Origin of the sequence: Pseudomonas sp. ICMP 8385, from assembly GCF_002699915.1 — a bacterium.
In the GTDB taxonomy this organism is placed as follows: Bacteria; Pseudomonadota; Gammaproteobacteria; order Pseudomonadales; family Pseudomonadaceae; genus Aquipseudomonas; species Aquipseudomonas gessardii.
Window position 1 is genome coordinate 168,968 of sequence record NZ_LKBY01000113.1, and the last position, 115,343, is coordinate 284,310.

94 protein-coding genes and 2 riboswitches (2 of these 96 running past the window's edge) are annotated in these 115,343 nt (G+C 61.2%); of the genes, 48 read left to right on the forward strand and 46 right to left on the reverse strand.

Translation table 11 applies throughout. The annotated features are described in order from the left end of the window. Positions 1 to 450: the 5' portion of a LysR substrate-binding domain-containing protein gene (locus tag AO268_RS21240; protein WP_076961100.1), read on the reverse strand. It extends 441 nt beyond the left edge of the window; the window shows 450 of its 891 coding nt (coding positions 1-450); it begins with the start codon at positions 448 to 450; its stop codon lies off the left edge, out of view. A 92-nt stretch (positions 451 to 542) separates the two neighbouring features. Continuing rightward, positions 543 to 767, reverse strand: coding sequence for a hypothetical protein (locus AO268_RS21245; RefSeq protein WP_076961099.1), 225 nt, complete (start codon positions 765 to 767; stop codon positions 543 to 545). A gap of 227 nt (positions 768 to 994) precedes the next feature. On the opposite strand from AO268_RS21245, the gene AO268_RS21250 reads away from it, so the two are divergent. Next, on the forward strand, positions 995 to 1,552 hold the full coding sequence (locus AO268_RS21250; RefSeq protein ID WP_076961098.1) for an NADPH-dependent FMN reductase: 558 nt from the start codon (positions 995 to 997) through the stop codon (positions 1,550 to 1,552). Positions 1,553 to 1,623: 71 nt separating this feature from the next. Here the strand turns inward: AO268_RS21250 and AO268_RS21255 are convergent, their stop codons facing one another. Continuing rightward, complete coding sequence (locus AO268_RS21255; RefSeq protein WP_099169740.1) at positions 1,624 to 2,847, reverse strand: NADH:flavin oxidoreductase/NADH oxidase family protein; 1,224 nt, start codon at positions 2,845 to 2,847, stop codon at positions 1,624 to 1,626. Between the two features lie 72 nt (positions 2,848 to 2,919). Here AO268_RS21255 and AO268_RS21260 point away from each other — a divergent pair, with 72 nt between their 5' ends. From AO268_RS21260 to AO268_RS21300, 9 genes are all read left to right on the forward strand, one after another. Beyond that, the gene (locus AO268_RS21260) at positions 2,920 to 3,321 is read left to right on the forward strand and encodes a MerR family transcriptional regulator (protein ID WP_099169741.1); all 402 of its coding nucleotides are present in this window, start codon (positions 2,920 to 2,922) and stop codon (positions 3,319 to 3,321) included. A gap of 225 nt (positions 3,322 to 3,546) precedes the next feature. Further along, positions 3,547 to 4,560, forward strand: a complete 1,014-nt coding sequence (locus tag AO268_RS21265) for an SDR family oxidoreductase (protein ID WP_099169742.1) — start codon at positions 3,547 to 3,549, stop codon at positions 4,558 to 4,560. 76 nt (positions 4,561 to 4,636) lie between these two features. Then, entirely contained in the window at positions 4,637 to 6,154 is a 1,518-nt protein-coding gene (locus AO268_RS21270; RefSeq protein WP_099169743.1) for a class I adenylate-forming enzyme family protein, read from the forward strand. Continuing rightward, on the forward strand, positions 6,144 to 6,755 hold the full coding sequence (locus AO268_RS21275; RefSeq protein WP_099169744.1) for an HAD-IB family hydrolase: 612 nt from the start codon (positions 6,144 to 6,146) through the stop codon (positions 6,753 to 6,755). The genes AO268_RS21270 and AO268_RS21275 overlap by 11 nt, the downstream gene beginning before the upstream one ends. A gap of 3 nt (positions 6,756 to 6,758) precedes the next feature. Then, entirely contained in the window at positions 6,759 to 8,513 is a 1,755-nt protein-coding gene (locus tag AO268_RS21280; RefSeq protein ID WP_099169745.1) for an FAD-dependent monooxygenase, read from the forward strand. Between the two features lie 112 nt (positions 8,514 to 8,625). Continuing rightward, positions 8,626 to 9,477, forward strand: a complete 852-nt coding sequence (locus AO268_RS21285; protein WP_099169746.1) for a hypothetical protein — start codon at positions 8,626 to 8,628, stop codon at positions 9,475 to 9,477. Between the two features lie 66 nt (positions 9,478 to 9,543). Next, a complete protein-coding gene (locus AO268_RS21290) occupies positions 9,544 to 12,957 on the forward strand; it encodes an AfsA-related hotdog domain-containing protein (protein ID WP_099169747.1) in 3,414 nt (1,137 codons plus the stop codon). A 29-nt stretch (positions 12,958 to 12,986) separates the two neighbouring features. Further along, positions 12,987 to 13,463: an SRPBCC family protein gene (locus AO268_RS21295; protein WP_099169748.1), complete on the forward strand. Its 477-nt coding sequence runs from the start codon at positions 12,987 to 12,989 to the stop codon at positions 13,461 to 13,463. Continuing rightward, complete coding sequence (locus AO268_RS21300; protein WP_099169749.1) at positions 13,460 to 14,152, forward strand: outer membrane protein; 693 nt, start codon at positions 13,460 to 13,462, stop codon at positions 14,150 to 14,152. Before AO268_RS21295 ends, AO268_RS21300 begins: the two co-directional genes overlap by 4 nt. A gap of 112 nt (positions 14,153 to 14,264) precedes the next feature. Here AO268_RS21300 and AO268_RS21305 read toward each other — a convergent pair whose 3' ends face one another. Together AO268_RS21305 and AO268_RS21310 are read right to left on the reverse strand one after the other, a co-directional pair. Then, a complete protein-coding gene (locus tag AO268_RS21305; protein ID WP_076961087.1) occupies positions 14,265 to 14,759 on the reverse strand; it encodes a DUF934 domain-containing protein in 495 nt (164 codons plus the stop codon). Next, positions 14,743 to 16,401 carry a nitrite/sulfite reductase gene (locus AO268_RS21310; RefSeq protein ID WP_076961086.1) on the reverse strand — a complete coding sequence of 553 codons (1,659 nt, stop codon included), beginning with the start codon at positions 16,399 to 16,401 and terminating at the stop codon, positions 14,743 to 14,745. The genes AO268_RS21305 and AO268_RS21310 overlap by 17 nt, the downstream gene beginning before the upstream one ends. A gap of 452 nt (positions 16,402 to 16,853) precedes the next feature. On the opposite strand from AO268_RS21310, the gene AO268_RS21315 reads away from it, so the two are divergent. Beyond that, positions 16,854 to 17,933 (forward strand): ABC transporter substrate-binding protein, encoded by a 1,080-nt coding sequence (locus AO268_RS21315; RefSeq protein WP_099169750.1) that lies wholly within the window; start codon positions 16,854 to 16,856, stop codon positions 17,931 to 17,933. Between the two features lie 6 nt (positions 17,934 to 17,939). Here AO268_RS21315 and AO268_RS21320 read toward each other — a convergent pair whose 3' ends face one another. Next, positions 17,940 to 18,155 (reverse strand): DUF2970 domain-containing protein, encoded by a 216-nt coding sequence (locus tag AO268_RS21320; protein WP_099169751.1) that lies wholly within the window; start codon positions 18,153 to 18,155, stop codon positions 17,940 to 17,942. Positions 18,156 to 18,268: 113 nt separating this feature from the next. Between AO268_RS21320 and AO268_RS21325 the strand changes: the two genes are divergently transcribed. Next, on the forward strand, positions 18,269 to 25,336 hold the full coding sequence (locus AO268_RS21325; protein ID WP_099169752.1) for an NEL-type E3 ubiquitin ligase domain-containing protein: 7,068 nt from the start codon (positions 18,269 to 18,271) through the stop codon (positions 25,334 to 25,336). A gap of 36 nt (positions 25,337 to 25,372) precedes the next feature. Here the strand turns inward: AO268_RS21325 and metH are convergent, their stop codons facing one another. After that, positions 25,373 to 29,083 carry a methionine synthase gene (gene metH / locus AO268_RS21330; protein WP_099169753.1) on the reverse strand — a complete coding sequence of 1,237 codons (3,711 nt, stop codon included), beginning with the start codon at positions 29,081 to 29,083 and terminating at the stop codon, positions 25,373 to 25,375. A 165-nt stretch (positions 29,084 to 29,248) separates the two neighbouring features. Between metH and AO268_RS21335 the strand changes: the two genes are divergently transcribed. Together AO268_RS21335 and nfuA are read left to right on the forward strand one after the other, a co-directional pair. Then, complete coding sequence (locus AO268_RS21335) at positions 29,249 to 31,540, forward strand: fatty acid cis/trans isomerase (RefSeq protein ID WP_099169754.1); 2,292 nt, start codon at positions 29,249 to 29,251, stop codon at positions 31,538 to 31,540. 86 nt (positions 31,541 to 31,626) lie between these two features. Next, complete coding sequence (nfuA, locus tag AO268_RS21340) at positions 31,627 to 32,211, forward strand: Fe-S biogenesis protein NfuA (RefSeq protein WP_003190728.1); 585 nt, start codon at positions 31,627 to 31,629, stop codon at positions 32,209 to 32,211. A 204-nt stretch (positions 32,212 to 32,415) separates the two neighbouring features. On the opposite strand, the gene cobM is transcribed toward nfuA, so the two are convergent. The 4 genes from cobM to AO268_RS21360 all read right to left on the reverse strand — a co-directional run bounded on the left by cobM (position 32,416) and on the right by AO268_RS21360 (position 34,522). After that, positions 32,416 to 33,162, reverse strand: a complete 747-nt coding sequence (gene cobM / locus AO268_RS21345; protein WP_076961080.1) for a precorrin-4 C(11)-methyltransferase — start codon at positions 33,160 to 33,162, stop codon at positions 32,416 to 32,418. A 69-nt stretch (positions 33,163 to 33,231) separates the two neighbouring features. Next, a complete protein-coding gene (locus AO268_RS21350) occupies positions 33,232 to 33,624 on the reverse strand; it encodes a cobalamin biosynthesis protein (protein ID WP_099169755.1) in 393 nt (130 codons plus the stop codon). Next, complete coding sequence (locus tag AO268_RS21355) at positions 33,621 to 34,322, reverse strand: CbtA family protein (protein WP_099169756.1); 702 nt, start codon at positions 34,320 to 34,322, stop codon at positions 33,621 to 33,623. The genes AO268_RS21350 and AO268_RS21355 overlap by 4 nt, the downstream gene beginning before the upstream one ends. 11 nt (positions 34,323 to 34,333) lie before the next feature. Further along, complete coding sequence (locus AO268_RS21360; RefSeq protein WP_099169757.1) at positions 34,334 to 34,522, reverse strand: CbtB domain-containing protein; 189 nt, start codon at positions 34,520 to 34,522, stop codon at positions 34,334 to 34,336. 96 nt (positions 34,523 to 34,618) lie between these two features. Beyond that, positions 34,619 to 34,825, reverse strand: a riboswitch (cobalamin riboswitch). A 72-nt stretch (positions 34,826 to 34,897) separates the two neighbouring features. Continuing rightward, positions 34,898 to 35,097: riboswitch (cobalamin riboswitch) on the forward strand. A 93-nt stretch (positions 35,098 to 35,190) separates the two neighbouring features. Between AO268_RS21360 and cobW the strand changes: the two genes are divergently transcribed. From cobW to AO268_RS21380, 4 genes are all read left to right on the forward strand, one after another. Then, positions 35,191 to 36,252: a cobalamin biosynthesis protein CobW gene (cobW, locus tag AO268_RS21365; protein ID WP_099169758.1), complete on the forward strand. Its 1,062-nt coding sequence runs from the start codon at positions 35,191 to 35,193 to the stop codon at positions 36,250 to 36,252. A gap of 3 nt (positions 36,253 to 36,255) precedes the next feature. Beyond that, positions 36,256 to 40,017: a cobaltochelatase subunit CobN gene (gene cobN, locus AO268_RS21370; protein WP_099169759.1), complete on the forward strand. Its 3,762-nt coding sequence runs from the start codon at positions 36,256 to 36,258 to the stop codon at positions 40,015 to 40,017. A 127-nt stretch (positions 40,018 to 40,144) separates the two neighbouring features. Next, positions 40,145 to 41,143 carry an ATP-binding protein gene (locus AO268_RS21375; RefSeq protein WP_099169760.1) on the forward strand — a complete coding sequence of 333 codons (999 nt, stop codon included), beginning with the start codon at positions 40,145 to 40,147 and terminating at the stop codon, positions 41,141 to 41,143. A gap of 53 nt (positions 41,144 to 41,196) precedes the next feature. Continuing rightward, positions 41,197 to 41,799: a vWA domain-containing protein gene (locus AO268_RS21380; protein WP_099169761.1), complete on the forward strand. Its 603-nt coding sequence runs from the start codon at positions 41,197 to 41,199 to the stop codon at positions 41,797 to 41,799. 126 nt (positions 41,800 to 41,925) lie between these two features. Here AO268_RS21380 and AO268_RS21385 read toward each other — a convergent pair whose 3' ends face one another. After that, positions 41,926 to 42,873 carry a DUF1853 family protein gene (locus tag AO268_RS21385; RefSeq protein WP_099169762.1) on the reverse strand — a complete coding sequence of 316 codons (948 nt, stop codon included), beginning with the start codon at positions 42,871 to 42,873 and terminating at the stop codon, positions 41,926 to 41,928. A gap of 154 nt (positions 42,874 to 43,027) precedes the next feature. On the opposite strand from AO268_RS21385, the gene AO268_RS21390 reads away from it, so the two are divergent. The 8 genes from AO268_RS21390 to AO268_RS21425 all read left to right on the forward strand — a co-directional run bounded on the left by AO268_RS21390 (position 43,028) and on the right by AO268_RS21425 (position 51,289). Then, on the forward strand, positions 43,028 to 43,918 hold the full coding sequence (locus tag AO268_RS21390; protein ID WP_010210870.1) for an NAD(+) kinase: 891 nt from the start codon (positions 43,028 to 43,030) through the stop codon (positions 43,916 to 43,918). Then, entirely contained in the window at positions 43,915 to 44,889 is a 975-nt protein-coding gene (locus AO268_RS21395) for a metallophosphoesterase (RefSeq protein WP_169864230.1), read from the forward strand. The genes AO268_RS21390 and AO268_RS21395 overlap by 4 nt, the downstream gene beginning before the upstream one ends. Continuing rightward, the gene (locus AO268_RS21400) at positions 44,886 to 45,755 is read left to right on the forward strand and encodes a rhomboid family intramembrane serine protease (RefSeq protein WP_099169764.1); all 870 of its coding nucleotides are present in this window, start codon (positions 44,886 to 44,888) and stop codon (positions 45,753 to 45,755) included. Before AO268_RS21395 ends, AO268_RS21400 begins: the two co-directional genes overlap by 4 nt. A gap of 30 nt (positions 45,756 to 45,785) precedes the next feature. Beyond that, positions 45,786 to 46,046: a YeaC family protein gene (locus AO268_RS21405; protein WP_029291449.1), complete on the forward strand. Its 261-nt coding sequence runs from the start codon at positions 45,786 to 45,788 to the stop codon at positions 46,044 to 46,046. Then, a complete protein-coding gene (locus AO268_RS21410) occupies positions 46,043 to 46,873 on the forward strand; it encodes a DUF2797 domain-containing protein (RefSeq protein ID WP_076961069.1) in 831 nt (276 codons plus the stop codon). Before AO268_RS21405 ends, AO268_RS21410 begins: the two co-directional genes overlap by 4 nt. A gap of 13 nt (positions 46,874 to 46,886) precedes the next feature. Then, positions 46,887 to 49,544, forward strand: coding sequence for an aminopeptidase N (gene pepN, locus AO268_RS21415; protein ID WP_099169765.1), 2,658 nt, complete (start codon positions 46,887 to 46,889; stop codon positions 49,542 to 49,544). After that, positions 49,541 to 50,650, forward strand: coding sequence for a cell division protein ZapE (zapE, locus tag AO268_RS21420; RefSeq protein WP_099169766.1), 1,110 nt, complete (start codon positions 49,541 to 49,543; stop codon positions 50,648 to 50,650). The genes pepN and zapE overlap by 4 nt, the downstream gene beginning before the upstream one ends. A 147-nt stretch (positions 50,651 to 50,797) precedes the next feature. Continuing rightward, complete coding sequence (locus tag AO268_RS21425) at positions 50,798 to 51,289, forward strand: GNAT family N-acetyltransferase (RefSeq protein WP_076961066.1); 492 nt, start codon at positions 50,798 to 50,800, stop codon at positions 51,287 to 51,289. 134 nt (positions 51,290 to 51,423) lie between these two features. Here AO268_RS21425 and AO268_RS21430 read toward each other — a convergent pair whose 3' ends face one another. From AO268_RS21430 to AO268_RS21450, 5 genes are all read right to left on the reverse strand, one after another. Next, the gene (locus tag AO268_RS21430) at positions 51,424 to 51,645 is read right to left on the reverse strand and encodes a hypothetical protein (RefSeq protein WP_076961065.1); all 222 of its coding nucleotides are present in this window, start codon (positions 51,643 to 51,645) and stop codon (positions 51,424 to 51,426) included. Positions 51,646 to 51,816: 171 nt separating this feature from the next. Then, positions 51,817 to 53,712 (reverse strand): amidohydrolase, encoded by a 1,896-nt coding sequence (locus AO268_RS21435; RefSeq protein WP_099169767.1) that lies wholly within the window; start codon positions 53,710 to 53,712, stop codon positions 51,817 to 51,819. 44 nt (positions 53,713 to 53,756) lie between these two features. After that, positions 53,757 to 54,029, reverse strand: coding sequence for a XapX domain-containing protein (locus AO268_RS21440; protein ID WP_099169815.1), 273 nt, complete (start codon positions 54,027 to 54,029; stop codon positions 53,757 to 53,759). A 98-nt stretch (positions 54,030 to 54,127) separates the two neighbouring features. After that, complete coding sequence (locus tag AO268_RS21445; protein ID WP_099169768.1) at positions 54,128 to 54,811, reverse strand: hydrolase; 684 nt, start codon at positions 54,809 to 54,811, stop codon at positions 54,128 to 54,130. Positions 54,812 to 54,962: 151 nt separating this feature from the next. Continuing rightward, positions 54,963 to 56,387: an alginate export family protein gene (locus AO268_RS21450; RefSeq protein WP_176561402.1), complete on the reverse strand. Its 1,425-nt coding sequence runs from the start codon at positions 56,385 to 56,387 to the stop codon at positions 54,963 to 54,965. 259 nt (positions 56,388 to 56,646) lie between these two features. Here AO268_RS21450 and AO268_RS21455 point away from each other — a divergent pair, with 259 nt between their 5' ends. Beyond that, positions 56,647 to 57,567, forward strand: coding sequence for a LysR family transcriptional regulator (locus AO268_RS21455; RefSeq protein ID WP_099169770.1), 921 nt, complete (start codon positions 56,647 to 56,649; stop codon positions 57,565 to 57,567). 95 nt (positions 57,568 to 57,662) lie between these two features. Here the strand turns inward: AO268_RS21455 and AO268_RS21460 are convergent, their stop codons facing one another. Further along, positions 57,663 to 59,408 carry a phosphoethanolamine transferase CptA gene (locus AO268_RS21460; protein ID WP_076961064.1) on the reverse strand — a complete coding sequence of 582 codons (1,746 nt, stop codon included), beginning with the start codon at positions 59,406 to 59,408 and terminating at the stop codon, positions 57,663 to 57,665. A 114-nt stretch (positions 59,409 to 59,522) separates the two neighbouring features. After that, positions 59,523 to 59,672 (reverse strand): DUF6026 family protein, encoded by a 150-nt coding sequence (locus AO268_RS32785; protein WP_222936214.1) that lies wholly within the window; start codon positions 59,670 to 59,672, stop codon positions 59,523 to 59,525. Positions 59,673 to 59,951: 279 nt separating this feature from the next. On the opposite strand from AO268_RS32785, the gene gnd reads away from it, so the two are divergent. From gnd to AO268_RS21475, 3 genes are read left to right on the forward strand one after another with little or no spacing between them, the layout of a single operon-like run. Further along, on the forward strand, positions 59,952 to 60,932 hold the full coding sequence (gnd, locus tag AO268_RS21465) for a phosphogluconate dehydrogenase (NAD(+)-dependent, decarboxylating) (protein ID WP_076961063.1): 981 nt from the start codon (positions 59,952 to 59,954) through the stop codon (positions 60,930 to 60,932). Next, positions 60,929 to 62,452 carry a glucose-6-phosphate dehydrogenase gene (zwf, locus tag AO268_RS21470; RefSeq protein WP_076961062.1) on the forward strand — a complete coding sequence of 508 codons (1,524 nt, stop codon included), beginning with the start codon at positions 60,929 to 60,931 and terminating at the stop codon, positions 62,450 to 62,452. The genes gnd and zwf overlap by 4 nt, the downstream gene beginning before the upstream one ends. Beyond that, positions 62,449 to 63,273, forward strand: a complete 825-nt coding sequence (locus tag AO268_RS21475) for an HAD family hydrolase (RefSeq protein ID WP_099169771.1) — start codon at positions 62,449 to 62,451, stop codon at positions 63,271 to 63,273. The genes zwf and AO268_RS21475 overlap by 4 nt, the downstream gene beginning before the upstream one ends. Here AO268_RS21475 and nhaB read toward each other — a convergent pair. Both nhaB and AO268_RS21485 read right to left on the reverse strand, forming a co-directional pair. Further along, positions 63,261 to 64,763 (reverse strand): sodium/proton antiporter NhaB, encoded by a 1,503-nt coding sequence (gene nhaB / locus AO268_RS21480; RefSeq protein WP_076961060.1) that lies wholly within the window; start codon positions 64,761 to 64,763, stop codon positions 63,261 to 63,263. The genes AO268_RS21475 and nhaB overlap by 13 nt on opposite strands. Before the next feature lie 217 nt (positions 64,764 to 64,980). Continuing rightward, positions 64,981 to 65,247: a hypothetical protein gene (locus tag AO268_RS21485; RefSeq protein ID WP_029291472.1), complete on the reverse strand. Its 267-nt coding sequence runs from the start codon at positions 65,245 to 65,247 to the stop codon at positions 64,981 to 64,983. 342 nt (positions 65,248 to 65,589) lie between these two features. Between AO268_RS21485 and AO268_RS21490 the strand changes: the two genes are divergently transcribed. Then, complete coding sequence (locus tag AO268_RS21490) at positions 65,590 to 66,915, forward strand: sigma-54 dependent transcriptional regulator (RefSeq protein ID WP_099169772.1); 1,326 nt, start codon at positions 65,590 to 65,592, stop codon at positions 66,913 to 66,915. A gap of 60 nt (positions 66,916 to 66,975) precedes the next feature. Here the strand turns inward: AO268_RS21490 and AO268_RS21495 are convergent, their stop codons facing one another. The 7 genes from AO268_RS21495 to AO268_RS21525 form a co-directional block, all read right to left on the reverse strand. Further along, positions 66,976 to 68,244, reverse strand: a complete 1,269-nt coding sequence (locus tag AO268_RS21495) for a hypothetical protein (protein ID WP_099169773.1) — start codon at positions 68,242 to 68,244, stop codon at positions 66,976 to 66,978. A gap of 49 nt (positions 68,245 to 68,293) precedes the next feature. After that, entirely contained in the window at positions 68,294 to 69,040 is a 747-nt protein-coding gene (locus AO268_RS21500) for a hypothetical protein (protein WP_076961057.1), read from the reverse strand. Positions 69,041 to 69,077: 37 nt separating this feature from the next. Then, positions 69,078 to 69,758: a C39 family peptidase gene (locus tag AO268_RS21505; protein ID WP_076961056.1), complete on the reverse strand. Its 681-nt coding sequence runs from the start codon at positions 69,756 to 69,758 to the stop codon at positions 69,078 to 69,080. Between the two features lie 65 nt (positions 69,759 to 69,823). Then, complete coding sequence (locus AO268_RS21510; protein ID WP_099169774.1) at positions 69,824 to 70,582, reverse strand: hypothetical protein; 759 nt, start codon at positions 70,580 to 70,582, stop codon at positions 69,824 to 69,826. A gap of 68 nt (positions 70,583 to 70,650) precedes the next feature. Beyond that, entirely contained in the window at positions 70,651 to 71,205 is a 555-nt protein-coding gene (locus AO268_RS21515) for an adhesin (protein WP_099169775.1), read from the reverse strand. Further along, positions 71,202 to 71,663 carry a hypothetical protein gene (locus AO268_RS21520; RefSeq protein ID WP_099169776.1) on the reverse strand — a complete coding sequence of 154 codons (462 nt, stop codon included), beginning with the start codon at positions 71,661 to 71,663 and terminating at the stop codon, positions 71,202 to 71,204. The genes AO268_RS21515 and AO268_RS21520 overlap by 4 nt, the downstream gene beginning before the upstream one ends. Before the next feature lie 326 nt (positions 71,664 to 71,989). After that, complete coding sequence (locus tag AO268_RS21525) at positions 71,990 to 72,988, reverse strand: FecR family protein (protein WP_099169777.1); 999 nt, start codon at positions 72,986 to 72,988, stop codon at positions 71,990 to 71,992. Positions 72,989 to 73,139: 151 nt separating this feature from the next. Between AO268_RS21525 and AO268_RS21530 the strand changes: the two genes are divergently transcribed. Next, positions 73,140 to 73,409 (forward strand): PepSY domain-containing protein, encoded by a 270-nt coding sequence (locus AO268_RS21530; protein ID WP_076961051.1) that lies wholly within the window; start codon positions 73,140 to 73,142, stop codon positions 73,407 to 73,409. Between the two features lie 9 nt (positions 73,410 to 73,418). Here the strand turns inward: AO268_RS21530 and AO268_RS21535 are convergent, their stop codons facing one another. After that, positions 73,419 to 78,479, reverse strand: a complete 5,061-nt coding sequence (locus AO268_RS21535) for a dermonecrotic toxin domain-containing protein (protein WP_099169778.1) — start codon at positions 78,477 to 78,479, stop codon at positions 73,419 to 73,421. Positions 78,480 to 78,661: 182 nt separating this feature from the next. Between AO268_RS21535 and AO268_RS21540 the strand changes: the two genes are divergently transcribed. Then, entirely contained in the window at positions 78,662 to 79,672 is a 1,011-nt protein-coding gene (locus AO268_RS21540; protein ID WP_099169779.1) for an Ldh family oxidoreductase, read from the forward strand. A 39-nt stretch (positions 79,673 to 79,711) separates the two neighbouring features. Here the strand turns inward: AO268_RS21540 and AO268_RS21545 are convergent, their stop codons facing one another. Then, positions 79,712 to 80,032, reverse strand: coding sequence for a DUF883 family protein (locus AO268_RS21545; RefSeq protein ID WP_076961048.1), 321 nt, complete (start codon positions 80,030 to 80,032; stop codon positions 79,712 to 79,714). Positions 80,033 to 80,198: 166 nt separating this feature from the next. On the opposite strand from AO268_RS21545, the gene AO268_RS21550 reads away from it, so the two are divergent. After that, a complete protein-coding gene (locus AO268_RS21550) occupies positions 80,199 to 80,450 on the forward strand; it encodes a hypothetical protein (RefSeq protein WP_038441493.1) in 252 nt (83 codons plus the stop codon). Positions 80,451 to 80,475: 25 nt separating this feature from the next. Here AO268_RS21550 and AO268_RS21555 read toward each other — a convergent pair whose 3' ends face one another. Next, positions 80,476 to 80,943: an LEA type 2 family protein gene (locus AO268_RS21555; RefSeq protein ID WP_099169780.1), complete on the reverse strand. Its 468-nt coding sequence runs from the start codon at positions 80,941 to 80,943 to the stop codon at positions 80,476 to 80,478. An 8-nt stretch (positions 80,944 to 80,951) separates the two neighbouring features. Beyond that, positions 80,952 to 82,379, reverse strand: coding sequence for a nucleobase:cation symporter-2 family protein (locus AO268_RS21560; RefSeq protein ID WP_076961046.1), 1,428 nt, complete (start codon positions 82,377 to 82,379; stop codon positions 80,952 to 80,954). Between the two features lie 222 nt (positions 82,380 to 82,601). Here AO268_RS21560 and AO268_RS21565 point away from each other — a divergent pair, with 222 nt between their 5' ends. Then, the gene (locus AO268_RS21565) at positions 82,602 to 84,227 is read left to right on the forward strand and encodes a methyl-accepting chemotaxis protein (protein WP_099169781.1); all 1,626 of its coding nucleotides are present in this window, start codon (positions 82,602 to 82,604) and stop codon (positions 84,225 to 84,227) included. A 170-nt stretch (positions 84,228 to 84,397) separates the two neighbouring features. Here the strand turns inward: AO268_RS21565 and AO268_RS21570 are convergent, their stop codons facing one another. From AO268_RS21570 to AO268_RS21590, 5 genes are all read right to left on the reverse strand, one after another. Next, a complete protein-coding gene (locus AO268_RS21570) occupies positions 84,398 to 85,375 on the reverse strand; it encodes a 2-hydroxyacid dehydrogenase (protein ID WP_099169782.1) in 978 nt (325 codons plus the stop codon). A 5-nt stretch (positions 85,376 to 85,380) separates the two neighbouring features. Then, positions 85,381 to 86,664 carry an MFS transporter gene (locus AO268_RS21575; RefSeq protein WP_099169783.1) on the reverse strand — a complete coding sequence of 428 codons (1,284 nt, stop codon included), beginning with the start codon at positions 86,662 to 86,664 and terminating at the stop codon, positions 85,381 to 85,383. Positions 86,665 to 86,721: 57 nt separating this feature from the next. Beyond that, positions 86,722 to 87,666 carry a sugar kinase gene (locus AO268_RS21580; protein ID WP_099169784.1) on the reverse strand — a complete coding sequence of 315 codons (945 nt, stop codon included), beginning with the start codon at positions 87,664 to 87,666 and terminating at the stop codon, positions 86,722 to 86,724. Beyond that, entirely contained in the window at positions 87,659 to 88,441 is a 783-nt protein-coding gene (locus AO268_RS21585; protein WP_099169785.1) for a sugar phosphate isomerase/epimerase family protein, read from the reverse strand. The genes AO268_RS21580 and AO268_RS21585 overlap by 8 nt, the downstream gene beginning before the upstream one ends. 63 nt (positions 88,442 to 88,504) lie before the next feature. Next, on the reverse strand, positions 88,505 to 89,524 hold the full coding sequence (locus AO268_RS21590; RefSeq protein WP_099169786.1) for a LacI family DNA-binding transcriptional regulator: 1,020 nt from the start codon (positions 89,522 to 89,524) through the stop codon (positions 88,505 to 88,507). 262 nt (positions 89,525 to 89,786) lie between these two features. On the opposite strand from AO268_RS21590, the gene AO268_RS21595 reads away from it, so the two are divergent. From AO268_RS21595 to AO268_RS21605, 3 genes are all read left to right on the forward strand, one after another. Continuing rightward, positions 89,787 to 91,016: a hypothetical protein gene (locus tag AO268_RS21595; protein WP_099169787.1), complete on the forward strand. Its 1,230-nt coding sequence runs from the start codon at positions 89,787 to 89,789 to the stop codon at positions 91,014 to 91,016. Positions 91,017 to 91,171: 155 nt separating this feature from the next. Beyond that, positions 91,172 to 93,163 (forward strand): hypothetical protein, encoded by a 1,992-nt coding sequence (locus tag AO268_RS21600; protein ID WP_099169788.1) that lies wholly within the window; start codon positions 91,172 to 91,174, stop codon positions 93,161 to 93,163. Between the two features lie 290 nt (positions 93,164 to 93,453). Next, positions 93,454 to 95,718, forward strand: a complete 2,265-nt coding sequence (locus AO268_RS21605) for an autotransporter outer membrane beta-barrel domain-containing protein (RefSeq protein ID WP_099169789.1) — start codon at positions 93,454 to 93,456, stop codon at positions 95,716 to 95,718. 66 nt (positions 95,719 to 95,784) lie between these two features. On the opposite strand, the gene AO268_RS21610 is transcribed toward AO268_RS21605, so the two are convergent. The 4 genes from AO268_RS21610 to AO268_RS21625 all read right to left on the reverse strand — a co-directional run bounded on the left by AO268_RS21610 (position 95,785) and on the right by AO268_RS21625 (position 101,488). After that, on the reverse strand, positions 95,785 to 96,246 hold the full coding sequence (locus AO268_RS21610; protein WP_099169790.1) for a hypothetical protein: 462 nt from the start codon (positions 96,244 to 96,246) through the stop codon (positions 95,785 to 95,787). Between the two features lie 250 nt (positions 96,247 to 96,496). After that, positions 96,497 to 97,138, reverse strand: a complete 642-nt coding sequence (locus AO268_RS21615) for a DUF1345 domain-containing protein (protein WP_076961035.1) — start codon at positions 97,136 to 97,138, stop codon at positions 96,497 to 96,499. An 81-nt stretch (positions 97,139 to 97,219) separates the two neighbouring features. Next, positions 97,220 to 100,312 (reverse strand): efflux RND transporter permease subunit, encoded by a 3,093-nt coding sequence (locus AO268_RS21620; protein ID WP_099169791.1) that lies wholly within the window; start codon positions 100,310 to 100,312, stop codon positions 97,220 to 97,222. An 18-nt stretch (positions 100,313 to 100,330) separates the two neighbouring features. Then, complete coding sequence (locus AO268_RS21625) at positions 100,331 to 101,488, reverse strand: efflux RND transporter periplasmic adaptor subunit (RefSeq protein WP_076961033.1); 1,158 nt, start codon at positions 101,486 to 101,488, stop codon at positions 100,331 to 100,333. Positions 101,489 to 101,687: 199 nt separating this feature from the next. Here AO268_RS21625 and AO268_RS21630 point away from each other — a divergent pair, with 199 nt between their 5' ends. The 4 genes from AO268_RS21630 (at position 101,688) to nudC (ending at position 105,476) form a co-directional block, all read left to right on the forward strand. Then, positions 101,688 to 102,389: a response regulator transcription factor gene (locus AO268_RS21630; RefSeq protein ID WP_076961032.1), complete on the forward strand. Its 702-nt coding sequence runs from the start codon at positions 101,688 to 101,690 to the stop codon at positions 102,387 to 102,389. A gap of 4 nt (positions 102,390 to 102,393) precedes the next feature. Beyond that, a complete protein-coding gene (locus AO268_RS21635; RefSeq protein ID WP_076961031.1) occupies positions 102,394 to 103,689 on the forward strand; it encodes an ATP-binding protein in 1,296 nt (431 codons plus the stop codon). A gap of 134 nt (positions 103,690 to 103,823) precedes the next feature. Beyond that, positions 103,824 to 104,636, forward strand: coding sequence for a crotonase/enoyl-CoA hydratase family protein (locus AO268_RS21640; RefSeq protein WP_076961030.1), 813 nt, complete (start codon positions 103,824 to 103,826; stop codon positions 104,634 to 104,636). A 6-nt stretch (positions 104,637 to 104,642) separates the two neighbouring features. Further along, a complete protein-coding gene (gene nudC, locus AO268_RS21645; protein WP_099169792.1) occupies positions 104,643 to 105,476 on the forward strand; it encodes an NAD(+) diphosphatase in 834 nt (277 codons plus the stop codon). Here the strand turns inward: nudC and AO268_RS21650 are convergent. Next, complete coding sequence (locus AO268_RS21650) at positions 105,444 to 106,223, reverse strand: TSUP family transporter (protein WP_099169793.1); 780 nt, start codon at positions 106,221 to 106,223, stop codon at positions 105,444 to 105,446. The genes nudC and AO268_RS21650 overlap by 33 nt on opposite strands. A 275-nt stretch (positions 106,224 to 106,498) precedes the next feature. On the opposite strand from AO268_RS21650, the gene sfnG reads away from it, so the two are divergent. Beyond that, a complete protein-coding gene (sfnG, locus tag AO268_RS21655) occupies positions 106,499 to 107,611 on the forward strand; it encodes a dimethylsulfone monooxygenase SfnG (RefSeq protein WP_099169794.1) in 1,113 nt (370 codons plus the stop codon). Here the strand turns inward: sfnG and AO268_RS21660 are convergent. Next, a complete protein-coding gene (locus tag AO268_RS21660) occupies positions 107,600 to 108,691 on the reverse strand; it encodes a GNAT family N-acetyltransferase/peptidase C39 family protein (RefSeq protein ID WP_099169795.1) in 1,092 nt (363 codons plus the stop codon). The two genes, sfnG and AO268_RS21660, sit on opposite strands and share 12 nt — an antisense overlap. 92 nt (positions 108,692 to 108,783) lie before the next feature. Here AO268_RS21660 and AO268_RS21665 point away from each other — a divergent pair, with 92 nt between their 5' ends. Both AO268_RS21665 and AO268_RS21670 read left to right on the forward strand, forming a co-directional pair. Continuing rightward, complete coding sequence (locus tag AO268_RS21665; protein WP_076961025.1) at positions 108,784 to 110,370, forward strand: RimK family protein; 1,587 nt, start codon at positions 108,784 to 108,786, stop codon at positions 110,368 to 110,370. After that, positions 110,364 to 111,305 carry a magnesium transporter CorA family protein gene (locus AO268_RS21670; RefSeq protein ID WP_076961147.1) on the forward strand — a complete coding sequence of 314 codons (942 nt, stop codon included), beginning with the start codon at positions 110,364 to 110,366 and terminating at the stop codon, positions 111,303 to 111,305. The genes AO268_RS21665 and AO268_RS21670 overlap by 7 nt, the downstream gene beginning before the upstream one ends. Before the next feature lies 1 nt (position 111,306). Here AO268_RS21670 and map read toward each other — a convergent pair whose 3' ends face one another. Both map and AO268_RS21680 read right to left on the reverse strand, forming a co-directional pair. Beyond that, positions 111,307 to 112,062: a type I methionyl aminopeptidase gene (gene map / locus AO268_RS21675; RefSeq protein ID WP_099169796.1), complete on the reverse strand. Its 756-nt coding sequence runs from the start codon at positions 112,060 to 112,062 to the stop codon at positions 111,307 to 111,309. Beyond that, positions 112,059 to 112,262: a ParD-like family protein gene (locus AO268_RS21680; protein ID WP_076961023.1), complete on the reverse strand. Its 204-nt coding sequence runs from the start codon at positions 112,260 to 112,262 to the stop codon at positions 112,059 to 112,061. The genes map and AO268_RS21680 overlap by 4 nt, the downstream gene beginning before the upstream one ends. 254 nt (positions 112,263 to 112,516) lie before the next feature. Between AO268_RS21680 and ilvA the strand changes: the two genes are divergently transcribed. After that, a complete protein-coding gene (ilvA, locus tag AO268_RS21685; RefSeq protein WP_099169797.1) occupies positions 112,517 to 113,524 on the forward strand; it encodes a threonine ammonia-lyase, biosynthetic in 1,008 nt (335 codons plus the stop codon). Between the two features lie 9 nt (positions 113,525 to 113,533). Here ilvA and eco read toward each other — a convergent pair whose 3' ends face one another. Next, the gene (gene eco / locus AO268_RS21690) at positions 113,534 to 114,016 is read right to left on the reverse strand and encodes a serine protease inhibitor ecotin (protein ID WP_099169798.1); all 483 of its coding nucleotides are present in this window, start codon (positions 114,014 to 114,016) and stop codon (positions 113,534 to 113,536) included. 266 nt (positions 114,017 to 114,282) lie between these two features. Here eco and AO268_RS21695 point away from each other — a divergent pair, with 266 nt between their 5' ends. Continuing rightward, on the forward strand, positions 114,283 to 114,543 hold the full coding sequence (locus AO268_RS21695; RefSeq protein ID WP_076961020.1) for a DUF1652 domain-containing protein: 261 nt from the start codon (positions 114,283 to 114,285) through the stop codon (positions 114,541 to 114,543). A gap of 129 nt (positions 114,544 to 114,672) precedes the next feature. Further along, on the forward strand, positions 114,673 to 115,343 hold the 5' portion of the coding sequence (gene aqpZ, locus AO268_RS21700) for an aquaporin Z (protein WP_099169799.1). Its footprint extends 16 nt past the window's final position; the window shows 671 of its 687 coding nt (coding positions 1-671); the start codon lies at positions 114,673 to 114,675; its stop codon lies off the right edge, out of view.

Here is a 115,343-nt window from a genome sequence, read left to right on the forward strand (position 1 = left end):
GGGGTCATGCAGGCTCAGGCCCAGGTCGGCTTCATGCAGCAGCAGGCTCCTGACAATATCCCGGGTGGCTTGGCTGGACAGGTTGCAGGGTGTGTCCTGGAAGCGTCGGCGCAGCAGCGCAATGCTTTGCGGCAGCAACTGATTGGCCAGGGGCGGTGTGCACAGCGTGCGCAACGGCGGGGCGTGGTGGTGCTTGAGGCTACTGGCCAGGCGCTGCACCGGCTCCAGGGCTTCGTAAAGGTGGGCGATCTGCGTTTGCAGGGCCAGGGTTTCACGGGTTGCCTGCAACCGCCCGCGGACGCTGGCGAACAACATGAAACCCAGCTGCTGTTCAGCGTCCTTGAGAGTAGCGTCCACGTCGGACACAGCCAATTGCAACCATTCGGCGGCGGTGCCGAGGTGTCCGGTCTGCAAAATGGCTTGAATCACTTCGATATGACGTAAACGCATGCATGAAGTCCATGTTCAGCAGGTAAGGGATTCAACGGGTGAATCCTAACCCAAGTCCGTTCATATGACTTCTGCCGGAGGGCACAGCCTTATCAAACAGGCGTGTTTTCGGGTTCGCGAGTCAGGGAGACCTGCGACTGAACCAGGACAAAGGTATTGTCGTCGACCTTGTTGACCCGGTCGCCAATCGCCAGTTTGTAGGAAATTGCAGGCTCTGAACCGTCGGCGGACGGGGTGGACTCCTGGAACTCATGCACGGAATAAACGCGGCCTTCCGCGTCGCGGGCATGGAATTGTCCGACAAGTACTGCTGCCATCTGTTTAGAACCTCTGGAGAAAAACACCGATTTGCGGTTCTGTAGACCGTCATTGAGCTGGGTAGTTTACCTACATAGAAAAAATACTATTCGCTGATGTTCCGCTTATTTTTCCTACAAGCAAGTCTCGGCGCAAAACCACCGCCGAAGGGGCAAAACCTGCTGGTGATAGGCCGGTGAAGGCTCTATAACTGTAGGTTCCTTTAGTCAGATGTAGGGAAAACCCCATGAGCAAGGTCTACACGATTGCCGTACTGGTCGGCAGCTTGAGAAAAGAGTCGATCAATCGTAAGGTCGCCCTGGCATTGGCCCAGTTGGCACCGACCAATCTGGAGCTCAGGATTGTCGAGATCGGCGAATTGCCGCTGTACAACGAAGACCTTGAAAGCTCAACGCCACCTGCGGCCTACACCACCTTCCGCCAACAAGTGGCTGGCGCTGATGCCGTGCTGTTTGTGACCCCTGAATACAATCGCTCGGTCCCGGCGGCCCTGAAAAACGCTATTGATGTGGGGTCGCGGCCCTACGGCCAGAGCGTCTGGAGCGGCAAGCCGGGGGCGGTCATCAGTGTGTCGCCGGGGGCCATTGGTGGCTTCGGCGCCAACCACCATTTGCGTCAGTCCCTGGTGTTTCTGGATGTACTCTGCATGCAGCAGCCGGAAGCGTACCTGAGTGGCGCGGGCAGCGCCTTCGATGAGTCGGGCAAGCTCGCGGAAAAAACCCGGTCGTTCCTGCAGGCGTTTATCGATGCCTATGGCCAGTGGGTCGCGAAACAGAAGGGCTGAGCGCACGCCGTACCTGCAAGATCCGCCCAGGCCAGTCGGCTTGCCAGTTGCACGGCCTGCTGATTGGCTGCCTAACCGGCCATTGCCGCTCGATATTGCCGGGTGCGCCGGGCGCTGAACCACTGGTCTTGAATCAGTGCCAGCAGCGGTGCAATGCGCGGGTTCGGCTGGCGGCCCTGGCTCAAGCGGCGCAGTTGATAGCGCACCACCGCCATGGTCGCCAGGGAGGCCAATGCCTTGCGCTTCCAGCGAATCGGGCGCAATTGGGGATGACTGTCGCGACCTGCCCGCCACTGTTTGATCAGCTGTGGCTCCAGGCTCAGCGCGGTCGCAATACCGGCCATGGCGATGCCACTGTCCAGGACTTGTTGTACCACCGGCAAGCGGCGGATCCCGCCAGTGACCATCACCGGCATGTTGGCCTGTTTCGCCAGTTCGCTGGCCATCTCCAGGAAATACGCTTCCCGGGCCAGGGTGCGACCATCGCGGGCCTCGCCCTGCATCGCCGGCGCCTCGTAGCTGCCACCGGACAGCTCAAGCAAATCCACAGGCAGCGTATTGAGCATGGCCACAACCCCTTGCGCATCATCGGCATCAAACCCGCCGCGCTGGAAGTCTGCCGAGTTGAGCTTTACCGCCACGCAAAAACCAGGGCTGACCACCGCCCGGACGGCCTTGATCACCTCGACCAACAGCCGGGCGCGGTTTTCCAGCGAGCCACCCCAGCGATCATCGCGTCGATTGCTCAGGGGCGAGAGGAACTGGCTGAGCAGGTAGCCGTGGGCGGCATGGATTTGCACGCCGCTGAACCCGGCTTTTTCGGCCAGGCGCGCGCTGGTGGCAAAGCGTGTGATGACATCCTGGATATCCTCTGCGGTCATTGCCCTGGGATGGGCGAACATCTTCGAGAAGCTACCCAGGTCAAGGGGCACTGCCGACGGTGCCAGGGCGGGCTGGCCCAGGTTGGCCATGGTCTGGCGCCCGGGGTGGTTCAACTGCACCCAGAAATGCACGCCCCTGGCCCGGCCGATGGCCGCCCACTCGCGAAAGCTGTCCAGATGCTGCTCGTCTTCGAGGGCAACACCGCCGGGGCCGGTCATGGCATGCCGGTCAATCATCACATTACCGGTCAGCAACAAGCCCGGCTCACCGTCAGCCCAGGCTTTGTACAGCTGTTTGAGCGCGTGGGAGGGGGCTTGTTGGCTGTCGGCCATGTTTTCCTCCATCGCCGCCTTGGCGATGCGGTTGGCGATGATCTGGCCGTTGGGCAGTTGCAAGGGTTCAAAGGGTGACATGGGTTGACTCCTGAACGGGGGAGGCCCCAGGCTAAGCTTAAACTTAACTTTAATGTCAAGCAGGGCGGTGTGATGAATATTGGCGAACTGGCAAGACAGAGTGGCCTGGCGGCGTCGCGCATCCGCTTTTATGAAGCCCAAGGGTTGATCAGCCAGGTGGGACGCCAGGCCAACGGTTATCGGCGCTATGCACCCGAGGCGCTGCAAACGCTGCAACTGATCCAGAGCGCGCAACAGGCCGGGTTTACCTTGCAGGAACTCAAGGCGTTGATGCCCGCCGAAGGCGAGCACAAGCGTGATGAGTTGATCCAGGGGCTGGAACGCAAAGTGCTGCAGATCGAAGTGATGCAGGCGCAGTTGGCGCACAGCAAGGCGCAACTGCTGGGCGTGATCGAGGCGGTGCGGGCGCAACCGGAAGGCGTGCCGTGTTCGATGGGGCAGCAGGCGGTACTGTCGTCAATCAAGAGCCGTTGACTTGGAAACCTGCTCAAGAGCACCACTGTTTCACTGGTTAAAAAGAGGAGAGGCGGGGTTCCTCTGCCAGGAGCTTAAAAGTGTTACAAAGATAATTCGGCATTAGGCATCGAAGTGTCCTACATGTATTCAAGCTTCAGATGAGTAAGATCCCATCGCTCGCCTATCCCTGGCTGAACGCTTGTTTTTGAGCACTTTGAGATAACTCGCAGGAGTTGGAATCCAATGAATTATGCCTTTGTCACAGGTGCTACTGGCCTGCTGGGAAACAATGTGGTTCGTGCACTTGTAAACCGAAAGGTCAAAGTCAAGGCGCTGGTTCGCTCCGCAGAGAAAGCCAGGAGACAGTTTGGCGATTTGCCTGTCGAATTTGTTGTGGGCGATTTACTGGATGTCGAGGCTTTCAGTCATCACATGCAAGGGTGCGATGCCTTATTTCACACAGCGGCTTATTTTCGCGATAACTACAAAGGCGGAATGCACACAAAAGAATTACATCAAATAAATGTCGTTGGCACTGAGCGTCTATTGCAAGCCGCCTATGCCGCCGGTATTCGCCGGGCTGTTCATACTTCATCTATTGCCGTTTTGAAAGGCAATAGAGATCAATTGATTGACGAAACGATGTCGCGAAATGAACAGGACGCTGACAACTATTACTTGAGTAAAATTGTCTCGGAACAAAAAATCCAGGCCTTTCTGTTGCAGCACCCGGATATGTTTATCGCTATGGTATTGCCAGGCTGGATGTTTGGTCCCGGCGACCTTGGTCCGACCTCATCTGGACAGTTCCTGCTCGACTTTGTCGGGCAAAGAATGCCCGGCATACCGCCCGGAACCTTTTCAGTGGTAGATGCCAGAGATGTGGCGGAGCATCTATTGGCTGCAATGACACAGGGTCGATCAGGTGAGCGCTACCTGGCCGCTGGCAACCACATGGACATGAAAGGTATTTTCCAGGTGCTCTCTCAGGTCAGTGGCATGAAGGCGCCGGAGCGCGAAGTGCCCTTGTTCATGCTACGAATAATTGCCTGTGCGCATGAAGTTTATTATCGACTCACTAAAAAGCCGGTACTCATCAGTACGTCGGCCGTCAAACTCATAGCGCAGGAACAAGGATGTACCCGTTTTAGTCATGAAAAAAGCCTGCGGGATCTTGGCTGCCAGTTTCGCCCGGTGAGTGAAACAATGGCCGATACACTGGATTGGTTACGTGAAAATAATACAAAAAGAGCATAAGCGAGCGCATCGCTGTACCTGTGCCTAAGGTGCTTTGGTCTCATTCGCTGGTTTGAAAAATCAGGAGTATTTATAAATGCAATCCTTGCCCTGTAAGGAAGGCTTTCTGCACCGACTTTTCGGGATTTCAGAGTCTTTCCCTGAACACATTGCTATCAAGGATCTGGATGTCGATGCCGGTGTTTTTACATATCGCGAGCTGCAAGTAAAAGCCGAAAAATGCAACGGCGCACTCCAGGAGTTAAATGTTGTTCCTGGCGAAAAAGTTGCACTTGTACTGCCCAGTGGGGTTGAGTTTATCGCTTACTTTTTAGCGATCATTGGGCGCGGTGCAATTCCGGTTCTCCTCAACTACAAGTTGATGCCATTTGAAATGGCGAGTGTCGTGGGCAGCGCCAGGCCTGTGCTGGTGGTGACCACCGCAACGCTTTTTGAAAAACATCGCGAAACTTTCCAGCTCACCTACGGTGTGCGTCACTCCTTGTTAGTGGACACGGTCGGGGACTCATCGTCGCTGCCTGAAAATGCTACTTCAGAGGCCGGGCTTGCGCAGCGCAGCGAACCGCTGGTGTTGCCCGAAGGCAATCCAATCGTCTCGATCCAGTTCACTTATCGGGGCATGGGCAAACCGCTGGCAGTTCCTCATCGCTACCTCGACATGACACACGCAATCGATGGCATGCATGAGCAGATTCATCGACAAGGGGTCGGCTCCGTTCATCTGGTGACGCTACCTTTGCATGCGATCTTCGGGCTGACCGCGATGATGGTCTTTCCATTGAGCGTGGGCGCCACTTTGTTGATGACCAATACCCTGCTCAACAGGGACCTGGCAGAGGTCTTGTCCCAGCATGAGGTGTCTTTTACCTGCCTGGTGCCCGATGTCATTCGCTATTTCAATACGCGACTGGCCAAGCGCAAAGGCGCGCGGTTGCCGATGCACCCTAAGCTGATGATTTATTCGGGGGGTAGCCATTTACCCGCGGACGAAGCCGAAAAACTGGGACGGTTGCTGGGCTGCAAGCCGGTAGTGCAAGGCTACGGATTGACCGAGACCATGCCCGTGCTTCTCCAGAGCACGTTGGGTGTGACGCAGCGCGGGGCCATGGGACAGCCGATCAGGGGGGTGGAGCTGCGTGTCGTCGATGCTCAAGGACAAGACGTCGCACCCGGACGGATCGGTGAATTGCTGGTACGCGGCGCGATGGTGATTGATGGCTACGCCGATGCCGAAGAAGCCAACAAGCGGTTCTTCCGTGATGGCTGGCTGCACACGGGGGATCTGGTTTGGCGCGATGACGACGGGCACGTGTTTTTCTATCGCCAACGCTTACGCATCTCAAAGATCAAAGCGCAAATGGTCGACTTGATGGAGATCGAAGCCGTCGCTATGCAACACCCCGATGTGCTGCGTGCAAAAGCCTACATCGTGCCTGACCACAAAGAGATCAACGCATTGCACCTGTGTGTTGAAGGGCACGCCGCGCTGACGCAAAGCGTACTCGCCACGCTGCTCTCGCAGCACCTCTCGGGGTTCAAGCTGCCCAAGACCATTGAGGTCAGCGTTCTCAAGGAGCCCAGCCATGCAAGCTGATGGTGCGCAACCGGTGCTGGCGGTTTTTGATTTTGACGGCACGCTCACTGACCGGCATACGTTCTGGCGCTATATGCGTTACATCGCGGGAACAAACAGGTTCTGGCTCAAGCTGATCCCCCTGTTGCCCAAGGCGTTCAGCGTGATCCTGGGCGTGACGCCGTTGATGCAGGCTCGGCTGGCCTTCATTGCCTGTTACCTGGGCGGCGTGTCGGTTGAGCAAGAACGCGAGCATGCACGGCATTTCGTGACGCAGCACTTGCCGCGCATGCTCAGGCCCGAGGCACTGCGCCGGTTGCAATGGCATCAGTCCATGGGCCATGTCACTGCACTGGTCAGCAATTCGCCAGAGAACTACCTGGCGCCCTGGGGGGCTGCCGTGGGGTTTGACTATGTGTGCGGTACACGCCTGGAAACCGAGAATGACAGGCTGACGGGGGGCGTTTCAGGCACCAACTGTGTCGGGATGGAAAAAGTCATGCGGCTCAGAGGCTGCCTGGGCAACTTGGATGATTTCTACATTTACGCCTACGGCGACTCACCCGGCGACGATGCCCTGCTCGGCATTGCCAACGCTCCCTTCTACAAAAACTGGTACTGACTTATGGACGTATCGAACACTTCAACCCCCAGGCAATCCGGTGGGCCAGCGACGGTCATGATCGTCGGCGCCGGGCCTGTTGGCCTGCTACTGGCAAACCTGCTGCAGAAATGGGGCGTTTCTTTTCGCATTATTGAAAAAAATACCGGCCCTTCGACCGAGACCAAAGCGATGGCCGTGCATTCGAGAACCCTGGAGATTCTTCGGGAACTGGGGCTCTCTGAGCAAGCTATCAGCAACGGTTTTACGGTCAACCAGTTTTCGCTGCAATCGAATGCCCGGCGGGTGCTGAACTACAACTTCTCCTACCTGGATGCCGCCTACCCTTTGTTGCTGAGCTTGCCACAGCCGATGCTGGAAAAAATCCTGCTTGAGCGGCTTGAGGCATCAGGGGGAAGTGTCGAGTGGAATACCGAACTGGTCGACCTGCAGAACCAGCAGGGTTGCGTGCAGATGGGCCTTCGTCATGGCGATGGCAGCGACGAACGCTTGACCGTTCGCTGGGCAGTCGCCTGCGACGGTGCTCGAAGCACCGTGAGACAGTGCCTTGGGCTCTCCTTCGACGGGGCGTCCTACGAGCGGTTCTTCATGCTGGCCGATGCTGACATCGAGTGGTCCGGAAAACCGGACGAGGGGGCTTTTTTCCTGAGTGCGCGAGAGGGTTATGTGGCCGTCGCGCCGATCAACGCTCAATCGCGTTATCGACTGTTTATCGAGATGCCCTATGCACTGCCGGCGGAAGGTGAACGTCCTTCCTTGAGCCTGGAAAGCTTTCAGCAGCTGTGTGAAGGGCGTGGGCAAAAGATGACGCTGTCCAACATTACATCGACCACCCTTGCCGCATTCCAGCATCGTCGCGTGCAGTCACTGCATCACGGCGCGGTGTTCCTGGCAGGCGATTCGGCCCATATCGGCAGCCCTATCGGGGGCCAATGGATGAACCTGGGGATGAGTGAGGTGTATAACCTGGCGTGGAAAATCGCCTATGTCGATCAGGGCCTGGCAGCCCCCTCATTGCTGCAAAGCTATAACGAAGAGCGCTACCCGGTAGCCTTGCAAGCCGAGAGCATGGCACATCGACTGACCACACTGATTACCCTTGAGCACCGGGCGCTTGTTTGGCTGCGGGATAATGTCCTGCCGCTGTTGAGTCGTTGGCGTACGGTTCAGCGCAAGTTGCCCTCAATGGTTTCCGGTCATCATTACAGCTACGCTAAAAGTGATTATATTCAAGAGTCCCTGACAAAAAAGCAGCGCACGCATTGGCATAAAAAAGACAGGAAGTTACGGTTCAAGACTGCGGTGCCTCGTGCCGGCCAACTGGCTCCCGATGTTGAATTATGGCAAGCGCCGGGTACGCCACCCAGACACTTGATCGACCTGTTCCACGGCACGTTCACGTTACTGATTTTTAGTGCGGCCGATCAGTTTTCCTCTTTATTGCCGGGCTATTACGCGCTGGCTGATACCGTGCAGCAGGATTACCCGGGCATCAAGGCCTATTGTGTTATCGATGCTCTCAGCAGTGCCGAGGCGCCGCTTGAGCATTCGACGTTATTGGACCCGGATTGGCGACTGCACAAGCGTTATCACGCGCGAGCGGGCACATTGATGCTGATTCGGCCTGATGGCTATATCGCTTTTCAGGGGCCGGATGCAACCACGCTCATGACGTATCTGCACTTGAGGTCCGGGCTGCTCAAGGGCGCCAAAAGAACAGCAGCCTGCGCGACTGATTCAGCGGTATTACAACTTTAAAGTTATTCACACTTAGTTCCGGGCGGCTTATTGGTTTGCACAAGGCCAGCGTTGGCCATGAACTAATACTCTGTTTGAAATAACGTAAAGCAATTTTGCTTAGGAGAGTTCCATGCGCTTTGAACTTGGCAATGTTATTCAGGAATTTATCGTGGCCAATGGAAAAATGGCCCAGAGTTATTTCTCTCTTTCAGAACGAATCATTGATTCGCTGTGCGACTCGGATTCCGCGAAAGAATCAATATTGATGCGTTTGCTGGCCCAGGCCGAAACCGTCACGGTGGAGTATTTCAATGCCCATAAACAAGTCCTTGAGGGCGTGTTTGCCCGTCGGGTTGAGGCGCCGCTCAACCCTGCGCTTGTGCAGCTTGAGACTTCGCCTGTGGACGCGGTCCCGCTCGCAACGGTAACCATTGACGAGGCAAGCCGTGCGCAGGTGCCGGCCATGGATGTCGAGGCCTTGGTGCTGGAGCAACTGGCGACGATCACCGGTTTTACCGTAGACCAGATCGACCAGGCGCTGCCCTATGAAAGCCTGGGCCTGGACTCCCTGGTGCAGATGGACTTCCTGGAGTCGCTCGTCGACCTGTGGCCGCAACTCAGAGCCAGCGGCACTGAACTGCTCAACGCCCAGTGCCCGCAACACACGATTGCCCTGATCAACGCGGCCCTGGCCGCGCCCGAGTCGGCCCCGGCCACCGAAGCGCAAGCGTCTGAGGCCAAGAGCGCCGAGCCAGCCTTGCGCCAACGGCTGTTCGACACCTTGATACCGCTGATCCCGGGCCAGCCCAAATCATTCGATATCGATACGCCCTTTACCGAGCTGGGCCTCAATGGTTTTGCCCGCGAAGCATTTTGCCAGGCATTGGCACAGCAGTGCCCTGCCAGCCAGTTTGCCGGTGAAGCGTTGATGTCATGTCGTACGCCGCGGGACACCTTGTCGCTTTTGGAAAGACTGAGCTGAGACACGATCCGCTGCAAGAAAGGGGATCTGGATCTCTCGGTATTTTGGCAATCAGGAGGAAAGGACATGCAGAGCACGGTGACACCCGAGGGGGATTTTTGTTTCAGCGCCATGGCCGGTGAGTTTCCTGGCGCGCCATCAGTGGATGCGCTTTGGCACTTGTTGGCGCAAGGGCAGGTGGCCCCTCTGAATTCGATGCTGCCACGTTGGGAGCAAGATAAAGCCTCGGTCTATTCGGCCACGGTCGGGGAAAAGAATCGCACCTACCTGGACAGTGCTTATTGCCTGGCCGACAGCGCAACGACCCCTTCACGGTATGAAGGACGGCAGGTCGCCATCGGCCAGAAAGTGCTCCAGTCACTCCTGGCCCAGCTGGCAACCCAAGGTTCGGCGCCGATCAGGGAGCGCACCGCGTTGGTGGTGGCGACGTCCTGGAGCGACGAGAGTTTTTTCCTGCCGGCAATGTCGGCAGAGGCCCATGGGCCACACTATGGGCCAGCTGAACAAGTGGCGGAACTGGCGACGGCGCTGGGGGTGGGAGGGCCGGCATTGTCAGTCGACACCGCCTGCAGTTCGTTCCCCTACGCGCTCAACATGGCCCAGGCCCTGGTCAACAGCGGGCAGGCGGACAGCGCAATCGTCATGGCATTGAACACGGTACTGCCACTGCCACTGTTCCTTGGGTTTTCCCAGTTGACCGCCTTTTCGCCCAGGGCCCGGATGCAGGCGTTCGGGCGCGACGCGGACGGTATTGTGCCGGGGGAGTGCGCGGTGGCTTTCCTGGTCGAGCCAGTCTCCCAGGCCCTGTTGGCGCAGCGCCGCCCCCTGGGCATCCTGCGGGCCTTGGGGCTGTCGGCCGATGGCGCCGAGGGCTCGGTGTTTTCCCCTGGCAAACAAGCCCAATATGCGGCGTACCAACGGGCCTATATCGGCCTGGACCCCGGCACGGTGGACTACATCGAGACCCATGGCACGGGTACACCGCTGGGGGATGCGACCGAACTCGACTCGTTGAGCAGCTTCTTGCGTGCCTCTTGCACTGACGGTAAGAAAATACCCATAGGCTCGATCAAATCGGTGATCGGGCACCCTCTGGCGGCGGCAGGCGGTGCCTCGCTGGCCAAGACGTTGATGATACTGCGACAAAAAACCATTCCCCCCCAGCCCGACTACTCACCCAGCGCAAAGCTCGATGAATCCTGCCTGCAACTGGCGACCGGGCAGGGGCAGCCTTTGGCCGACCGTCAGTCGGCGATTCGGATCGGCATCTCCAGCTTTGGTTTTGGCGGTGCCAACGCGCACCTGGTGGTGGATCAATACCTGCCCGACAACCGGCCCATTGCCCCCCGAGTCAGCCCCGGCGTGTTGAGGCTGGACCTGGGTATTGTCGAGGCGGAAGCGGCGATTGGCAGCCACTTCTCGCTACATTCACTTAAGCAACAACTTGATCAGCCGGCAGCTCCCCTGGTTGGTTTTCCCCATGGCCGCTTCGTTGATGGCGCGGCCGCTTCGGCTCAGCCGTTGCCCGGGCGATTCCTGGCGCAGGATCATGTGATTGAGATCGATGGCTTCGGCATGGGGCCCAAACTACTGGCCAGTGTCGATCCGTTCAAACTGTTGATCACCGATCGCGTCAATCATTTACTGCGCCGCCTGCCCGGGGTGGCCGGTTCATCCGGCGCCGCGATGGTGATGTGCTGCAACCTGGGCGGAGAGCACTTCAGCAACGTCTACAGCCGTGTTCACAATGCCTTGGGCCCGGTACAAGGCATCCCTCCTGGGCAGGATACGCTGGACGTGGCAACCGGTTTGCCCAGTATGTTGTCTGGCTATCCGGCGAAAATTTTTGACTTCAAGGGGTTTCATCAGACGCTGGCCGGCACACCGGGGCTGTTCTGGCACGCCCTGCTGGCCGCGCAACAATGGTTCAAGGAAGGTATCACGACGCTCTTGCTCGGCGCGGGGCGCTTTGTCAGTGCGCCTGCCGAGCTCGCACGCATCCGGCAGTCATCGACGTCCCAGGGGGAAGGGGTGGGGGTGTTTGCCTTGCGGCCCTATCGACCGGACGCCAGTGACACACCGTTGTTGGTGATCCGCGCAGCGGTCCTGGGGCATGCCGCATCCTCGCTGGAAGAGGCGTGCGCACAGCTGGGCCAGGTGCGAAGCGATGTTCAGCATATTGAGGTGTGCGAGTTGCAGCCAGCGGCAGCGTGTACCGGCGGTTCATGGCAAGCGATAACCGGTTGCCTGGCTGAAGCCACGGGTGTCGAAACCCTGTTGGCCGTGATGATGAAGGCGGCGGTTCACTCGGTGATCGAGGTGCGCAAGGCCGGGGAGCCCGTGATGTGGTTATTCACTGAAAAACTGCGGGAGTGGGGCGCGACAGCCCCTGAATGCGCCCCAGCCATCAAGCGTCCCTTTGAATTGCGCTTCGCTCACCCGACGCCTCAGCCATTGCAGCCCTTCAGCGGGCCTGACTGTCCTGTCAGCCCTGTGGCTGATTTGCCAAGCGATGACAGCGGTATGCTGGAACTCAGCGACCGGCTGACAGAGACACTGCTCGCGGCGCTACGCGTCAGGGGCCGGGCGATCGAAGAGCTGTTTGCCCTGCACCATGACGCTCATGCCAGGCCTGCCGAACACTGGCAGCGCAGCCCGGAAAACATCGTGATCAGTCATGTCCGCCGCAGTACGCAGGCACTGCACGCTCAATTGGTGGTGAATGAAGCGCACCCCTACTTTTTTGATCACCCACTTGATCACGTCCCCGGCATTTTATTGATCGAGGGCGTGCTGCAATTGGCCGAGCTCGCCATGCCTCCACGCAGTGGCCGGGTTGCTTATGTCAACACCCTGGATATCAAGTTCCAGCGCTATGTCCAAAAAGAAGGGGCGATTGATCTGCAGCTGGAGCAAGACAAAGACCTGCCGGTATTCCGCGCCACGGTCCGCCAAGATGGCAAGCTCATGTGCACCTGCACCCTGGGCATGGCCTACCACTCGGTGCACGAGGCGTTGCCCGCCGCTCGGTTCACTGCGACCGCCTGCCGCGACAAGGCCTTGCTGCACAAGGCCAGGCAAGAAAACGTGCTGGTCAGTGACATGAGCGATATCGCCCAGGGCCTGAGCGTAGAAACCCTCAAGCCGGCTGACGAGCACTTTTTCCAGCAGGGCGGCCCCAAGCACTATTCGATGGTGTATTTCCTGGAAGTCGCCCGCCAGTGCTTCATGCAGATCGCCCACAGCCACCGGCGCATCCCTGTGGGCACCCCGATGAACCTGCTGGCCTTGAGTTTCACCCTGGATCGACCGATCCCGACGAATAGCCCGCTGTTACTGGCACCACGCATCAACGTTGATGCACCTGAGCAGTCCTTCAAAACCTACCGTATCTGTATCGACCTGTTCAACCAGGGAGCAAAGATCGGTCAATCCGAAATTACCGCGCAATTGCTGAGTCGCGCTCACTCTGGCGCATGACAGCGCCTCCGCTTAACCCAGGTGAAACCGTGAACGATGTCACTGTGAAAATCCGCGTCAAATCCCCCCCGTGTGAAATATGGAAGATCTGGAGCAATTTTTCCGAGGCGCCATTGTGGGATACCGACGTCAGCCATTGTGAGCTTGCTGGTCTTTTCCAGCCTGGAACCCGAGGTCAATGCATCCTCAAAAATGGCCTGCGCATGCCACTGACCATTGAGGCGGTAACGCTGCATGAGAGCTATCGGAACACGGCAAAGCTGCTGTGGATCAACCTTGAGTTTGACCACCGGATGCACCGGCTCTCCCCGCAGGAAACCGAGGTCATCCACAGCGCGAAGATCTGCGGGCCCTTGAGTTTTTTGTACCGGGGGCCGTTACGCAAAATGCTTACTGCCGTAATGGCCACCGCACTGGACAACCTGCGGGCGTTGGCTGAGCAGCGGACAAATGCCCAGGTTCATCCCGGGCATGAGCTATCGGCAACCTATTTGGAGCGAGTATGAACTTAAGAAAAAACACTCAGCGCCTGGTGATGGGCGTCATTGGTCTGGGACTCACCGTTCCAGCGTGCGCCGAAACGTTCGGTCCGTATGTCACGATAATGGGGGGGCTGAACTGGGTTGCTCCCCATGACCTCAACCAGAATAATGTCAATTTTGTCGAGGTGGAGCTGGATGAATCTTTGCACTCCGGCCTCGCGAGCGGGCTGGCGGTTGGCTGGCGATTTCCCGTCGGGCTCAGGCCCGAGCTGGAGTTGAGTTATCGCAAAAACGCCCTGGTCCGCTTCAATAACCGGGTCTACGATGGCGGCGGGAGCATCGACGCCAAAGGTGAAGAGCGCGCTAGCAGTCTGATGGCCAACCTTTGGTATGAAGGTTTTAACCTCCCGGCGTCCTTCAGTCGGTTCAGCCCTTATATTGGCGGTGGGGTGGGCTACATTGACCTGAGCGTCAGCGGCCTGAAAGCCGGAGGTGTCTCATTTGGTGGCACCCATCGTGACACCGTAATGGCCTACCAGTTGGGCGCAGGGTTCGGTTATGAGCTGTCACAGCAATGGGCCATGCTCCTGGAATACCGCTACCTCAAGACTCGCACTGCGCATTTTGGTGACATTCAAGGCCTACCCCCAGGCGATGTGAGCATGACCTATGGCGCGCAGTCCTTGATGCTGGGTCTGCGTTATGGCTTCTGAGTGATGGCTGACGGCTGATGCCGCGAAGGAGGGGCACCAGCAGGCGCCAGACCGGCGCGGCGTACCACCCCAAAAAAAGCCCTGACATGTCAGGGCTTTTTATCGGCTGGCTTCAGCGCCGGCGAAACAGCGGCAACGGCTCATCCGTCGCCGCCTGGTACGTCACCGAAAAGTCCTTGAGACTCTCCAGCGCTTCGTACGGGTCTTTGTCCGCGCGCAAGGCGTAGGCATCGAAGCCGCAGCGGTGCAGGTAGAACAGCTGGTCGCGCAGCACATCGCCAATCGCCCGCAGCTCGCCCTTGTAGCCATAGCGGTCACGCAGCAGGCGTGCGTTGGAGTAGTTGCGCCCGTCGGTGAAGGCCGGGAAGTTCAGGGCGATGACCTGGAAGTGGGCCACGTCATCCCCGATTTCTTCGGCTTCTTCATCGGCGTCCAGCCACACGCCCAGGCCGCCATCGCGGGCCTTGAGGGCGTGGCCATGCTCGCGCCACAGGGCCAGCGGCACGATCAGGTCGTCGCAGTTGGAGATGCCATCGAAGCTCGCATCCTTGGGCAGCAGGTGCCAGGTTTCGTCGACGACTTGGTTGTTCTTAATGATTCGCTGCATAGACGCGCTCCTTGAACAGGTCAATGCCAATGCGCTGGTAGGTGTCGATGAAGCGCTCATCTTCGGTACGCTGTTCGACGTAGACGTCGATCAGCTTGCCGATCACATCAGGCATGGCTTCCTGGGCGAAGGATGGGCCGAGGATCTTGCCCAGGCTCGCATCGCGGCTGGCGCTGCCGCCCAGGGACACTTGGTAGAATTCTTCGCCTTTCTTGTCCACCCCGAGGATGCCGATGTGGCCGACGTGGTGGTGACCACAGGCGTTCATGCAACCGGAGATGTTCAGGTCCAGCTCGCCAATGTCGAACAGGTAGTCCAGGTCGTCGAAACGACGCTGGATCGATTCGGCAATGGGAATGGACTTGGCGTTGGCCAGGGAGCAGAAGTCGCCACCCGGGCAGCAGATGATATCGGTCAGCAGGCCGATGTTCGGCGTGGCAAAACCGCCTTCACGCAGTTCGCCCCACAGGGTGAACAGCTGGCTTTGCTCAACGTCCGCGAGGATGATGTTCTGCTCGTGGGACGTGCGCAGTTGGCCGAAGCTGTAGCGCTCGGCCAGGTCGGCAACGGCGTCCAGTTGCTTGTCGGTGATATCGCCTGGCGCCACGCCGGTGGGCTTGAGCGACAGGGTCACCGCCACATAGCCCGGCTGCTTGTGCGCCAGGGTATTGCGGGTGCGCCAGCGGGCAAAGCCCGGATGTTGCTGGTCGAGTGCCGCCAGTTCGGCTTCCTGGTTGCCCAGGGCCTTGTAGTGCGGGTCGACAAAGTGCTTGGCCACACGATGCACTTCGGCTTCGGTCAGGGTGGTCTGGCCGCCGCGCAGGTGCTCCATCTCGGCATCGACTTTCTGGGCAAACACCTCGGGGGTGAGGGCCTTGACCAGGATCTTGATGCGCGCCTTGTACTTGTTGTCGCGACGGCCATAGCGGTTGTACACACGCAGGATGGCGTCGAGATAGCTCAACAGGTCTTGCCAGGGCAGGAATTCATTGATGAATGCGCCCACCACCGGGGTACGCCCCAGACCGCCGCCCACCAGGACCCGGAAACCCAGGTCGCCGGCGGCGTTGTACACCGGCTCCAGGCCGATGTCGTGGACTTCGATCGCGGCACGGTCGGACGCCGAGCCATTGATGGCGATCTTGAATTTACGCGGCAGGTAGGCAAATTCCGGGTGGAACGTCGTCCACTGGCGAACGATCTCGCACCAGGGGCGCGGGTCGATCACTTCATCGGCGGCCACGCCGGCAAACTGGTCGGTGGTCACGTTGCGCAGGCAGTTACCGCTGGTCTGAATGGCGTGCATCTGCACGGTGGCCAATTCAGCCAGGATGTCCGGCACGTCTTCCAGGGCCGGCCAGTTGAACTGTACGTTCTGGCGGGTACTGATATGGGCATAGCCCTTGTCGAAGTCGCGGGCAATCTTGGCCATCATACGCGTCTGGCGCGAAGTCAGTTGGCCGTAAGGCACGGCCACCCGCAGCATCGGCGCAAAGCGCTGAACATAAAGGCCATTTTGCAGGCGCAGAGGGCGGAACTCTTCTTCGCTCAGTTCGCCTGCCAGATAGCGTCGGGTCTGATCACGGAACTGCTTGACGCGGTCCTCGATGATGCGCTGATCGTATTCGTCGTATACGTACATATAGGTCCTGTTCTCGGCAAATCTGCGCGCACGGCCGCGCACTCGCAACGGAGCCGGCGCACGATACCAGCTTGCGTTTATGCGCAAAAGTGATGTTTTAGCATATGCAAATAACCAAATAGCCTAATGAGAACGGTTATCGCGATACCCACATTTGTCATGCGGGCAATCATCGACTTTACTGTGGTCGAGTCTTAATGCAATCAGCCATAAAACCGACAAGAGGCGATGCGATGAGCAATCCAACCAAAGCCCGTAAACCCGACAGTACCGTGGACGCCTGGGCGATTCTGTTTCTGATTATCCTGGTGGTTTGTACCGCCGTGTTCTGGGTCAGCCACCAATAGGGGGAACTGGCCGCGACGAAGCTGTTCGCGCTGCTGACAAATAGCCAAGATCAAAAGGCTTATTGCCACTATCATGATCTGTCAATTTTCAGGGTTCGGGCAGCAATGTTGAAGGTTCTCTGCGGGTGCTTGTGGTGGGTGGGGATGATGTTCGGGACGATGGCCCATGCCACGTCGGTGGTGTTTCTCAACCCCGGTCTGTCCACGGAAACCTTCTGGGTCAGTTATGCGCAATTCATGCAGGCCGCGGCCAGGGACCTCGGCCTGGATTTGCGTGTGCGCTATTCCGAGCGCGACCGGCAAAACACCCTGCAACAGGCCCGCGAAGCGCTGCAAGGCCCGCAGCCCCCGGATTACCTGGTGCTGGTCAATGAGCAATATATCGCCCCGCAGATTTTGCGGATGGCCCAGGGCAGCCAGGTCAAGCTGCTGATCGTCAATAACGCCCTGACCCCCGACCAGACGCAGTTGCTGGACGCGGGCAAATACCCCAATTGGCTGGGCAGCATCACGGCCAACGACGAGGAGGGCGGCTACCTGATGCTCAAGGAGTTGTTGCGCCAACGGGGGCCGGTCCCGGCGGGCGAGAGCCTGGACCTGCTGGCGTTTTCCGGGGCCAAGCACACCCCGACCGCCCAGGCCCGCGAGCAGGGCCTGCAACGGGCCTTGCGCGAGCATCCCGAAGTCCATCTGCGCCAGCTGGTCTACGGCGAATGGAGCCGCCAGCGCGCCTTTGAGCAGGCCACCCAGATGTTCAAGCGTTACCCGAAGACCGCGCTGGTCTGGTCGGCCAATGATGAAATGGCCCTGGGGGCCATGCAGGCCCTGGATGGCAGCGCACGCACACCCGGCAAGGAGGTGTTGTTCAGCGCCGTCAACAGCTCGCCCGACGTCCTGCAAGCGCGCCTGCAGGGACGGATCAGTGCGCTGGTGGCCGGGCATTTTACGGTGGGTGGCTGGGCCATGGTGCTGCTGCACGACGACGCTGCTGGCGTGGATATCCAGCGCCATGGCGGGCGCGAGCGCCAGGTGCGGTTATTTCAATTGATTGACGAGCCACAGGCCCGGCGCTTGTTGGGCCTGTGCAACCATGAGGGCGACGGCGTGGATTTTCATGCGCTGTCGGCCCTGGATAAACCGGCGGCCTACCAGTATCCCTTCAGCCTGCAGATGCTGTTGAAATAAACGGGCCTAGACCCCAGCCACATGCAGCACCAGCTTGACGATGGCAAACAGCGTCAGGGCAAACACGGCGGTAAACAGGATCCCCAGCACCACAAAATGGCTGGGCTTGCCATGGGTAAAGTCCCGCGCGCGGTTCTTGCCGCTCTGCACGCCAAAAGCGGCAGCCATCACGCTATGCAACATCTGCCAGAAGGTTGGCGGTTTGTTGTCCGGTGCGTCCATGAGTCCTCCTGCGAGGTCTGGGGGAGGTTACGACTCCCAACAGAATAGACGTAGTTACCGTTGTCGGCCCTGGACCTTGTGATGTGCTGGGTTCCTTTTCCTGGAGCCGCATCATGACCGACTTGCCCGCGTTGCCGGCAACGCCCAGTATCCATCGACCGCTATTGATCAGCGCCATGCCGCAATGGCTGGTCCAGAGCACTGCGTCCCGCCGCATGGCGCTCAAACACGCCGATACCCCATTGCCCCCGGCCTATTGGCAAGCGCCCCCCGAGCAACGCCAGGCACTGCACGACTGTTTTACCGCGAGTTTCATTGCCCAGACCGCCCTCGACAAGAGCCTGTCTGCCTTGCAGGGCATCGAGGCCTTTGCCCGGCCGCTGTTGCTCCAGGCGCTCAAGGATCAGTATGGCGTCACCCTTGCCCCTAACGTTGCCACCTGGTTGAACCTGCGAAAGGCCCTGCAAGTGAGTGATCTGAAGATCGGGGTACGAACCTACGATTTTTTGCAGTTGGAGCTGTTGCAGGCCGCGCTGCATAACTTCGAGGCGTCCGAATGCGCGGAAGGGGCCTTTCACCCGTCGTCCGGCTTCTGCTGGCAGGTGGCAGGCAGCACTGACTCCATGCTGCCCGTGCGCCTGGGCGGGCTCAAGGTCCATCAATTCCTGGGGTTGTGCCGCAGCCTGGACCTGGGCGGGCAGTACCAAACCTACCTCACGGGTTTCTTTGCCACCCACCAGGCCACCCTGCGCGCGCAATTTATTGCCAGCCAGAAGGCCGCGCTGCGGGCGGCGGCCGAGCTGGCCCTGTTGCGCCAGGATATTACCCAGGCCGACTACACCATGGTGTTGTCGGTGATCGACGGCGAACGCGCGCCGCAGATCGGCGGGCAACCGGTATGGCTCTGCGACCTCGGCCTGATGAAGCTGCGCATGACCGGCTGCGTACTGTTTTTGGCGTTCGATGACGAACATCTGGATTCCCCCATCCTGTACATCCCCCAGGACCCGCATCATCCCCTCAAACGCTATAGCGACCATGCCCAGCTGCTGGCGACCCTCAAGCAACGTTTCACCACGCCGGGCCCGGCCTCGGTCCGGGTGAGTCGGCCAACGGCGTACCAGGTGTTTTTCAGCCAGTTTGTCGAGTATGCCGATCGTCCTCATTACTTCAGCCAGTTCACCCAGGATGCGGCCGATGCCACCTTGCGCGAGAGAGTCGGCTCGAATTTCCCCGGCATAGGGCAGATGTATGAGCTGATCAGCCAACTGACCCCCTTCAGGCTGAAGAACTTCCCGCCCTTGCCCCTTGCCCCGCAGGTGCCGAACCCGGACCCGTATCTGGCGCCCTTGGCGCTGGCGTTCCAAGGCCAGGTGTTTGGTAGCACTCAGGTCGATCTGTGGAGCTACCTGTATGAGCGACATCAGCACAAGTGCATCGCCGATGCGGCCGGCCATGCCGTGCCCACGGCGGCTGTCGATGCCCGGGTGCGCCAGCAGAAACTGGCCCTGTTGCTCAACCTCGAAATGTTCGCCCTCAGTGCCGTGGCGGGGTTCGTGCCGGTACTGGGGGAACTCATGATGGCGGTGATGGCCGAGCAATTGTTGACGGCGGTGATTGAAGCGACCCGGGAGTGGAGCGCGGGGGATCGCAAGGCTGCCCGGGCGCATTTGATCGACCTGGCGCAAAACCTTGCCTTGCTCGGCCTGACGGCGGGCGGCGGGAAGGCCTTGCGCCAACTCAGGCCGGAGCCGGTGATCGAAGGCTTGTCGGCGGTGAAGCTGCCAAATGGCCAGGTGCGCTTGTGGAGGCCTGACCTTGAGGCGTACAAAAAGCCAATCTCCCTTGCGCCTGGAAGCCAGCCCAATGCTCTGGGGCAATACGAGGTCGATGGCCAGTTGCATATTGACCTTGATGGCGCGTTCTATGAAAAGCGCTTCGACCCGCACCTCAATCAATGGCGAATCAAGCACCCCCACGACCCCGGGGCGTATCAACCGATCCTTGAGCACAACCGGGCCGGTGCCTGGCGTCATCGGCATGAACGCCCCTTGGCGTGGGATCGCCTGACCCTATTGCGTCGCTTGGGGCCCATCACCGAAGGGTTCTCGGATGAGACCTTGCGTATGATCGGCGAGGTGAGTGGCATTGATGACGATCGGTTGCGCAAAGTCCATGTGGATGGCTTGCCGGTGCCTGCGGTGCTGGCCGATACGCTGGAGCAGTTCAGGGCCGACCAGGACGTCGATGACCTACTGGGGCGGCTGCGCCGTGGCGCCGGCCTGGAGCGCCGCCACGAGTACGCCTTGCCCCTCACGGTGGAAATGCCGGGTTGGCCGCCCGGGCGGGGCGTGGAAGTGTTTGAGACGCTTGTCTTTGTGGGGCCTGTGCGCAGCCCGGCGGGGCTGGTCGAGGACGAGGCCCGGCGCCTGCTGGGCCCCCTTGGGCGTGGTGACCAGCCGGGGACCCCGCTGACCGATGAGTGGGCCGCTGGCCACTGGGAACCGGCTGGGCACTCTATTCGCTATGGCAGCCCGGTGCCTGCGGACGTTAGCCGCCCACCCCTGAAAATCAGCCGCGCCGACCTGCAGCAAGGCAAATTCGCCCAGGCGGTGCTGGATGGCCTGACCGAACAAGAAATCTCCCGCTTGCTGGGAAGCCCATCCAGTTGGGGCGAGACGCCCAGGGAGCAGGTGTTCAACGAGCGTCTGGCCGACTATGCGCGCCAAAGACAAGCGGCACTGTTCGCCGCCCGGTTACAGGCCCATGGCAAGCAGGCCCTCGACAGTGGGCCGCTGCAACGGCGTTTTCCCTCGCTGTCCAAGCGCGCCCACGACGAACTGTTGCAGACCGCCAGCCCCCATGAGCTCAGGCATTTGCGCGACCACGGGCGCGTGAGCGGGCGTCTGGACCACCAGGCCCGGATCAGCGTGCAGCAAGGGCGCCTGAGCCGGGCGATCAGTGGCCTGCACCGCGACCGGCTGGCCAATACCGACAGCGACCGCTTAGCCTTGCACTGTTTGGAACACCTGCCCGGATGGCCTCAGGGCCTGCGCCTGGAGATCCGTATAGACAGCCTTCAAGGCCCTTTGGTCGATAGCGTGGGGGATGAGGGCGCGGCCATGCGCCGATACCTGGTCAAGCGCGGCGATAGTTTCCAGGCCCAGGATGACGCCGGCAACGCACTCAAGCGCATGCCGGGCCAGGGGCGCACCCTGTTCCAGGCAATTGGCGACGCCTTGCCCGAGCCGGCGCATCGAGCGCTGAGCGCACAAGGGGTGGGCTTGCAGCAAGCGGTGGCGGCCTATGCCAGGCGCCACCGCGACATGATCGCCCGTGACCTCTTGAAGCTGCGTGAACCTCGCTCCAGGCCGGCGTTTCGCCTGCCGGACGGGCGCCTGGGGTATGCGTTGTCAGGGCGAGGCGGACCGTTTGCAACGGACGGTCCCCTGGTCGCCCATGTGCGCAGCGTGTATCCGAATATCAACGATGCCCAGGCACAAGCGCTCGTATCCGCCCGCCGGCGCGACGGTGAAAGCACCCAGCAGATCTGGCGGCTGTTTGCCAACCGCCAACGTGAACGGCTGACATTACGGAGCACGCTTGAGCAATGGGCCGGCGCCGATGAACAACGCTTGCATGTGGTCGATGATCTTATCGACTGTTGGCGCCAGGGTTTTGACCGGGACCGGGCACCCCATGCGACCCTGGTTTTGCGTGGCGAGCAGGCGCTTCCCAAGTTGGAGGCCGACTTTTCCCATGTGCGCTCCTTGAATGTGTCAGGCGCCCGATGGCTGGGCCAGGATGCCACGGAGCTGCTTCAGCCGTTTGCCAACGTGCAGCACCTGGAACTCTATGTGCACCCTGGGCAGTTGGGCGAGGCCACTGCACGGTTGGCCAATGCCCCGGGCATCACCCAGCTTTCGCTCACCGGCCCCGGGCTGATCTATTCGCCTGAGGTGCTGCGGCCTCTGAACCGCCTGGCCGCACTTGAGCAGTTGTCCCTGGCGGGCAGCCTGGAAACCCTCGATGTCAGCGGGCTGACAGCGTTGCGTCGGTTAACGGTGTCCGGGACACTCGCCACCTGGCCGCAGGGGATCCTGGCACTTGAACATCTTGAGTTTATCGACCTGGCCCAGACCCAGTTGCGTGCCGTGCCCGCCGAGATGTTTGTGGGGCACCAGCGCTTGTGGCGCGGCCTGCAGATGAACTGGTCAGCGTATGAGCCGGAGGATTTCATGCCGGTCTATGCATACCTGCATGACCACCCGGCCCATCTGGTCGATGAGCTGCGGCTGGTACAGGCCTACTGCGAAGGCGCCTTGGGCCGCTTGCAAACCGGCGACCGGGCCTTTGTCGATAACGTCCTGGCCAGCTTCAAAACCCGAGGGTTGAGCTCCCGCCAGCGCCTGGAGAGTGTCAACGCCGTGCAGCAAGAGTTCCGCCGCTTGGTCGATGAACTGGAGCAATGGTCGGACCGCGATTCAAGCATTGGCCGGGTTGAGGTGGAGCGCCAGGTCGCCTCGGAAAAACTCCTGGATTGCTGGCGCCAGGGCCTTGCGCGGCGCTTTGTAGCGGAAGGCGGGGCGCTTCTTACAGGAGGATTGGATCTGTCAGGCGCCCACCTGATTGACTTGCCCCGCTTGCCGGCCAGCGGCTTTAGCCATGTGCGCCGCTTGAATCTGGATGATATCGGCGTGTCGCTTGACGGCATCAATGCTTGGCTTGGCCAGTTCCCCGAGGTCGAGACGCTGAGCCTGGCCCGTAATAACCTGACCGCGCTTCCGGCGGTCCTGGATGGGCATCCGTCCCTTCGTCACCTGGACCTGTCGCACAATTGGCTGAACATCACCCCCGTGATACAGGCGCAGTTGAGCCGCATGACTGGCCTTTTATCCCTGCGCTTGCAGTACAACCCGATCAGGCGCCTGGACGTCAGCGGGCTCCATGGCCTGCGCATCCTGGACCTGAGCCACAGTGCGATCAGTGAATGGCCGCAAGGGGTGCTTGAGTTGGCGGCCTTGCAACGCCTGGATCTGAGCCACAGCGCCGTGACCGCGATCCCCGAAGCGGCGCTGAGTGGGCATGATCGCTTGCTGTCCATCACCCACCTGCGCGGTTGTCGCCTGAGCGTGACGGCGCGTGCCGAGGCGCGGATTTTTGCCCGGCGCTACGCCCGTGAACACCCGGCGGTTGCCCTGGAAAGCCCCTTGGGCATACCCCGTGAACTGCTTGCCCAAGGCCTGACGGGCGGGGAGCCTGAGTATTTTGCCGAGGATGTGTTGCGCCGCCCTGATTTGCTGGTGGCGCTGCCCACGACAGTCGCCACCGACACCCCGGCGGCCCGCCTGCAACGCCTGGCCCCGGCCCTGGACGACTTGCAGGCGGCGGCGCGGATTGCCGAGTTGCACGCCAGTGGCCTCGACACGCGGCAGGTCCAGGCCCGGCTCGTTGAATGGGAAGGGCAATACGCGCAGTGGGTGCGCCCGCTCAATGACTGGATCGATGTGCACGGCTACCTGGACGGCGGCTGGATCAGTGCACTGGACCGGCGCCGTGCGGCGGACCGTTTGTTGGAAAGCTGGCGCCATACCCTGCGCGCCAGGCCCACCCCGGCTGGATTGGACGGCACCGGCCTGTTGGATCTTTCGGGGCTGGCGTTGGGGGATCTGCCGAGGCTGCCCCGGTATTTTGCGCACGTCACGGCGTTGAACCTGAGCGGCGTCAAGCTGACGGCCCAGGGCTCCAACGAGTTCCTGCGGGCCTTCACCCATGTGGACACGTTGACACTCAGCCATAACGGGCTAGGCGCTGTACCGCAGGCCATCGGTGAGTTTCATGGCTTGCGCCGGCTGGACCTTGGCGTCAATGAACTGCGCAACGCCGCCCAGTTGCAGGAATACCTGGGGCACATGCCGGAACTGGAATGGCTGGACCTCGGTGAGAACGTCCTCAGCGAGCTGGACCTCAGTGGCCTGGTCCGGCTTGAGACGCTGTCTCTGCACGGTAACCTGCTTGATGAATGGCCTACGGCAGTCTTTGAGCTGCCCCGCTTGCACACCCTGGATCTACATGACAACTGGATCGAGACCCTGCCTGCGGCAGCCTTCGAGCCCCAACATCGCCAATTGATGGCGGGCACCAACCTGGCGGGCAACCGGCTTGAGCAACAAAGCTGTGAGCGCTTGCAGGTCTACCTGGCCCAGACCGGCAATGGCCTGGGGTTTTCCGACGAGCAGTTGGAGACCCTGCTTCGCGGGTATCGAGAGGACGATGAGAGGGGGGCTTTTGATTCCCCTGACTATTCGCTGAATCATCCCGATGTCGAAACGCCCCAGGAACAGAAGGCCCGTTGGTTTTACGAGGTGCCACCCTATTCGTCAAAACACCGGATTTGGGACCGGCTGCATGCCCTGGAGGGGAGCGGCGATTTCTTCTTTACCCTGTCGCAACTGCGCAATACCGAGGACTTCCTTGAGGCGCCCGCCGAACTGACCCGGCGCGTGTGGACGGTGCTGGAGGCAATCGACGGCAACCCGGCCATGCGGCGGGACCTGTTTGCCAGAGCGACGGCGCTGATGCCTGAGGTCACCTGTGGGGATGGGCGGATCCTGATGTTCAACGAGTTTGAAATGCGTGTCCTGGAGTTCGATGCGCTCAGAATGGCCGAGCGGGGAGAGGGCGGCGCCGGCTTATTGAAGTTCGCCCGCGGCATGATCCGCCTCGAAGCGGTAGAAGGCATTGCCCAGGCGACCATCAAGCACCGTCCAGACATCGATCCGGCGGAAATTCGCCTGGCCTTGCGCATTGGCCTGGCACAGCGCCTGGAACTGCCCAGACAGCCCTCTGGCATGCTGTACAGCCAATTGTCGGAGGTGACCCAGGCTGACCTCGACCGTGCGTACACCACGATTGTGCAAAGTGAAAGCACGCTGGGCTTCGAGGAACAACTGGTGGGCCTTGAGTATTGGCTCAATTACCTGAAGATAAAATACGCCACGGACTTCGCGGCCCTGGCCCGCGAACTGGAGCACAAGACCGATGGCCTGGATGAACGCTATCCCGACAACGGTTCAGAGTACCTGCGCGACTATGCCGTGCTGGGGACCTGGAGCAAGGAGCAGCGCATGGCGCTGGCGATCCGCCTGACGCGCCAGGAACTGGCGGGCCTGGACAGTTAAGGGGCCTGTAGAAACCAGGCCCCCCGCAGGCAACCCTCAGTTGTCGTAACCCAGGTTCGGCGCCAGCCAGCGCTCGGTCACGGCCAGGTCCTGGTCCTTGCGTGCGGTGTAGCTCGTCACCTGGTCCTTGTCGATCTTGCCCACGGCAAAGTACTGCGCCTGCGGGTGGGCGAAGTACCAGCCGCTGACCGCCGCTGCCGGGAACATCGCGTAGTGCTCGGTGAGGAATACACCGCTGCGCCCGGCGTGCATTTCGCGGGCCTCGGGGTCCAGCAGTTGGAACAACTGGGCCTTCTCGGTGTGATCCGGGCACGCCGGGTAGCCGGGGGCAGGGCGGATACCGCTGTACTGCTCCTTGATCAGCGCCTCGTTGTCCAGCTGTTCGTCCCGGGCATAGCCCCAGTGTTCTTTACGCACTTGCTGGTGCAGCCATTCAGCGCAAGCCTCGGCCAGGCGGTCGGCCAGGGCCTTGACCATGATCGAGTTGTAGTCGTCGCCGGCATCCTGGTAAGCCTTGGCCACTTCTTCGGCGCCGATGCCGGCGGTGGTGATAAAACCACCGATGTAGTCGGTCACGCCGCTGTCCTTGGGCGCCACGAAGTCGGCCAGGGAGAAGTTCGGCTTGCCATCGGTCTTGATAATCTGCTGGCGCAGGTGATGCAGCCTGGCAATCGGCTGGCCGTCGTCGCCGTAGACTTCCAGGTCATCGTCCTGCACCTGGTTGGTCGGCCAGAAGCCAAACACCGCACGGGCGCTGATGAGTTGTTCGTCGATCAGCTTGTTGAGCATTTCCTGGGCATCGGCGTACAGCGCGGTGGCCGCTTCACCCACCACCTCATCGCTGAGGATGCGCGGGAACTTGCCGGCCAGGTCCCAAGAGATAAAAAACGGCGTCCAGTCGATGTATTCGGCCAGCACCTTGAGGTCGATATTGTCCAGCACCCTGGCCCCGGTAAACGTCGGCTTGACCGGGGTGTAGGTGCTCCAGTCGAACTGTGGCTTCTTGGCAATGGCCGCCGCGTAGCTCAGGCGCTCGGTGCGGGCGCTGCGGTTGGAGGTGCGCTCACGCACGTCGATGTATTCCAGGCGGGTCTTCTCGACAAAGCCGGCCTTCAGCTCCTTGGACAGCAACTGCGTGGCCACGCCCACCGCGCGCGAGGCGTCGGTGACGTAGATCACTGCGTCGTTGCTGTACTTGGGCTCGATTTTCACCGCCGTGTGCGCCTTGGAGGTGGTGGCGCCACCGATCATCAGCGGCAGGTGGAAGTCCTGGCGCTGCATTTCGCGGGCCACGTGCACCATTTCATCCAGGGACGGCGTAATCAGCCCGGACAGGCCGATGATGTCGCACTTCTGCTCCTTGGCCACCTGCAGGATCTTCTCCGCCGGCACCATCACCCCCAGGTCGACGATGTCGTAGCCGTTGCAACCCAGCACCACGCCGACAATGTTCTTGCCGATATCGTGTACGTCGCCCTTGACCGTCGCCATGAGGATCTTGCCCTTGGCTTCCGGCTTGTCGCCTTTTTCCAGTTCGATAAACGGGATCAAGTGCGCCACGGCCTGCTTCATCACCCGCGCCGATTTCACCACCTGGGGCAGGAACATTTTGCCGGCGCCAAACAGGTCGCCAACGATGTTCATGCCAGACATCAGCGGGCCCTCGATCACCTCGATCGGGCGGGCGAATGACTGCCGGGACTCTTCGGTGTCTTCGACGATATGGGTGGTGATGCCCTTGACCAGCGCGTGTTCCAGGCGCTTGTTTACCGGCCAGCCGCGCCATTCCTCGGTCTCGGCTTCCTTGACGCTGCCATCGCCCTTGTACTTGTCGGCGATGGCGAGGAGGGCGTCGGTGCCTTCCGGGGTGCGGTTGAGCACCACGTCTTCCACGGCATCGCGCAGCTCGGCCGGGATCTGGTCGTAGATCTCCAGTTGGCCGGCGTTGACGATCCCCATGGTCAGGCCGTTGCGGATCGCATACAGCAGGAACACCGAGTGGATCGCCTCGCGCACCGGGTTGTTGCCCCGGAACGAGAACGACACGTTGGACACGCCACCGGAGGTCAGCGCGTACGGCAGCTCATCGCGGATATAGGCGCAGGCGTTGATAAAGTCCACGGCGTAGTTGTTGTGCTCTTCGATACCGGTGGCCACGGCGAAGATATTCGGGTCGAAGATGATGTCTTGCGGCGGGAAGCCCACCTCATTGACCAGGATGTCGTAGGAGCGCTTGCAGATCTCTTTCTTGCGCGCCTCGGTGTCGGCCTGGCCGGCTTCGTCGAACGCCATCACCACCACGGCGGCGCCGTAGCGCTTGCACAGCTTGGCGTGATGGATGAACTGCTCGACCCCTTCCTTCATGCTGATGGAGTTGACGATGCCCTTGCCCTGGATGCACTTGAGGCCGGCTTCGATCACTTCCCACTTGGAGGAGTCGATCATGATCGGCACACGGGAGATATCCGGCTCGCCGGCAATCAGATTGAGGAAGGTCACCATGGCCTTCTTCGAGTCGAGCATGCCCTCGTCCATGTTGATATCGATCACCTGGGCGCCGGCTTCCACCTGCTGCAGGGCCACTTCCAGGGCTTCGGTGTAGTTGTCCTCGCGGATCAGCCGGGCGAACTTGGCGGAGCCGGTGATGTTGGTGCGTTCGCCGACGTTGACGAACAACGACTGGCGATCGATGGTGAACGGCTCCAGGCCCGACAGGCGGCAGGCCTTGGGGATGTCCGGGATCGGGCGCGGCGCGTAGCCGGCCACGGCCTTGGCGATGGCCTCGATATGCCCCGGCGTGGTGCCGCAGCAGCCGCCGACGATATTGAGGAAGCCGCTCTGGGCAAATTCTTCGATGACCTTGGCGGTTTGCGTCGGCAACTCGTCGTACTCGCCGAACTCGTTGGGCAGGCCGGCGTTGGGGTGTGCGGACACGTAGGTGTCGGCCTTGTTCGACAGCTCTTCGAGGTACGGCCGCAGTTCACGGGCGCCCAGGGCGCAGTTCAAACCCACGGAAATCGGCTTGGCGTGGCTGATGGAATTCCAGAACGCTTCGGTGGTCTGGCCCGATAGGGTCCGGCCGGAGGCGTCGGTGATGGTGCCGGAAATCATGATCGGCAACTCGACCCCCAGTGCTTCGTACACCCCTTGCACGGCAAAGATCGCGGCCTTGGCGTTGAGGGTGTCGAAGATGGTTTCGATGAGGATCATGTCCGCACCGCCTTCGATCAGGCCTTGGGTGGCCTCGGTGTAGTTCTCCACCAGTTCATCGAAGGTGACGTTGCGGTAGCCGGGGTTGTTCACGTCGGGCGACAGCGAGCAGGTGCGGCTGGTGGGGCCCAGCACGCCGGCGACAAAACGCGGCTTGTCCGGGGTCTCCAGGGTCTTGGCATCGGCGACCCGGCGGGCCAGGCGTGCGCCTTCCAGGTTCAGCTCGTAGGCCAGCGCCTCCATGCCGTAGTCGGCCTGGGACACCTGGGTGGCGTTGAAGGTGTTGGTTTCGAGGATATCGGCACCGGCATCCAGGTACGCTTTCTCGATCCCGCCGATCACGTCCGGGCGGCTCAGGATCAACAGGTCGTTGTTGCCCTTGACGTCGCTGGGCCAGTCGGCGAAGCGTTTGCCACGGTAGTCTTCTTCCTCCAGCTTGTAGCTCTGGATCATCGTGCCCATGCCGCCATCGAGGATCAGGATGCGTTCCTTGAGGGCTTGATGGAGGGCTTGCAGGCGAGTGCTACGATCGGACATGGGACTACTCTAATCAGGCATTACGGAGGGCCTGGATCATAGCAAACCTGTGCGCTTTTGGAGCATGTTCGGGTTTTGCATGAATATCGCTCATGTTGAAGGGGCGTTGACACCGGTAGAATCGGCGCAATTTTTCAGCGCACGCATTGAATCGGGACCGGATCCATGTCACTTCGCCTCATTACCAGCGCCGCCCTGGCCCTGGTCGCCTGTATTGCACAGGCCAACGGACCCGCCCCGGCGCTTTCCTATACCCGTGACATCCAGCCCATCTTCACCGAGAAATGCGTGGCCTGCCATGCCTGCTATGACTCGGCCTGCCAGCTCAACCTGGGCAGTGGCGAGGGGGCGGCACGCGGCGCGAGCAAGGTGGCGGTGTATGACGGCGAGCGCAGCCAGGCGGCGCAGCCGACCCGGCTGTTTTATGACGCCTTTGGCCAGGCCGCCTGGCAGCGCCAGGGGTTTGCCTCGGTCCTGGATGCCCAGGGCACCCAGGCCGGGCTGATGGCGCGCATGCTGGAACTGGGCCACACAACCCCCTTGGCGCCCAATGCCAAGCTGCCCGAGGAGATCGTGCTGGGCCTGAACCGCGAGAACATGTGCCCGCTGCCGGGGGAATTCGACGCCTACGCCGGCGCGCACCCCAAGGAAGGCATGCCCCTGGCCGTCACCGGCCTGACCGACCAGCAGTACCAGACCCTGCAACGCTGGCTGGCCTCCGGCGCGCCGATTGACCAGCAAGGCCTGGCGCCCAGCGCCCAGGAAGCCTTGCAGGTACAGCAATGGGAAAACCTGCTGAACCAGCCCGGCGCCCGGGAAAGCCTGGTGGCGCGCTGGTTGTTCGAGCATCTGTTCCTGGCCCATATCTATTTCGAGGGGGGTGAGCCGGGGCATTATTTCCAGTGGGTACGCTCGCGTACGCCCAGCGGCCAGCCCATCGACCTGATCAACACCCGGCGCCCCAATGATGACCCGGGCACCCAGGTCTACTACCGCCTGTGGCCGGTCCAAGGGGTGATCGTGCACAAAACCCATATCACGTACCCATTCAGCGCGGCGAAAATGGCGCGGATCAAGGCGCTGTTCTACAGCGGTGACTGGCAGGCCGTGGCGCTGCCGGGCTACGGCCCTGGCCACCGGGCCAACCCGTTTGAAACCTTCGAGGCGATCCCGGCCAAGGCGCGCTACCAGTTCATGCTGGATAACGCCGAATACTTCGTGCGCACCTTTATCCGCGGGCCGGTGTGCCGGGGGCAGATTGCTACGGATGTGATCCGCGACAACTTCTGGACCCTGTTCCAGGACCCGGAGCACGACCTGTACATCACCGATGCGCGCTATCGCGGCCAGGCTACGCCGCTGCTGGCGATGCCGGGGCAGAACGATGATGTGGGCAGTGTGCTCGGCCTGTGGCTCAAATACCGCGACAAACGCAATGAATACGAGGCTCTGCGCCGCGACAGCTACGCTGACCTGCCGCCGCCGGGCTGGTCGAGCCTGTGGGCCGGCAATGACAATGCCTTGCTGAGCATCTTCCGCCATTTTGACAGCGCCTCGGTGAGCAAGGGCCTGATTGGCGAGGTGCCACAAACCTTGTGGCTGTTCGATTACCCGTTGCTGGAGCGCACCTACTACCAACTGGCGGTCAACTTTGACGTGTTTGGCAATGTCTCGCACCAGGCCCAGACCCGCCTGTATTTCGACCTGATCCGCAATGGCGCCGAACAGAACTTCCTGCGCCTGATGCCGGCGGATTCGCGCGATGGATACCTCGATGACTGGTACCAGAACAGCGGCAAGGTCAAGCTGTGGCTGGACTATGAGGCCATCGACAATGACAAGCCCACTGGCCTGAAACTGGATGATAAGGACCCCAAACGCGATTTTGCCAACCAACTGCTGGCCCGTTATGGTGGCTTGAATGCCAGCCCGGACCCGATCAACCGATGCATCAGCGCCTATTGCTCGCGTCCCGGTCTCGACCCGCAACTGCGCGATGCCGAACAGACCCTCAGCCGCCTGACCTCCAGGCCGGCGGCCGGGCTCAAGGTCATCGAACAATTGCCGGAAGCCACTATGCTGCGCATCCAGACCCGCAGCGGCCAGCGCGAGGTCTACAGCCTGCTGCGCAACCGCGCCCACAGTAACGTGGCGTTTATGCTGGGCGAGGCTTATCGCTATCAACCGGGCCTGGATACCCTGACCATCTACCCGGGCGTGCTCAGCAGCTACCCCAACTTTATCTTCAATGTACCGGCCGAGGATGTGCCTGAGTTCGTCGAGGACATGGAGCTGGCCAGGGATGCCAAGCGTTTTGAGCGGATTGTCGAGCGCTGGGGCATTCGCCGCAGTCACCCGCAGTTCTGGGTGTATTTCCACGATTTGTCGCAGTACCTGCGCGAAACCACGCCGGTGGAAGAGGGTGTGCTGGATATGAACCGCTACGAGAACCTGTAGCAGTGGATTTGCCTGACAAAAATACTAGGACTTTGTACCGCCGAGGCGATTGGCGTAAACTGCCGACAAGCCTGTGAGGAGTTCCCATGACTGCCATAACCATTACCGACGCCGCCCACGATTACCTGGCTGATCTGCTGTCCAAGCAGAACACCCCGGGCATCGGCATCCGCGTCTTCATTACCCAGCCTGGCACCCAGTACGCCGAGACGTGCATTGCCTACTGCAAGCCGGGGGAAGAGAAGCCTGAAGACACCGCTCTGGGGCTCAAGAGCTTCACCGCGTACATCGATGCCTTCAGCGAGGCCTTCCTTGACGACGCCGTGGTCGACTACGCCACCGATCGCATGGGCGGCCAACTGACCATCAAGGCGCCCAACGCCAAGGTGCCGAACGTCAATGCCGACAGCCCGGTCAACGAGCGCATCAACTACTACCTGCAGACCGAGATCAACCCGGGCCTGGCCAGCCATGGCGGCCAGGTCAGCCTGATCGACGTGGTGGACGATGGCATCGCCGTGCTCAAGTTCGGTGGCGGCTGCCAGGGCTGCGGCCAGGCTGACGTGACCCTGCGCGAAGGGATCGAGCGCACGTTGCTGGAGCGGATTCCCGAGCTCAAGGGCGTACGTGACGTGACTGACCATACGCAGAAAGAAAACGCCTACTACTAAGGTGTTCGCTGCAAACAAAAAACGGCGCCCCGTGAGCGCCGTTTTTTATTGATTTAAATTAATGAGTTACACGAACTATCTAACAAAAAAAATTAACTGTGGGAGCTGGCTTGCCTGCGATAGCGGTGTGCCAGGCGACTTAGCTATCGACTGTTTCACCGCTATCGCAGGCAAGCCAGCTCCCACAGGTTGTCCTGCGTAGGGTCAGGGGCGGTAGAGGTGGGCATGCCCCGCCCGATACAGCGAAGACTCGCTGAAGCTGTCACTGGCCAGCACCCGGCCCACCAGAATCAACGCCGTGCGCCTGAACCCCTTGGCTGCCACTTTCCCGGCAATATCCGCCAAAGTCCCCAGGGCCCAATCCTGATCCGGCCACGTCGCCCGGTGCACCACGGCAATCGGGCAATCGGCACCATAATGCGGCAGCAGTTCGGCGACGATTTTCTCCAGGTGATTGACCCCCAGGTGCACGGCCATGGTGGTGCCATGGCTGGCCAGGCTGGCGAATGCCTCACCGGCGGGCATCGTGGTTTTGTCCGCATAACGGGTCAGGATCACGCTTTGGGCGATATCCGGCAGGGTCAATTCAGTTTCCAGCAACGCGGCACAAGCGGCCACCGCCGTGACCCCGGGAATGATCTGGAAGGGGATCCCCAGCGCGCGCAAATGGCGGATTTGCTCGCCAATCGCCCCATACAGGCTCGGATCGCCGGAATGTACCCGCGCCACGTCCTGGCCTTTTGCATGGGCGACCTTGATCAAGCCAATGATTTGCTCCAGGTTCAGTTCGGCGCTGTTGACCACCTGTTCGGCCCGATGTCCTTCGAGTACGGCAGCCGGCACCAGGGAGCCCGCGTAGAGGATCACCGGGCAATGGCGGATCAGCCGCTGGCCCTTGACGGTGATCAGTTCCGGGTCGCCGGGGCCGGCGCCGATGAAGAAGACGGTCATGGAAAAATCCTGTGCAAAAGCGGACGAGCATGAGCACGGCTCATGATCGAGAAGGGCAATTATCGGACTTTAGCCAGCGCAGGCCAACGCAAACGTGGCCCTGGCGGCTTTTTTGCGGGGGATCAGCAGTCGGGCAGGGGCATTGGCTAGCTGTTCTGCCAAGGCCAAAGCGGCACTTTCGGCAATGCCGTAGCACCCTGTATGGGCGAAGGCCACATTCGACCTGTGGCTCAAGCGCCCTTCGTAATCGAGCAGTTGTTGTGCATCAAAGCACTGCAATGGCAGATTCAGGGCCTTGGCCAGGGCGATCATGCCCGGTTCATCGCGCTTGTGGGCAATACTGGCCAAGGCGCTTACCTGGCCGGGGTCGATACCGGCCTCGGCCAGGGCGCTGCCGAACAGTTCCAGCAGAGCCTCAACCTGACAGCCACGCTGACAACCCAGGCCGACCGTCAGGATCATGCTGCGTATTGAACGTCGCGATTGCGGCGAAACAACCAAGCGCTGATCAGGCCCAACGCCAGCCAGAACGCAACGTTGGTCAGTTGCGAAGCGATCTTGAACTGCGCTTCCAGAGCTTGCGGGGCGAGCATCGAGTGCACTTCGGGCTGTGGCGCGCCAATCACATGGGGTACGGCCAGGATCGCGACGCCAAGGATCTTCAGCAACCAGTTGCGGCCAAACACAATCAGCGCAATGCCGGCAGCAGTGGAGGCTGCCGTGCCGATCCACCAGACCTGCCGTTGCGCCAGGTCCGCCGCCGCCGTGCCGGGCAGCTCAGGCGGCAACCCCAGGGTCGGCGCCAGCACAAACGTGGCGTAGCCGGCCAGGCCCCAGAGCAGGCCCTGGGCAGTACGGGTCGGCGCGCGCAGGGTGTAGAGGCCGGCGAGCATCAGGGCAAAACCTACGGCGACCACCAGGTTAGCGCCGGTGGTGGACAGCAGGCGCTGCCAGCCGTCTTCCGGCGCCCAGGCTTCGGCGTCGTGGCTGTGGGCCGCAGTGCCTGGAGCATGCTCATGCACCTCGGTCACTACCGGGGCGTTTTCAAAGGTTTCCGCCTGCAGAATCAACGGGGCCACCCAGAAACTTTGCAGCAGGGTCAGCAACAGGGCGGCCAGCAGGCCGGTGAACCCTGCGGTTTGCGCAATACGCTTGATCATGGCAGCAGGCCTCAATGGCACGGGAAGGCGGCGCTGTGGCGCGTATCGTGGGCGGCGTTGTGCACCGCCTCGATATGGGAGAACCCGGCGAAATACACCAGGCACGCACCGAGGATCGACGCGCCGATGGCGGCGGTCAGGCGTTGGCTCAAGGTGGCGTTGGTGCTGGCGGTGTGTGAGGTGCTGCTGATGATCGACATGGCACGTCCCTTTCGAGTGGCAGGGTGACACGAGCGCATGAAAACCCCGCGAGCCGGGCCCGCAGGGTTCTGAACAGCGCCCGCCCACCGCGGGTTTGTTATCTGATGGTTCGGGCCGGTCTCCGGGCTTGCGAGGGGGCTCTTTCGAGACCTGGAAAGCATCGCCTTCCCATGCCAAAAGCACAGTGGCTGTGACGCTTCGCTCGCTTACCGTTGCGGGGGCAGCACCGGACTGTCATGCAGGCATGAGTCACCGGTTTCCCGTTTCACCCTGTAAAGGGCACCCGAAACAAGATGTGTAGGAGAGCATGGGCGCGGGATGGCCGTCAATCCAAGCCGCGACCGCTTTTCAATTGACCCGTCCTCATGCACTGCGTAGCCTTGCACCTTCGAGGTTCTTCGACCCCGGTCGAAGCTAAGAAGGGAACGCGGTCCAAGCCGCGGCTGCCCCCGCAACTGTAAAGGGTTTATCTGACTGCCACGCCACTGCCAATACGGTGGGAAGGCGCAGCCAGCGCCAGCCGCAAGGCCGGCAAGCCCCAAGCCAGGAGACCTGCCTCGTCACCGATTTTCCATTTCAACCGGGCGGGGTGATCCGGTGACGAATCCTGCACCTGCGCGCCGCCGCAGGGCCAGTCGTCCCGTATGCCCGCCCCACAGGGCATCCGATGAAAACACTGGCCAAACTCCCCGTCACTATCGTCACCGGCTTCCTCGGCTCGGGCAAAACCACCTTGCTGCGCCATATGCTGGACAACGCCCAGGGCCGCCGCATTGCGGTGATCGTCAACGAGTTCGGTGAGCTGGGTATCGACGGCGAGATCCTCAAGCAGTGCTCCATCGGTTGCACCGAAGAAGAAGCCAGCGGCCGCGTGTATGAACTGGCCAACGGCTGCCTGTGCTGCACCGTGCAGGAAGAGTTCTTCCCGGTGATGCGTGAACTGGTGGCGCGCCGTGGCGACCTTGACCATATCCTCATTGAAACCTCTGGCCTGGCCCTGCCCAAGCCGCTGGTCCAGGCCTTCCAGTGGCCGGAAATCCGTAGCGCCTGCACGGTTGACGCGGTGATCACCGTGGTCGACAGCCCGGCCGTGGCCGCTGGCACCTTCGCCGCGTTCCCGGACCAGGTCGACGCCCAGCGCAAGCTGGACCCGAACCTGGACCACGAATCGCCGCTGCACGAGCTGTTTGCCGATCAACTGGCCAGCGCCGACCTGGTGATCCTCAATAAAACCGACCTGATCAGCGCCGAAGACCTGGCCCGTGTACGCCTGGAAGTCGCCGAAGAACTGCCGCCCGCGGTGAAAATCGTCGAAGCCAGCAGCGGCCGCCTGCCCCTGGATGTGTTGATTGGCCTGGGCGCCGGTTCCGAGGAGCATATCGACGGGCGCCACAGCCATCACGATCACCACCACAAAGGTGAGGACGATCACGATCACGATGCGTTTGATTCCATCTCCATCGACCTGCCACAGGCTGACGAAGCGCTGCTGCTCGACGCCTTGACCCAGTTGGTGGTGCAGCACGGCATCCTGCGGGTCAAAGGCTTCGCGGCGATCCCCAACAAGCCGATGCGCCTGCTGATCCAGGGCGTGGGCACGCGTTTTGACAAACACTTCGACCGTGCCTGGAGCGCTGACGAAGCACGCATCACGCGCCTGGTGCTGATCGGCCAGGACCTGGACGCAGCAGGCCTCGAAGCGCAATTGCGCGCTGCGCTCAGCGTTTAACCCGTGCACCTGCTCAGGACCCAGCCCGGAGGTTTCGTCTCCGATGACAATATCGCCGACCTTGGGCAAACCCCCGCCGAGCTGGTGATCCTGTGCAGCGGCGATTCGAGCCTGGCGTTGCTGGCCGAAGCGGCGCAGCAACTGCCCGACGACTACCCGAGCCTGCGCCTGGCCAACCCGATGCAGGTGCAGAACCATGCCTCGGTGGACCTGTATGTGGACGAGGTGCTGCGCCACGCCAAGGTCATCCTGATTTCCCTGCACGGCGGCATCGCTTATTGGCGTTATGGTATCCAGCGCCTGGTGGAGCTGGCCGGGCAGGGCGTGCAGTTGATCCTGGTGCCGGGGGACGATCGCCCCGATCCCGAACTCAGCAGCTTGAGCAGCGTCAGCGCCGAAGAGCGCGACCGCCTGTGGCACTTTCTGCGCCAGGGCGGGCTGGGGAATGCGCTGGATTTCTATCGCTGCCTGGCCAGTAGCTACCTGGGCCGCGATTACCCGTGGGCCGAGCCGCAAACCCTGCCGCGCACGGCGATCTATCACCCGCACAAGGCCAATGCGCGCCTCAATGACTGGCAGGCAGACTGGAACGCCGGGTGGCCGGTGGCGGCGGTGCTGTTCTATCGCTCGCACTTGCAGGCGGCCAATACCGGTTTTATCGATGTGTTCTGCCAGCGCTTGCAGGCGGCGGGCCTTAACCCGCTGCCGATAGCGCTGGCCAGTTTGAAAGAGCCCGGCTGCCTGACGGTGGTCGAGGACCTGCTGGATGAGGTGCAGGCGGCGGTGATTCTGAACACCACCGGCTTTGCCCAATCCAGCCCCGAAGCGCCCCATCTGCGGCCGTTTCGCCGCAATATCCCGGTGATCCAGGCCATCTGTGCCCAGGACAACCAGCCCGGCTGGGAAGCCAGCGAGCAGGGCCTGGGCCCGCGCGACCTGGCGATGCATATCGCCTTGCCGGAACTGGACGGGCGCATCATCAGCCGCCCGATCAGCTTCAAGGACCTGGCCTGGCGCAGCGAGCGCAGCCAGTCGGATGTGGTGTGCTACCGCGCAGCCCCCGAACGCATGGACTTCGTGGCCGAACTGGCGCGGCGCTGGGTCGAGCTGGCACGGGTGCCCAATGCTGACAAGCGCATCGCCCTGATCCTCGCCAACTACCCGACCCGCGATGGGCGCATCGGTAACGGCGTGGGCCTGGATACCCCGGCCGCCGCCTTGAATATCCTGCGCGCCCTGCAAGCCGAAGGTTATCCGCTGCCGCCAACACTGCCAGACAGCGGCACCGCCTTGATCCACGAACTGCTCGGCGGTGTGACCAACGACCTCGACAGTCTCGACCTGCGCCCCTGCCACCAAAGCCTGGGCCTGGACGATTACCAGGTAATGTTCAACCGTTTGCCCGAAGCCAACCGCCAGGCTGTATTGGAGCGCTGGGGCACGCCCCATAACGATCCGATGTGCCGCGACGGGCGCATGATGATCGCCGGCCTGCGTCTGGGCCTGACCTTTGTCGGCATTCAGCCGGCACGGGGTTACCAGGTGGATGCCAGTGCGGTGTACCACGACCCGGACCTGGTGCCGCCCCATGCCTACCTGGCGTTCTATTTCTGGCTGCGCCATACCTACGGCGCCCATGGCGTGATCCATGTGGGCAAGCACGGCAACCTGGAATGGCTGCCGGGCAAAGGCGTCGGGCTGTCCGAAAATTGCTGGCCGGATGCGCTGCTGGGACCGCTGCCCAATATCTACCCGTTTATCGTCAACGACCCGGGCGAGGGGGCCCAGGCCAAGCGCCGCACCCAGGCGGTGATCATCGACCACTTGATGCCGCCGCTGACCCGCGCCGAGACCTATGGCCCGCTGCGTAACCTTGAGGTGTTGGCCGATGAGTATTACGAGGCGCAGTTGCTCGACCCGCGCCGCGCCCTGGAGCTGCAAAAGGACATCCTCAAGCTGGTGCGCGAAACCCGTATCGATCAAGAGCTGGAACTGGATAGCGAGGCCGACGCTGCCGTGTGGCTGCCGCGCCTGGACACCTACCTGTGTGACCTGAAGGAATCGCAGATCCGTGACGGCCTGCATATCTTTGGCGAATCGCCCGAAGGCCGCCTGCGTATCGACACCTTGTTGGCCCTGCTGCGCATCCCGCGTGGCGACGGGCGCGGCCCGCAATCAAGCCTGCTGCGCGTGTTGGCCAAGGCCTTCGAGCTGGGCTTTGACCCGCTGGACTGCGCCCTGGCCGAACCCTGGACCGGGCGCCGCCCCGAGGTCTTGCAAAAACTCGACGGGCAGCTGTGGCGCACCGCCGGCGATACCCGCGAGCGCCTGGAGCTGTATGCAGCACGGTTGATCGAGCAGGCGCTGGAAGGGCCGCTCGAACAGCTTGAAGAGCCCGGCTGGGAGGAGGTGAAATCAGTGATCGAAAGCCTGCGCATCGTCGTCGCGCCACGCCTGGATGCCTGCGGCCCGGCGGAAATGCGCGGTTTGCTGGATGCTCTGGACGGTCGTTTCGTACCGGCCGGCCCCAGCGGTGCGCCGAGCCGTGGGCGCCTTGATGTGCTGCCGACCGGGCGTAATTTCTTCAGCGTCGATGTGCGCAACCTGCCCACCACCACCGCCTGGCGGATCGGCTTCCAGTCCGCCAACCTGATGCTTGAGCGGCACTTGCAGGACCATGGTGACCATCTGCGCCAGCTCGGGCTTTCGGTGTGGGGCACCGCGACCATGCGCACCGGCGGTGACGATATCGCCCAGGCCATGGCGCTGATGGGCGTGCGCCCGGTGTGGGCCACGGGCAGCCAGCGGGTCGATGACTTTGAAATCCTGCCCATCAGCCTGCTGGACCGCCCACGGGTTGACGTCACGCTGCGGGTGTCGGGGTTCTTCCGCGATGCTTTTGCCAACCTGATCCGCCTGTTCGATGCCGCCGTGCAAGCGGTAGCGGCGCTGGATGAGCCGGACGACCTGAACCCGCTGGCCGCCAAGGTGCGTAGCGAGCGCGAGGCGTTGCGCAAGGCTGGGCTGGATGAAGAGGCGGCGGCCAGGCAGGCCGGCTGGCGTATTTTCGGGGCCAAGCCCGGGGCCTATGGCGCGGGGGTGCAGGGCGCAATCGACGGTCGCCTGTGGCAAAGCCGCGCAGACCTGGCCGAGGTCTACCTCAATTGGGGCGGCTACGCCTATGGTGGCTCTGATGAAGGCACTGCGGCCCGTGAACAGTTCGCCCAGCGCCTGAGCCAGGTGCAGGCCGTGTTGCAGAACCAGGACAACCGCGAGCACGACCTGCTCGACTCCAATGACTACTATCAATTCCAGGGTGGCATGCTCGCGGCCGTGGAAACCCTCAGTGGCAGCAAGGCTGCCAGCTATCATGGCGATCACAGCCAGCCGGACCTGCCGAAGATCCGCACGCTGAAGGAAGAGCTGAACCGGGTGATCCGCTCCCGCGCGGCCAATCCCAAGTGGATCGAAGGGGTCAAGCGCCACGGCTACAAAGGCGCGTTCGAGATGGCGGCAACGGTGGACAATCTGTTTGCCTTTGACGCTACTACTGCGCTGATCGACGATCACCAATATGCACTGCTGGCCGATGCCTACCTGCTCGACCCCGACACCCGGGCGTTTGTGCAACAGCACAACCCCGCTGCCCTGCGTGACATGACCGAGCGCATGCTCGAAGCCCAGCAGCGCGGTATGTGGCAGGCGCCGGGGGCGTACCGCGAGGCCTTGGAGAACCTGTTGCTGGACATAGAAGAAGACAGTTGATGCTGATCGTTCCCACGCTCTGCGTGGTAACGCAGCCCGTGACGCTCGGCGTCACACGAGCGGACGCAGAGCGTCCAGTGAGGCGTTCCCACGCGGGAGCGTGGGAACGAGCCCTTTAGAGTTGACTATGACTGATACCCCCCATTTCCCACTGTCGGCCGTGGTCGGTGCCGACCACCTGAAACTCGCGCTGTGCCTGACCGCCATCGACCCGAGGATCGGTGGCGTGCTGATCGAAGGCCCGCGCGGCATGGCCAAGTCCACCCTGGCCCGTGGCCTGGCGGACCTGTTGGCCAGCGGGCAGTTCGTCACCTTGCCCCTGGGCGCCACCGAAGAACGCCTGGTGGGCACCCTGGACCTGGACGCCGCCCTGGCCGAAGGCCGTGCGCAGTTCTCCCCGGGGGTGCTGGCCAAGGCTGACGGCGGCGTGTTGTACGTGGATGAAGTCAACCTGCTGCCCGATCACCTGGTGGACTTGTTGCTCGACGTCGCCGCCAGTGGCACCAACCTGATCGAGCGCGATGGCATCTCCCACCGGCACTCGGCGCGTTTTGTGCTGATCGGCACGATGAACCCGGAAGAGGGCGAGTTGCGCCCGCAGTTGCTGGATCGGTTTGGTTTCAACGTGGCATTGAGCGGGCAGACTTTGCCGACCGAGCGCGGGCAGATCATCCGTCGGCGCCTGGATTTCGATAGCGACCCTGGGGCGTTCTGCGCGCAGTGGGCTGACCAGCAAGCGGCGCTGCGTGCGCGTTGCACCGAGGCCCGTGCACGCCTGGAAAGCATCGCCCTGGATGACCAGGCCCTGGCGCAGATTACCGAGCGCTGCTTTGCCGCCGGTGTCGACGGCCTGCGTGCCGATCTGGTGTGGTTGCGCGGCGCGCGGGCCCATGCGGCGTGGCGTGGGGTTGCGGCCATCGCTGAAGAAGATATAGAGGCCGTTGCCGAATTTGCCCTGCGCCATCGTCGCCAGGAGCAAGCAGCGCCTGCCAGCAGGCCCGATCAGGGCCAGGCGCCCCAGCCTTCAGATAGCGCGTCCGGCCAGGGCCAATGGGGCGACATGCCCGCACCCGCATTGCCCACGGGTGCTCGCCGAGAAGTGCCTAGCTGGCCAAAAAAGCCCTAGGCATCCGCCCCCGACCTGATACGGGGGCGGATGCCCGTCCCAAAGCAGGGCGACTGGACAGGGGCCGCCAGGGCAAGGCGCTCAGCGCGCAGCAGGGCTCGGTCAACTGGCCGGGCACCTTGCTGGGAGGGCGACCGCAAGCGCGTGAAGACTTGCGCTACCACCTGCGCAGCCGCTCGGCCCATGAGCTTTGGTTGGTAGTTGTCGATGCGTCAGCGTCCACTCGGCGGCACCAGGCCTTGAGCGATGCCAAGGGCTTGCTCGCGCAAGTGTTCGACGACGCCTATCGGCAGCGGGCGCGCATGGCGCTGCTGACGGCCAGCGGGCAGGTGCCGAACTGGCAGGTCCAAGGCTTGAAAGCGGCCAAGGGCCTGGGGCGCTGGCTGGATGGCCTGGGGGCGGGCGGTGGTACGCCACTGCTGGCGGCGTTGACCGAGGCTGGGCATTGGCTGGCGGCGCGGCGCAAGCGGTATCCGGCTGAGCAGCAGCGGTTGCTGGTGATTACCGATGGCCGGCTCAAAGATATCGGTCACTTGCCGGTGCTGGATTGCCTGGGGCTGTTGGTGGATATCGAACGTGGGCCGATCCGGCTGGGGCGGGCGCGGGAGCTGGCCGCCGGGTTGCAGGTGGATTATCGGCATATTGATAGCCTGTAGCGCTGCTTGCTACCGCTATCGCAGGCAAGCCAGCTCCCACAGTTGACCGAGTAGGTCCTTTGGAATGCGCTTGAATGTGGGAGCTGGCTTGCCTGCGATAAGGCCCTCAAACCCACCGCAAAACTATCAGCTAGCCCCCGGTACATTCGGCCAAAGATCCGCCACCAGAAACAGCCGCTCCGCTTCCTGCCAATCCCCACCGCTCTGCATCATGCGCACCAACAACTGCGCCGGCGCCATCGGATCAAGGTCGGCCAGCCAGCGCTGCATCTGCTCCTCACTCCAGATTTCCCCTGCCGGGTAATGCGCCGGCGCGAGCCAGGCATGGCGGGGCAGGGGTTGCCAGCGGCCCGGAGGGCTGGCATTGATAAAATCCAGCCAATCGCGCTGATGCAACCAGCTCCCACGCAAATGCTGTGGATGGGCGCCGAGGGGCGGTTCGGCCTCGCCGGGCCAGGGGTACAGCAGGTAGCCGCCGAGCCACAGATGGGCGGTGAAATCCCGGACATCCAGGGCCGCCAGCATCTCCCTGCTTTGCGCCCGCGCCGAGATGGGCAGTTGATGGTCCGCCAGATGGGCCAGCTTGCGGTCCAGGCGGTCGTGACAACCCGGGCCCAGCCATTGCGCGGTATCACGGCCGTCGCCCTCTTGCGGGCCCAGGTAGAGCTTGATCGCCAGTTCCAGGTGATGCACGCCATCCCGGTCGCGCAGCAGCATATCCAGCTCACCCAGGGTGTGCCCGGCCTGGCGGATCGGCAGGTTGGCTGCCAGCAACTCCACCCCCGGGGCATGCTGCACGGCAAACTGCCACAGACGTTCGTAATACAGGCCCAGGCGCCGGGTACGCGCCAGGCTCAGCCAATGCAGCAGGGGGCTGCTGTCCTGGTCCAGTTGCCGCAGCCATTGCTCCAGTGCCGCAGGTTGCTGCACCCAGTCGCTGCCGGCCAGGGGGTGGCGTTGCGGCCAAGGGGTTTGTTCCAGCATCGGCGGGGCGAGGATCACCCACGCCAGGTCCCGCACCTCGGGATGACGTAATTGACGGGGCAAATGGTGCAGGTCGGGAAACGGATTCATGGTCCGAGCATAGCTGTTTCCTACTCGCTGCGGGACCGTGGCGGGTGTTGAGAACCGTTGTTGTCTGGCCCTGCGGCGACAAAGGATTTTGTCTAATGCGGCCTTTCGCCCATAATCGTTCTTTTTTGCCAGACCCAAACCCTGCAGGAGCCCCATGGAGCAATTTCGCAATATCGGCATCATCGGTCGCCTGGGCAGTACCCAGGTTCTGGACACGGTCCGCCGGCTGAAAAAGTTTCTGCTTGAGCGCCACCTGCATGTGATCCTCGAAGACACCATCGCCGAGATTCTGCCGGGCCACGGCCTGCAAACCTCATCGCGCAAAATGCTCGGTGAAGTCTGCGACATGGTGATTGTGGTCGGCGGCGACGGCAGCCTGCTGGGCGCGGCCCGGGCCCTGGCGCGGCATAACGTGCCGGTGCTGGGGATCAACCGGGGCAGCCTGGGGTTCCTCACCGATATCCGCCCCGATGACCTGGAAGTCGAAGTGGCCAAGGTGCTGGACGGCCACTACCTGGTGGAAAACCGCTTCCTGCTGCAAGCCGAAGTGCGCCGCCATGGCGAAGCCATCGGCCAGGGCGATGCCCTCAACGATGTGGTGCTGCACCCCGGCAAGTCGACACGGATGATCGAGTTCGAGCTGTATATCGACGGCCAGTTCGTCTGCAGCCAGAAGGCCGACGGCCTGATCGTCGCCACCCCCACCGGTTCCACGGCCTATGCGCTGTCGGCGGGCGGGCCGATCATGCATCCCAAGCTCGATGCCATTGTGATCGTGCCGATGTACCCCCATATGTTGTCCAGCCGGCCGATTGTGGTCGATGGCAACAGTGAGCTGAAAATCGTGGTCTCCAAAGACATGCAGATCTACCCGCAAGTCTCCTGTGACGGGCAGAACCACTTTACCTGCGCCCCCGGTGACACCATCACCGTGAGCAAAAAGGCGCAGAAGCTGCGGTTGATCCACCCGCTGGATCACAACTACTACGAAGTGTGTCGCACCAAGCTGGGCTGGGGCAGCCGCTTGGGGGGTGGAGGCGACTGATGCTCGATCCCGCGCGTAGCTACGACCTGATTGGGGACGTGCACGGTTGCGCTCATACCCTTGAGCACCTGCTCGACCAGATGGGTTACCACAAGCAGGGCGGCACCTGGCGCCATCCTTCCCGCATGGCGGTGTTCCTCGGCGATATCATCGACCGGGGGCCACGGATCCGCGAGGCGCTGCATATCGTCCACGATATGGTCGAGGCCGGCCAGGCGCTGTGCATCATGGGCAACCATGAGTTCAACGCCCTGGGCTGGAGCACCCTGGCGCCGCCGGGCAGTGGCAAGCAGTACGTGCGCGAACATACGCCACGCCATGCGCGGTTGCTCCACGAGACCCTGACCCAGTTCGAGCACCATCCTGGCGACTGGCACGACTTCCTCGCCTGGTTCTACGACATGCCGTTGTTTGTCGATGCCGGGCGTTTCCGCGTGGTGCATGCCTGCTGGGATGGGGGGCTGATCGAGCCGTTGCGCGGGCAATTCCCCGACGGCTGCATCGACGAGCATTTTTTGCAGGCCGCCGCCGTGCCCGGCAGTTTTGCCTGCAACGCCTTCGACCGCCTGCTGCGCGGCACCGATATGCGCCTGCCGGATGGCCTGACGCTGACCGGTGGCGATGGCCTGACCCGTTCGTTCTTCCGCACCAAGTTCTGGGAAGACGACCCGAAAACCTACGGCGATATCGTGTTCCAACCCGATGCCTTGCCCGATCCGGTGGCCCGCACGCCGTTGTCTTCAACCGAGAAAAACGCCCTGTTGCGCTATGGCGTCGATGAACCCTTGCTGTTTGTCGGCCATTACTGGCGCAGCGGCAAACCGGCGCCGATCCGCTCTAACCTGGCCTGCCTGGACTACAGCGCAGTGCTCTATGGCAAGCTGGTGGCCTATCGCCTGGACCAGGAAACCCGCCTCGACCCGAACAAGTTCGTGTGGGTCGATGTCGAGCGCCCCGAGGTGATTTCATGAGTAGTGTGGCCGTTTTACGCCTGCCGCTGAATGTGGACCTGGCGGGCTTCGTCAAACTGTTGCAGCGCATGCAAGTGCCCCATCGTGTCAGCGAGGAAGCCGGCGAGCAGGTGCTGTGGGCGCCCGAAGCCATCAGCGAGGACGTGCGCAGCCTGTATCAGCGTTTCCCGGCCGGTGACCCGGACCAGCAGCTGGATATTCCCCAGGAACCGGTAGCCAAGCGCGCCGGCTTCCTCCTGCAATTGCGCCACAGCCCGCTGACCGCGGGTGTGTTGCTGCTGAGCCTGATCGTCGGTGCGGTCACGATGCTCGGCGACAACCTGCAAGCCATGAGCTGGCTGACGTTCCTCAATTTCCATGTGGCCGGTGAATACCTGTACTTCACGCCCCTGGCCGATAGTCTGGCGGCGGGGCAGTGGTGGCGGCTGGTGACGCCGATGCTGATCCACTTCGGCATCCTGCACCTGGCCATGAATGGCATGTGGTACTGGGAGCTGGGGCGGCGGATCGAGGCGCGCCAGGGCAGTATCAACCTGCTGGGCCTGACCCTGCTGTTCAGCCTGGCCTCCAATTACGCGCAATACACCTTTGGCGGGCCGGGCCTGTTCGGTGGTTTGTCCGGCGTGCTGTACGGCCTGTTGGGCCATTGCTGGATCTACCAGATGCTCGCGCCCAACCCGACGTATCGCCTGCCGCGCGGCGTCTTGGTGATGATGCTGGTGTGGCTGGTGCTGTGCCTGTCGGGCCTGGTCTCGATGATCGGCTTCGGCGAAATCGCCAATGCGGCCCATGTCGGCGGCCTGGTGGCAGGTTGTATCACCGGTTTGCTCGGCGGGTTGTACAGCCGCCATAAACGTCATGCTTGAATCTCTGCCCATTCTTTAAGGAAGAGTCTTATGTCCTCTTTTGCTGAAATGATCGAAAACATCACCCCGGATATCTACCAGAGCCTCAAGCTCGCCGTGGAAATTGGCAAATGGTCCGATGGCCGCAAGCTCACTGCCGAACAGCGCGAGCTGTCGTTGCAGGCGATGATCGCCTGGGAACTGCAGAACCTGCCGGAAGACCAGCGCACTGGTTATATGGGCCCGCAGGAATGCCAATCGAAGTCGACCCCGGTGGAAAACATCCTGTTCAAGTCGGATGCCATCCATTGATTGAGATTGGCCGTGGTGCAGTCAGCAAGATGTCGGCGCAACTGGGTTCGCCGACCGTCCAATACGCTTTTCGCCTGGGCGACAGCGAGGTGCCGGTCAACCCGTTGATTGGCACTCATATACGCCTGGAATACCTCGGTGCGATCCACTGCACCCATTGCGGACGCAAGACCAAGACCAGCTTCAGCCAGGGCTATTGCTACCCGTGCATGACCAAGCTGGCCCAGTGCGACCTGTGCATCATGAGCCCCGAGCGCTGCCATTTCGATGCCGGCACCTGCCGCGACCCGGCCTGGGGCGAAAAATTCTGCATGACCGACCATGTGGTGTACCTGGCGAACTCGTCGGGGATCAAGGTCGGCATCACCCGCGCCAGCCAGTTGCCCACGCGCTGGCTGGACCAGGGCGCGAGCCAGGCATTGCCGATCATGCGCGTGGCCACACGCCAGCAATCGGGCTTCGTCGAGGATGTACTGCGCAGCCAGGTCGCCGACAAGACCAACTGGCGCGCCTTGCTCAAGGGCGATGCCGTGGCGGTGGACCTTGCGCAGGTGCGCGACGAGTTGTTCATCTCCTGCGCCGACGGCCTGTTGCAATTGCAGGAACGCTTTGGCTTGCAGGCCATCCAACCGGTAACCGATATCGAGCCCCTCGAAATCCGCTACCCGGTGGAGCATTATCCGGCCAAGATCGTCAGTTTCAACCTGGACAAGAACCCGATTGCCGAAGGCACGCTGCTGGGGGTCAAGGGCCAATACCTGATCTTCGATACCGGCGTTATCAATATTCGTAAATACACGGCTTACCAGCTCGCCGTGCATCAGTAGAAGGATTTCACGCATGCGCACCGAACAACCGAAGATGATTTACCTGAAGGACTATCAGGCGCCCGAGTACCTGATCGACGAGACCCACCTGACCTTCGAGTTGTTCGAGGACCATAGCCTGGTCCACGCGCAGCTGGTGATGCGCCGCAATCCCGAGCGCGGCGCCGGCTTGCCGCCATTGGTACTGGACGGCCAGCAACTGGAGCTGTTGAGCGTGACCCTGGGCGACCGGGAGCTGAGCGTCGCCGACTACCAGTTGACTGACAGCCACCTGACCCTGCACCCGACCAGCGACACCTTTACGGTCGATACCAGCGTGCGCATCCACCCGCAAACCAACACCGCCCTGGAAGGCCTGTACAAGTCCGGCGGCATGTTCTGCACCCAATGCGAGGCCGAGGGCTTTCGCAAGATCACCTACTACCTGGACCGCCCGGACGTGATGAGCACGTTCACCACCACGGTGATCGCCGAGCAGCACAGCTATCCGGTACTGCTGTCCAACGGCAACCCGATTGCCAGCGGCCCCGGCGAAGATGGCCGGCACTGGGCGACCTGGGAAGACCCGTTCAAGAAGCCGGCCTACCTGTTTGCCCTGGTGGCCGGTGACCTGTGGTGCGTCGAAGACACCTTCACCACCATGAGCCAGCGCACCGTGGCGCTGCGCATCTATGTCGAGCCGGAAAACATCGACAAGTGCCAGCACGCCATGAACAGCCTGAAGAAGTCCATGCGTTGGGATGAAGAGGTCTACGGTCGCGAATACGACCTGGATATCTTCATGATCGTCGCGGTCAACGACTTCAATATGGGCGCCATGGAAAACAAGGGCCTGAATATCTTCAACTCCAGCGCCGTGCTGGCTCGCGCCGAGACCGCGACCGACGCTGCGCACCAGCGGGTCGAGGCCATCGTCGCCCACGAGTACTTCCACAACTGGTCGGGCAACCGCGTGACCTGCCGCGACTGGTTCCAGCTGTCGCTCAAGGAAGGCTTTACGGTATTCCGTGACTCGCACTTCTCCGCCGACATGAACTCGGCCACCGTCAAGCGGATCCAGGATGTGGCCTACCTGCGCACCCACCAATTCGCCGAAGATGCCGGGCCCATGGCCCACGCGGTGCGCCCGGACAGCTTTATCGAGATTTCCAACTTCTACACCCTGACCGTGTACGAAAAGGGTTCGGAAGTAGTTGGCATGATCCACACCTTGCTCGGCGCCGAAGGTTTCCGCAAAGGCAGCGACCTGTACTTTGAGCGCCACGACGGCCAGGCCGTGACCTGTGACGACTTTATCAAGGCCATGGAAGATGCCAACGGCGCCGACCTGACCCAGTTCAAGCGCTGGTACAGCCAGGCCGGTACGCCACGGTTGGCAGTCACCGAGTCCTACGATGCCGCGGCCAAGACCTACAGCCTGACTTTCCGTCAGAGCTGCCCGCAAACCCCGGACAACGTAGAAAAGCTGCCGTTCGTGATTCCCGTGGCCCTGGGCCTGCTGGATGCCAATGGTGCCGACCTGCCGTTGCGCCTGGCCGGTGAAGCGGCGGCGCAGGGCACCTCGCGGGTGTTGTCGGTGACGCAAGCCGAGCAGACGTTCACCTTCGTTGATATTGCCGAACAGCCATTGCCATCGCTGCTGCGGGGCTTCTCGGCGCCGGTGAAGCTGAGTTTCCCCTACAGCCGTGACCAGTTGATGTTCCTGATGCAGCACGACAGCGATGGTTTCAATCGCTGGGAGGCGGGCCAGCAACTGGCGGTGCAGGTGTTGCAGGACCTGATCGGCCAACACCAGCAGGGCCAGGCCCTGGTGCTGGATCAACGGCTGGTCAATGCATTGCGCAGCGTGTTGAGCGACGACAGCCTGGACCAGGCCATGGTCGCGGAAATGTTGTCGTTGCCGGGCGAAGCCTACCTCACCGAAATCAGCGAAGTGGCGGATGTCGATGCGATCCACGCCGCCCGCGAGTTTGCGCGCAAGCAGTTGGCCGACCTGTTGTTCGAGGCCCTGTGGCTGCGCTACCAGGCCAACCGCGACCTGTCGCGGCGCACACCTTACGTGGCCTCGGCCGAGCACTTCGCCCGCCGTGCCCTGCAGAACATCGCGCTGTCGTACTTGATGCTCAGCGGCAAGCCAGAAGTGCTGGCCGCCACCCTGGAACAGTTCGACGCGTGCGACAATATGACCGAGCGCCTGACGGCACTGGCGGTGCTGGTCAACTCGCCGTTCGACGCCGAGAAGGCCAAGGCCCTGCAAGTGTTTGCCGAGAACTTCAAGGACAACCCGCTGGTCATGGACCAATGGTTCAGCGTCCAGGCCGGGAGCGTGTTGCCGGGCGGGCTGGCGCGGGTCAAGGCGCTGATGCAGCACCCGGCGTTCAATATCAAGAACCCGAACAAGGTGCGTGCGTTGGTGGGGGCCTTCGCCGGGCAGAACCTGATCAACTTCCACGCCGCCGATGGCTCGGGTTATCGCTTCCTGGCGGACCTGGTCATCGAGCTGAATGCCTTCAACCCGCAGATTGCCTCGCGGCAGTTGGCGCCACTGACCCGCTGGCGCAAATACGACAGCGCCCGCCAGGCATTGATGAAGGCTGAGCTGGAACGCATCCGCGGTTCGGGCGAGCTGTCCAGCGATGTGTTTGAGGTGGTCAGCAAAAGCCTCGCATGACGACGGACTCACCACTGGTCGCCTACCAACAGGCCCTGGCCAATGGTTTTGTGGCCGACGCTGCGCAACGCCAGGCGGTAAACGCTTTGCAGGTGTGCCATGAGGCGTTGCATCGAGCTGCCAGCGCGCCGGTCACCGGGGTTTATCTCTGGGGGCCGGTGGGCCGTGGCAAGACCTGGCTGATGGACCAGTTCTACCAGAGCCTGCGGGTGCCTGCGCGACGCCAGCACTTTCATCACTTCATGGGCTGGGTCCACCAGCGCTCGTTCCAGCTGACCGGCACTCCTGACCCGTTGCGAGCCCTGGCCCGTGAATTGGCCAGGGAGGTGCGGGTGCTGTGTTTCGACGAACTGTTCGTCAATGATATTGGCGATGCGATCATCCTCGGGCGCCTGTTCCAGGTGATGTTCGACGAAGGGGTGGTGATGGTCTGCACGTCCAACCAGCCGCCGGGGCAGTTGTACGCCGATGGTTTCAACCGCGAGCGCTTTATGCCGGCCATCGCAGCGATCCAGGCGCATATGCAGGTGGTGGCGGTCGACGGCCGGGAGGATCACCGTTTGCACCCGGGCACCGCCGTGCAGCGCTATTGGGTGGACCAGCCCGAGGCGCTGGCCAGGGTCTTTGAGGCGTTGAGCCAGGGCCAGGCCCGCAGCAGTGAACCGGTGATCGTTGGCTCGCGGGCGATTGTCACGGTGCAGTCCAGCGAAACCATCCTGTGGTGCCGCTACGCCGACCTGTGCGAGCAACCGCTGGCGGCCATGGATTTCATGCAGCTATGTGATCGCTATCGCGCCATTTTACTCGGCGAAGTGCCCGGTTTGAGTGCTTCGACACGTCCCGGGCGGATTGCCCGCGGCACCGAGGATGGTGCCCGGCGCGTGGAGGCGGGCGACCGTGAGTTGCCGGCGTTGTCCGTGCACGATGACAGTGTGCGGCGCTTTATCGCTCTGGTCGATGAGTGTTACGACCGGAAGGTGCCATTATCCATCGAAGCCAAGGTGCCTCTGGCCGCGCTATACACCGAGGGTTACCTGGCGTTTGCGTTCCGCCGCACCCTCAGTCGTCTGCAGGAGATGCAGTTGCAACGTTTTGACCAACGATGACTGGCGGGTCATGGGCACAACCGGCGACCTGTTGACCTTTTCCCGCGCCAACTTGTAGCTAATCTCCTTCATCTAACGCCTACACCGCGCTTACAATCGAGCTTTTGCGGGGAGCTCATCCCTGCCGGGCCGTTATCGAGGAAGGAAATGGAAGCCGCAGAAATATTGGTGCTGCAAGCCAGCTACAGCAACCCTGTACATGCCGAGGCCATTGGCCTGTTGCTCAATCACTATGCACAAGACCCCATGGGCGGCGGCCACGGCTTGTCCGCCGACCTGCTGCAACAATTGCCGGCAGAGCTGGCCAAGCGCGCCCATGCCTTCAGTGTGCTGGCCTTTGTCGGCGGGGAGCCGGCCGGGCTGGTGAACTGTTTCGAGGGGTTTTCGACCTTCGCCTGCCGGCCGCTGGTCAATGTGCATGATGTGGTGGTCAAGGAGCCGTTCCGCGGCCTGGGCCTGAGCCAGAAAATGCTGCAGAAGGTCGAGGAAATCGCCCGCCAGCGGGGTTGCTGCAAGATCACCCTGGAAGTGCTGGAAGGTAATCCAGTGGCGCAGGCGTCGTATCGCAAGTTCGGGTTTGATGACTCGATCTTCGACCCGGCCCATGGCCGCATGTTGTTCTGGAGCAAAGCCCTCTAATTACGTCTGCCTGATCGTTCCCACGCTCCGTGTGGGAATGCTGCCCTGGACGCTCTGCGTTTGCCCTTGAGAGCGGGACGCGGAGCGTCCCAGGAGCCATTCCCACGCGGAGCGTGGGAACGATCAGTAGGGCATCAGCTCTTGGGTTGTTCAGTGTCCTGCGCCTGTTCGACAGAACCGGATTTGGCATCCTTGGTATCGACCGACGCCGTGTGTTCGGCATCGTCGTGGATTTGCTTCTGGCTGAAACTGAAGTCGTTGAAATACTCCTTCACGCGATCCGAGCCACCTTCGGCGAAGGCGGCCACGGAAGTCAGGCTCATCAGGCCGGCAAGCATCAAGGTTGAAAGTTTCATTGCATAGATTCCCATTAAAAGTGATCGGTATCTGCACCATCTCTGATCAGATTTAAGGGAAGAGTCTGTAGGAAACTTGTTAAGTGGGAATTAACACGAATAAACGGCAAGCTGGCCGCACAGGGTGGCCAGTTCGCGATCAGGCATAACGAACGTTGATCTAGAGCGCGCTTATACGGCCCAGCAGGAGCAACCCAGGGCACCGAAGAAACCCTTGAGGTCGGACACCGGCGTCTGCGAACCCCAGGCCCGCGCATGGTCATGCCCGTGTAGGCCACAGGCGCTGGCACAACCGCAGGAAGCAACCGCCTGCGCGTGCTGCGGTGCCAGGGAGTTCTTGCCGGCACCGTCCGGCTCGCCCCAGGCGCCATAGCCCTTGAAGGTGCGTGTCGGCGACCAGTCGGGCATCGCCGGTGGCAGCGGGTTGTCGTCATGCTCGGCAAACTCCCCCTCGCCATAGACCACACGGCCGCCGACCACGGTCAAATGCGAGGTCAGGAACGAAATTTCATCCTCGCAGATGCCAAAGAAGTCTTTGCTCGGCACGATGAAGTCGGCGAACTGGCCTACCGAAATGCGACCGCGTTTTCCTTCTTCGTTGGAGAACCAGGCAACGTTCTCGGTCCACATGCGCAACGCTGTCTCGCGGTCGAGCAGGTTGGCCCGTGGATAAAGACCGAGGCCGCCGACTGTCTTGCCGGTGATCATCCAGGACAGTGACACCCATGGGTTGTATGAGGCCACGCGGGTGGCGTCGGTGCCGGCCGAGACCTTGACACCCTTTTCCAGGATGCGTTTGATCGGTGGGGTTGCCTCGGCAGCGCGGGTGCCGTAACGCTCAACGAAATACTCGCCCTGGTAGGCCATGCGGTGCTGTACGGCGATGCCGCCGCCCAAGGCCGCAATGCGGTCGATGGACTGCTCGGAGATGGTCTCGGCGTGGTCGAAGAACCAGTTGAGACCTTGCAAGGGGATATCCTGATTCACCTTCTCAAACACGTCGAGCGCACGAGAGATGGTTTCGTCATAGGTGGCGTGCAGGCGCCAGGGCCACTTGTTCTGCGCCAGAATGCGTACGACCTCTTCCAACTCGACTTCCATTTGTGGTGGCATGTCCGGGCGCTCGACGCGGAAGTCCTCGAAGTCGGCAGCCGAGTACACCAGCATTTCGCCAGCGCCGTTGTGACGGAAGTAGTCGTCACCCTGCTTGTAGGTGACTGATTTAGTCCAGTTGAGGAAGTCCTCTTTTTCCTCCTTGGGTTTCTGGGTGAACAGGTTGTAGGCCAGGCGTACGGTGATCTGGCCGTCATCGGCCAACTTCTGGATAACTTCGTAGTCTTCAGGATAATTCTGGGAGCCGCCGCCGGCGTCGATCACGCCGGTCACTCCCAGGCGATTGAGTTCGCGCATGAAGTGACGGGTGGAGTTGATCTGGTATTCCAGCGGCAGCTTCGGCCCCTTGGCCAGCGTGGAATACAGGATCGTCGCATTCGGTTTGGCCAGTAGCAGGCCAGTGGGGTTGCCGTTGCTATCGCGGACGATTTCGCCACCTGTGGGCGCCGGGGTGTCTTTGGTATAGCCTGTGGCGCGTAGCGCGGCGCCATTAAGCAGGGCGCGGTCGTACAGATGCAGCAGGAAAACCGGGGTGTCCGGCGCAATCGCGTTGATCTCGGCGAGTGTCGGCAGGCGCTTCTCGACGAACTGTTGCTCGGTAAAGCCGCCCACCACGCGCACCCACTGCGGGACCGGGGTGATGGCAACCTGGCGCTTGAGCATCTCTAGCGCATCGGCCAGCGAGCGTACGCCGTCCCAGCGCAGCTCCAGATTGTAGTTCAGACCGCCGCGCACCATATGGGTATGGTTGTCGAGCAGGCCGGGCAGCACATGTTTGCGCTTGAGATCGATGCATTTAGTACGAGCACCGGCCAGTGCGAGGATTTCCTGGTCGTCGCCGACGGCGACAAAACAGCCGGCCTGGACAGCCACGGCACTGGCAACTGGTTTGCTGCGGTCCAGTGTAGTGATCTGGCCGTTGAAAAAAATAGCGTCAGGATAAGAATGGGACACGGTGGTTGCTCCTTGGATCGGGCGCTATGAAATGGCTGAGGCGATCACGCCTGTTTGTTTTCGGCCGCGTTGTCCTTCCCATGGTGACCGGGCAACTGACTTAAGGCTTGGTCAGTGGCTTGAGGCTTCTCACTGGCTGTACTGAAAGCGGTTCCGCTCAATAACTGCTTGCCGACCGGAATGGCCTGCTCGCCGATCAGGATGCCGAGCAGGCCGACTAGTGCCACCAACGGTGGCGCGGGAGAGCGGACGCTCAACAGGCTGTAAATGAGGCCAACGAGCAAACCGGCGCCAAGGGACAAGACATAGAGCTTCATTTTCACCTCGGACAAGAGAGTGGATGCACAGCAAGCGTAAGGCCGCATAAATATCCAGCACCGGGCAGCGGTCTACCCCCGGTACTTGGATGCTCGTCTTATTTGACCGGGTTGGGGCCGATACGCTCGCCATGCTGCACGCGCTCTGGAGCCTTGTGAACCATGGTATAGGCGTAATCCACGCCCATGCCGTAGGCGCCGGAGTGCTCTTTGACCAAGGCCATCACGTCGTCGTAGGTTTCCTTGCGAGCCCAGTCGCGCTGCCATTCCAGCACCACCTGCTGCCAGGTCACCGGCACTGCACCAGCCTGCACCATGCGATCGATAGCATACTTATGGGCATCTGAGGATGTGCCGCCGGAAGCGTCGGCCACCAGGTAGATTTCATAGTCGCCGTCACGCATGGCTTCGAGGGCGAAAGTGGTGTTGCACACCTCGGTCCACAAGCCCGAGACGATGATCTTCTTACGGCCGTTGGCGGCTAGCGCGTCGCGTACGTTCTGGTCGTCCCAGGAGTTCATCGAGGTGCGCTCCAGGATCTTGTTCTGCGGGAACACCGCCAGCAGTTCCGGGTAGGTATTGCCGGAGAAGCCCTCAGTCTCCACCGTGGTGATGGTGGTCGGGATCTTGAACGTCTTGGCGCCCTTGGCCAGTGCGACGACGTTGTTCTTCAAGACCTGACGGTCAATTGACTGCACGCCAAAGGCCATCTGCGGCTGCTGGTCGATGAAAATGACCTGGCTGTTCTGCGGGGTTAGCAATTCAAGATACTTGTTGGACATGGTTTTCTCCTTCAGGTGATGAGCCGAGTCTAGGTCTTATATTTTTCATCCAGAATCAGGCAGATCGAATTGCACACTTTCCATTTCTGACAGGGTTGTTTTAATCATCCTGTCATAAACAAGTAGGTGCTTATTCAAGGGTCATTGGTCATCAGAACTTTGCTTGCAGGGTGAATTCAACATAGTCGATATCGCTTGCCGGCCCGGTTTCACGAATGAAACGGCCAGGGAAGAAGCGCGAATAGATCGCAGTCAAGGACAGCCTGCGATTGATATCCCACCGGGTGTTGAACGACAGTTCGGTGCCGACAAAACGCGCGTCGCTCCCCTGAGCGCTACGCAACAGACCGCTACCGGGCGTATACACCCCATCCTGGGTCTGCAAGCGCCAGAAAAAATCGACGTCTGCTGTCATCGTGACAGAGCCGGTCGGCTGGAAGCTGAGGCTCGGATGCAGATTGACGAAGTTGCGCGGCCCCAGTAGCGCCAGTTCAGAGAAATAATTGCCGCGTGGAAACAGTGCATTGAACGATTGGAGGTCATTATCGTCCGGATCCTTGTCGCCACTGGCGGCATTGACCGACAGCCCGAACCGCGGTTGACCGCGAGCGGTCGACCAGGTGTAGCCAGTGTCGGCTGACAGGCTCCAGGCGGCGATGCGACCCTTGCCAAAGCGCCCGCCCTGGGCGATGAGTTCCCAATTCCAGTCCCAGCCAAGGCTTGCGCCCCATAGGCGTGCGCCGAGGGTGTGGCGCTGCTCATCAGCAATGCCCTGATCGAAACGTGCCGACTGGCGCCGATAACCGAGGTAATAAATGTCCAAGGCACTGCCCAATGGCAACTGCGTCGAGGCCGGATGGGAGGCATACAAGCCCCACAGTGCCTGATCGCGGTCGATGCGGTCGTCGAAGTTACCGATCTGTGCGCGTACCGGCCGCGTGGCGATGACATCCGCGCGCCAGGCTCCGGCCTGGATCAGCAAGCGTGCGCCTTCGAAGGTGCGGCGCACATTGGGACCTTCGCGAACGTCAATAAGTCGAGACGAGCCGTAGGCCATTTCCTGGCGACCGACCCGTAGCACCGGGGCGCAATCGCAGCCATCGTTCAACGTGATGTCGGCGAACGCTTGTTGCAGATCCAGGCGGTTCTCGTCAATCGGCGTCGTGGCACCGGCCCTGCCACTTTCCAGGGCGCTGTAGAGTTGCCCGAACAGGCGCAGGCGCTTGCCCAGACTCAGGTCACCATGCAGCAGGTAACGCTGGAGCAGGACACCTCGCGGGTCCTGCGGGTCGCCGCCCCACGCCGGGTTACCGGTGTAGTCATAGTGCCAGCGCACCTCACCGCCCAGCGACAGCCAATGGCTGCCATCGGTGTTCAGCGCAATGTATTTCAACCCGTCCAGAGCATCGGCTCGCTGTGCGGGATCGCGCAGGAACGACCAGTCTTCGCTGTAGCGGGTTTTGGCGAAGGCGGGGCGCGCATCCTGGGCCTGGGTGACGAACGAGGCCAGCAGCAGCGAAATCAGGCTGGAATGCCGTAAGGAGGTGCTATGCCATTTGCGCGTCTGGCCGTGCATTAGCATCCACCGTACTCGTGCTCGCCCAAAGGGGCGCTGGTGGGGGACGACGGTCTCGGAGGTGTATGGAGTAGCCCGCATGCGTCTTCCCAAGGCGAACAAAGTTTGGCTTTGAGCAGTCTAGAGAGGCTTTAGGGCCGTCGAAATAGAGCAAGTGGAATTCCACTCTTTCCATTCTTGATGCCTTATTGGACGCGTTTTGGGCGGCAAAAATAGTAAGGTTATTCACTAATCGAGATTAATTCTTTCGGAAACTGCGATGAAAAAATTACCTGATCTGGAAGCTTGGGCGATCTTCGCCAAAGTGGCGGAAGTGGGTTCGTTTGCCCGGGCCGCCGCAGAACTGTCTTTGTCGCAGGCGACAGTCTCCAAGGCTATCAAACGCCTGGAAACACGCATGAAGACCATGCTGTTTCATCGTACGTCTCGTAACATGACCCTGACGCAAAGTGGTTATGCCGCACAGGAACGTGCCTCTCGCATTCTTGAAGAAGGTGAAGCGGTCGAAGCTGAAGTCACGGAACAGTCCAACAGCCTACGGGGCTTGATCCGGGTTTCGGCGCCGATGTCGTTTGGGATCTCGCGCCTGGCGCCGATCTTGCCAGAATTCATGCAGGCAAACCCCGATGTGGAGCTGGACGTGCAATTCAACGACAAGCAGGTGGGCCTGGTGGCCGAGCGGTTCGATCTGGCGCTGCGAATCGCCAACCTCGTCGATTCGAGTCTGTTGGCACGCCGTCTGTGTCGCGTACGCATCCTGCTGGTCGGCTCGTCGGCCTATTTCGAGCAGCACGGACGACCGCAGCATCCGAGTGATCTCATCCGGCACAAGTCACTGCAATATGCGTATTCACGCAGCGGGACGACCTGGCACTTTCGGCATAAGCAACATGGCGAATTCGCGCAAGCCATGCTTGCCAATCTGCATGTGAACAATGCCGAGGCATTGACACCGGCGTTGTTGGCCGGACTGGGAGTGGCGCTACAGCCTGAGTTCCTGGTCTGGTCGGGTCTGCAGTCGGGAGCGCTGGAAACAGTCATGGATGATTGGGAAGTGGAGCCCATTGCGCTGCACATCGTGACGCCACCAGGGCGCAGTCGGCCAGCACGCGTGCAAGCCCTTATCGAATACCTGGCGAAGCGGTTCACTCAAGAACCATGGGCACGCAGCGCCGATTGAGGGCTGCAAGGGGCTGGCGGACAGGCCCCATGTCCATTAAGGCGAAAGGCCCGGACTGTAGCGCGTTGCACGCCTGAAATCCGAGCCTTCAAACACTACTGCACGACGACGTTGGCCGGCACAGTGCTGGCCTTGGGCTTGATCAGGCTGAAGTCGATCAGGGCCTTTTGCGGACGTTGGTAGGGATCGCCAATCAGCAGCGGCCGTGGCTTGAAGCTGTCGCTGACCAGGCTGCGGCTGCGGTCCAGCTCGTCGAAGCTCAAGCCGGCGAGGTCAGCCCAGGTGTGAATCAACTGCGAGCTGCTGTAAGGCCGTTGCACATCGCCCTGCATATTCCAGTCGTGGGTGGCGCGCCACTTCGGCGAGGCCCAAGTCATGAAGGGGATGGTGTACATCGGCGCCGTCGGCTTGCCCTCGTTACGACCCAGGGTGCCGTGGCCGGCCGAGTCGAACACATCCTCGCCGTGGTCGGAGAGGTACAGCAGGAAACCGTTGGGGTCGGTCTTGGCGTAGTCCTTGATCAGGCTCGACACCACGAAGTCGTTGTACAGCACCGCATTGTCATAGCTGTTGTAGGTGGGCAACTGGTCGTCGTTCACGCCGTCCGGGACACCCTGGCGGTCGGTAAAGGTGTCAAAGCTTGGCGGATAACGGTACTGATAGCTCATGTGGGTGCCCAGCAGGTGCACCACGATCAGTTTGCGCTCAGCCTTGTCGGCGAGGGCCTTGGTGAACGGCTCCAGCACGTCGCCATCGTACTGGCGGGCGTTCTGGTTGCGGTTGTTGTTGAGGTACACCTGCTCGTCGGCCTGTTCGGAGAACGTGGTGAGCATGGTGTTGCGCTTGGTCATGGTCTGTTGGTTGGTGATCCAGAAGGTCTTGTAGCCGGCTTGTTTCATCATGCTGACGATGGACGGGGTCTTGAGATACAGGTCCGGGTGCTCTTCGTCGGCAAAGGTCAGCACCTGTTGCAGCGCCTCGATGGTGTAGGGGCGCGGGGTGATGACGTTGTCGAACACGTCCAGTTGGTCACGCAGCTTGTCCAGCTCCGGGGTAGTCTTGCGCGGGTAGCCGTAGAGGCTCATGCGCTGGCGGTTGGTAGACTCGCCGATCACCAGCACCAGGGTCGACGGCTGGCCGGCCATGCTGTCCTTGAAGTTGCTCAGGGGCGGGATCTTGCTGACGTTATCGAGCATGCCCTGCATGTTGTTCAACTGTTGGGTGTAGCGGCGATAGGCGACGATCATCTGCCACGGCACGGCAGGTTCGACACGGGTTTCAAACCCATCGATGGCCCGCTCCAGGGTGTCGTTGGTGGCGATCTGCTTGACCAGCGGGTAGCCGACAATCGCCAGCACAATGACCGTCGCCGCGACCATCGCCCGGGCCTTGGGCAGATAGACCGGGCGCACGCGGGTCCAGAGGAAAATGGCCAGGGCGGTGTGGGCAATGAAGGCCAGCACGATCCACCAGGCAAAGTATTGGGTGGCGTATTCGCCGGCTTCAGAGATGTTCGACTCGAACATGATGAAGATGACGCTCTGGGAAAACTCCTGCTGGTAGATAAAGAAATAGCCCAGGCTGGCCATGGAACAGGCCCACAGCACCACACCGATCAACGCGGCGAGCAGCCGGGCGCGGCGCGGGAACAGGAGCATCGGCGCCAACCACAGCGCGCTCATGAAGAACGCCTGGCGGAACCCACTGAAGCCGGAGGTGCCGGTCAGTTGGATCAGCAGTTGAGTAATGCCGGAGAAATACCAGAAAAACAGGAACATCCAGCCAAGGCCGGCCCAATCAAACCCTTTTGCAGACTTCGTGCTGCGTTTGAACATCGCCATGCAGCGCTCCAACCCAATAATTGTCCCGGTCGCCAACGCCCATGCGTGAGGCGGCGTTCTGGCGGGGGATTATCGGGAAGGGCTGGTGAAAAGTTTGTGAGTTGGACCAGGGGCTTAGCAGGTGATGGCTTGATTCGTGAGCTGGGCCTGCAATTGCGCACGCAGGCGGATGACTTCCTGCTGCAACTGCTCACGCTCGTCTTTCAACTGGCGCAGCTCGTCGCGGCGGACGGTGACGTAAAGGGTCTGTGGCGGGCGTGTCATCTGTGCAGTGCGCATTGCTTACCTCGCAAATAGCCGGTGTATCGCGGTACCAGAGCGCTTGAATCGAGGCCCTCGGCAGGAGTCAGGGGCAATTCTGATTTCTTTTTCTGTGCAAGGGAACTTTTTTATTTTTCAAGGTCGCTGTGACTTTTCAGCCAGTAATGGTGAAACGATGGCCATTTTTGTGATGAAACTTGTGCGATTGGCGCCGGACTAATGGGTCATTGCGCTATAAACTGTGTCACACATTTTTTATTTTGTAGTTGGGAGCATCAATACATGCAACTGGGGATTATCGGACTAGGCCGCATGGGCGGGAATATTGCGCGCCGCTTGATGCTCAATGGGCATACCACCGTGGTCTACGACCGCAATGAAGCATTCGTCAAAGGCTTGAGCGACGAGGGCGCGACCGGTGTTACCGATCTGGCCGCCCTGGTCGCCGGCCTGCAAAAACCACGGGCCGTCTGGGTCATGTTGCCGGCGGGCGAGCCCACCGAAACCACGATCAACGACCTGAGCGAACTGATGGAACCCGGCGATGTGATCATCGACGGCGGCAACACCTTCTATAAAGATGACGTGCGTCGCGGCAAGGCCCTGGCGGAAAAAGGCCTGCACTACATCGATGTCGGCACCTCCGGTGGCGTGTGGGGCCTGGAACGCGGTTACTGCATGATGATTGGCGGCGACGCCGAGACCGTCAGGCACCTGGACCCGATCTTCGCCACCCTGGCCCCGGGCCTGGGCGATATCCCGCGCACCAAGGACCGCACCGCCACCGACGACCGTGCCGAGCGTGGCTACATCCACGCGGGCCCGGCCGGCTCCGGGCATTTTGTGAAGATGATCCACAACGGCATCGAATACGGCATGATGCAGGCCTTTGCCGAAGGCTTTGACATCCTCAAGACCAAGAATTCGGAAAACCTGCCGCCAGAACAGCGCTTTGACCTGAACGTGGCGGATATCGCCGAAGTCTGGCGTCGCGGCAGCGTCGTCTCTTCCTGGCTGCTGGACCTCACCGCCGATGCCCTGGCGACCGACCCCAAGCTCGACGGTTACTCAGGCTCCGTGGCTGACAGCGGCGAAGGGCGCTGGACCATCGAAGCGGCCATGGAGCAATCGGTGCCGGTGCCGGTGCTGTCCAACTCGTTGTTCGCCCGCTTCCGCTCGCGCCAGCAAAGCACTTACGGTGACAAACTGCTGTCGGCCATGCGCTTTGGCTTCGGCGGCCATGTGGAGACTTCCAAAAAATGACGGTCAACGGCAAGAAACCCAAGGCCGAACCCGCTCCACCCACTACCTTGTTCCTGTTTGGCGCCCATGGCGACCTGGTCAAGCGCCTGCTGATGCCGGCGCTGTACAACCTCAGTCGCGATGGCCTGCTGGGCGAGGGCCTGCGGATTGTCGGGGTGGATCACAACGCTATCAGCGATGCCGACTTCGCCAAGAAACTCGAAGACTTCATCCGCAGCGAAGCGGCGAGCAAGGTCAAGGGCAATGCCGAGCATGCACTGGACCCACACTTGTGGGCCCAGTTGGCCAAGGGCATCAGCTACGTGCAGGGCGACTTTCTGGATGACGGCACTTATGCCGACATCGCCCGCAAAATCGCCGACAGCGGCACGGGCAACGCAGTGTTCTACCTGGCTACCGCGCCGCGCTTCTTCAGTGAAGTGGTGCAGCGCCTGGGGCGGGCCAACCTGCTGGAGGAAAGCCCCGAGGCTTTCCGCCGCGTGGTGATCGAAAAGCCATTTGGCTCCGACCTGGCCACGGCCGAGGCCCTGAACGCCTGCCTGCTCAAGGTCATGAGCGAGAAGCAGATCTACCGGATCGACCATTACCTGGGCAAGGAAACGGTGCAGAACATTCTGATCAGCCGTTTCTCCAACGTGTTGTTCGAGGCGTTCTGGAACAACCACTACATCGACCACGTGCAGATCACCGCTGCGGAAACGGTCGGTGTGGAAACCCGGGGCAGTTTCTTTGAAAACACCGGCACCCTGCGCGATATGGTGCCCAACCACCTGTTCCAGTTGCTGGCGATGATTGCCATGGAGCCGCCGGCGGCCTTTGGCGCCGACGCGGTGCGTGGCGAGAAGGCCAAGGTGATCGGGGCCGTGCGCCCCTGGTCGCCGGAAGATGCGCGGGCCAACTCGGTGCGTGGCCAGTACACCGCCGGCGAGATCGGCGGCAAGGCGCTGCCGGGCTACCGGGAAGAAGCCAATGTGGCCCCGGACAGCAGCACCGAGACCTTTGTGGCGCTGAAGGTGATGATCGATAACTGGCGCTGGGTCGGCGTGCCGTTCTACTTGCGCACCGGCAAGCGCATGAGCGTGCGCGACACCGAAATCGTCATCTGCTTCAAGCCGGCGCCCTATGCGCAGTTCCGCGACACCGAGGTCGATGAAGTCAAGCCGACGTACCTGAAGATCCAGATCCAGCCCAATGAGGGCATGTGGTTCGACCTGCTGGCGAAAAAGCCCGGGCCGACCCTGGACATGGCCAACATCCAGCTGGGGTTTGCCTACAAGGACTTCTTCGAGATGCAGCCTTCCACCGGCTACGAAACCCTGATCTACGACTGCCTGACCGGTGACCAGACGCTGTTCCAGCGCGCGGACAACATCGAAAACGGCTGGCGTGCGGTGCAACCGTTTCTCGATGCCTGGCAGGCAGACGACGGGATCCAGGCCTACAAGGCCGGCGAAGACGGCCCGGCGGCGGCCGATGAGCTACTGGCCCGCGATGGCCGCGCCTGGCATCGCCTCGGATGAGTGAAGACGCGATCCAACCCATCCGTTTTGTATTGAGTGATATGGACGGCACCTTGCTGTTGCCCGATCACAGTTTGAGCCAGCGCACTATTGATGCGGTGCGGGCATTGCGCGAGGCCGGGGTGTTTTTCAGCCTGGCCACCGGGCGGCCGCCCAGGGCCATGCTGCAGCAGATCGAAGCCCTGGGCGTCGATGTGCCCACGGCAGGGTTCAATGGCGGCACCTTGGTCAACCCCGATGGCAGCATCCTGGTTGCGCACCATTTGCCCGCAGAGGCGGCGTTGATCGCCTTGGCGCTGTTAAGCGATCAGCCAGAGGTGGAAATCTGGGTGTTTGCCGATGGCGACTGGCTGCTGCGAGACCCCACGGGCCCCATGGTGCCCCGGGAGCAGCACGGCTTGGGATATGCGCCAGTGGTGGTGGAGAGTTTCGAGCCGGTCCTGGGGCGGATCGACAAGATCGTCGCGGCCAGCACCAATGCGGCGTTGCTGGTTGAGCTGGAGGCACAGTTGCAGCCCAAGGTCACGGGCCTGGCCCAGGTGTCGCGGTCGCAGCCGGTCTATCTCGATATCACGGCGATGCAGGCCAACAAGGGCGATGCCCTGAAAACCCTGGCCGCTCACCTTGGGGTGGCGCTGGAGCAGACGGCGGCTATCGGCGATGGCGGCAATGACCCGGCGATGTTCCAGGTGGCCGGGTTATCGATTGCCATGGGCCAGGCCGAAGAGGCGGTCAAGCGTCAGGCCGATGTGGTTACCGCCAGCAATGTCGAGGACGGCGCGGCCCAAGCGATTGAGCGGTTTATCCTTCACAGCCAGTAACTGACCGCGTACCAGCCCAGCACGCCCATCACCACGGTGTACGGCAGCGCCATCCACACCATGCGCCCGTAGGACAGGCGGATCAGCGGCGCAATCGCCGATGTCAGCAAAAACAGGAACGCCGCCTGGCCATTGGGTGTCGCCACGCTGGGCAGGTTGGTCCCGGTGTTGATCGCAATGGCCAGGGTCTCGAAATGCTCGCGGCTCATATGGCCGGATACAAACGCCTGCTTGACTTCGGTGATATAGATCGTTGCCACGAACACGTTATCGCTGATGGCTGACAGCAGGCCGTTGGCAATAAACAGCATGCCCGGTTGTTGTTCGGCGGGCAGGGCCAGCACCCACTGGATCAGCGGGGTAAACAGCTGTTGGTCATGAATCACCGCGACCACCGCAAAAAACACCACCAGCAAGGCGGTAAAGGGCAGGGCGTCCTTGAAGGCGTTGCCGATGCGGTGCTCTTCGGTAATCCCGGTGAAGGCGGTGATCAGCACGATCACCAGCAGGCCGATCAAGCCCACCTCGGCGATATGAAAGGCCAGGCCGGCGATCAGGATCAGTGCGGCCAGGCCTTGGACAAGCAGCGCCGCCCGCTGGCGCGGGGTACGCTCGGCGTTGTCCTCACGGGCGTAGTTGGCCAGTACCTGGCGCACGTTGTCCGGCAGCAGGGTGCCGTAGCCAAACCAGCGCAGCTTTTCCAGCAGCACGCAGGTGACCAGGCCCGCCGCCAGCACTGGCAGCGAGACCGGGGCAATCTGTTGGAAAAACTGGCTGAAATTCCAGCCCATTTCGTGGCCGATCAACAAATTCTGCGGTTCGCCCACCAGGGTACACACGCCCCCCAGGGCAGTGCCAACGGCGCCGTGCATCAACAGGCTGCGCAGGAAGGCACGGAACTGCTCCAGGTCGGCGTGGTGCAAGGTGGGCAGGTGATGGTCGTCGCTGTACGCGCTGTCCTGGCGTGGATCATTGCCTGAAGCCACCCGGTGATACACCGAATAGAAGCCCACGGCGGCGCTGATAATCACCGCAGTCACGGTCAAGGCATCGAGAAAGGCCGACAGGAAAGCCGACAAGAAGCAGAACATCAACCCCAGCAGCGCCTTGGAGCGTACGCCCAGCAGCAGGCGTGAAAACAGAAATAGCAGCAAGTCCTTCATAAAGTAGATGCCGGCCACCATAAACATCAGCAACAGGATCACCGGGAAGTTATGCAGCAGCTCGTCGTACAGTGCCTGGGGCGTGGTCATGCGCAGCAACAGCGCCTCGACCATCAACAGGCCGCCGGGCATCAGTGGGTAGCAGTGCAGCGCCATGGCCAGGGTGAAAATAAATTGCGCCACCAGCAACCAGCCGGCCGCGACCGGGCCGAAAGCCCAGAGCACCAGGGGGTTGAGGATCAGGAACGCGAGGATGCTGGCCTTGTACCAACGGGGCGAGTGCCCAAGGAAGTTATGGGCGAAGGCCTGGGCCATTGAACCGGACATGGGGTGCTCCTGGGGGCGAGAAGCGCGCAAAGTGCCCGATGCCCACCGGAAGATCAAGTGAACATGGCCTGGCGGCTATATAAAGAAGAGCGAAACCAAAGTGTCAGGCATGCAAAACCCGTGACGAGGATCGAACTCACGCGCCACGGGTTTAGTCGTCTTAACAAGTTGCAGCCAATATTAAGAAGCGACGGTATGTCGCAGTGGCTGCATTAACTTACTTGGGCATTGCCCAGGATTGAAGTTGATAACCTTCGCCATTGAGTTCGGCGCGGGCTTGCAGCAGCAGGGTTTCCAATTGTTTTGGGTCGGAATAAGTGCTGCAAGGAATCTGTTTGCGCCCGATGCGCTTTTCGGTGCGGTCAATCACGGTCAGGCTCAGTTCGCCAGTCCCGTCTTGTGGGGCCCAGGCCACGCAGTGAAAGGGTTGGAAAGCACGGTCTGCGATCAAAAGAGCTTCGTTGATACGGAGCGGGGCGTTCATGGGGTCTTCTCTCTAAGTGCCCAATCAAAAGATGTGCCGTCGGTTGGGCTTACCGTTCGGCTAGTACCTGTACTGATGCACGATGACAGGGTACGGGTCACATGTTAGAGCAAGAAAATTCAACTTTTCGTGATTAACGTCATGTAAGGCGTGATTTTGAAAGGTCAATGAAAGATTGAAGTCGCATGTATTGAGGGGGGCTGATCGCCAAATGCTGTATCGGTGATGGTTTTATCGCGAAACGATACAAGGGGAGTGTCAAGATCTTGCTAGGGTTATGAGCAGCTCGTCCAAACTGTTGTTTCTTAATAACTTTAATGATTTTGACGCCAAGGAACAGTCATGGTTGTTACACCAACCCTGCGTCGCTTGCTTGTGGTCGACCCTTGTGATGATTGCCACCAGTTATTGCCTGGTTTGCAGGCGGCTGGCTGGGATACCGACAGCTGTGCCCTGGAGGCCCTGGGCGAGCGGACCTGTGACGTCGGCTTGTTGCGCCTGCAGCCTTTTCACCTGCAGCGCCCCGAAGCGGTCAAGGAGCTGATCAGCCGCAGCGGCACGGAATGGATCGCTGTGCTCAGCCCCGAGATGTTGCGCCTGCAGAATGTCGGCGACTTTGTGTGTGAATGGTTTTTTGACTTCCATACCTTGCCGTTCGACGTGTCGCGGGTCCAGGTCACCCTGGGGCGTGCCTTTGGCATGGCGAGGCTGCGAGGCAAAGGTGCGGCCCAGGTGAATGCGCCGGAACATGAGCTGTTGGGTGACAGCCGGCCGATCCGCGAGCTGCGCAAACTGCTGGCGAAACTGGCACCTACCGAGTCGCCGATTTTGATCCGTGGCGACAGCGGCACTGGCAAGGAGTTGGTGGCCAAGACCCTGCACCGCCAATCCCAGCGCCACGCCAAGCCTTTTGTGGCGATCAACTGCGGGGCTATTCCAGAACACTTGATCCAGTCCGAACTGTTTGGCCATGAAAAGGGCGCCTTTACCGGCGCCCATCAACGCAAGATCGGGCGCATCGAGGCGGCCAATGGCGGCACCTTGTTCCTCGATGAAATCGGCGACCTGCCGCTGGAGTTGCAAGCCAACCTGTTGCGCTTTCTCCAGGAAAAACACATCGAGCGCGTCGGTGGTAGCCAGCCGATCCCTGTGGATGTGCGGGTATTGGCCGCGACCCACGTCGACCTGGAAGCCGCTATCGAGAAGGGCGCCTTCCGCGAAGACTTGTACTACCGGCTCAATGTCCTGCAAGTGATGACCGCGCCGCTGCGTGAGCGCCATGGCGATGTGGGCATGTTGGCCAATCATTTTTCCAGGTTCTACAGCCATGAGACCGGCCGCCGCCCGCGCAGCTTCAGCGAAGATGCCCTGATCGCCATGGGCAAGCATGCCTGGCCGGGTAATGTGCGCGAGCTGGCCAACCGGGTACGGCGCGGCCTGGTACTGGCCGAAGGGCGACAGATCGAAGCGGCCGACCTGGGCTTGCAAAGCCGGCAGGCCATCGTGCTGCCCATGGCGACACTGGAAGACTACAAGCACCGCGCCGAACGCCAGGCGCTGTGCGATGTGCTGAACCGGCATAGCGACAACCTGAGTGTCGCCGCCCGGGTGCTGGGGGTGTCCCGGCCCACCTTCTACCGGTTGCTGCACAAACACCAGATCCGCTAGGGCGGGTAAAAAAGCCCCGTCGCGACCCTTATCGCGGCGGGGCTTTTCCTTCTCTTGCTTTTAGAAGTAGTACGGGAATTTCAGGCTGAAGGTAAAGTCCGGCGCGTCATCCGTCATGCCGATGGCCAGGTTGGGCACAATCGTCAGGTTTTCGCTGGCGGCGATGGTCATGCCGACGTTGAAATAGCCGGCATTGGCGTCACTGGACACAATCGACTGCCAATCGCCATTGTCGGGCTTGAGCTTGCTCTTGCGCTGGATCAAGTCAGACACCGAGAACGACATACTCATACGCTCGTTCAAGGCAAACGCCACGCCAACCCCGAACTGGAAGCTGTCGCCCAGGCGGACCTTGCCGCCGACTTTTTCGTTGACCGTCGAGCTGATATCGTCAAACGAGTCCTCGAAGTTGTGGGTGTAGGAGAGTGAGCCGAACAGCACCGCCGGATCGAAAGTCTTGACCAGGGAGATCCCCGGGGTAATCGACCAGACGCCGTTGCCGGTCGGCAAGTTCTCCGGCACATAGAGATTGGTATTGGAGGGCGAGCGCACCAGTTTGATCCCGAACGGTTCCTTGCCGGTTGGCGCCTTGACCCGTACCGACACCACGGCATCGGGCATCGTCGCCGACTCGTCGAGGAACTTGTAGGCAATCCCGAAGTTGACATCGCCGATGGTGGGATCGCGGCTGACCGATTCCTCGGAAGTTGCCGTGCCCGAGCCGCCATTTGCGCCACCGGACTGATAGGTCGATTCGCGGTACACCACCGGCACGTTGACATCGAACTGCCAACGGTTATCGACGTTATAGCGGCCCGTCAGGTCCAGGGTCCAGTTATCGGCCTTGATGCGGTCCAGGTTGATATTGCCCAGGAAGATCGAGTCCAGCGCCAGGAAGCCATTGAGGGTCAATTGCCGGGCATCGTAGCGGGCGTAAGTAATGCCCGTCTCAACGCTGAACTTGCCATTGCCGAAGAAGCCGCTGGCCTCGTTATAGAGGTTGCTGACACTTTGTGCCGGGGCCGAATCATCCTTGAGCGCCTGCCCATAGGAGCTGCCGCCGGCGGCCACGGTACTGCCACTTTGCTTGAAGTCGGCTGGCGACTTGGCCAGGCGCTTGGGCGCAGGTGTCGCGGGCTGGTCTTCTACCTGGCGTACCCGTTGTTCCAGGACCGCCAGGGCTTTTTGTTGTACTTCATAGCGTTGCTTGAGTTCCAGAAGTTCCTGTTTGAGGGTTTCGATATCGGCGTCTGGCGCTGCGTACAACAAACTCGCTGGCAAGATCGTACTTAAACAAACAACGGCGCGTAGCGATAACGTTCGATGCATGAAATAAGCCGTCCTTTTCTAATGCGTAAGTGTCGAGGGTCAGCGTAGTTCAATAACCGAGCGTGCGTAGGCCCTTGAGTTGATCCAGATTACAGTTCAAAGCCACGTTGTTTAGACCGTTATTACCCAGCACGACATTGAGTTGGGTCATGTTGTTTACGAAGTTACTGTTGCCTTGCAAAATTGTGCCTTGCAGAACATTACCGCCGCCGATTTGCTGTACGGCGCTACCCTGATTATGGTTGGCCTGGATCGCCATCTGCAGGCCGCCGTTATTGGCCGAGACACTGACTTTGCCGGCGGCGCTATTGCCGGAGATAGAACCACCGGCGACCAGTACCTGGCCCGACTGCACCAGATTGGCGGGCGCCAGGCCGTTTTCACTGACATTGATCCCGACGTTGTTATAGGCGGTATTGCCATCGCCAGCGGCGCGGACGGTTTGTGTCACGCCGCTGCCGGTACCCAGCCCGGAGCCGCCGATGACCGTGCCGGTGCCCGTGGGGCGGTCGCCGCCCTTGCCGGTTTCCCCGGTGGTCTGCACGTAGAACTGCGGCGTGATGGTGGAGGCGTCGATCTGCATGTTGGCCTTGACGGTGCTGGTATCACCGGCGGCGTTGGTCCAAGTGGTGCTCATCACGATGCCGAAGCTGACAATCCGCCCCGGCATCACGAAACGGCCGCGCAGTTGGGCCAGTTCCGCGTCATTCATTTCAATCGGCTTGAACGCCGAGGCTGCATAAGCGGGCATTGAGGCTGCCAGGCACAGGACCGTCAGCCAACGGTAAGTGTTCATCATCTGCTCCTGGAGCTTCCTGCTCCTGATGGCGCTTCTAGAAGAAGTCGCTCTGGATGAAACCGAAGTCCATCAGCTCGGCATCGCCCACGGGCCGGAACTCGTTCATTTTGCTCTTGGCGGTCAACGGTATCGGCGGGTCGAGCAGGGCGTTGGCCTTGTCGTAGCCTTCACCGAGCACGGCGAACACGATGCCATTCCATCCGGCGAGGAAATCGTCCCGCGAGTAACGCTTGTTGCCCAGTACCGGGTCGCCGATATAGATCCAGTCTTTCTCGGCACGTTGCATCACCACAAAGTGCTTGTAGCCACGGATATCCAAGAGCACCACCACCGGGATCTTCACCGTGGTCAGGGTGTCCGGCCCGATCTTGTAGCCCCGGGCCCGCATGCCGATGCTTTCGAGGTAGCGCTTCATATCCAGCATGGAAAAGCCCTGGGTGCGTACCAGGTCCTGGTCGGCGTTGACCAACATGCCCTTGATGACGTGTTCCTCATCGACATCCAGCCAGTAGCCCTGGCGCAGGATGGTGGCGAGTGCTGCGGCCCCGCAGCTGAAATCGGTTTTTTGTTCCACCAGGTTGGCAAACCGCCGCTCGCGGATGCTCTCGACTTTCTTGAAGACCAGCGCACCGCCGGGCATGGCGGAAATCGCCATTTGCCCTGCCCAGGACGGGCCGGTGAGCATTAACAGCAGGCACAAGGTCGCGAGGCGCATGATCGAATGACCTGTTGGACACGGGAATAAAAAAGGGCCTTGTTGCCAAGGCCCTCTGCATCAGGTCAGAAGCGTACGCCGCTGCCCGCTGCACACTGGGTGCAACCGCTGCCCAGGGACAGGGAGTTGGATTGCTGGTTGCCAGAGCCCGCAGACACGTTGATGCCGATGTTGCCGGAAGCATTGTTGCCCGAGTGGTTGATCGAGGCATCGTTGTTGACGTAGGTCTTGCCCCAGTTGCCGTAGCCTTTGCCGGCCGATGCGGTGTTGAGGAAGGTGTTGTTCAGCGATTCCTGGCTGGTGACGGCCGCAGCGCCAATGTTTTTGCCGTCGGAGGTTACGATTGCCAGGTTGTTTTTCTGCTGGTTGCCTTGACCTGCGGTGACGTTGACACCCACGTTACCCGAACTGTTGTTCGCCGAGTTGTTCAGCGAAGCATCGTTTTGCGTGCCTTTGTTGGTGAACTTGTTGTTTTTGGACGTTTGCTCGACGTCTACGATCGCGAAAACGGCCAGGGCATCCTTGGCAGCACTGCTGGTAATGGCTGCGCTGTTGTCTTGTTGGTTACCACTGCCTGCGGCAACGTTGGCCCCCAGGTTACCGTCGCTGTTGTTCAGCGAGTGGTTGGCTGAGGCGTCGTTGTTGGTTTTGGTGTCGTCGAACTTGTTGTCTTTGCTCAGTTGAGAGTCGGTCACGACCGCAGCAACGGTGCCGCTAGGGGCCGGGGTTGGCTTCCACTTATCTTCATTACCCGCTTGTGCAGCAACAGCCATGAGCGCAGCCAGAGCAAAAACCAGTGGTTTGAGAGCCATTGTAGGTTTCATGGTGTATCTCCTTGCTTCTAATTGGTTGGTTAAGTGTTGGTACGGTCTTGCAAACACCGATCAAGCGCTTACTTGATCGTGATACCCAGGGTGTTAGCCACACGGTTCCCCACCCCTGCACTCTGATTCACCTGTACCACTCCACGGCTGCCGGTGAAGGCCTGGTCGCTGGTCACGACCTGGCGGCTGCCAGTGGTAGAGGCGGATCGGGAGTCTGGTAACAGCGTCATGTTCTGTTGCGACAGGACGCTGTCATCGATGCTTTGCGGGCCAGGGTTGATACTGATCCGCACCGCATTGATTGCCTGGTTGTTGGCCCCGGCCGACTGGTTGACACCCAGTACACCGTTGCCGTTGCTGAACGATGAGCCCTGGATCGCTGCACTGGCATTCAGGGCCGGGTCGACCTTGCCGTCGAGCCGCTGCACCAGTGCGTCAGTGGCTTGGCCACCCACCGCGATTGCGCGGCTATTGATCTGTTGTTGCTGGTTGCCGGCGGCCTGATTGACAGAGGCGACGCCGCTGTACTGCTGGCCGGAACTGTCGATCAGCGCATGATTGTTACTGTCGGCCAGCGCGCTGGTGCAACCGAGGAGGGCGAGGATCAGCCATGCGTGCTTCATTTCTGGCCTCCCATCAGGCTGCCGAGGTTGTTCAGAGGGGCCATACCACGCTGGATCGTCCCGCTGATCTGTCCGCCCAGGCTGCCGCCGCCGCTATGGCCCGCCGCCGCGCCGGCACCCAGCCCGGAGGCGCTGCTGCCATGGGTGGTGCTCAAACCGGGGAGGGTGCCATTGGGCAGGATGGAGCGTGTGATGCTTGACCCGCTGCTGACCCCGGCGAAGTCGTTATCGTTGAGTTCGCCGTTAGCCGTGGCGCGCAGAATCTGCGCGCCAGGATTGGCATTGGCCGTAGAGGGATAAGGGTCCGGGCCGAAGGAGGAACGCCCGGCCATATGGCCTTGGACGTTGCGCCCGGTGACGATCACGCCGTTTTCGGCCAGGGCCGGCACGCTCACACTGGCGCTGAGTACACAGCTGATCAGCAGCAGGCTCAGCGAGCCTTGATTGAGAGTTGCCACGGCATCATTCCTTGTTTTGTGGCGCTGACCCTAAACAGCGCTGCAAGGCATAGAGCAGAAGCTGTGCCGCTTTTTATATTGTGTTCTTTTTCAAGGAGTTGGGATTGTTGGCAGGGCGGACGTAGGCCCCGGTGTATCAGGCATGAAACAGGGCGCTACCCAATGACCAGCACCTGGCATGTTTCAGCCATGCAACACTCTTGATGACGAACCGATGAATCCGCCGCCACAGGGGCGTTGCGCAGGGAGGGGTGTTTCAAAAGTGGACATTGCGACGCGCACAGAGGTCGCGCCCGGTACTGCCCAAGGCGCTGTCTTTGCGTCGCTCAGGTCTTGGGCGTTTTACGCGGTATCGCGTTGAGCACGGTGTTGCCATCCTGGTTCTGGGTCAGGTAGACCGGTAGGACCTTGGGCAGGGAGGACACCAGGTGGGTGACTTCATGGATATCGTAGATCCCGCCAATACGGATGTTGCCGGTACCGGTATCGGCCAGCATCACCGGTTTGCTCAGGTAGCGGTTGATCAGCGGCAAGGCATCCACCAGCGCCAGGTTGTCGAGGATCAACTTGCCCCGACGCCAGGCCAGCGCCGGGTCATGGGGGGAGAACGCCTGCAACTGCGGTTGCGCATCACCCCGGTTGTAACTGGCCTGCATGCCGGGTGTCAGGCTCAGGCCGCTGTGGCTGGCATCGCTGCTGATCTTCACCGAGCCTTCCAGCAACATGACCCGCACCTGATCGTCGTACTTCCAGACGTTGAACTGGGTGCCGGTCACCCGGATCTGCCCCGCGCCGACGTGGAGCACGAACGGGTGTTCACGGTCATGGCTGACGTTGAAGAACGCCTCACCTTTTTTCAGGGTGGCCCGGCGCTCATGCTTATAGTTGCTGTAGACCAGCTCGGTGCCCAGGTTCAGCTCCACTTCGCTGCCATCGGCCAGTGTCACTTGGCGCAGGCCACTGGTGGCGTCGTAATGCTCATAGGAACTGGGCAGCCAACCCGCTTCCCAGCCAGTGAAGGCGGCCAGAGGCAGAGCCAGCAACGAGATGGCGGCGGCCACGGCATAGGTGCGCCAGCGGCGGGGCGGTGTGACTTGCGCTAGCGGCGGGGCCGTTTCGCTGCTGCGCGGCAAATGGTCGGCCACCTCCCAGACTTCCAGCATGGCCGCATATTCAAAGGCATGCAGGGGATGCGCATCGTGCCACTGTTCAAACGCCTGGCGCTCGGCCGCCGTGCAATCAAAAGCGTGCAGGCGCATACACCAGTGCGCAGCGGCATCGGTGATCGCGTCATAGTCGGCTTCTGAAAGGGGCTGTTCGGTCATTGGTGCTTCCTGATTTCCTACATTCTAACCTTCCCGGCAGGGTGCCGAGAACCGCCATCATGGCGTATGAGCATCAATGTGGAACTAATTCAGCCTGCAAACACCCTAAAAATCTGGATCTGTAAGTCATTCTCGCTAACGGAGTAAGAACATGCTGAAGAAAACCCTCACCACCCTGCTTGCCACTGCCACCTTGCTCGGCGCCGGAGCCGCCCTGGCCGACAAGCCAGGAGCCGGCTGGATCACCATCGAAAAAGCCATCGAAACCGCCAAGACCAAGGCCGGTTACATTGAGGTCTACCAGGCCGAAGCGGACGACAATGGCTACTGGGAAGTCAAAGGCCGCAAGGCTGACGGTGTGGTCTATGAAGTACGCATCGACGGCGCCTCGGGCAATGTGCTGCGCGACCAGAAGGACTGACCCCGGCGATCAGTTTATCGACTCCCTTCGACTGGAGGGCACTGGGTCCAACTGGCGACCCAGGTGACTGATCAGGAACGCCACCGAGTCGGCATTGTCCAGCATCGTGTCGACTCGCCTGGCCAGGTTGCTCATGAAAATCCCCCGCGCGTTGCTCAAATCCACGCCCCCGGTGGTGCGCAGTATCTGATTTTTGATGTGCCCGGTTTCAGGGGTCGCTCCAAGGTCACGCCAGAAGGTGCCACTGATATCGGGGAACTTGAACAGTTGGGTGATGGGGGTTTTGCGCGAGTAGCTCTGGTCCTGGTAGCTTTTCTGGGAATCCGACAGGGTGCGCCCAGCCTGCGTCAACGTCTCGATCAGATCGGAAAACGGCATCACCGCGTTCAGGTAGGCGGCATCGGCTGTCATCGCCACCACATGGCTCATCTCATGAATCAACATCGTCGCCCGCGCATGAGCCGCCCGGTCGAAATAATCCGGCAGGTGATTGTCATAGTTGCTCAACGGCGGCGTAAAGAAGTGTTCGGTCAGGTAAAACCGTCGCTGCGGATCATTGTCGATGACAAACCCCCAATTCTGTTGTGGGTCCGTTCGATGGGCGCCCACGACGAAACGCTTTGAATCGATCGTAGACAGCGTCGGATCCAGCAGGCCGGCGAGGATCAGGTCGACAATGCGGTGCAGCTTTTGCACCAGGACCGGATCAATCTCTTGCGGGCCATGATCCGGGTCGATATCAATCCCAAAAAACTCATTGATGAAGCGATGGATCCGCGTCACAGGGGCTATCCCAGGTGCCAGCAACCCCAGGTTCAACTTACAGTTCTGTACATAAAACGTCGCCAGGTCGAGCGCCTCCACGATCATCCGGGCCCGCTCGGGATACAGCGCACGAATTGCCTGCATGCCAACCGCTTCGATGTTCATTATCTGACGTGCCGCAGTCCGAGTTTCTGAGCGGTCCTGCAGGCGGCCATAAGCCTGGCCAAAGCGCGCGATATGGTTGCGCGTATCGACCACCCATTGCCCCAGGGTATTGCGCCACACAAACGGGCCGTTTTGCTGCTCCGTCGCAATGCGCCAGAACGCGCCAAGGGGGTTGACCTGATACACCTTGCCAGCCATGGGAATGTAGGACGCAGCGTTATGCTGGTATATCCCCTTCAGGGCGTTGTGCTTGAGGTTGACCAGCGCCACATCGTGCACTTCGCTGGGCGACAGCACAGTGCGTTCAGGGGTGGTGATGTCCAGCGGCCAGTTCATAGAGGGCAACGGTGCAGGGGGTGTTTCTTCTATCGGCTCCAGGATGAGCGACTTTGCTTGCTGCAAGGCCTGGCCAACTGCGGCCATTTGCGCAACGCCGTCGATAAACGCCTGCAAGGCCCGTCGCCAATGATGGTCTTGCAAGGCCTCGGCGGACTCGGTGAACAGGGAAATGCTCTGCCAGATCACCCAGGGCAACGCCAGCTTGCCAGGCAAAAAGCCGATCACCCGGCCAACCGAACCACTGAATACCTGCTTGATGGTTTCCCATTCCTCTTCAGCCCCGCTGATCGATTGGGTGCCCAGCAACTTCAGAAGCAACTGCCGGTTGTCGTCGAACAGTTGGCTGAACAGGTTGCCCTGGATCGGATTGAATCCCAGGGTGCTGGCCAGCAAGTTCCGATCCGTGGCGTCCTGGGGCGCGGGCAGGCGCTTGAGCACACAGTCTTGCAGGGCGCCGGGCCGGTTCAGGGCCTCCAGGCACTGTGCTTCGTTCTCGAACTCGGTAAAGCTCAAGGTCGGATGATAAGGCGCATACAACACCTGCACCCCCTGGCGCCCGGCGCCAATGAGGTACAGCCCCAGGGCGGTTGCTGGCGCAGCGCCGGCCGTGGCAATCAACTCCAGGGGCCTGACCCTGGCCGTCGTGCCCATGACCGCTGCGCGGGCAATGGCGTCTGGCATGTCGACCACCTGCTGGATCAGGTCAAAGCCCCGTTCTGACAGGCGCTCCTGTAGCTTGAGGGCGTGGGCGTGCTGTAACAGCTGCCAGGGCACTTGCTGGCTGAAGTCCCTGAGGCGCCGCTCGAAACCGGGGTTGGCAGCCGATAAACGTTCCGTCACATAGGCTTGATAATCCTCGTGGGCTTTGAACTGCAACAGCATCTGGCGCACGACGGCCTCGGTCAGGCTGGGAGCCTGGCAGAGCACATCAAACCCGGCGGTTTGCAGGCTGGCGGGGTTCATGGCGAAATCCAGCAAGCCCTGGCGTTGGCCGGCCAGGGCCAACCTGGGCACAATCGTCACATCCGCAGCAAAGACTGAATAATCGACGAGCATAGCGTTGAGGCGGTCCGCCACGTGCTGACGCAGTGGCTGAAGTTCATCCAGATAATCCCGGCCATGCAGGGTATTGATGCGGTATTGCTCGAGGATTTCCGCCTGGCGTTGCTGCTCCCGGGGAGGCGCCGCTCCCAGCCCGTCCGGTAGGGAGTGCCGCAGTTCTGCCAGCCGTGCAATAGCCGCCGCACGCTGGAGGTTATTGACCGGGAGCTTTTTGCGCACCTGTCCCAGTGCCTGGAGCAATGACTGCGCTTTGGCCTTGAGCCCCAGGGTGTGTTGGCGCTGGGCGATGTACTGATTGATCCACGACTGCTGGCACTCCTGCAGGGCGGGTTCTTTTATCAACTGCAACGGCCCCGGCTCATAGCATTGATGGGGCAGGCGCGCAGGGGCGGCCAGGTTTTCCAGCAGGCTCAAGCGTCGGGTTGGGCTGCGTAGCCGATGCGCCAGGGTATCGTTCAGGGCACTGACCGAGGCGAAGACTTCCACGCCAGCGGCCGGCGTCCATAACACGGCGTGTCCAGAATGATGCGGGTCGAGACCTCCGCGCTCGGTGAGCACAAAACAGTTGGCCAGGCGATGCAGCGTGGTTTGGCCATTCACCCGCACCGACAGGGTGAATGCATCCGGCGTAAAGCCTTTCAATGTACGGCGCCGCTCAGGCGTGGCGTTATCCGGGCTCAACACTGTCTGCAGGATCTGGATATCACGCTCGTCGAGGCTCTTGTCCTGCCCCCTGAGGCGGGCTTCCTCCAGAATCCCCACTGACATGCTGTGCACCAGCTTGGGCAGCGCAGCTTCCAGGCCGGCGCGGGGGATCTGCGCGATTGTCTGGAGGCTCAGGCCAAGCAGCCAGTGCTCCACCATGGCATTGAGTCGGTCAATGCTCAGCTCCAGCCGTTTACTCGCCTGGCCGCGGATCCGTGGCCCGTACACCGCGTACTCCGGTGTGACCGGGATGGCCTGTGCCTGGCCGATCAGGCGGGCGATGCAATGCTCCAGCACGCTCTGGCTGGCCCGTGGCGTGCGTCGCTCCTGATCGTCGGCATGGCCTGCATAGCGGTTGATGTAAAGGTCTTGCGGGTTCAGCGGCAGCACGGTAGAGGGGCTGAACGTTGCACGCAGTTGGTCGGCAATCACCGTCTCAAGGCTGGGGACCAACGCCAGCAGGCTAGCCAGCGCATTCTCCACGCTGTGCAGTTGGCGGAGGGTCAGGCGCGCCTTTTCTGCGGGCACCGACGGGGCGGCCGGGTGCGTGCTCCAGCGTCCCCTGGCGTCCAGTGCCAGCAACCGATGGTCAAGCAGGGCACGGATATCCAGGCCGTGATCGAGCAGGGCATAGGCATCCATCGTCCCTTGATGGCGTCGGTAAACATCCAGGCAGTATTCGAGGTTCTGCTGCTGCTTGGCGATGATGTCTTCAAGCAAGCGCTTGAACACCGGGCCACTGAAGGGGGCCGGACTGAACTGCGGCTGTTGAAAACCGACAAACCGCGCGCGTTCCTCCAGGGCCAGGAAACCGAAGAAGTCATCTTCATGCCCGCGTGCCCCCACCATGGCCCTGAGTGTTGCCTGCAGGTCGCTGTAGTCCTCGAGTACCTGCAAACCCTTGGACTGGGTATAGAGATAGGCCTCGCTATTGGTGATGACCAGCGTACTGGCCAGTTCGACGTAATGGGGGTAGTGCTCCCACAGGCGGACTTTTTCGATAGCGAGTGTGGTGCGACGTTCGGCGGGCAGGTAGAGGGCGTCCAACTGTTGCCACTGTTCAGCCGAGATCACCTCTTCCTGGCGCTTGAACAGTAAATCGACCCGGGATTTATCACTTATGGCCTGGGCAAAGTACTCACGCCTTGAACAGCCAGCAGCCACAGGGCTGTTCCAGTAGGTCTCAAGTGCGTTGCGCAGGAACAGATGCAACTGCTGGGCGGCCTGTTTGATGCCGTCCTCCCAGTGGGTTTGCGCTTGCGTCTGGGTGGCGGCCACCTGTGGGTTCAGAAATACCCGGCGCAGGCCAACCGACCAGGACTGTTGCCGGTAATACAGCAACAAGGCATCGCGCAACAACAGCGCATTCACCCACCGGTCCTGGTCCGTGGGGGAGGTGGCCAGGGCGTAGAAAAACACATGGGTCTTGCGCTGGTCGATGTTCGCCAGGGATGTGTGCAAGGTACTGGCCAGCAGTTGATCCAGCAGGGTTTCCATCAACGGCAACTTGCCCAGTTCATCAAGCATGACCTGGACATTCAGGTGCTGGTAACGCTCGATACAGGCCTTTTGTTCGTCGAAGACATTGCCCTCGATCAGTTGCCGCGTGAGGCTTGAACCTGCCGCAAAGGTAAAGCCGGCCCGCTGGTCAATGGCCAGGAAGTGCAGGAGTTCGCGCTGTTTCTGAGCGTCGCGCAGGCGGCTTTCCAGCGTGTGTATCAACTGTTCATAGTCATTGAATTTTTCCAGGCCGGTCACTGGGCCATAGAAAAAAACCGAACTGTAGCTGCCCTGCGAGCCCATCACGAATGCCCCCGCCAGCTCAATCGGTGGTTGACCGGGGCGGTTGACCAGCAAGCGTTCGGCGATCATCGGCGGCGACTGCGCCTTGCGCCCGACCGCGTTGGCAAAGAACAGGTTGCGCAAGAAACTCCGGTCAAGGTCGGTGATACCGCGATGCCGCTCGCGGGCACTCAAGTGTTTGGCCAGGCGCATGGCCTCGGGGAAGAAATAGGGGGGTTGCAGGTCGTCCATCGCAAAGGCTCGGTGCAGGCTATAGATGCAGCGAGCCTAGGAGCGGGGGGCATTGCCCAGGCATTAAATAAATAGCGCGCAACCGCTGCCGGTGGTTGACAGCTCACTGGTCACACGTTGTTAATCAATGCGCTGGATTCCGCAGGCTGTTGCCCCTCCCAATAACAATTCTGGAGCTTCAGATGTCAGCCACACCCCTTGGCTTCACTGAACTTGTGACACTGCTCACGAGCATCTTCATCCGGCATGGCGCCTCGCCCGAGGTTGCCTGTGTGCTGGCCGACAACTGCGCCCGCGCCGAGCAGGATGGGGCGCATAGCCATGGGGTGTTTCGCATACCCGGCTATGTCTCGACCCTGGACAGCGGCTGGGTCAATGGCCAGGCGGTGCCGGTGGTTGAGGATGTTGCCTCGGGGTTCGTGCGGGTGGACGCCGCCAATGGCTTTGCCCAGCCCGCCCTGGCCGCCGCCCGCCCGTTATTGGTGGCCAAGGCCCGCAGCGCCGGGATCGCGGTACTCGCGATTCGTAACTCTCATCACTTTGCCGCCCTGTGGCCGGATGTGGAGCCGTTTGCCGAAGAAGGCCTGGTAGCCCTGAGCGTGGTCAATAGCATGACATGCGTAGTGCCCCACGGTGCGGATCGGCCCCTGTTCGGCACCAATCCCATCGCGTTTGCCGCACCACGGGCCGATGGACCGCCGATTGTGTTTGACCTGGCCACCAGCGCCATTGCCCATGGCGATGTACAGATTGCTGCGCGCAAGGGCGAGCGGGTGCCGCCGGGCACTGGGGTCGACAGCCTGGGCCAGCCAACCCAGGACCCCAAGGCGATTCTCGAAGGCGGTGCGCTGTTGCCGTTTGGCGGGCACAAGGGCTCGGCGCTGTCGATGATGGTGGAGTTGCTGGCCGCCGCCCTGACCGGAGGCAACTTCTCATTTGAGTTCGATTGGTCCAACCACCCCGGCGCCAAGACGCCCTGGACCGGCCAGTTGCTGATCGTGATCGACCCCAGCAAAACCGCCGGGCAAGACTTTGCCCAACGCAGCCAGGAATTGGTGCGGCAGATGCATGCGGTGGGGTTGCGCCGCTTGCCCGGCGACCGGCGTCATCGCACCCGGGCCAAGGCCGTGCAGGAAGGCATTTTGTTGGACGGGGATGAACTGGCGCGGCTGCGCACGCTGGCGCAGGGCTGATGGCCGACGCGGGCTAAGCCGCGCCGGCCGTGGCATCGATCAGTTGCGACGGCCCAGCAGCAGGCCTACCACCAGGCCCAAGCCGGCGGAAATGGCGACGGTCTGCCAAGGGTGGCCACCGATATAGGTTTCGGTGGCCTCTACCACCGGCTTGCTGCGCTCACGCACGTTGGACACCGACTCCAGGGCCTGCTTGAGCTTGATCGCCACCTGCTCGCGCAGGGTTTCACCTTCTTCTCCCACCAGCGATGCGCTGCTTTTGAGCAGTTTGTCCGATTCTTCGATCAGGGCCTGGAGTTCGCTGAACGCCTGGTCCTTGATTTGCTCTTCGACAGCTTGAGCGGCAGTTTTACGGGCCATTGAGTAGCTCCTTGCGGGGTAAGTGGGCAGTGAACAATGGAGTCTTCGCGCGGTGCAAAAGTTGCAGTTTTTTTTTCGCCGGGCCTCTACACGATGCAAAATCCGAATTCGGACCTTTCGACCTACAGTGTAAGATGTCACCTATTTGTGCAGCAGGTAATTCCACATGAGCTTCAATCTGGCCAACAAGCCCCTTGCCGAGCGCGCGGCGCTTGAAGATGAAAAGTCCCGTCTGTACGACTTGTGGCAAAGCAACCTGGGCAAGGCCAAGGGCGAGGGTGCACGGCTGTTTGGCGAGCGCGCCAAGCGCAAGGGCAAATGGGCCGAATGGGTGCGTTCGGAGCTGGACGGCATGTCGCCACCGGAATTTGCCAACATGGTACGCAGCGAAGTCAACCGCCTGATGGCTGCCAAGTAGGCGCAAGCTCGCTCCTACAGGTGGTCTACCAGGTCACGCTGTTGGGCAGGTCCAGGGTGCCGCGATCGACAAAGCGCATCGTGCCAAACACCCCACCCGCCAGCTTGCCGCGCAGTACATAGGGCAGGTTGTTCAAGCGCTGGGTCTGGCTCAGGCCCAGGGTCTGACGCAACACCGAAAACGCCGAAACGCTGACCGGTACTGTCAGAACCGTCTCGGAAAAGCGTGGGATAGAGCCCTGCTGATCACTCACCCCAGCCGCCAGCGGCCGGCCATTGACCTCCAGGTCCAGGGCCACGCCGTTGTAGTCGATGGCCGTGTCATTGGGGTTCTGCACCCGCAGCTTGATCGCAAAGCGTACCTCCAGGTCCTGGCTTTGCAGCGGCTCGATGCCCACCACATTGATATGCAGCGGGTCACGGTTGGGGAACAGGGCGCAGGCGCTCAGGCTGAGCAATATCAAAGACAGGGTCAGGCCGATCAATCTGCGCATAAGGGTTCCTATTTCGTCGGTTCCGGGTCCTGCATCACCTTGAGGGTAGAGGCTTCCGGGTCAAATTCATCTTCTTGCAGCTCTATGAACTCTTCAGGCAGGAAAATGTTCAGCAGGATCGCACAGAACGCTCCGACGGTAATCGGCGACTCGAAGATGTTATGCAAGGCCTTGGGCAGCTCGCGCAGCACTTCCGGCACCGCCGCCACGCCCAGGCCCATGCCCAGGGAAATCGCCACGATCAGCACATTGCGCCGATGCAGCCCGGCCTCGGCGAGGATCTTGATCCCGGCCACCGCCACCGTGCCGAACATGATCAGGGTCGCGCCCCCCAGTACCGGCTTGGGCATCAGTTGCAGCACCGCGCCAATCATCGGGAACAGGCCCAGCAACACCAGCAGTCCGGCAATGAAATACGCCACATAGCGGCTGGCCACGCCGGTCAACTGGATCACCCCGTTGTTCTGGGCGAAGGTCACCATCGGCAGGCTATTGAAGGTGGCGGCCATTACCGAGTTCAGGCCATCGGCCAGCAGGCCGGACTTGATGCGCTTGATATACAGCGGGCCCTTGACCGGCTGCTGGGAAATCATCGAGTTGGCGGTCAGGTCGCCGGCCGCCTCCAGGGGCGAAATCAGGAAGATCACCGCCACCGGGATAAACGCCACCCAGTCGAACGAAAACCCGTACTTGAACGGCACCGGCACGCTGACCAGCGGCACCTGGGGCAATGCCGCCAGGTCAACGCGCCCCAGCCACCAGGCCACCACAAAGCCCAGGGTCAGGCCGATGACAATCGAGCCCAAGCGCAGGAACGGGTTATTGAAGCGGTTGAGCACCACGATGGTCAGCAGCACCAGGGCCGCCAGCCCCATATTGCTGGCGGCACCCAGGTCGGCGGCGCCATAGCCGCCGGCCATGTCGGTAACCGCGACCTTGATCAGCGACAAGCCCATCAAGGTGATGATGGTGCCGGTCACCACCGGGGTGATCAGCTTGCGCAATTTGCCGATGAACTGGCTGAGCACCACCTCGATAAACGCGGCGAAGAAGCAGATGCCGAAGATCGTCGAGAGAATCTCATCGGTGCCGCCGCCCCGGGCCTTGACCATGAAGCCGGCACTGAGGATCACGCTGATAAACGAAAAACTGGTGCCTTGCAGGCACAGCAAGCCCGAGCCCACGGGGCCAAAGCGCCGCGCCTGGACAAACGTGCCCAGGCCGGAGACAAACAGCGCCATGCTGACCAGGTACGGCACTTCGCTTTCCAGGCCCAGCACGCCACCGACGATCAGGGTCGGGGTAATGATCCCGACGAAGCTGGCAAGCACATGTTGTAGGGCGGCAAAGATCGCGGCGGTGAAGTGCGGGCGGTCTTCCAGGCCATAGATCAGGTCGGATTTATAACGGGGGCGGGGGGCTTGAGCGTCAGACAAAATACGTGCTCGGGTCAGAAAATGGACGCGCAGGATGCCAGAAAGTGCCCGTTGTCAAAAGTGTGAAAATTTATTTCTCCGGACCCTGCAAAAAAACCTCAAGCCGGCCGATAACACGGATAGGCCCGTTAATGCTGAGATCGCAGCCAGGCCCCACAACAAACAGGTGTCACCGTGTCGCGGCAAGGATGCTCGCAGCCATCCCCTCTTGAGAGCTTTCCTATGTCCCTCCGTAATTTGAATATCGCACCTCGGGCGTTTCTCGGTTTTGCGTTTATTGCGTTGCTTGTGATTGTTCTGGGGGTGTTTGCCGTCAACCGCATGACGCTGATTCGCCAGGCCGCGCTGGATATGGGCGCCAACCAACTGCCGAGTGTCGGCTACCTGGCCAATATGACCGAGAACGTGTTGCGCCTGCGCATTCTGTCGTTCCGGGTGCTGGTCAACCGCGAACCGGCAGCCCTGCAGGAAGCCCAAGTGCGCATCGGGGTACTGGTGGACAAGGCGCGCCAGGCCCAGGCCGGGTATGCCGCGATGCCGGCCGGGGCCGAAGAGGCTGCGGTCTACAAGACATTTGCAGCCACGTTGGACAACTACCTCAAAGCCCAGGCTGAAATGCTGACGCTGTCCCAGCAGAACAAGGTCGAGGAGATGCGGGCCCTGATCAACAGCCGGATCAAGGACGGCACCGATCAGATGGGTGAACAGCTCAATAAGATGATTGCGATCAACGCCGCCGATGCCAAGCAGGCCGGGGAAGACGCTGGGCGCAGCTATAGCGATGCGATCAGCGGGATCATCGGGGTGTCGGTGGTTGCAGCGCTGATGACCGTCTTGCTCGCCTGGTTGCTGACCCGCAGCATCGTCACGCCGCTGCGCAAGGCGGTGGCGGCGGCGCAAACCATCTCCAGCGGCGACCTGAGCAAGGTTATCGAGGATGATGGCCAGGATGAACCCGCGCGCCTGATCGGCGCCCTGGCCACCATGCAGGGCAACCTGCGCCAGACGATCCAGCATATCGCCGGCTCGGCTACACAGCTGGCTTCCGCTGCCGAAGAACTGAGCGCGGTGACCGAGGAAGCCTCCAAGGGCTTGCAGCAGCAGAACAACGAAATCGACCAGGCCGCCACCGCCGTCAATGAAATGACCGCCGCCGTGGAAGAAGTGGCGCGCAATGCCGTGTCCACCTCCGAGGCCTCGACCCAGTCGAACCAGGCCGCACGGGAAGGGCGCGACCGCGTGGTGCAAACCGTGGAGGCGATCCAGACCATGACCCAGGACGTGCAGAACACCTCGGTATTGATCGAAGGCCTGGCGACCCAGGGCCGCGATATCGGCAAGGTGCTGGATGTGATTCGGGCGATTGCCGAACAAACCAACCTGTTGGCCCTCAACGCCGCCATCGAAGCCGCACGCGCCGGTGAAGCCGGGCGCGGGTTTGCCGTGGTGGCCGATGAAGTGCGCGCCCTGGCCCATCGCACCCAGCAATCGACCCAGGAAATCGAAAAAATGGTCGCCGGCATCCAGAACGGCACCGGGGACGCGGTGCAGTCCATGCAGCAGAGTAACCAGCGCACCCACAGCACCCTGGAAATGGCCCGCGCCGCCGGGGTGGCGCTGGAACAGATCACCCAGTCCATCAGCCTGATCAATGAGCGCAACCTGGTGATTGCCAGCGCGTCCGAAGAGCAGGCCCAAGTGTCCCGCGAGGTGGACCGCAACCTGGTGAACATCCGCGACCTGGCGACCCAATCGGCGGCCGGCGCCAACCAGACCAGCGCCGCCAGCCATGAACTGTCGCGCCTGGCGGTGGACTTGAATGCCATGGTGGCGCGGTTTGTGATCTAAGCAGGGAGGGCTTGGGTGGCTGGCATACCGCTATCGCAGGCAAGCCAGCTCCCACATTTAAATTGTGGCGTGGCCGAAATTCAGTGCCCGACCAAGCCCCCCTGTGGGAGCGGGCTTGCCCGCGATAGCGCTGTATCAGTCACTATTTCTAGTGGCTGATGCACCGCCTGTCAGGCTCCCCACACAGTGGGATTGACCAGGTTTTTCGGCCGCTCCCCCGCCAACGCCGCCAGCAGATTATCTACCGCGCACCGCGCCATCGCTTCCCGGGTCTCATGGGTGGCCGAGCCGATATGCGGCGTCGCCACCACATTGTTCAAGCGCAGCAGCGGCGAATCATGGTTCAACGGTTCGCGCTCAAACACATCCAGCCCCGCCGCGCGGATTGTGCGCTGTTGCAAGGCATCGATCAGGGCCGCTTCGTCCACCACCTTGCCCCGGGAGATATTGATGAAAATCGTCTCCGGGCCCATCTGGGCGAACTCCTTGGCGCCAATCAACCCCTGAGTCTCGGTAGTCAGCGGCAATGTCAGGCACACAAAATCGGCTTGTTGCAGCAACTCCGGCAAGCTGCGGTAGTGCGCGCCGAAACGTTGCTCGACCAAAGGCTTGGGCGAATGGCTGTGGTAGATCACCGGCATGCCAAAGCCAAAGTGCCCGCGCTGCGCCAGGGCTTCACCAATGCGCCCCATGCCGATGATGCCCAGGGTCTTGCCGTGTACATCGCTGCCAAAGTGCAAGGGGCCGATGTTCTGGTTCCAGTTACCGGCGCGCACCAGGTTGGCCAGCTCCACCACGCGCCGGGCGGTGGCGAGGATCAGGGCAAAGCCGGTGTCGGCGGTGGTTTCGGTGAGCACATCCGGGGTGTTGCTGAGCAAAATACCGCGCCGGGTCAGGTAGCCGATGTCGTAGTTATCGACGCCTACCGAAACACTGGCCACCGCTTCCAGGCGCGGTGCCAGGTCCAGCAGTTGGGCATCCAGGCGCAGGCTGGCCCCCAGCAGGCCATGGGCCGTGGGCAAGGCCTCGCGCAGTTGCGCCAGGCCGCTGGCGTCGAGGCTGTCAATCAGCGTCACCTCGGCGGCCTTATGCAGGCGGGCCATCAGCGGTGCGGAGAGTTTTTTGTAGAGCACGACATGTTTTTTCATCAGGTTCAGGCCTTCAATTCAAGCGAGTGCAGGGCTCGCGCCCCGGGCTGTTCGGGTTTGAGCAGGATCGTCAGCACCACTGACAACAGCAGCGCGCCGCTCATCAACAGGTAGGACGCCCCCGGCGAGCCGGTGCTGCTGTTGAGGTAACCCACCAGGTACGAGCCGCCAAACGAGCCCAGGGCGCCCATGCTGTTGATTAAGGCCATGGCGCCCCCGGCGACGTTGGCCGGGAGGATCTCCGGGACGATGGCAAAAAACGGCCCATAGGGCGCATACATGCAGGCGCCGGCGATCACCAGCAGGGTGTACGACCACCAGAAATGTTCGGCGCCCAACAGGTAGGAGCCATAAAACGCCACGGAGGCGATCAGCAGCGGGGGCCACACAAAACGTTTGCGTTTTTGCAGCTTGTCCGAGCCCCAGGACACAACAAGCATGCCAATCACCGCCGCCAGGTAAGGCAGCGCCGACAGCCAGCCGGCTTCGACCATATCCATCTGCAAGCCGGCCTTGAGGATCGACGGCAGCCACAGCACAAAGCCGTAGACGCCGATGCTCCAGCAAAAGAACTGCAGCGCGAGGATGATCACCTTGGGCGAGCGGAAGGCTTCGGCATAGTTTTTCACCGCCTTGAGCCCGACCTGCTCGGCGGCCAGGGCGGTTTCCAGGTCGTGTTTCTCGCCGGCGCTCAGCCATTTGGCATCGGCCGGGCGCTCATCGGCCAGGCGCCACCAGATAAAGGCCCAGAACACCGCAGGCAGGCCTTCGATGATAAACATCCAGCGCCAGCTGTAATGCTGTACCAGGTAGCCGGACACCACCGACATCCACAGCATAGTCACCGGGTTGCCGAGGATCAGGAAGGTATTGGCCCGCGAGCGTTCGGCGCGGGTGAACCAGTGGCACAGGTACACCAGCATCGCCGGCATCACCGCCGCTTCGACCACCCCGAGCATAAAGCGGATGGCAATCAGCATATAGGCGTTGGAGACCACGCCGGTCAGGGTGGCCAGGCCGCCCCACAGGATCAGGCTGACAAAAATCAGCTTCTTCACACTGCGGCGCTGGGCATAGATCGCCCCCGGCACCTGGAAGAAGAAGTAGCCGAGGAAGAACAACGCGCCGAGCAGCGAGGACATGCCCGGGGTGATCATCAGGTCTTCGGCCATCCCGGAGGCGGCGGCGAAGCCGTAGTTGGCGCGGTCCAGGTACGCCAGGCTGTAGGTGATAAACACAATCGGCATGATGTACCACCAACGGCGGGTGGCGAGTTTCAAGTGATTCATGGGGGGCTCCTGAGCTTGTTGTAGTTGTGGCAACAGGTAACGGGTTGAGGCCTGGGGTCAGCCGGTTTTTTGCCAGGCGGGCAGGTCGGCGCGTAGCGGCAGGCCTTCCATATCGCCACGGCTCTGTACGGCGCGGCTGCCGATCCAGTTGGCGCGCTGTACCGCCTGGGCCAGGCTGAGGTTTTCCAGCAGGGCACTGATCAGGCCCACGGCAAAGCCATCGCCAGCGCCAACGGTGTCCACCACCTTGGCCACCGGCACGGCGGCGACAAAACCCTGGTCCAGATGGCTGCGGTAGTAGGCACCGTGGGGCCCGAGCTTGATGGCCACGGCCTCCACGCCCTGGTCGAGGTAAAAGGCGGCGATATCCGCCGGGTCCTCGAAGCCGGTCAGCAGGCGACCTTCGCTCAAGCCCGGCAAGACCCAGTGCGCCAGGCAGGCCAGGGCGTTGATGTCGCGGATCATCGTGTGCGTGCTGGGCCATAGCGACGGGCGCAGGTTGGGGTCGAACGACACACTGCGGCCGGCCGCGCGCATCTCGCTCATCAACTGGCGCGACAGCTCGGCGGTGGCCTGCGACAGCGCGGGTGGAATCCCGGTGGCATGCAGGTGCCGGGCCCGCAGCAGCTCGGGGACGATGGCGGCGCAAGACAAGTGACTGGCCGCCGAACCGCGCCGGAAATACTCGACGACCGGATCGTTGCCGGTGTCTTCCCGGGACTTGAGCTGAAAGCCGGTAGGCTGCGCAGGATCCACCGCCACATGCCGGCAATCCAGGCCTTCGCGTTCCAGGGTAGCGACCACAAAACGCCCCAGTGAATCATCGCCGACCCGGCTCAGCCAGGCCACGTTGAAGCCCAGGCGCGACAAGCCGATCGCCACGTTGCTGTCGGCGCCGGCGATGCGTTTTTCAAAGTGGCCGGCCTGGGCCAGGTCGCCGGTTTGCTCGGCGACAAACATTGCCATGGTCTCGCCAAACGAGAGGATATCGATGTCAGACATGGGCATTCTCCACAGGGGCTTGGCCCAGATGGGCGAGGGCGGCGACCTGGGCGGCGGTGACCGCCAGCAGGTCCGCGCCTTGCAGCGGGAACTCCACGGCCCGGCTGATCCCCCGGGGCATCAGGCGCAGCAATTGTTCCCACAGATGCAGGTCGGCGGCGCCCGGCGGCAGGGCTATCAGCTTGCCGTCGGCCCGCCGGGCCACGGCCTTGCAGTGCAGGTAATCGACATGCCGGCCGAGCAAGCGCGCGGCGGTGAGGGCGCTCTGGTCTTGCCAGTGCCAGTTGCCGATATCGAAGGTCATCTTTACCGGTACGCCCAGGCGTTCGGCGGCATCGAAAAAACGCTGCAGCGGCTCGATACGCCCGCCGTGCAAGGTCTGGTCGTTTTCCACCAACAAGCGCACCGGGTGGCGGTTGAGCAGGGCGCTGAGGCTGTGCAGGTCGTGGGTGTCGGTGAAGTAACCCAGCGAAACCTTTAACCAGCGGGCACCGAACGCCTGGGCCCGGTCGAGGGTGGCGGCCAGCTCCGAATTGGCTTGGGCATGCCCGGCGACCCACAGCTCCAGGGGCGACGAAAACACACACTCCAGATCTTGCGCGGCGGCGGCCTGGGCCAGTTCGCCGGGTTGTTCGCTGGTCAGCAGTTCTTCACGCCATTCAATGCGCCGGGCACCGGCAGCGGCCAGCAGTGCGACGAAACTCAACTGGCCACGCTGGCGGACCAGGTCGGCACCGTAGCTGGAGAGGCTGATGGAAACGGGGTATTTATGCATTTTTATTGATCTCTGAAACCGGTTTCATCTGTAAATAAAAAAACGCCCCCCAGGCGGCGACGCCTACAGGGGGCGGGTTGAACCTCGGACGATCAGTTGCGGGGCAAAATCCAGGGAGCGGGTGGGCGAGGTATCGCCGCGCAAGCGCTTGAGCAAACACTCAAAGGCGCTGGCGCCTATGGCTTCGGTCGGCTGGGCCAGGGCAGTGATGCCGTTGCCTACCAGCGGGTACCATTCCAGGTCATCCAGGGCAATCAGGCCCACGTCCTCGAACAACCGACACCCCAACGCGCGCAGGGCTGTGGTACAGGCCAGTGCGGCGACGCCGTTGGCACAGAACAGGGCTTTGGGGCCGGCCTGGGGTGAGGCAATAAATGCCTGCAAACGGGCGGGCAAATCAGCGCCAATTTCCAGCACGGCGCCATGCAGTCGGTTGCGGCGACGGATTTGGGCATGGAAGCCTTCCATGCGTTCAACCCGCGAACTGGTGCCGTCAGCGGCCTCGCTGACCAGCAGGATCTCCCGGTAGCCCTGTTGCTCCAGGTGGTCCAGGGCCATGCCCACGGCTCGCGGGTTATCCAGGCCCACCAGGTCGCTGTGCAATGCGTCGACCTTGCGGTCCACCAGCACCAGGGGCATTTCCCGTTGCAGTTCCAGCAGTTGTTCGAGGTGATGCCCCAGGGTGTTCACGATCAAACCTTCGATGTTATAGGCGCGCAGGGCGGCCAGGTGCTGGCGCTCCTGCTCGTCATCGCGGTCGGTGTTGCACACCACCAGGCTGTAGCCGTGGCGGCGGCAAGCGGTTTCCACGCCATGCATCACCGCAATGGAATAGGGGTTGCGGATATCGGCCACCAGCATGCCGATCAGGCGTGTGCGCCCGCGTTTCAGGCCACGGGCCATCTGGTTGGGGCGGTAGCCCAACTCATCGATGGCTTGCTCGATACGCAGGGCGATGGCATCGGACAGCAGGGCGCGGTCATCGCCGATAAAGCGCGACACGCTGGCCTTGGATACGCCAGCGCGTTGGGCCACATCAAGCATGGTCACGCGGCTGCGCTGGGCGGCGGAGAATGAAGTCACGGCAGGGCCTTTTTTATTAGTGTGAGGTGACAGTGCATGAGACATTGAAACCGGTTTCAGAAAACACCAGCCAGCTCGTCTCGTCAAGAAATCTTTGTTCGGGCAAGCGTGAAATTGGGCTGCTCAAACCGACGAGCGGCGAACGTACCTGTTAGTTCTGACAGTATCCGCAGCACCACAGGCGGTGTTCAATTGCCCCAACAGAGCCGTAAGCGCCGTGATCAGTTGATGCATAGGCGTGTACGAGGGACGGGAGGTTTAGATGAGCACCCACAATGCTGGCCCCCAAGGTCCAGGAGGTATCCTGGCGATTGACGCGCCCATCGTCGTCGACGCGCTGCCTGACGGGTTGTTGCCGGCACAGTATTACTTCTCTGACTTACAGCTTTTGATTCCGACGCCCTGGGCGTTTCTACCGGGCCCAGGCAGGGACCAATATATTGTGTTCGAGTGGAGCGTGCGCGGCGCCCGCCCCGTCGATACGCCACCGGTTTTGCTGCCTAACCCGATGACTGCCGCCGACTTTCCCTACCCCATGCAGATACCCCAGGCATTCCTGCTGAACAGTGCAATTGTTGATCTGACGTTTCGCATCCATAACGGCACGCCGAACAGCCCCAGCGTCGATACCTCTGAGGTGGTGACGCTCAGGATCGACCGCGATGCGCCCGGCGGTGGCGCGTTGCTGGCACCGGCCATTTTTCCCATTGATCCGATTACCGAGGCCTACCTGGTCGCCAACCCCCTGGTGCGCATGGAAATCCCCAAGGGATATCTGGGGCGTGAGATCGGTGATGAGGTACTGCTGTATTTTTCAGACATGAATACCTTGCCAACCGGCGCGCCCACCCTGATTTCCGCGCCGTTGACCAGCGCCACCGGCCGCATATTCGTGGAGGTGCCCAGCGACGTATTCCGTCGTTTTCCCGGGGCGCTCTGGATCTTCTGCTTCTATCGCCTGAAGGACCGTGCTGGCAACATCAACCCGCTGTTTTCACTGGTGGCGCAAGCCGGGCTGCAAACCGGCCTTCCGCCGTCCAGATACCCTCGGCCCAGTTTCCCGCAATCAGAGTCGCATCCTAACCGCTACTTGACCTGCAGCACCCAGCCTGCGATCTGGTTCGGTGTCGAGGTGTTCATTGCCCCTCACGTGGACATACTTTCTGGCGATCTGATTACGCTGCGGTTCCAGGGATATGGCCTGTACCCGGATGTCAATCCAGACCCCTATATCGTGGAAACCCTCACACATTATTGGGATGGGGTCACCGATGCGTCGGGCTATGCCTTCTGGATGACCGATGTCGAGCGATTGATCCGGCCCCTGAAAGAAAACGCCGGAGGAGAGGCCAGTTACACGGTGTCCAGGGGGGGCGTGATCATTGGCCGGTCTGCTGCCAGGTATGTGGCGTTCGATCGGGTAGTCAATACCTCGCCACCGCCGCCAAACCCGATCTATTGCTGGATTGATGGCAATGGCCCCGAACCCTGATTCCGAGGGCTTCGCGTCATGAGTGTTGGAACATCGCGCACGTTTCATTGAACTTCTGACGGGTAAATCCAAAGTCGGTTTGTTTGGCCGCATGTCATACGGCTGGGAGGAGTGTTTGTGCGCTGTCTACATTAAGTACTAAAGGAGAGACTGATATGAGCAGCAACCCTGACGTCACCATTACACCAGAACCTTTGGTTATTGATGCACCCACGATTGCAGAAGCACTGGATAATGCAACGGGTCTTATTCCAGCGGTCGTTGCCCGTGCGGGTATAACCGTGGAGTGTAGAACCGGGCTAATTTCGATACCGAGCGACTGGCTGGGTATTCAAATTCGCACAACCACAGATCCGCTGCCTACCTGGAGGACCTTTTTGGCCCCATTCCAGATCAACGAGACCCCAGTGCCTGGAATCATTGATAGATTTATTCCTGCTCCGCCTCCCGAGCTTGAGTTCCAGCATGGTTTTTATGAACTCAAAGTCGTGCAATACCGCAATGCCGGTGGTGTCCCAGGCGCTGCGCGGGATGAGTCCAACCCTGCCGCGTTCCGGGTCGATCTCATTGCGCCTTACGCGGTAGCGTCGTCACGTGAGCAACCGACCGTTCCGACGTTAGTCAATGCGCCGGCGGGGACGGTTATCGACAATGCATTCCTGATAAACCAGGGCGGCCTGGAGATCAGTATTCCCCCAAACACCTTTAGTTCGCAGCCTGGGCGATTTGAAGCGGGAGACATGATTAACGTTTACTTCAGCCCGGTAATGGACCCACGACCAGAGTATCTGGTCACTGGTGCGGGTGTGCCGATGCTGCCGCCACCCGCCCAGAGCAGCTACTTCCTGCCAGCCAGCCAGATCATCTTGAGTGGGCTGTATTATATTTTCTACACCATCACGGACCGGGCAGGGAATGTCAGTCGCCCATCGTTCAATGAGTTCCGCACGGTTTCGTTACTGACGGACCCCGTACCATTGGAACCTTTCCTACCGCTCGCGCCGGCCCCACGTGACGGTAGCACGGATGATTTGCTCAGCATTGCGGACTATGTGCAGGGAATTAAACTCCATATCGAACAGTATCTTAATTTCGCTACAGGGCTGGACAAGTTCGAGACACAATGGGAAAGCGAACCCTTTGGTCCGCAAAGCCCTGAGCTCAGTGGCTTCCCGGTAGTTTTCAGTAATATGAATGACGCGATCAAGGCCGCCTATACCGCGACACTAGGCCCTCAGACAGTAAGCGTGCGATACCGGATTGATCGCAACGGTGTGTTCTTCCTCTCGCCAACTAAAACCGTCCGGCTCGACTTGTCAGTAGAAGGCCCTGTATTGCCGGGCACACTGGAACCAGGTGAGGTGAACCCTGGGCTGAACCCGGCACAAGTGTTTGGCGAGGTTTCAGGCGAATTGAACATCCTGCGCATTGGCGATGCGAACCGACCTGTGACTATTGTGATTCCACTCTGGAATATCGCGGCACTGCCTCACCCTGACAATCAGTTTTACCTATATTGGGGCGCCTCCAAAGAGCGTGTCGGGCCTTTCCCTTTAAGCACTACGGTTCCCGGCGCCGATGCGACGTTCACCATTCCCTGGGAGGTGGTTGCCCGCCACGGGAACAATATGCAGCCTGTCAGCTATTCGGTCATTGGTCCCGGCACTATCAATGAAAACCCGTCGCCCGTTACCACCGTCAATGTGATCGATGCCGTGACGGTGGAACTGGCGCCGGCAGAATATGAGCGTCTCGAGTTTGGCGACTGGACCTGTCTGTCGCTGGCACAACGGATGCCTGGCTCGCCCCCGGTACTGGCCGCCATACTTCACATTCCGGGCGATCCCAGGCTGGTAGTGGGCAATACCGTGGAGGTTATGGTCACTATCACTAACGAATACCCTGGGTTGCCACGGGGACCCTTTGAACTGACTATTACAACCTTGCCCTTGACCGCTGGCGATGTAGCCAACGGCTTTAATGTCGACATCACTTACCGTCCATTCCTGGCTCAAGTACCGTTTGGGCCTTGCGAGGTCACCTACACCACGAACGTGGCGGGTGGAGGCATCGGTCGCGGCCTGCCGGCCCAAGTCTACACAATATTCTCAAACCCTGACTCTTTCTGTGATGGCATCCCTGCTTAACCTACGAAACCACTGCTTCAAGTCCATAAACCGCTGAAAGTACAAAAGGGAAGCATGGCTTCCCTTTTGTGCATCGGGTAGCAATGGATGACTGCTTTGTGAACGGATCAGTTTGCCAGTTGTGCCGTTTTCCATGCCACTGCGGTGCCTATGCCCATTCTTTGATCGGATTAGTCCTACAGTCATCAGTATGTTCACTACGTAACCTCTGCGCCTTACAGAGGTGAGGCTTCATTCCGCGGAAACGAGCCAAGCCGTTTTTAGAGGCGCTACCCAGAGAGTGAACCCCGATGTCATTACCTACCCGATTCGAGCTCAAGCCCTTGAGCAAGATGATGCATGTTCCAGCCATTAGCGTGCTTTTGCTTGCAGCGGTGCACACAAACGTCCAAGCCGGTCAGCTGATCGGTGAGTCAAAGACCATTGGCCCCCACGAGCTGAAAAATGATTGGCAGCTGGATCGTAAGTCCGAGCTGACCGTCAATGGCGCTCGCGCCGGACATATCCTGGCCAACGACTCGAGGTTGAATGTCAATGCCGGCAGCCGGATCGAAGATATCCGTGCGACGCAGGGCTCCACCGTCAACGTTGACGGTGCCACTGTTGAATCCAACCACTCGATATGGGGGGCGGTGCGCCTGGATGACAGTACGGCCATCATTCGCAACAGTGCTATCACCAGCAACACAACTTTCGGTCTGCAGGCGTTCCAGAGTTTCAATTCCGGCAAGGGCGGCATTGCCCAAGTATTCAATAGCATCATTCGGGGGGAAAAGAGCGGGGCAATAGCCAGCGGCAATGCTGAGTTGCACTTCAACCAGAACACCGTGGTCGAAGGCACCGGCACCGATAGTTATGGCGTGTGGCTCGACGGTGCAACGGCGACGGCCAGCCAAAGCAGCATCATTGGCGCAAAGAGTGGCGTGTTGTTTACCAACGACGTTGGCAACAGCAGTGCCGGCAAACTGGTGCTGAATAACTCCAGCGTCGAAGGGCGCAGCGGCTCGGCCATTGTCGTCGAAGGTTACCCTGGCGAGGAGATGGAAGTTGAAATCGACGTGCGCAATGGCTCAACCCTGACCGGTGGCAATGGCGTGCTGCTGGAAGTCAACGGCGGTGCCCAGGCGAACATGAATGTCGATAACAGCCGGTTGAAAGGCGACGTTATCGTCGAAGATGGCAGCACGGCGCGTTTGAACCTGGAAAACAGCTCCGGGCTCAAAGGCCAACTGCAGAATGTCACCAGCTTGAACGTAGGCAACGGGTCGTACTGGGAGTTGACCGCCGACAGCCAGGTGGGGGCCTTGAACCTGGTGGACGGTACGGTGATATTCGGTCATACCGATGCGTTCTATCAGTTGGACCTGGACAGCCTCGACGGCAACGGCACCTTCGTCATGGGCACCGATTTTGCCAACGGCATGACGGACTTCCTGAATATCAGCGGCGAGGCCAACGGTAATCACAGCCTGTTGCTCGAAGCCAGCGGTGTGGAGCCGGTCAGCCCCGAAGAGATTCGTATCGTGCATACCGGCGGGGGCGACGCGCAGTTCTCACTGGTGGGCGATGTTGTCGACGTGGGTGCCTATTCCTATGGTCTGAAAAAGGAGGGCACCGACTGGTTTCTCGACCCGAACAATCGCGTGATCAGCCCGGCGACTCGCTCGGTCATGGCACTGTTCAATACCGCCCCCACTGTTTGGTACGGCGAGGCGACCTCCCTGCGTACGCGCATGGGCGAATTGCGCTTCGAGCCTGGCCAGGCAGGTGTGTGGATGCGTGGTTATGGCAACAAGTACAAGGTGGCCGAGAGCACCGGGGTTGGCTACAACCAGAGCCAGCAGGGCTTTACCCTGGGTGCTGACACACCGTTGGCCGACAGCCAGTGGCTGGTGGGTGTGATGGCCGGCCATAGTACGTCGGACCTGAACCTCAAGCGCGGTACGTCAGGCACGGTGAAGAGCTACTACGTGGGTGCCTATGCAACCTGGCTGGATGAAGAGAGCGGTCTGTATTTCGACGCCGTGGCCAAGCTCAACCGTTTCCATAACGAGTCCAAGGTCGGCTTGAGTGACGGCACCAAATCCAAGGGCAAGTACGCCAACACGGGTGGCGGTCTGTCGGCGGAGTTCGGCCGCAATATCAAGCTGGACGACGGTTTTTTTGTCGAGCCATATGCGCAGCTGTCCACCGTGGTAATCCAGGGCGCCAACTACAACCTGGACAATGGCCTGCACGCCGATGGCGAGCGCACCCGTTCGATCATGGCCAAGGCCGGTGCGACGGTGGGGCGTGACATCCAGCTCGACAGTGGCAGCGTGGTCCAGCCCTACCTGCGGGCGGCAATGGTGCATGAGTTTGCCAATAACAATAAGGTCAAGGTCAACAACAATGTGTTCAACAACGACCTGTCGGGTTCACGCGCTGAGTTTGGTGCGGGCGTTGCGGTTAAATTGTCGCAAAATCTGCAACTGCACGCCGACCTTGAGCACAGCAGCGGCGGCAAGGTCGAGCAGCCATGGGGCGCCAACGTAGGTGTGCGCTACAGTTGGTAAAGACTTGACGCTTATGAACGCCCGTATCGAAAGATACGGGCGTTTTTTTTGCTCTTGCATAAGCGATCAACTGGTTACGTCGAAATTGACTTCTAGTGTGTGGGTGTTCCCGTTGACATCTTCATCGGTGGTGCCATCCAGCGTGCCGCTGATTTTGATGATGCCGCCCTCCAAGCCATTAATGATCAAAGTACCCGTGGAGCATCGCACGACGTAATGAATCGTAGGGGACTTGACGGCATACCAGACATTGACCTTATTGGACTGCCACTTACTCAGGTCTATGACCTGCGCCTCGCGAATGATATCGGGCAGTTCAATCGTGATTTTTTTCACCGTGACTGCGTGATCAGCATGTCGTGCTACAAGGCGGTAGATGGCCGCGTCACGGTCATGCACCAGGGTCAAGGTCTGAAAGTGGACCGGTATTGCATCGATAGTTGCGTTGAATGTGCCTGTTGCAGTAAGGGGCTTGGGGTACAGCAACTTTTTTTGCTCAGGGGACAACTGTTGCGCGGGTACGGTCATGATCGCTTCTCCATCGCTGATGATTGTGCGAGTCACAGAGGTTTCGACGGCTCTGTTCGAGTCATGAAATAGCAGTAGGCCTGGGCTGTAAACTGTCAAAACTAACAGGGGACGAAAGGAGTGACTTATGAATGTCCTGGAACCGGCCCCCAAACCTGGCTCGATATCATTAGACGCCTTTTCAAAGGTTTTTCTACTGTCAGGAATGACAGTCTAAGCTGACTGGTTTTAAGACTTTTTGGCACTTAGGCTAACCGAACAACCCCGCCGCAATATTGATCGAGAACCCCAGTATCGCCGTATTGAACAGAAACCCGATCAACGACTGCCCCAACACCACCTTGCGCATGGCCCGGGTAGCCACACCGACATCCGAGGTCTGCACGGCGACGCCGATGGTGAAGGAGAAGTACAGGAAGTCCCAGTAGTTGGGGGTCAGCAACCCTTCGGCAAAGCGCAATGCCGGCTCCTTGCCCTCCCAGGTGTAATAGAGGCGGGCATAATGCACGCTGAAAATCACCCCGATCAGCAGCCACGACCCCATCACCGTCACCCCGGTAAAACCGTAATGCAGCAAGCGTTCGGCAGTGCCCAGGTCCTTGTTGCCGGCTAGGCCAACGGCAATAGCCACCAGGCTGGCAATCGCGGCAATGCACACCATGAACAACACCAGGCCGGCGTTTTCATCCTCGACCTCGGCGATGCGCTTGACGTCCTCGGCCTTGGCCCGGATGGTCAGGCGCAGCATCAGCACCAGGTAGGTCCAGACCCCGGCGTTCCAGCCGATCAGGACTTGGGTGAGGAGGGCGTCGAAGGGGGCGAGGATGCCTATCGCCAGGCCAAGCACGGCAGCGGCGGACAGGCGAGGGTGGGTGCGGGCGAGAAAGGGCATGGGGGCTCACAAACACAGGATAGGTGAGCACCATAGCCTATTTCTGTAGGCGCCGGCTTGCCGGCGCCTACAGGAGGCTGATCAACCTTTGCGTTTGCGCACCAGCTTCATGACGACTACGAAGAACACCGGCACAAACACCACAGCCAGGGTCGCGGTGATCATCCCGCCGATCACCCCGGTCCCAATCGCCTGCTGGCTCGCCGAGCTGGCACCGGTGGCAATCGCCAAGGGCACCACACCGAGGATAAATGCCAGCGAGGTCATGATGATCGGTCGCAGGCGCAGGCGTGCGGCCTTCAGCGTCGCGTCGAGCAGGTCTTCGCCCTGGTCATACAGGTCCTTGGCAAATTCGATGATCAGGATCGCGTTTTTCGCCGACAGCCCGATGATTGTGATCAGGCCGACCTTGAAAAACACATCGTTGGGCATGCCGCGCAGCGACACCGCCATGACCGCGCCCAGTACGCCCAATGGCACCACCAGCAACACCGAAGTGGGGATCGACCAGCTTTCATACAAGGCCGCCAGGCACAGGAACACCACCAACAGCGACAGCATCAACAACAGCGGCGCCTGGGAGCCAGACAAACGCTCCTGCAAGGACAGGCCGGTCCATTCCTGACCCAGGCCCGCCGGCAGCTGGCTGACCAGGCGCTGGATTTCTTCCATGGCCTCGCCGGTGCTGTGCCCTGGCGTCGATTCACCGGAAATGGCAATGGCCGGGTAGCCGTTGTAACGGGTCAACTGCGCCGGGCCCTGGACCCAACGCGCTTCGACAAACGCCGACAACGGCACCATCTTGCCGACGTTGTTGCGCACATGGATCTTCATCAGGTCTTCAACCTGGCTGCGCTGGTCGCCTTCGGCCTGCACCACCACGCGCTGCATGCGCCCCTGGTTGGGGAAGTCGTTGATATAGGCCGAGCCAATGGCCGAGGACAGAAGGTTGCCCACATCGGCAAACGACACGCCCAAGGCATTGGCGCGCTTGCGGTCCACCTCAAGCTGCACTTGTGGCGCCTCGGCCAGGGCGCTTTCGCGCACATTGGCCAGGATCGGGCTTTTTTCCGCCGCCGCCAGCAGCTCGGTGCGCGCCGCCATCAACGCGGCATGCCCCACGCCACCGCGGTCCTGCAAGCGGAACTCAAAGCCGCTGGAGGTGCCCAGGCCATCCACTGGCGGCGGCAGCACGGCATAGGCCATCGCATCCTTGAGCTCGGTAAAGGCCATGTTGGCGCGATCGGCAATCGAGGCCGCCGAGTCGTCGCTGCTGCGTTCTGACCAATCCTTGAGCGTGGTAAACGCCAGCGCCGCGTTCTGCCCGGAGCCGGAGAAACTGAAGCCCATGATCATCGTCGTATCACCAACGCCCGGCTCGCTGGCGTTGTGCGCCTCGATCTGCTCGGCCACCCGCACCGTGCGGTTCTTGCTCGCGCCCGGTGGCAACTGGATATCGGTGATGGTGTAGCCCTGGTCTTCCACCGGCAGGAACGAGGCGGGCAGGCGGCTGAACAGGAACCCCAGGCCCACCAGCAAGACCAGGTAGATCAGCAGGTAACGGCCGCTGCGCTTGAGGGCATAGGCGACCCAGCCTTCATAGCGGTCAGTCAGTTGTTCAAAGCGGCGGTTGAACCCACCAAAGAACCCGCCCTTGGCATGGTGCTCGTCTTTGGCAATCGGCTTGAGCAGGGTGGCGCACAGGGCCGGGGTCAAGCTCAGGGCGAGAAACGCCGAGAACAGGATCGAGGTCGCCATCGACAGGGAGAACTGCTGGTAGATCACCCCCACCGAGCCTGGCATAAAGGCCATTGGCAGGAACACCGCCACCAGCACCAGGGTAATCCCGATGATTGCCCCGGTAATCTGGCCCATGGCCTTACGCGTGGCCTCCTTGGGCGACAGGCCTTCGGTGACCATGATCCGCTCGACGTTCTCCACCACCACAATCGCATCGTCCACCAGGATGCCGATGGCCAGCACCATGCCAAACATGGTCAGCACGTTGATCGAGAAGCCCAGCAACAGCATGGTGGCAAAGGTGCCCATCAGCGCAATCGGCACCACCAGCGTCGGGATCAGGGTGTAGCGGATGTTCTGCAGGAACAGGAACATCACCGCAAACACCAGCAGCATCGCCTCGCCCAGGGTGTAGATCACCTTGGTGATCGAGACCTTGACGAACGGCGAGGTGTCGTAAGGGATCTTGTACTCGACATTGGCCGGGAAGTAGCGCGACAGCTCGTCCATCTTCGCCCGCACCAGGGTTGCGGTGTTCAAGGCATTGGCGCCGGGCGTCAACTGGACGCCGATGGCAGTGGACGGCTTGCCGTTCAAGCGCGTGGAGAACTGGTACTCCTGGCTGCCGATCTCGACGCGCGCCACATCGCCAATGCGCACGGTGGAGCCGTCCGGGTTGGCCTTGAGCACGATGTCGGCAAACTCGGCCGGGGTCGAGAGCTGGCCCTTGACCAGGATCGACGCGGTGATTTCCTGGGTGTGGGTGCCAGGCAAATCACCGATGCTGCCGGCCGAGACCTGGGCGTTCTGTGCCGCAATCGCGGCGTTGACATCGGCCGGGGTCAGGTTAAAGCCGATCAGCTTCTGTGGGTTGATCCAGATGCGCATCGCCCGCTCGGCGCCATACAACTGCGCCTTGCCCACGCCGTCCAGGCGCTTGAGCTCGTTCATCACGTTGCGCGCCAGGTAATCGCTGAGCGCCACGTCATCGAGCTTGCCGTCATTGGAGGTCAGGGTCACCAGCAACAGGAAACCGGCGGACACTTTCTCCACCTGCAGGCCTTGCTGGGTCACGGCTTGCGGCAGGCGCGGCTCCACCGCCTTGAGGCGGTTCTGCACGTCGACCTGGGCCATTTCCGGGTTGGTGCCCGGCTGGAAGGTCGCGGTAATGGTGGCCGAACCGAGGCTGCTCTGGGATTCAAAATACAGCAGGTGATCAGCGCCGTTGAGCTCCTGCTCGATCAGGCTGACCACGCTTTCGTCCAGGGTCTGCGCCGACGCGCCTGGGTACACCGCATAGATTTCCACTTTCGGCGGTGCGACGTTGGGGTACTGCGCCACGGGCAACTGCGGGATGGCGAGGGCGCCGGCCAGCAGGATAAACAAGGCGACCACCCAGGCGAAGATCGGGCGGTCAATAAAGAACTGCGGCATTGTCTCTGATCCCTTTGATTACTGGCCGGCTGCCTGGGCGACAGGCTCGGGGCTGGCATCGACTTCGACTTTTTCACCCGGGCGTGCGTGTTGCAGGCCTTCGACGATGATGCGGTCTCCGGCCTTCAGGCCGCGGTTGACCACCCAGCGATCATTGATCGCCGCGCCCAACTCCACCGGCTGCTGGCTGACGTTCTGCTCGGCGTCCACCCGCAACACCATGGGGATACCGGCGCTGTCGCGGGTGATTGCGCGCTGCGGCACACTCAGGCCTTGCTGGTCGACGGCCTGTTCCAGGCGCACGCGGATAAAGCTGCCAGGCAGCAGGTCGAGGTCCGGGTTGGGGAATTCGCTACGCAGGATGATCTGCCCGGTGCCGGGGTCCACGGAGATCTCCGCGAACAGCAACTTGCCCGGCAACGGGTAGAGGCTGCCGTCATCCTGGATCAACGTGGCCTTGGCCTGGTCCTGGCCCACCTGCTTCAAGTGCCCGGCGCGGAAGGCGCGGCGCAGGTCATTGAGTTCGCGGGTGGACTGGGTCAGGTCGGCGTGGATCGGGTCCAGTTGCTGGATCAGCGCCATGGGCGTGGCTTCGTTCTGGCCCACCAGGGCGCCTTCGGTCACCAGCGCGCGGCCGATACGCCCGGAGATCGGTGCGGTCACGGTGGCATAACCGAGGTTGAGCTTGGCGCGCTGCACCGCCGCCTGGTTGGCCGCGACATCGGCGGCGGTTTGCCGGGCGGCGGCGCGGGCGTTGTCGTAGTCCTGGGCGCTGATGGCATTGCCTTCGACCAACTGGCTGTAGCGCTGCTCTTGCAGGCGCGCCTGGAAGGCGTTGGCCTGGGCCTTGCGCAGGCTGGCCTGGGCGCTGTCGAGGTCGGCCTTGAACGGCGCCGGATCAATACGGAACAGCACCTCGCCCTGTTTGACGTCGTGGCCTTCCTTGAACACCCGCTGCAAGACCACGCCGGCGACCCGTGCGCGCACCTCGGCAATGCGCGGCGCGGCAATGCGCCCGCTCAGCTCGCTGCTGATGGACAGGGGCTTGGCTTCGAGGGTTTCGATGCGTACCTTGGCCAGGGGCATTTGCGGGGCGTCGCCTGCGGAGTTGTCACACGCGCTCAGGGCCAACGTCAGTGCCAACAGGCAAAACGGCGCAAACAGATTCTTTGACATGCTCTTATCCCAATATTGACTGGCGCATCCTACGGGCGCCCCCGGCTTGGTGCTGTGAAGCTGTGTAGGTGGTGTGTGAAGAAATGTAAGGTGCGAGCGCGCTCGATCACCCGTGCGTATATCCTTCACGGCTGTGGATCCTAACAAGCTCCTCTGATCAATGACGATCTAATGTGAAACTGTATTAATTGGAAGCACCATGCCCAACATCCTCCTGGTCGAAGACGACGCCGCGCTCTCCGAGCTGATTGCCAGTTACCTTGAACGCAATGGCTATCACGTCAACGTGCTCTGCCGTGGCGACCATGTGCGCGAGCGGGCCAGGCTCAACCCGCCGGACCTGGTGATCCTCGACCTGATGCTACCGGGCCTGGATGGCCTGCAAGTGTGCCGCCTGCTGCGCGCCGACTCGGCCGGCCTGCCAATCCTGATGCTCACCGCCCGCGATGACAGCCACGACCAGGTACTGGGCCTGGAAATGGGCGCCGATGACTACGTGACCAAGCCCTGCGAGCCACGGGTGTTGCTGGCCCGGGTGCGCACCTTGTTGCGCCGCAGTAGCCTCAGCGAGCCGCAGGCGGCCAATGACCAGATCCTGATGGGCAACCTGTGCATCGACCTGTCGGAACGTTCGGTGACCTGGCGCGACCAGGCGGTGGAGCTGTCCAGCGGTGAATACAACCTGTTGGTGGTGCTGGCGCGGCATGCTGGCGAAGTGCTTAGCCGCGACCAGATCCTGCAACGCCTGCGGGGCATCGAGTTCAACGGCACCGACCGCTCGGTGGATGTGGCCATTTCCAAACTGCGGCGCAAGTTTGACGACCATGCCGGCGAGGCGCGCAAGATCAAGACGGTGTGGGGCAAGGGCTACCTGTTCAGCCGTTCCGAGTGGGAATGCTGACAGCATGTTCAGGGTCCTGATCCGTCTCTACCTGTTGACCATCGTGACGTACAGCGCGGCGATCTACCTGATCCCCATGGGCATCATCGAGGTCTTCCATCATCGCTACATGAACTACACCATCGAACAGTCCCGGGGCTTGCAGAGCCTGATCGTGCGCCAGTACCACAGCCGGCCGGTGGAGCGCTGGTCGGAGGTCACCGCCCAGTTGGCCCGGGATTTTGCGCCGCTGAAAGTGCAATTGCTGCATCGCCAGGATGCCCGCTACACACCGGCCGAAGAGCAGTTGCTGGAGCAGGGCAAGCCGGTGATCCGCCTGGGGGAGTGGGGCTGGATGGAAGAAATCAGCTCGCCGCTCAACGGGCAACTGGCGGTCAAGCTGACCATCCCGCCCGACCCGCTGGACATGAACCTGCTGTACTGGACCATGAACGTGCTGATTGGCGCGGCGTTGCTGGGGGGGCTGTTGCTGTGGCTGCGCCCGCACTGGCGCGACCTTGAACGCCTCAAGGCCACCGCCGCGCAACTGGGCCGTGGCCATCTGGAAGAGCGCACGCACATCCCCCCCAGCTCCAACATCGGCAGCCTGGCGGCGGTGTTCGACACCATGGCCAATGACATCGAGCACCTGCTCAACCAGCAGCGTGACCTGCTCAACGCCGTGTCCCATGAACTGCGTACCCCGCTGACCCGCCTGGACTTCGGCCTGGCCCTGGCGTTGTCCGAAGACCAGCCGGCGGCCAGCCGCGAACGCCTGCAAGGCCTGGTGGCGCATATCCGCGAACTGGATGAACTGGTGCTGGAGTTGTTGTCCTACAGCCGCCTGCAAAACCCGGCGCAACTGCCCGAGCAGGTGGAGGTGGTGCTCGATGAGTTTATCGACAGCATCCTGGGCAGCATCGACGACGAGTTGGAGAACCCCGAGATCGTGATTGATGTGGTGCTGGACTGCGCCGTGGAGCGTTTTACCCTCGACCCACGCCTCACCGCCCGCGCCCTGCAAAACCTGCTGCGCAATGCCATGCGCTATTGCGAACGACGTATCCAGATCGGCGTCAAGGTTTGCGCCAAGGGCTGCGAGATCTGGGTGGATGACGACGGCATTGGCATCCCCGAGGAACAGCGCGCGCGGATCTTCGAGCCGTTCTACCGCCTGGACCGCAGCCGCGACCGCGCCACCGGCGGCTTCGGCCTGGGCCTGGCGATCAGCCGCCGGGCCGTCGAAGCACAGGGCGGCACACTCACCGCCCAGGCCTCGCCCTTGGGTGGCGCACGCCTGCGCCTGTGGCTGCCCACCTAACTGTCTGTCTAGAGCTCCCACATTGATGGGGGTTTTTATGCAGTCCTGCTTTTGGCACATGCGCAGCCTTACCGCCCTTGACGCACCCTTGCTATAGTTCGGGCCTTATCAGCCGCCAGTCAAGGATCACTGCCATGTCCGAATACCAAGCCTTTGTCGTCGAGCTCCACGGCAACGTCGCCCATGTGCAGATCAATCGCCCGGAAAAAATCAACGCCATGAACGCGGCGTTCTGGAGCGAAATCGTCGAGATTTTCCAATGGATCGACGATACCGACGCCGTGCGCGCCGTGGTATTGAGTGGTGCCGGCAAGCATTTTTCCTCGGGCATCGACCTGATGATGCTGGCCTCGGTGGCCAATGAGTTCGGCAAGGACGTGGGGCGCAATGCGCGCTTGCTGCGGCGCAAAATCCTACAGTTGCAAGCTTCGTTCAACGCCGTGGATAACTGCCGCAAGCCGGTGCTGGCGGCGATCCAGGGCTACTGCATCGGCGGCGCCATCGACCTGATCAGCGCCTGCGACATGCGCTACGCCGCTGACGACGCGCAATTCTCGATCAAGGAAATCGACATCGGCATGGCCGCCGACGTCGGCACCCTGCAACGCCTGCCGCGCATCATCGGCGACGGCATGCTGCGCGAACTGGCCTACACCGGCCGTACCTTCGGCGCCGAAGAAGCGCGCAGCATCGGCCTGGTCAACCGGATCTTTGCCGACCATGAAAGCCTGCTGGCCGGGGTGCTGGAGCTGGCTGCGCAAATTGCCGCCAAATCGCCGATTGCCGTAACCGGCACCAAGGCCATGATCAGCTACATGCGTGACCACAGCATCAACGACGGCCTGGAATACGTTGCCACCTGGAACGCGGCTATGTTGCAATCCAACGACCTGCGCGTGGCCATTGCGGCCCATATGAGCAAGCAGAAACCCGAATTCGTGGATTGACTGAACATGACCCCAGGCTGGATCACTACAACGCTACTGGACAACGAGGCCCCGGGCGGCTGGGCTGTGGCCCGGAGTCGCGAAGGTTTTTTACGCGACGATAACGGGCCGCTGTTTCCCAGGGCCTGGCTCAAGCGCCAGGACCTGTCGGTGATGGCCGAACATGGCATTGGTCATCTGGACGGCGAGCCGGTGTACCTGCTGGAACTCAACAGCCCTGGCGAGGTGCCGGGTTGCCGCTGGCAAGGCCTGCGCGCCTTTATGCTGCAAGACGATCACCGCCTGTACAACGTCCTGGGCTATGCCGCGCAAATCGGCACCTGGGCCCGCGAGCACCGTTTTTGTGGCAGTTGCGGCCAGGCGATGGTGCAGGTGCCGCGCGAGCGCGCGATGTTCTGCAAGGCCTGCGACCTGCGCAGTTACCCGCGCATCTCGCCGAGCATGATTGTGCTGATCACCCGTGGTGATGAGATTCTGCTGGCGCGTTCGCCGCGTTTTGTCAGCGGGGTCTACAGCACCCTGGCCGGGTTTGCCGAGCCTGGGGAGTCTGCCGAAGACTGCCTGATCCGCGAAGTGCGCGAGGAAGTGCAGGTCAAGGTGCAGAACATCCAGTACGTGGGCAGCCAGTGCTGGCCGTTCCCCCATTCCATGATGCTGGGCTTTCACGCCGAGTATGCCGGGGGCGAGATCGTGCCCCAGGCCGATGAGATTGAAGATGCGCAGTGGTTCAACGTCCACCAGTTGCCGCCGCTGCCGGCCTCGCGCTCGATTGCCCGCTACCTTATCGACCTGTATGTGGCGCGCCGTCTAGGCCACGCTGAACCAGTGCTGCCAGGCTAGGCGCACCGTCAGGCCGAGGACCACGGTGATAAACACCGGGCGAATGAACTTGGCGCCGCCGCTGATGGCACTGCGGGCGCCAAAGAATGCGCCCACCATCACCGACAGGCCCATGCTCAGGCCGACAATCCAGTCCACCGAACCGTTGAAGATAAACACCGACAGCGCCGCCGCATTGCTGACGAAGTTCATGCTGCGTGCCACGCCGCTGGCCTTGACCAGGTCCACGGGGTACATCAACAGGGTGCTGACGGTCCAGAACGCGCCGGTGCCGGGACCGGCCACGCCATCATAGAAGCCCAGGCCGAAGCCCTGGGTCGATTGCCATTTCTTCTTGATCGGCGCATCGGCATCCAGCGGCGCCTTGGGCGTGCCGCCAAACAACAGGTAGATACCGCAGGCGAAGACGATCACCGGCAGCATCTTGTTCAGCCACTCGGCGGGCAGGTAATGGGCAACGATGGCTCCCAGCATCGCACCGACCAGGGTGCCGACGATGGCGTGCATCCACTGGCGCGGATGGAACAGCTTGCGTCGGTAGAAGGTAAAGCTGGCGGTGGCCGAGCCGAAGGTCGAACTCAATTTATTGGTGCCCAGCACCAGATGGGGTGGCATACCGGCGGTGAGCAAGGCCGGGGTGGTGAGCAAGCCACCGCCGCCGGCAATGGCATCGATAAAACCGGCAATAAAGGCCACCACGGCGAGGATGGCCAGGGTGGTGAGGTCAACGCTGAGTTCAAAAGGCATGGAGGCGACTTATTTTCGGCGAGGCGCAGAAAGGGGCTGCGCGAAAGTCCGATAGCTTACCGATAACCGCTTGCCAGGGCGACTGTTGCAACACACCCTCACCAAGAGGAGCCAGGTGTTGTGCCAGCAACAGTGATCCAACAAACCACCCGCCAGGGCAACATTGCCGCGCCCGGGCCCGGAGCGGTCGAACGCCCCAGCCACGGGGCTTTGCCCGCGCTGGCATGCTTACTGCTCCACACCCTGCACATCCCCTGTGTGCGAGGTACCGAGCCATGACTCAGCAAGCCGTGAAATTTGCCTATTGGGTGCCCAATGTCAGTGGTGGCCTGGTGGTCAGCAACGTCGAGCAACGCACCGACTGGGGCATCGACTACAACCGCAAACTGGCCCAACTGGCCGAGGCGGCGGGGTTTGAGTACGCCTTGACGCAAATCCGCTTCACCGCCGGCTACGGCGCCGAATATCAGCATGAATCCGTGGCCTTCAGCCATGCATTGCTGGCCGCTACCCGTACGCTCAAGGTGATCGCCGCGATCCTGCCGGGCCCCTGGCAGCCGGCGTTGGCGGCCAAGCAACTGGCGACCATCGATCAACTGACCCATGGCCGGGTCGCAGTGAATATCGTCAGTGGTTGGTTCAAGGGCGAGTTCCAGGCCATCGGCGAACATTGGCTGGAGCACGACGAGCGCTACCGGCGTTCCGAGGAGTTCATCCGTGCCTTGAAGGGCATCTGGACCCAGGATGACTTCACCTTCAAGGGCGATTTCTATCGCTTCAACAATTACACCCTCAAGCCCAAGCCCCTGGGGCAACCGCACCCGGAGATTTTCCAGGGGGGCAGCTCCCGGGCCGCGCGGGATATGGCGGCGCGGGTGTCGGACTGGTATTTCACCAACGGCAATACGCCTGAGGGGATCAAGGCCCAGGTCGATGATATCCGCGCCAAGGCCGCAGTCAATCACCATTCGGTCAAGATCGGGGTCAATGCGTTTGTGATCGCCCGTGACACCGAAGAGGAGGCCCAGGCGGTGTTGGCCGAGATCATCGACAAGGCCGACCCGCAAGCGGTCAATGCCTTTGGCGATGCCGCCAGGCAGGCGGGCCAGGCCTCGCCGGAAGGCGAGGGCAACTGGGCCAAGTCCAGCTTCGCTGACCTGGTGCAGTACAACGACGGCTTCAAGACCAACCTGATCGGCACGCCCCGGCAGATTGCCGAGCGCATCGTCGCACTCAAGGCGGTGGGGGTGGACCTGGTGCTGGCGGGCTTCCTGCACTTTCAGGAAGAGGTGGCGTATTTTGGCCAGCGCGTGCTGCCCCTGGTGCGCGAACTGGAGGCCAAGGCCGCGGCGACCGGCAGCGCCAGGGCGACGGCGTTACCCGTATAGCACCACCGCCGCACGCAGTTGGTTATTGCCAAAGCGGCACATCCGCGCGAATTCCCCGTGGCTGACCGGCAAATGCTGGCAGTCCATGGGCTGGCGATGCTGGCTATGGTCCACATCGGGGTCATGCAGGTAGACAAACTCCTGATCGCAGTCGGTCACGATCACCCAGTGCGGTGACTTGGAGCGCGTCAGCCGGTAGCTGCTGATCAGCACCAGCGGCTGGCCGCCTTCGCCCAGGACCTGTGCCAGGTCCAACGCACCGCCGAACACCTGCTGCACCTCGCTGTTGGCCAACTCTTGCTCGAACCCCTCATGCACCAGGCGCATGACCTCTTTTTTATGCAGGTTACGCACCCCATCGAGAAACAGCGGCCCGCGCACGTTGACCTGCATGCGCACGCGAAACCCCCGACGCCAGGCCGCCAGGGCCAAACCCTGGGGGCTGCAGCCGCCGTGGCCGGCGGTCATGAACACGGTGGTTGCTTCGCGCCAGATCTGCAGTTCTTCGCGGCGCTGGGCCTCACGCCCCGGCACCAGGGCGCCCATGGCCATCAGCAGGCACGCGGCGCCGCAGGTGAAATCGGTGGTCTGTGGGTAGTAGGGCACGCTCAAGGCCCGGGCGTCAGCGTGCTGGAGGATGCGTTTCTCCAGGCGCAGGGCGTCGGTATGGTCGGCGTAATAGTCGTTGATCAGGGCAAAGCGCCGGTAGCCACTGCGCTCATACAGGGCGATGGCGCCAGGGTTGTCGGTGCGCACCTCAAGGCGCAGGTAGGCACAGTCGTGTTCCACGGCACAGGCTTCGATGCGCGCCAGCAGTTGCTTGCCCAGGCCCATGCCCCGGGCAGGCGCGGCAATGGCGATGGAGTACAGGCGCGCCAGCGAGGTGCCGCGATGGAACAATACCAGGGCATAACCGAGCAAGTGGCCGGTGTCTTCGGCCACCAGCAACTGCCCATGGGCACGGCTGATCATCCACTGGAAACTGCGGGTGGACAGACGCTCGGTGGTGAAACAGTGCTGTTCCAGTGCCACCAGCGCCGGCACGTCATCAAGGGTTGCAATGCGAAAACAAAGAGTCATATAACCGCCGTAAAAGTTGCGTAACTAAACGAGACTTCCGTGAAAGATCGTGCTTAATAGAAAAGGTCAAGTTCTCTAGCGGATCAATCAATATGTCAGCGGTACAAAGTCATTGGCGAGAAGTATCCGAGCAAAGCGTCGCGGCGACAATCACTTCCAGCGGATATTTTTCCACACAGCCCAAGAGTCCAAGCCAAGTCGTGATTATTGTTGAGCGCAAGGAAGACTGGGCCTCGTACTTCCCCAGCGAAGATATAGTCACCGCCCAGGAATACCTCGAACACTCCCGGGAGAACGAGGCGGGCAAACGGGTGCAGGTGATCAACCTGTGCCGCAGCTACAAGTACCTGGGGCATGGCTACTACTGCTCGCTGCTGGCCGAAGCGCGGGGGCACAAGGTGATTCCGTCGGTGCGTACCATCAGTGAATTGACGAAAAAATCCCTGTACGGCCTGGCCCTGGATGACCTGGATAAAACCCTCGATAAAGCATTGAGTCATCATCTTTACAGCAATACCGAAGGGTTTACCCTGACACTTTATTTCGGTCGGACCAATATTGAACCGCTGCAAGATTTAGCCCGGCAGTTATTTGAAGCCTTCCCATCCCCCATCCTGTTAGTTGAGTTCCGCAAGCATAACGGCTGGCATATCGAAGGCATCAAGTCCGGGGTCTTACATAAGTTGCGTGATGATCAGGAAGATCAATTCGCCCATGCCCTGGACAACTTCAGCCGCCGGATCTGGCGCCAACCGCGCTCCAAGCGCCTGGCCCGTTATGACCTGGCCATCCTGCATGATCCCCAGGAGCAGTTGCCGCCGTCCAATGCCAAGGCCCTGGATAATTTCGTGCGGGTGGGCAAGGGCTTGGGCATCGATGTCGAGCTGATCGAGCGCAAGGACTACGCACGGCTGGCCGAATACGACGCGCTGTTGATCCGCGAAACCACCAGTGTCGACAACCACACCTATCGTTTCGCCAAGAAAGCCGAGAGTGAAGGGCTGGTGGTGATGGACGACCCGGCGTCGATCCTGCGCTGCACCAATAAGGTCTACCTTACGGACCTGCTCAACAGTCATCAGTTGGGCATGCCCGCCACCGAGATTCTGTACAAGGAGCGACCGCAAGATTTCGAGCGGGTGGGGGAGCGATTGGGCTTCCCCCTGGTGCTGAAAATCCCCGACGGCTGTTTCTCCCGGGGGGTGATCAAGGTAGAAAGCCAGGAAGCGCTGCTGACCGCCACGGCCGAGCTGTTCGAGCACTCGGTGTTGCTGCTGGCCCAGGAGTTTTTCTATACCGAGTACGACTGGCGCATTGGCGTACTCAACCGCAAGCCGATCTTTGCCTGCCAATATTTCATGTCCAAGGGCCATTGGCAGATCTACAACCACAAGGCTATCGGCCAGGATATCAACGGCGAGTGCCGGACCCTGGCGGTGCACGAGGCGCCCAAGGCCGTGGTGGAGCTGGCGGTCAAGACCGCCAACCTGATCGGCGATGGCTTGTACGGTGTCGACTTGAAGCAGTCCGGCGACAAGGTGGTGGTGATCGAGGTCAACGACAACCCGAACATGGATGCCGGGATCGAAGATGCCTACTTGCAGGACGACCTGTATTCCCTGGTGCTGGAAGAGTTCGTGCGCCGCCTGGAGCTCAAGCGCCAGGGCCAGGGCTGGTGATCGGCTTTGAACTGCGCGAAGGCGCGCTGCGCCGCAGCGAGCGCGAAAATGCCGAGATCCTGCTGTTCAACAACCCCGACAGCCATGAGCGTGAATTACTGCGCGAGCGCTACAAGGTTGATGAGCACGCGCTGGCATCGGCCCTGGACCCGGACGAGGTGTCGCGTATCGAGTTCCATCCAGACAACCTGTTTTTGATCTGGAAGCGCCCGCAAAACTACTCCGGGGGCAGCAACCTGGTGTTTGAAGTGTCGTCCTGTGGCTTGCTGTTTTCCCCGGACCGCCTGCTGGTGATTGCCACCGACGACAGCCAACTGTCCGGCCTGGGCGCGCGGCGGCCGTTGCATACGCCGCTGGACGTGTTGCTGGACCTGCTGCTGAACAACCTTCACCACTACCTGGGCCACCTCAAGGTGATCAAGCTGGTCGCTCGGGAGTTGCAGCAGCAATTCAACGCCTCCATGAGCAACCGCCACCTGATGCAGATGTTCAGCCTCAGCGAGAGCCTGATCTATTACATCAACGCGCTGCACAGCAACGGCGCGGTCTTGACGCGCTTGCGTAACCACGCCGAGAAGGAGCATTTCAGCCCGCAGACCCTGGGCTTGATCGATGACCTGATCATCGAGAACCACCAGTGCTACAAGCAGGCGGAGATCTATTCCAATGTGTTCTCGGGGCTGATCGACGCCCGGGGCAACCTGATGAACAACAGCATGAACAACCTGTTGCGCAAGCTGACGCTGATCAACGTGGTGTTCCTGCCGCTGAACCTGATCGCCAGCATTGGCGGCATGTCCGAGTTCAGCATGATGACGGCGGGTACACCGTGGTGGGTGGCGTACCCGCTGTTTCTGCTGGCGATGGCGTTGGGCGCCGCAGGGATGGTGTTGGGGCTCAGGCGGGTGGCCAGGGGCGGCGGGAAAGCGGGGTAACCTAGGCTCCCGCCTGTAGCGTCAGTACTTCAAACCCCTCAGCGGTCACGGCCACCGTATGTTCCCACTGGGCTGACAGGCTGTTGTCGCGGGTCACCACGGTCCAGCCGTCCTTGAGGCTGCGCACCTTGGCGCTGCCCTGGTTGAGCATTGGCTCGATGGTGAACACCATGCCTTCGCGCAGGATCAAGCCGGTGCCTGGGCGACCGAAGTGCAGGATTTGCGGCTCTTCGTGCATTTGCCGGCCAATCCCGTGGCCGCAATACTCGCGCACCACGCTGTAGCCATTGGCCTGGGCGTGGCTTTGGATCGCATGGCCGATATCCCCCAGGCGTGCGCCGGGCTTGACCTGGCGGATACCGGCCCACATCGCCTCGAAGGTCTGCTCTACCAGGCGCCGTGCCTTGGGCGCGACGGCGCCGATCATGTACATCTTGCTGGCGTCGGCAATAAACCCGCCTTTTTCCAGGGTGATGTCGATATTGAGGATGTCGCCGTCCTTCAACACGTCCCGGGCACTTGGCATGCCGTGGCACACCACCTCGTTGAGGGAGGTGTTGCTGCTGAAGGGGTAGTCATACTGCCCAAGGCTGGCGGGGCGCGCTTGCAGGTCCTGGCGGATAAACGCCTCGATTGCCGCATCCAGCTCCAGGGTGGTCAGGCCAGCGCGGACCCGGTTGTCGAGCATGCTGAAGACCTGGCCCAGCAGGCGGCCGGCTTCGCGCATCACGGCGATCTGTGCAGGGGTCTTGATCATCGGCTGCGCCCCCGGATCAGGTCGGGCTTGTCGAGCAACAGCTTGTTGATCAGGTCGTTGTAGGCCAGGTGCGGATTGAGTTCGGCCAACAGGCCGATCTTGATCCAGAACTCCGCCTGGGCGTTGATCGAACGGTCCATGGCAGCGCTGGCCAGGCGGATTTGTTCATGCAGTTGATCGGTGATCTTGACGATGCCCATGAGCTTCACTGTGTAGGGTTGATATACAAAGCGTATACGTTTCGTATATCGCTCGTAAACCCCCAGAGTTGACTTGCCACAGAGCGCCGGTTAGTTTTGCGGCATGACCTTGCAAACCTATCGTTCCCAGCCAAGCATTATTATTACCGCCATTCCTTATTTGGCGGGATAGCGTTCGGCTGTACCCAAACCCGCCCTAGAGGCGGGTTTTGTTTTTCCGTCTCCTGGGCTTTGTCAAACGCCAGGAGTCCCCCATGAGTAGCCCCTTGCTGCTTGAGCAATACGTAAAAAAAATCCTCGCCGCGCCGGTCTACGACCTGGCGATACGCACGCCCTTGCAGGCGGCCCCGGCGCTGTCGGCGCTGCTCGGCAATCAGGTCCTGCTCAAGCGCGAAGATTTGCAGCCGACGTTCTCCTTCAAGATCCGTGGCGCCTACAACAAGCTGGTGCAACTGACCGCAGCGCAAAAGGCCTGCGGGGTGATTACAGCTTCGGCGGGCAACCATGCCCAGGGCGTGGCCCTGGCGGCACGTGAGTTGGGGATCAGGGCGACGATCGTGATGCCCAGCACCACGCCCGAATTGAAAGTGCTGGGCGTGTGCTCGCGAGGCGCCGAGGCGGTGTTGCAGGGCGCAAGTTTCCCATTTGCCCTGGCCCATGCGTTGCAGTTGGCCGAGCAGTCGGGGGCCACCTTTGTCTCGCCTTTCGATGATCCCGATGTGATCGCCGGGCAGGGCACCGTCGCCATGGAAATCCTGCGCCAGCAACAAGGCGCGCTGGACGCGATCTTTGTCCCGGTCGGTGGCGGCGGGCTGATCGCCGGGATCGCCGCCTATATCAAATACCTGCGGCCAACAGTACGGGTGATTGGCGTGGAGCCTGAAGGTTCCAGTTGCCTGCTGGCGGCCCTGGGTGCAGGCGAGCGGGTGATCTTGCCCAGTGTGGACAACTTCGCCGATGGCACCGCCGTGGCGCAGATCGGCGCCTATGGCTTTGAAATCTGCCGCCACCATGTCGATGAAGTCATCACCGTCAGCAACGATGAACTGTGCAGCGCGATCAAGCTGATCTACGACGACACCCGCGCCATCACTGAGCCCTCCGGCGCCCTGGCGGTGGCTGGTATCCGCCGCTATGTGAAACGCAGCGGGGCCCTGGGGCAGACGCTGGTGGCGATCAACTCCGGGGCCAATATCAACTTCGATAGTTTGCGCCACGTGGCCGAGCGGGTGGCGGCACAACAGCACCGCTCCCCCATTTGATCTATGGCGCTACTGCACGCTGGCCTTCTCGACGGTGGGCGAGGCCGACCAGATGCGGTAACGCACTTCGACATCTTTTGGAACATATATCACGATGGGCAATTTGCTGTTGTAGCGCAGCAAAAAACCGTCACCGACCACCGGCACAAATGCCTTGCGGGTCTTGCCATCGGGGCAGGCCATCAGGGTGCTCATGGGGCCAATAACGTTCTCCATCCGGTAAAACGGGTAGCCCCAACCTTCGAGATTCTTTTCTTCCAACACCCCACCCAGGCGTTGCTGGTTACAGTCCACGGACAGGGTTTTGCCGGCCAGGATCTCGACCTGAAGGTCCTGTTCCCGGGGCTGTGCAGGCAAGTGGATAACCTGGCGCACGTGCCCGGCATCGGCCTTGGGGTAGGGCGCGATATCTTCAAGTTTGGCAGCGTTGGCCTGTGCGGCCAGCATGCTCATTGCCAGTACCGAAAGGAGAGTGAAGGGAGAAGCCGTCATGGGACGTCCTTATCTTGAGGTCAGTTGAACAGTGGTTGCCAACGATGCACGCCAACGCTCGGCAGTGCAAACCGGCAGCAACTTATATAAGAGTGGCGGTTGCTTATGAGGAAAGGATCCTACGCCGTTGGACACAAGGAGTAGGCTCAGCAGTTGAACGTACCTGCCAGGGTTGGCAAGGCGTGAAGTCAACCGTCGACGCGACGGTCAGACTATCGATAGCGATAATAATTCATTGGCGGTCTCAACAAAGGAGAGGTTTAGCCATGCTTTCGGAACTGGAGTTGCGCAGCATTATTGAAGGAGGTTTCCTGCCTCGACGTTGTGAATGCATCAAGGCCCAGGATGCGACGCTGACGATCAAAGTCTACGACGATGCTGAGGGTACGGGCATCACCGTCACCGGTATCCAGGCCGATAAGCTCGACAGCAGTCGAGCCATCTGCAACCTGATCACCGAGTTGCGTGAAGACCTCAAGCATGCCCATGCTCCGGCGCCACGTCGGGCGGGGGCGAGGCTTTACTGATCGGGGCGGTCTACGGGCCTGGATCCCCAGGCCCGGCCTTGCCTCTCACGCAAACCTCAGACGATTCCGATACGGTCTTTTATTACCCGCTGTTACTGTCTGCACCGCATCTGTCGGGTGAGATATCGCGTGCAACAAAAAATCGCAGCAGAGTTTCTCGGTACCTTCTGGTTGACCTTCGGCGGTTGCGGCAGTGCGATCCTGTCGGCTGCGTTTCCAGGGTTGGGGATTGGTTTTGCGGGGGTGGCCCTGGCGTTTGGCCTGAGTGTGCTGACCATGTCCTATGCGGTGGGCAGTATCAGTGGCGCGCATTTCAACCCGGCAGTGACCGTGGGGTTGTGGGTCGGAGGGCGGTTTGCAGGGCTGGAGGTGCTGCCCTATATCATCGCCCAGGTCGCCGGCGCGACGGTTGCGGCGGCGATCCTTGCACTGGTCGCCAGTGGCCGGCCAGGGTTTGAGATCGGCGAGTTCGCCGCCAATGGCTATGGTGCATTGAGCCCGGGGCAATACAGCCTGCTGGCCGCCGTGGTCGTGGAAACGGTGGGCACGTTCTTCCTGGTGTTTATTGTCATGCGGGTAACGGAGCCCGGTAGCGCATCAGGCTTTGCGCCGATAGCCATCGGCCTGACCCTGACCCTGATCCACCTGGTGTCGATCCCGGTCACCAATACCTCGGTCAACCCGGCCCGTAGTACCGGGCCGGCGTTGTTTGCCGGCACTGATTACCTGATGCAGCTCTGGCTGTTCTGGCTCGCGCCCCTGGCCGGCGGCGTGGTCGGCGCGCTGGTGGCCCGGGCTAT

Coding starts and splice junctions, on each gene's coding strand:
- AO268_RS21245 (WP_076961099.1), bottom strand. CDS start 767: ATGGCAGCAGTACTTGTCGGACAATTCCATGCCCGCGACGCGGAAGGC.
- AO268_RS21250 (WP_076961098.1), top strand. CDS start 995: ATGAGCAAGGTCTACACGATTGCCGTACTGGTCGGCAGCTTGAGAAAA.
- AO268_RS21255 (WP_099169740.1), bottom strand. CDS start 2,847: ATGTCACCCTTTGAACCCTTGCAACTGCCCAACGGCCAGATCATCGCC.
- AO268_RS21260 (WP_099169741.1), top strand. CDS start 2,920: ATGAATATTGGCGAACTGGCAAGACAGAGTGGCCTGGCGGCGTCGCGC.
- AO268_RS21265 (WP_099169742.1), top strand. CDS start 3,547: ATGAATTATGCCTTTGTCACAGGTGCTACTGGCCTGCTGGGAAACAAT.
- AO268_RS21270 (WP_099169743.1), top strand. CDS start 4,637: ATGCAATCCTTGCCCTGTAAGGAAGGCTTTCTGCACCGACTTTTCGGG.
- AO268_RS21275 (WP_099169744.1), top strand. CDS start 6,144: ATGCAAGCTGATGGTGCGCAACCGGTGCTGGCGGTTTTTGATTTTGAC.
- AO268_RS21280 (WP_099169745.1), top strand. CDS start 6,759: ATGGACGTATCGAACACTTCAACCCCCAGGCAATCCGGTGGGCCAGCG.
- AO268_RS21285 (WP_099169746.1), top strand. CDS start 8,626: ATGCGCTTTGAACTTGGCAATGTTATTCAGGAATTTATCGTGGCCAAT.
- AO268_RS21290 (WP_099169747.1), top strand. CDS start 9,544: ATGCAGAGCACGGTGACACCCGAGGGGGATTTTTGTTTCAGCGCCATG.
- AO268_RS21300 (WP_099169749.1), top strand. CDS start 13,460: ATGAACTTAAGAAAAAACACTCAGCGCCTGGTGATGGGCGTCATTGGT.
- AO268_RS21305 (WP_076961087.1), bottom strand. CDS start 14,759: ATGCAGCGAATCATTAAGAACAACCAAGTCGTCGACGAAACCTGGCAC.
- AO268_RS21310 (WP_076961086.1), bottom strand. CDS start 16,401: ATGTACGTATACGACGAATACGATCAGCGCATCATCGAGGACCGCGTC.
- AO268_RS21315 (WP_099169750.1), top strand. CDS start 16,854: ATGTTGAAGGTTCTCTGCGGGTGCTTGTGGTGGGTGGGGATGATGTTC.
- AO268_RS21320 (WP_099169751.1), bottom strand. CDS start 18,155: ATGGACGCACCGGACAACAAACCGCCAACCTTCTGGCAGATGTTGCAT.
- AO268_RS21325 (WP_099169752.1), top strand. CDS start 18,269: ATGACCGACTTGCCCGCGTTGCCGGCAACGCCCAGTATCCATCGACCG.
- metH (WP_099169753.1), bottom strand. CDS start 29,083: ATGTCCGATCGTAGCACTCGCCTGCAAGCCCTCCATCAAGCCCTCAAG.
- AO268_RS21335 (WP_099169754.1), top strand. CDS start 29,249: ATGTCACTTCGCCTCATTACCAGCGCCGCCCTGGCCCTGGTCGCCTGT.
- nfuA (WP_003190728.1), top strand. CDS start 31,627: ATGACTGCCATAACCATTACCGACGCCGCCCACGATTACCTGGCTGAT.
- cobM (WP_076961080.1), bottom strand. CDS start 33,162: ATGACCGTCTTCTTCATCGGCGCCGGCCCCGGCGACCCGGAACTGATC.
- AO268_RS21350 (WP_099169755.1), bottom strand. CDS start 33,624: ATGATCCTGACGGTCGGCCTGGGTTGTCAGCGTGGCTGTCAGGTTGAG.
- AO268_RS21355 (WP_099169756.1), bottom strand. CDS start 34,322: ATGATCAAGCGTATTGCGCAAACCGCAGGGTTCACCGGCCTGCTGGCC.
- AO268_RS21360 (WP_099169757.1), bottom strand. CDS start 34,522: ATGTCGATCATCAGCAGCACCTCACACACCGCCAGCACCAACGCCACC.
- cobW (WP_099169758.1), top strand. CDS start 35,191: ATGAAAACACTGGCCAAACTCCCCGTCACTATCGTCACCGGCTTCCTC.
- AO268_RS21375 (WP_099169760.1), top strand. CDS start 40,145: ATGACTGATACCCCCCATTTCCCACTGTCGGCCGTGGTCGGTGCCGAC.
- AO268_RS21385 (WP_099169762.1), bottom strand. CDS start 42,873: ATGAATCCGTTTCCCGACCTGCACCATTTGCCCCGTCAATTACGTCAT.
- AO268_RS21390 (WP_010210870.1), top strand. CDS start 43,028: ATGGAGCAATTTCGCAATATCGGCATCATCGGTCGCCTGGGCAGTACC.
- AO268_RS21400 (WP_099169764.1), top strand. CDS start 44,886: ATGAGTAGTGTGGCCGTTTTACGCCTGCCGCTGAATGTGGACCTGGCG.
- AO268_RS21405 (WP_029291449.1), top strand. CDS start 45,786: ATGTCCTCTTTTGCTGAAATGATCGAAAACATCACCCCGGATATCTAC.
- pepN (WP_099169765.1), top strand. CDS start 46,887: ATGCGCACCGAACAACCGAAGATGATTTACCTGAAGGACTATCAGGCG.
- zapE (WP_099169766.1), top strand. CDS start 49,541: ATGACGACGGACTCACCACTGGTCGCCTACCAACAGGCCCTGGCCAAT.
- AO268_RS21425 (WP_076961066.1), top strand. CDS start 50,798: ATGGAAGCCGCAGAAATATTGGTGCTGCAAGCCAGCTACAGCAACCCT.
- AO268_RS21430 (WP_076961065.1), bottom strand. CDS start 51,645: ATGAAACTTTCAACCTTGATGCTTGCCGGCCTGATGAGCCTGACTTCC.
- AO268_RS21440 (WP_099169815.1), bottom strand. CDS start 54,029: ATGAAGCTCTATGTCTTGTCCCTTGGCGCCGGTTTGCTCGTTGGCCTC.
- AO268_RS21445 (WP_099169768.1), bottom strand. CDS start 54,811: ATGTCCAACAAGTATCTTGAATTGCTAACCCCGCAGAACAGCCAGGTC.
- AO268_RS21450 (WP_176561402.1), bottom strand. CDS start 56,387: ATGCACGGCCAGACGCGCAAATGGCATAGCACCTCCTTACGGCATTCC.
- AO268_RS21455 (WP_099169770.1), top strand. CDS start 56,647: ATGAAAAAATTACCTGATCTGGAAGCTTGGGCGATCTTCGCCAAAGTG.
- AO268_RS21460 (WP_076961064.1), bottom strand. CDS start 59,408: ATGGCGATGTTCAAACGCAGCACGAAGTCTGCAAAAGGGTTTGATTGG.
- AO268_RS32785 (WP_222936214.1), bottom strand. CDS start 59,672: ATGACACGCCCGCCACAGACCCTTTACGTCACCGTCCGCCGCGACGAG.
- gnd (WP_076961063.1), top strand. CDS start 59,952: ATGCAACTGGGGATTATCGGACTAGGCCGCATGGGCGGGAATATTGCG.
- zwf (WP_076961062.1), top strand. CDS start 60,929: ATGACGGTCAACGGCAAGAAACCCAAGGCCGAACCCGCTCCACCCACT.
- AO268_RS21475 (WP_099169771.1), top strand. CDS start 62,449: ATGAGTGAAGACGCGATCCAACCCATCCGTTTTGTATTGAGTGATATG.
- nhaB (WP_076961060.1), bottom strand. CDS start 64,763: ATGTCCGGTTCAATGGCCCAGGCCTTCGCCCATAACTTCCTTGGGCAC.
- AO268_RS21485 (WP_029291472.1), bottom strand. CDS start 65,247: ATGAACGCCCCGCTCCGTATCAACGAAGCTCTTTTGATCGCAGACCGT.
- AO268_RS21490 (WP_099169772.1), top strand. CDS start 65,590: ATGGTTGTTACACCAACCCTGCGTCGCTTGCTTGTGGTCGACCCTTGT.
- AO268_RS21495 (WP_099169773.1), bottom strand. CDS start 68,244: ATGCATCGAACGTTATCGCTACGCGCCGTTGTTTGTTTAAGTACGATC.
- AO268_RS21500 (WP_076961057.1), bottom strand. CDS start 69,040: ATGAACACTTACCGTTGGCTGACGGTCCTGTGCCTGGCAGCCTCAATG.
- AO268_RS21505 (WP_076961056.1), bottom strand. CDS start 69,758: ATGCGCCTCGCGACCTTGTGCCTGCTGTTAATGCTCACCGGCCCGTCC.
- AO268_RS21510 (WP_099169774.1), bottom strand. CDS start 70,582: ATGAAACCTACAATGGCTCTCAAACCACTGGTTTTTGCTCTGGCTGCG.
- AO268_RS21515 (WP_099169775.1), bottom strand. CDS start 71,205: ATGAAGCACGCATGGCTGATCCTCGCCCTCCTCGGTTGCACCAGCGCG.
- AO268_RS21525 (WP_099169777.1), bottom strand. CDS start 72,988: ATGACCGAACAGCCCCTTTCAGAAGCCGACTATGACGCGATCACCGAT.
- AO268_RS21530 (WP_076961051.1), top strand. CDS start 73,140: ATGCTGAAGAAAACCCTCACCACCCTGCTTGCCACTGCCACCTTGCTC.
- AO268_RS21535 (WP_099169778.1), bottom strand. CDS start 78,479: ATGGACGACCTGCAACCCCCCTATTTCTTCCCCGAGGCCATGCGCCTG.
- AO268_RS21540 (WP_099169779.1), top strand. CDS start 78,662: ATGTCAGCCACACCCCTTGGCTTCACTGAACTTGTGACACTGCTCACG.
- AO268_RS21545 (WP_076961048.1), bottom strand. CDS start 80,032: ATGGCCCGTAAAACTGCCGCTCAAGCTGTCGAAGAGCAAATCAAGGAC.
- AO268_RS21550 (WP_038441493.1), top strand. CDS start 80,199: ATGAGCTTCAATCTGGCCAACAAGCCCCTTGCCGAGCGCGCGGCGCTT.
- AO268_RS21555 (WP_099169780.1), bottom strand. CDS start 80,943: ATGCGCAGATTGATCGGCCTGACCCTGTCTTTGATATTGCTCAGCCTG.
- AO268_RS21565 (WP_099169781.1), top strand. CDS start 82,602: ATGTCCCTCCGTAATTTGAATATCGCACCTCGGGCGTTTCTCGGTTTT.
- AO268_RS21570 (WP_099169782.1), bottom strand. CDS start 85,375: ATGAAAAAACATGTCGTGCTCTACAAAAAACTCTCCGCACCGCTGATG.
- AO268_RS21575 (WP_099169783.1), bottom strand. CDS start 86,664: ATGAATCACTTGAAACTCGCCACCCGCCGTTGGTGGTACATCATGCCG.
- AO268_RS21580 (WP_099169784.1), bottom strand. CDS start 87,666: ATGTCTGACATCGATATCCTCTCGTTTGGCGAGACCATGGCAATGTTT.
- AO268_RS21585 (WP_099169785.1), bottom strand. CDS start 88,441: ATGCATAAATACCCCGTTTCCATCAGCCTCTCCAGCTACGGTGCCGAC.
- AO268_RS21595 (WP_099169787.1), top strand. CDS start 89,787: ATGAGCACCCACAATGCTGGCCCCCAAGGTCCAGGAGGTATCCTGGCG.
- AO268_RS21600 (WP_099169788.1), top strand. CDS start 91,172: ATGAGCAGCAACCCTGACGTCACCATTACACCAGAACCTTTGGTTATT.
- AO268_RS21605 (WP_099169789.1), top strand. CDS start 93,454: ATGTCATTACCTACCCGATTCGAGCTCAAGCCCTTGAGCAAGATGATG.
- AO268_RS21610 (WP_099169790.1), bottom strand. CDS start 96,246: ATGACCGTACCCGCGCAACAGTTGTCCCCTGAGCAAAAAAAGTTGCTG.
- AO268_RS21615 (WP_076961035.1), bottom strand. CDS start 97,138: ATGCCCTTTCTCGCCCGCACCCACCCTCGCCTGTCCGCCGCTGCCGTG.
- AO268_RS21620 (WP_099169791.1), bottom strand. CDS start 100,312: ATGCCGCAGTTCTTTATTGACCGCCCGATCTTCGCCTGGGTGGTCGCC.
- AO268_RS21625 (WP_076961033.1), bottom strand. CDS start 101,488: ATGTCAAAGAATCTGTTTGCGCCGTTTTGCCTGTTGGCACTGACGTTG.
- AO268_RS21630 (WP_076961032.1), top strand. CDS start 101,688: ATGCCCAACATCCTCCTGGTCGAAGACGACGCCGCGCTCTCCGAGCTG.
- AO268_RS21635 (WP_076961031.1), top strand. CDS start 102,394: ATGTTCAGGGTCCTGATCCGTCTCTACCTGTTGACCATCGTGACGTAC.
- AO268_RS21640 (WP_076961030.1), top strand. CDS start 103,824: ATGTCCGAATACCAAGCCTTTGTCGTCGAGCTCCACGGCAACGTCGCC.
- nudC (WP_099169792.1), top strand. CDS start 104,643: ATGACCCCAGGCTGGATCACTACAACGCTACTGGACAACGAGGCCCCG.
- AO268_RS21650 (WP_099169793.1), bottom strand. CDS start 106,223: ATGCCTTTTGAACTCAGCGTTGACCTCACCACCCTGGCCATCCTCGCC.
- sfnG (WP_099169794.1), top strand. CDS start 106,499: ATGACTCAGCAAGCCGTGAAATTTGCCTATTGGGTGCCCAATGTCAGT.
- AO268_RS21660 (WP_099169795.1), bottom strand. CDS start 108,691: ATGACTCTTTGTTTTCGCATTGCAACCCTTGATGACGTGCCGGCGCTG.
- AO268_RS21665 (WP_076961025.1), top strand. CDS start 108,784: ATGTCAGCGGTACAAAGTCATTGGCGAGAAGTATCCGAGCAAAGCGTC.
- map (WP_099169796.1), bottom strand. CDS start 112,062: ATGATCAAGACCCCTGCACAGATCGCCGTGATGCGCGAAGCCGGCCGC.
- AO268_RS21680 (WP_076961023.1), bottom strand. CDS start 112,262: ATGGGCATCGTCAAGATCACCGATCAACTGCATGAACAAATCCGCCTG.
- ilvA (WP_099169797.1), top strand. CDS start 112,517: ATGAGTAGCCCCTTGCTGCTTGAGCAATACGTAAAAAAAATCCTCGCC.
- eco (WP_099169798.1), bottom strand. CDS start 114,016: ATGACGGCTTCTCCCTTCACTCTCCTTTCGGTACTGGCAATGAGCATG.
- AO268_RS21695 (WP_076961020.1), top strand. CDS start 114,283: ATGCTTTCGGAACTGGAGTTGCGCAGCATTATTGAAGGAGGTTTCCTG.